81 protein-coding genes and 1 pseudogene (2 of these 82 running past the window's edge) are annotated in these 115,343 nt (G+C 43.3%); 25 read left to right on the forward strand and 57 right to left on the reverse strand.

All coding sequences use genetic code 11. From position 1 onward, the window contains the following. The 5 genes from G563_RS0121420 to G563_RS0121440 all read right to left on the reverse strand — a co-directional run. On the reverse strand, window positions 1–679 hold the 5' portion of the coding sequence (locus G563_RS0121420; protein WP_037327778.1) for a SusC/RagA family TonB-linked outer membrane protein. It extends 2,489 nt beyond the left edge of the window; 679 of the gene's 3,168 nt are visible here — the first part of the coding sequence; the start codon lies at window positions 677–679; the stop codon falls past the left edge of the window. A gap of 84 nt (window positions 680–763) precedes the next feature. Then, entirely contained in the window at window positions 764–1,366 is a 603-nt protein-coding gene (locus tag G563_RS0121425) for a peptidylprolyl isomerase (protein WP_037327781.1), read from the reverse strand. A gap of 125 nt (window positions 1,367–1,491) precedes the next feature. Further along, the gene (locus tag G563_RS0121430; protein WP_028667108.1) at window positions 1,492–3,807 is read right to left on the reverse strand and encodes an FAD-dependent oxidoreductase; all 2,316 of its coding nucleotides are present in this window, start codon (window positions 3,805–3,807) and stop codon (window positions 1,492–1,494) included. A gap of 57 nt (window positions 3,808–3,864) precedes the next feature. Next, window positions 3,865–5,874 (reverse strand): glycoside hydrolase family 2 protein, encoded by a 2,010-nt coding sequence (locus G563_RS0121435; RefSeq protein WP_037327784.1) that lies wholly within the window; start codon window positions 5,872–5,874, stop codon window positions 3,865–3,867. Window positions 5,875–6,031: 157 nt separating this feature from the next. Continuing rightward, entirely contained in the window at window positions 6,032–7,744 is a 1,713-nt protein-coding gene (locus G563_RS0121440) for a sodium:solute symporter family protein (protein ID WP_028667110.1), read from the reverse strand. 77 nt (window positions 7,745–7,821) lie between these two features. On the opposite strand from G563_RS0121440, the pseudogene G563_RS39250 reads away from it, so the two are divergent. Continuing rightward, window positions 7,822–8,185: pseudogene (locus G563_RS39250) on the forward strand (DUF6934 family protein). Window positions 8,186–8,427: 242 nt separating this feature from the next. Here G563_RS39250 and G563_RS0121455 read toward each other — a convergent pair. From G563_RS0121455 to G563_RS0121485, 7 genes are all read right to left on the reverse strand, one after another. Beyond that, window positions 8,428–10,896, reverse strand: a complete 2,469-nt coding sequence (locus tag G563_RS0121455) for a prenyltransferase/squalene oxidase repeat-containing protein (protein ID WP_374754536.1) — start codon at window positions 10,894–10,896, stop codon at window positions 8,428–8,430. Between the two features lie 74 nt (window positions 10,897–10,970). Continuing rightward, the gene (locus G563_RS0121460; protein WP_028667113.1) at window positions 10,971–12,896 is read right to left on the reverse strand and encodes an early set domain-containing protein; all 1,926 of its coding nucleotides are present in this window, start codon (window positions 12,894–12,896) and stop codon (window positions 10,971–10,973) included. Window positions 12,897–12,898: 2 nt separating this feature from the next. Next, on the reverse strand, window positions 12,899–13,873 hold the full coding sequence (locus G563_RS0121465; protein ID WP_051211121.1) for an FAD:protein FMN transferase: 975 nt from the start codon (window positions 13,871–13,873) through the stop codon (window positions 12,899–12,901). Between the two features lie 62 nt (window positions 13,874–13,935). Beyond that, window positions 13,936–15,738 carry an FAD-dependent oxidoreductase gene (locus G563_RS0121470; protein ID WP_028667115.1) on the reverse strand — a complete coding sequence of 601 codons (1,803 nt, stop codon included), beginning with the start codon at window positions 15,736–15,738 and terminating at the stop codon, window positions 13,936–13,938. Between the two features lies 1 nt (window position 15,739). Next, entirely contained in the window at window positions 15,740–16,714 is a 975-nt protein-coding gene (locus G563_RS35520; RefSeq protein WP_229598545.1) for a hypothetical protein, read from the reverse strand. A gap of 392 nt (window positions 16,715–17,106) precedes the next feature. Next, complete coding sequence (locus G563_RS0121480; protein WP_028667116.1) at window positions 17,107–18,594, reverse strand: RagB/SusD family nutrient uptake outer membrane protein; 1,488 nt, start codon at window positions 18,592–18,594, stop codon at window positions 17,107–17,109. Between the two features lie 27 nt (window positions 18,595–18,621). Then, window positions 18,622–21,639: a SusC/RagA family TonB-linked outer membrane protein gene (locus G563_RS0121485; RefSeq protein ID WP_028667117.1), complete on the reverse strand. Its 3,018-nt coding sequence runs from the start codon at window positions 21,637–21,639 to the stop codon at window positions 18,622–18,624. Between the two features lie 291 nt (window positions 21,640–21,930). Between G563_RS0121485 and G563_RS0121490 the strand changes: the two genes are divergently transcribed. The 3 genes from G563_RS0121490 to G563_RS35525 all read left to right on the forward strand — a co-directional run bounded on the left by G563_RS0121490 (window position 21,931) and on the right by G563_RS35525 (window position 24,830). Continuing rightward, window positions 21,931–23,082 (forward strand): LacI family DNA-binding transcriptional regulator, encoded by a 1,152-nt coding sequence (locus G563_RS0121490; RefSeq protein ID WP_028667118.1) that lies wholly within the window; start codon window positions 21,931–21,933, stop codon window positions 23,080–23,082. A gap of 60 nt (window positions 23,083–23,142) precedes the next feature. Next, the gene (locus G563_RS0121495) at window positions 23,143–24,393 is read left to right on the forward strand and encodes an MFS transporter (protein WP_028667119.1); all 1,251 of its coding nucleotides are present in this window, start codon (window positions 23,143–23,145) and stop codon (window positions 24,391–24,393) included. 224 nt (window positions 24,394–24,617) lie between these two features. Next, the gene (locus tag G563_RS35525; protein WP_037327787.1) at window positions 24,618–24,830 is read left to right on the forward strand and encodes a C1orf53 family protein; all 213 of its coding nucleotides are present in this window, start codon (window positions 24,618–24,620) and stop codon (window positions 24,828–24,830) included. Here G563_RS35525 and G563_RS37180 read toward each other — a convergent pair. Genes G563_RS37180 through mutS form a run of 4 tightly spaced genes read right to left on the reverse strand, consistent with a single transcriptional unit; the run spans window position 24,827 to window position 32,035 of the window. Further along, entirely contained in the window at window positions 24,827–25,450 is a 624-nt protein-coding gene (locus G563_RS37180) for a DUF3226 domain-containing protein (RefSeq protein WP_051211122.1), read from the reverse strand. The two genes, G563_RS35525 and G563_RS37180, sit on opposite strands and share 4 nt — an antisense overlap. Next, a complete protein-coding gene (locus G563_RS0121510) occupies window positions 25,450–26,373 on the reverse strand; it encodes an AAA family ATPase (RefSeq protein ID WP_028667120.1) in 924 nt (307 codons plus the stop codon). The genes G563_RS37180 and G563_RS0121510 overlap by 1 nt, the downstream gene beginning before the upstream one ends. 35 nt (window positions 26,374–26,408) lie before the next feature. Next, window positions 26,409–29,312 carry a leucine-rich repeat domain-containing protein gene (locus tag G563_RS0121515; RefSeq protein WP_084650936.1) on the reverse strand — a complete coding sequence of 968 codons (2,904 nt, stop codon included), beginning with the start codon at window positions 29,310–29,312 and terminating at the stop codon, window positions 26,409–26,411. 50 nt (window positions 29,313–29,362) lie between these two features. Beyond that, the gene (mutS, locus tag G563_RS0121520; RefSeq protein WP_028667122.1) at window positions 29,363–32,035 is read right to left on the reverse strand and encodes a DNA mismatch repair protein MutS; all 2,673 of its coding nucleotides are present in this window, start codon (window positions 32,033–32,035) and stop codon (window positions 29,363–29,365) included. 434 nt (window positions 32,036–32,469) lie between these two features. Here mutS and nirB point away from each other — a divergent pair, with 434 nt between their 5' ends. From nirB to G563_RS0121555, 6 genes are all read left to right on the forward strand, one after another. Beyond that, window positions 32,470–34,974, forward strand: coding sequence for a nitrite reductase large subunit NirB (gene nirB / locus G563_RS0121530; RefSeq protein ID WP_028667123.1), 2,505 nt, complete (start codon window positions 32,470–32,472; stop codon window positions 34,972–34,974). Between the two features lie 21 nt (window positions 34,975–34,995). Next, window positions 34,996–35,334: a nitrite reductase small subunit NirD gene (gene nirD, locus G563_RS0121535; protein ID WP_028667124.1), complete on the forward strand. Its 339-nt coding sequence runs from the start codon at window positions 34,996–34,998 to the stop codon at window positions 35,332–35,334. A 96-nt stretch (window positions 35,335–35,430) separates the two neighbouring features. Continuing rightward, window positions 35,431–36,861: an ATP-binding protein gene (locus tag G563_RS0121540; protein ID WP_028667125.1), complete on the forward strand. Its 1,431-nt coding sequence runs from the start codon at window positions 35,431–35,433 to the stop codon at window positions 36,859–36,861. A gap of 15 nt (window positions 36,862–36,876) precedes the next feature. Further along, window positions 36,877–37,530, forward strand: coding sequence for a response regulator (locus G563_RS0121545; RefSeq protein ID WP_028667126.1), 654 nt, complete (start codon window positions 36,877–36,879; stop codon window positions 37,528–37,530). A gap of 37 nt (window positions 37,531–37,567) precedes the next feature. Then, a complete protein-coding gene (locus G563_RS0121550; protein ID WP_028667127.1) occupies window positions 37,568–38,368 on the forward strand; it encodes a sulfite exporter TauE/SafE family protein in 801 nt (266 codons plus the stop codon). Between the two features lie 39 nt (window positions 38,369–38,407). Continuing rightward, window positions 38,408–38,785: a rhodanese-like domain-containing protein gene (locus G563_RS0121555; RefSeq protein WP_028667128.1), complete on the forward strand. Its 378-nt coding sequence runs from the start codon at window positions 38,408–38,410 to the stop codon at window positions 38,783–38,785. Between the two features lie 48 nt (window positions 38,786–38,833). Here the strand turns inward: G563_RS0121555 and G563_RS0121560 are convergent, their stop codons facing one another. The 3 genes from G563_RS0121560 to G563_RS0121570 form a co-directional block, all read right to left on the reverse strand. Then, complete coding sequence (locus G563_RS0121560; protein WP_028667129.1) at window positions 38,834–41,152, reverse strand: ATP-dependent helicase; 2,319 nt, start codon at window positions 41,150–41,152, stop codon at window positions 38,834–38,836. A gap of 226 nt (window positions 41,153–41,378) precedes the next feature. After that, window positions 41,379–42,632 (reverse strand): cation:proton antiporter, encoded by a 1,254-nt coding sequence (locus G563_RS0121565; protein WP_028667130.1) that lies wholly within the window; start codon window positions 42,630–42,632, stop codon window positions 41,379–41,381. 468 nt (window positions 42,633–43,100) lie between these two features. Continuing rightward, a complete protein-coding gene (locus G563_RS0121570) occupies window positions 43,101–45,755 on the reverse strand; it encodes a cation-translocating P-type ATPase (protein WP_028667131.1) in 2,655 nt (884 codons plus the stop codon). A gap of 213 nt (window positions 45,756–45,968) precedes the next feature. Between G563_RS0121570 and G563_RS0121575 the strand changes: the two genes are divergently transcribed. After that, complete coding sequence (locus tag G563_RS0121575; RefSeq protein WP_028667132.1) at window positions 45,969–48,104, forward strand: ligand-binding sensor domain-containing protein; 2,136 nt, start codon at window positions 45,969–45,971, stop codon at window positions 48,102–48,104. A gap of 201 nt (window positions 48,105–48,305) precedes the next feature. Next, a complete protein-coding gene (locus G563_RS0121580; protein ID WP_028667133.1) occupies window positions 48,306–48,653 on the forward strand; it encodes a hypothetical protein in 348 nt (115 codons plus the stop codon). A gap of 193 nt (window positions 48,654–48,846) precedes the next feature. Here the strand turns inward: G563_RS0121580 and G563_RS0121585 are convergent, their stop codons facing one another. After that, window positions 48,847–51,576, reverse strand: coding sequence for a TonB-dependent receptor domain-containing protein (locus tag G563_RS0121585; protein ID WP_229598547.1), 2,730 nt, complete (start codon window positions 51,574–51,576; stop codon window positions 48,847–48,849). A 148-nt stretch (window positions 51,577–51,724) separates the two neighbouring features. On the opposite strand from G563_RS0121585, the gene G563_RS35535 reads away from it, so the two are divergent. Further along, entirely contained in the window at window positions 51,725–52,360 is a 636-nt protein-coding gene (locus tag G563_RS35535) for a MarR family winged helix-turn-helix transcriptional regulator (RefSeq protein WP_037327790.1), read from the forward strand. A gap of 58 nt (window positions 52,361–52,418) precedes the next feature. Here the strand turns inward: G563_RS35535 and G563_RS0121595 are convergent, their stop codons facing one another. The 14 genes from G563_RS0121595 to G563_RS0121670 form a co-directional block, all read right to left on the reverse strand. Further along, window positions 52,419–52,868: a hypothetical protein gene (locus G563_RS0121595; RefSeq protein ID WP_028667135.1), complete on the reverse strand. Its 450-nt coding sequence runs from the start codon at window positions 52,866–52,868 to the stop codon at window positions 52,419–52,421. Between the two features lie 97 nt (window positions 52,869–52,965). Further along, window positions 52,966–54,357: a dicarboxylate/amino acid:cation symporter gene (locus tag G563_RS0121600; RefSeq protein WP_028667136.1), complete on the reverse strand. Its 1,392-nt coding sequence runs from the start codon at window positions 54,355–54,357 to the stop codon at window positions 52,966–52,968. Window positions 54,358–54,660: 303 nt separating this feature from the next. Beyond that, window positions 54,661–56,592 carry a 1-deoxy-D-xylulose-5-phosphate synthase gene (gene dxs / locus G563_RS0121605; protein ID WP_028667137.1) on the reverse strand — a complete coding sequence of 644 codons (1,932 nt, stop codon included), beginning with the start codon at window positions 56,590–56,592 and terminating at the stop codon, window positions 54,661–54,663. A 113-nt stretch (window positions 56,593–56,705) separates the two neighbouring features. Next, complete coding sequence (locus G563_RS0121610; protein ID WP_028667138.1) at window positions 56,706–57,623, reverse strand: rhomboid family intramembrane serine protease; 918 nt, start codon at window positions 57,621–57,623, stop codon at window positions 56,706–56,708. Window positions 57,624–57,716: 93 nt separating this feature from the next. Beyond that, window positions 57,717–58,496: a rhomboid family intramembrane serine protease gene (locus G563_RS0121615; RefSeq protein WP_028667139.1), complete on the reverse strand. Its 780-nt coding sequence runs from the start codon at window positions 58,494–58,496 to the stop codon at window positions 57,717–57,719. A gap of 43 nt (window positions 58,497–58,539) precedes the next feature. Continuing rightward, the gene (gene mutL / locus G563_RS0121620) at window positions 58,540–60,399 is read right to left on the reverse strand and encodes a DNA mismatch repair endonuclease MutL (RefSeq protein WP_028667140.1); all 1,860 of its coding nucleotides are present in this window, start codon (window positions 60,397–60,399) and stop codon (window positions 58,540–58,542) included. Window positions 60,400–60,858: 459 nt separating this feature from the next. Then, the gene (locus G563_RS39160) at window positions 60,859–61,164 is read right to left on the reverse strand and encodes a DUF6787 family protein (protein WP_028667142.1); all 306 of its coding nucleotides are present in this window, start codon (window positions 61,162–61,164) and stop codon (window positions 60,859–60,861) included. Between the two features lie 61 nt (window positions 61,165–61,225). Further along, window positions 61,226–61,954 (reverse strand): RluA family pseudouridine synthase, encoded by a 729-nt coding sequence (locus G563_RS0121635; protein ID WP_028667143.1) that lies wholly within the window; start codon window positions 61,952–61,954, stop codon window positions 61,226–61,228. 152 nt (window positions 61,955–62,106) lie between these two features. After that, window positions 62,107–62,931: a 3-methyl-2-oxobutanoate hydroxymethyltransferase gene (panB, locus tag G563_RS0121645; RefSeq protein ID WP_028667144.1), complete on the reverse strand. Its 825-nt coding sequence runs from the start codon at window positions 62,929–62,931 to the stop codon at window positions 62,107–62,109. Window positions 62,932–63,030: 99 nt separating this feature from the next. After that, a complete protein-coding gene (locus G563_RS0121650) occupies window positions 63,031–64,455 on the reverse strand; it encodes a murein hydrolase activator EnvC family protein (protein WP_084650937.1) in 1,425 nt (474 codons plus the stop codon). A gap of 38 nt (window positions 64,456–64,493) precedes the next feature. After that, window positions 64,494–65,348 (reverse strand): lipoprotein insertase outer membrane protein LolB1, encoded by an 855-nt coding sequence (gene lolB1 / locus G563_RS0121655; RefSeq protein WP_028667146.1) that lies wholly within the window; start codon window positions 65,346–65,348, stop codon window positions 64,494–64,496. Between the two features lie 128 nt (window positions 65,349–65,476). Next, window positions 65,477–67,192 (reverse strand): tetratricopeptide repeat protein, encoded by a 1,716-nt coding sequence (locus tag G563_RS0121660; RefSeq protein WP_028667147.1) that lies wholly within the window; start codon window positions 67,190–67,192, stop codon window positions 65,477–65,479. Between the two features lie 152 nt (window positions 67,193–67,344). Beyond that, the gene (locus G563_RS0121665; protein ID WP_028667148.1) at window positions 67,345–68,112 is read right to left on the reverse strand and encodes an exodeoxyribonuclease III; all 768 of its coding nucleotides are present in this window, start codon (window positions 68,110–68,112) and stop codon (window positions 67,345–67,347) included. Window positions 68,113–68,238: 126 nt separating this feature from the next. Continuing rightward, window positions 68,239–69,441 carry an MFS transporter gene (locus G563_RS0121670; protein WP_028667149.1) on the reverse strand — a complete coding sequence of 401 codons (1,203 nt, stop codon included), beginning with the start codon at window positions 69,439–69,441 and terminating at the stop codon, window positions 68,239–68,241. 83 nt (window positions 69,442–69,524) lie between these two features. Between G563_RS0121670 and G563_RS0121675 the strand changes: the two genes are divergently transcribed. Together G563_RS0121675 and G563_RS0121680 are read left to right on the forward strand one after the other, a co-directional pair. Next, the gene (locus tag G563_RS0121675; RefSeq protein ID WP_028667150.1) at window positions 69,525–69,749 is read left to right on the forward strand and encodes a DUF2905 domain-containing protein; all 225 of its coding nucleotides are present in this window, start codon (window positions 69,525–69,527) and stop codon (window positions 69,747–69,749) included. Window positions 69,750–69,803: 54 nt separating this feature from the next. Next, on the forward strand, window positions 69,804–71,921 hold the full coding sequence (locus G563_RS0121680; RefSeq protein ID WP_028667151.1) for a bi-domain-containing oxidoreductase: 2,118 nt from the start codon (window positions 69,804–69,806) through the stop codon (window positions 71,919–71,921). Between the two features lie 63 nt (window positions 71,922–71,984). Here G563_RS0121680 and G563_RS0121685 read toward each other — a convergent pair whose 3' ends face one another. Both G563_RS0121685 and G563_RS0121690 read right to left on the reverse strand, forming a co-directional pair. Next, window positions 71,985–73,172, reverse strand: a complete 1,188-nt coding sequence (locus G563_RS0121685) for a cation:proton antiporter (protein WP_028667152.1) — start codon at window positions 73,170–73,172, stop codon at window positions 71,985–71,987. Window positions 73,173–73,276: 104 nt separating this feature from the next. Beyond that, window positions 73,277–74,791: a trypsin-like peptidase domain-containing protein gene (locus G563_RS0121690; RefSeq protein WP_028667153.1), complete on the reverse strand. Its 1,515-nt coding sequence runs from the start codon at window positions 74,789–74,791 to the stop codon at window positions 73,277–73,279. A 454-nt stretch (window positions 74,792–75,245) separates the two neighbouring features. Here G563_RS0121690 and ruvX point away from each other — a divergent pair, with 454 nt between their 5' ends. The 3 genes from ruvX to G563_RS0121705 are packed head-to-tail and all read left to right on the forward strand — an operon-like array spanning window position 75,246 to window position 77,065. Further along, entirely contained in the window at window positions 75,246–75,659 is a 414-nt protein-coding gene (gene ruvX / locus G563_RS0121695) for a Holliday junction resolvase RuvX (RefSeq protein WP_028667154.1), read from the forward strand. Window positions 75,660–75,705: 46 nt separating this feature from the next. Then, on the forward strand, window positions 75,706–76,278 hold the full coding sequence (def, locus tag G563_RS0121700) for a peptide deformylase (protein ID WP_028667155.1): 573 nt from the start codon (window positions 75,706–75,708) through the stop codon (window positions 76,276–76,278). A 55-nt stretch (window positions 76,279–76,333) separates the two neighbouring features. Then, window positions 76,334–77,065: a 3'-5' exonuclease gene (locus G563_RS0121705; RefSeq protein ID WP_028667156.1), complete on the forward strand. Its 732-nt coding sequence runs from the start codon at window positions 76,334–76,336 to the stop codon at window positions 77,063–77,065. A 20-nt stretch (window positions 77,066–77,085) separates the two neighbouring features. On the opposite strand, the gene G563_RS37185 is transcribed toward G563_RS0121705, so the two are convergent. From G563_RS37185 to G563_RS0121740, 7 genes are all read right to left on the reverse strand, one after another. Further along, window positions 77,086–78,363, reverse strand: a complete 1,278-nt coding sequence (locus tag G563_RS37185; RefSeq protein WP_051211123.1) for a TlpA family protein disulfide reductase — start codon at window positions 78,361–78,363, stop codon at window positions 77,086–77,088. Between the two features lie 149 nt (window positions 78,364–78,512). Beyond that, a complete protein-coding gene (locus tag G563_RS0121715) occupies window positions 78,513–79,271 on the reverse strand; it encodes an SDR family NAD(P)-dependent oxidoreductase (RefSeq protein ID WP_028667157.1) in 759 nt (252 codons plus the stop codon). Between the two features lie 123 nt (window positions 79,272–79,394). After that, window positions 79,395–81,494 (reverse strand): alpha-glucuronidase family glycosyl hydrolase, encoded by a 2,100-nt coding sequence (locus G563_RS0121720; protein WP_028667158.1) that lies wholly within the window; start codon window positions 81,492–81,494, stop codon window positions 79,395–79,397. 67 nt (window positions 81,495–81,561) lie between these two features. Next, window positions 81,562–82,782 (reverse strand): mannonate dehydratase, encoded by a 1,221-nt coding sequence (gene uxuA / locus G563_RS0121725; RefSeq protein ID WP_028667159.1) that lies wholly within the window; start codon window positions 82,780–82,782, stop codon window positions 81,562–81,564. Window positions 82,783–83,177: 395 nt separating this feature from the next. Beyond that, entirely contained in the window at window positions 83,178–84,074 is an 897-nt protein-coding gene (locus G563_RS0121730; RefSeq protein WP_028667160.1) for a DUF6807 domain-containing protein, read from the reverse strand. Window positions 84,075–84,326: 252 nt separating this feature from the next. Continuing rightward, window positions 84,327–85,496, reverse strand: coding sequence for a Gfo/Idh/MocA family protein (locus G563_RS0121735; protein ID WP_028667161.1), 1,170 nt, complete (start codon window positions 85,494–85,496; stop codon window positions 84,327–84,329). A 53-nt stretch (window positions 85,497–85,549) separates the two neighbouring features. Further along, complete coding sequence (locus tag G563_RS0121740) at window positions 85,550–86,956, reverse strand: Gfo/Idh/MocA family protein (protein ID WP_028667162.1); 1,407 nt, start codon at window positions 86,954–86,956, stop codon at window positions 85,550–85,552. A gap of 467 nt (window positions 86,957–87,423) precedes the next feature. Between G563_RS0121740 and G563_RS0121750 the strand changes: the two genes are divergently transcribed. Then, window positions 87,424–88,464: a LacI family DNA-binding transcriptional regulator gene (locus G563_RS0121750; protein WP_229598548.1), complete on the forward strand. Its 1,041-nt coding sequence runs from the start codon at window positions 87,424–87,426 to the stop codon at window positions 88,462–88,464. A gap of 40 nt (window positions 88,465–88,504) precedes the next feature. On the opposite strand, the gene G563_RS0121755 is transcribed toward G563_RS0121750, so the two are convergent. From G563_RS0121755 to G563_RS0121770, 4 genes are all read right to left on the reverse strand, one after another. Next, on the reverse strand, window positions 88,505–88,930 hold the full coding sequence (locus tag G563_RS0121755) for a putative toxin-antitoxin system toxin component, PIN family (protein WP_028667165.1): 426 nt from the start codon (window positions 88,928–88,930) through the stop codon (window positions 88,505–88,507). Beyond that, complete coding sequence (locus G563_RS0121760; protein WP_028667166.1) at window positions 88,914–89,117, reverse strand: hypothetical protein; 204 nt, start codon at window positions 89,115–89,117, stop codon at window positions 88,914–88,916. The genes G563_RS0121755 and G563_RS0121760 overlap by 17 nt, the downstream gene beginning before the upstream one ends. Before the next feature lie 66 nt (window positions 89,118–89,183). Further along, window positions 89,184–90,974, reverse strand: coding sequence for an NFACT RNA binding domain-containing protein (locus tag G563_RS38995; RefSeq protein ID WP_028667167.1), 1,791 nt, complete (start codon window positions 90,972–90,974; stop codon window positions 89,184–89,186). A gap of 121 nt (window positions 90,975–91,095) precedes the next feature. Beyond that, a complete protein-coding gene (locus G563_RS0121770; protein WP_028667168.1) occupies window positions 91,096–91,770 on the reverse strand; it encodes a ClpP family protease in 675 nt (224 codons plus the stop codon). A gap of 122 nt (window positions 91,771–91,892) precedes the next feature. On the opposite strand from G563_RS0121770, the gene G563_RS0121775 reads away from it, so the two are divergent. From G563_RS0121775 to porV, 3 genes are all read left to right on the forward strand, one after another. Then, a complete protein-coding gene (locus G563_RS0121775) occupies window positions 91,893–92,504 on the forward strand; it encodes a hypothetical protein (RefSeq protein ID WP_028667169.1) in 612 nt (203 codons plus the stop codon). A gap of 36 nt (window positions 92,505–92,540) precedes the next feature. After that, complete coding sequence (gene porU / locus G563_RS35545; RefSeq protein ID WP_169579797.1) at window positions 92,541–95,936, forward strand: type IX secretion system sortase PorU; 3,396 nt, start codon at window positions 92,541–92,543, stop codon at window positions 95,934–95,936. A 110-nt stretch (window positions 95,937–96,046) separates the two neighbouring features. Continuing rightward, on the forward strand, window positions 96,047–97,213 hold the full coding sequence (porV, locus tag G563_RS0121785) for a type IX secretion system outer membrane channel protein PorV (RefSeq protein WP_028667170.1): 1,167 nt from the start codon (window positions 96,047–96,049) through the stop codon (window positions 97,211–97,213). 84 nt (window positions 97,214–97,297) lie between these two features. Here the strand turns inward: porV and G563_RS0121790 are convergent, their stop codons facing one another. Further along, window positions 97,298–97,819 (reverse strand): hypothetical protein, encoded by a 522-nt coding sequence (locus tag G563_RS0121790; protein ID WP_037327796.1) that lies wholly within the window; start codon window positions 97,817–97,819, stop codon window positions 97,298–97,300. Window positions 97,820–97,925: 106 nt separating this feature from the next. Here G563_RS0121790 and G563_RS0121795 point away from each other — a divergent pair, with 106 nt between their 5' ends. Then, window positions 97,926–98,957 carry a LuxE/PaaK family acyltransferase gene (locus G563_RS0121795; RefSeq protein ID WP_028667172.1) on the forward strand — a complete coding sequence of 344 codons (1,032 nt, stop codon included), beginning with the start codon at window positions 97,926–97,928 and terminating at the stop codon, window positions 98,955–98,957. 2 nt (window positions 98,958–98,959) lie between these two features. On the opposite strand, the gene G563_RS0121800 is transcribed toward G563_RS0121795, so the two are convergent. From G563_RS0121800 to G563_RS0121820, 5 genes are all read right to left on the reverse strand, one after another. After that, entirely contained in the window at window positions 98,960–100,339 is a 1,380-nt protein-coding gene (locus G563_RS0121800; RefSeq protein WP_028667173.1) for a ferredoxin-like domain-containing protein, read from the reverse strand. A gap of 58 nt (window positions 100,340–100,397) precedes the next feature. Then, window positions 100,398–101,186 carry a hypothetical protein gene (locus tag G563_RS0121805; protein ID WP_028667174.1) on the reverse strand — a complete coding sequence of 263 codons (789 nt, stop codon included), beginning with the start codon at window positions 101,184–101,186 and terminating at the stop codon, window positions 100,398–100,400. A 139-nt stretch (window positions 101,187–101,325) separates the two neighbouring features. After that, entirely contained in the window at window positions 101,326–104,874 is a 3,549-nt protein-coding gene (locus G563_RS0121810; RefSeq protein WP_028667175.1) for a nitrate reductase, read from the reverse strand. A 22-nt stretch (window positions 104,875–104,896) separates the two neighbouring features. Next, window positions 104,897–106,192, reverse strand: a complete 1,296-nt coding sequence (locus G563_RS0121815; protein ID WP_028667176.1) for an MFS transporter — start codon at window positions 106,190–106,192, stop codon at window positions 104,897–104,899. Between the two features lie 32 nt (window positions 106,193–106,224). Then, entirely contained in the window at window positions 106,225–107,760 is a 1,536-nt protein-coding gene (locus G563_RS0121820; protein ID WP_028667177.1) for an alginate export family protein, read from the reverse strand. 541 nt (window positions 107,761–108,301) lie between these two features. On the opposite strand from G563_RS0121820, the gene G563_RS0121830 reads away from it, so the two are divergent. Next, the gene (locus tag G563_RS0121830) at window positions 108,302–109,543 is read left to right on the forward strand and encodes an anthranilate phosphoribosyltransferase (protein WP_229598549.1); all 1,242 of its coding nucleotides are present in this window, start codon (window positions 108,302–108,304) and stop codon (window positions 109,541–109,543) included. Between the two features lie 49 nt (window positions 109,544–109,592). Here the strand turns inward: G563_RS0121830 and mnmA are convergent, their stop codons facing one another. From mnmA to G563_RS0121850, 4 genes are all read right to left on the reverse strand, one after another. Beyond that, window positions 109,593–110,696, reverse strand: a complete 1,104-nt coding sequence (gene mnmA, locus G563_RS0121835; RefSeq protein ID WP_028667180.1) for a tRNA 2-thiouridine(34) synthase MnmA — start codon at window positions 110,694–110,696, stop codon at window positions 109,593–109,595. A 572-nt stretch (window positions 110,697–111,268) separates the two neighbouring features. After that, a complete protein-coding gene (locus G563_RS0121840) occupies window positions 111,269–112,204 on the reverse strand; it encodes a sugar phosphate isomerase/epimerase family protein (RefSeq protein WP_028667181.1) in 936 nt (311 codons plus the stop codon). A 21-nt stretch (window positions 112,205–112,225) separates the two neighbouring features. Further along, the gene (locus G563_RS37190) at window positions 112,226–112,591 is read right to left on the reverse strand and encodes a hypothetical protein (RefSeq protein ID WP_051211125.1); all 366 of its coding nucleotides are present in this window, start codon (window positions 112,589–112,591) and stop codon (window positions 112,226–112,228) included. A 51-nt stretch (window positions 112,592–112,642) separates the two neighbouring features. Next, entirely contained in the window at window positions 112,643–114,859 is a 2,217-nt protein-coding gene (locus G563_RS0121850) for a S9 family peptidase (RefSeq protein ID WP_051211126.1), read from the reverse strand. 126 nt (window positions 114,860–114,985) lie between these two features. Here G563_RS0121850 and G563_RS0121855 point away from each other — a divergent pair, with 126 nt between their 5' ends. Next, window positions 114,986–115,343, forward strand: the 5' end (the start) of a protein-coding gene (locus G563_RS0121855; RefSeq protein WP_028667183.1) for a carbon-nitrogen hydrolase. The gene runs 512 nt beyond the window's last position; only the first 358 of its 870 coding nucleotides appear in the window; the start codon lies at window positions 114,986–114,988; the stop codon falls past the right edge of the window.

Consider the following 115,343-nt stretch of genomic DNA (forward strand, 5'->3'; position numbering starts at 1 on the left):
CAGCACCTTTCAGTACGGTCATGGTTTCGATATCGTCGGGGTTAAGGTCTCCAGCACGGTTTCCGACGTCAACGCCACCCGTTACGATGTCAGTTTCTGAATTGTTGAATGAAGAGTTTGAAATCGGCATCCCATCCACCACAAACAAAGGCTCACTAGAACTTGAAATCGAGTTGGCACCCCGAATCATGACCCGACTTGAGCCACCTACGGTGCCTGATTGTTGCGAAATCCGAACCCCCGCAATACGCCCTGCCATGGAGTTGAGTAAGTTTGGGTCACGTGCTTTGACGAGTTCCGAACCTCCAATCGTCGATACCGCATAACCAAGTTCTTTCTTTTCCCGTACGATGGCGTTGGCCGTCACTACCACTTCATTGAGGTTTACCAAATCAGCTTCAAGCTGAATGTTCAGGGTTGTCTTGTTTCCAATTTCTACTTCGGCAGTTTTGTAGCCAATAAACGAAAACACCAACGTTCCAGCTTTATCAGGTACCGTAATTTGATACGTTCCATCCACTTTGGTGGCTGTCCCTACATTGCTTCCTTTGAGCAACACATTTACCCCCGGCACGGCCTCATTTTCGGGAGAGGTAACCTTACCCGAAATCGTCCTTGATTGACCCCAGCCTAGCAAGGACATACCAAGTGCTACTAAGAAAAGTAACAGTCTTTTCATAAAAAATTTGATGTTTGTTTGTTAGTGAAAGAAAATAGTATCCTAATAATGGGGGATAAGTCGGGGTACTAGGATAAATAAAGACTATTTTACGCGCCGTGCCGATTTAATAATGACAGGCTCTTTGAGGAGTTGCATGGGGTTTGAATAGGCATTGGTGGGGCCGTCTTGGCCGGTGACTCCTTGCTGAATCTTTTTGACTACCTCCATTCCTTTGATGACTTTGCCAAAAGCAGCAAAACCTTGCCCGTCTGGATTTCGTTTTCCTCCAAAATCAAGTTCGGGCTGGGCATTGATACAAATAAAAAACTCGGAAGCTCCACTTTCTGGCTTACCTCGCGCCATCGAAATCGCGCCATCTACGTGCAAAATGCCCGTTTTGTTAGTAGTTTCTTGGGGAATTGGGGGCAGCATTTTGGTAGAATCATTTTGAAGTCCCCCTTGAATCACTTCTATTTTTACTGGGCTAGTGGCCTGATTATCCATCCTTACCACCCGATAAAACTTTGCGCCGTCGTAGCGTTTTTCATCTACATAGCGTAAAAAATTGGCCACCGTCAGAGGTGCTTTTTCAGCATATAACTCCACGATGATGTTGCCTTTTGTAGTACTAATCTTAACTTTTTGAGCAAATGAAACGAATGTAATTGCTACCAAAAAGCATACTGCGAGTAAAGTGTTTTTCATATGAAGTTTTTATAGCGGCTGAATGCTTGACCAATGTAACATTTAATTAACATTAAGTCAAGCACTTACCGCTAAAACTCCAAAAATTTAAAAATGTATTTGAAATAATGCAAATATTTTACAAACTATGCTTCATAGCACCTTACTTCAAACAAGGAGGCAGGCACATGTACCGAAGGATGAGCCAAAACAATCGTAAGGGATTGCGTCGTGATGGTATGCTCAAAAATGATAATGCGCTGACTCTGGTGATTATCCTTGATTTCGGCAATCATTTGCTGCTGGTCGTTGAGAATTTTTACGGTTTTTACGCAAAAAGGCATCTCATTTTCGGGATGTGACATGAGTACGGTTTCCATCGGATGGTCAAAGTCAGTATCAAAGTGCAAAACTATTTTTTTGATGGACTGCGGTTCTGACCATTGTAGCGTTAGTTGGGGCTGCGTATCCTCATAATCTGCCACCCAAGCGTTGGGGCGATGAGTGGGTCGCTGAAGACCATTGCGTACTTCTTGAGCACCAAATACTGCTAGTGAAGGCTCGAATTTGAGAGCTAGATTTTTACCAGCCGGACGGCGCTGCGGACACCAAAACTCAAAGGTATCAACGCCAATATCGTCGATAGGGGCTTGTTTGCCATAATTAGAAACTGCTTTGTTAACAAGATTAAAAACAGACAATAGCCCCGTAATTCGTTGGTTTGAATACTGGAGCTTTACCTTTTCATTCTTGTGTATTGTCAAAAAAGCATAGCTTGGAGTAGCACCTGTAACAAGTGCGTGTTTTGACAAATCAAAAACCAAATGGATACAATTACGCCCTTTTTGTAAGGAAATCGTTTGTATTTCAAGTACCACATCGGGCGTATGATTGTCCGTTTTACTCGATACCCGAAGTTCTATTTGTAGGTCGGTAGACTCATCGGCATAAGGATGAAAAATTACTTTAAAAGGATTTTGGAGAGCCTCCGCAGCGAGAGGAAACATTTGAGCTACCGAAAACTCCATCGGTTGCGGCTCCCCCGACGGCATCAGCTCTTCTAAAACAAGCTCACTACTTGCGCTAATCTCTGCTTTTTGAACCAAATCTTGGTCGTCTTCCAAACGCAAATTTGGAATATGCTGCCCCGTTTTGAGGAGTTCTTTTTGTAAAGCAACAATGTGCTCTTTTTCGGACAACTGCCTTGGGAGAAGCCCTTTTTCGATGCACAGCTTGGCGGCCATTCCTACGGCTTGCCCTCCGTGGGCGCTCGTGGCCATCACACGCGATGAGCCAAAAGCTACGTGGCTCGCCGAAATGATACGCCCTGCAATGAAAAGATTGTTGACATTTTTTGAATAAAAACACCGATACGGAATGCCATAAATCCCTTTGCTGTGCCATTGATTGCAGCTCGATTGCCCGATTTCTGAAAAGACACCATCAGCGGGATGCAGATCAATAGACCATCCACCAAAAGCTACATCATCATAATGCGCGCGTTGCTCTACGACATCCTGCTGAATCAACATATAATCTCCCTCAAACCGCCGACTTTCGCGCTTGCCTGGAATATGCCCCACCCATTCCAAAGTCAGGGTTTCGGCCTCGGGAAAATTTCCCGAATTTTTGATATAATTCCACACTCCATACACTACTTTCCACAATTCCCATTTAATGGCTTCTGTATCGTGAACAGTATCTAATCGCCCCCCATACTCAATCCACCAAAGCCTACAGCCAAATTCGTTGGTATTGAATGACCTAAACTTAGGCACTTTTTGGGTGACATCATGCGCAAAACTTGGAGCTACAAACTTTATGGGTTTGCCTACATCTTTGGAATAAAAATAAAGACTATGCCCCAACAACTCTCCATACTCTTTGGCAGGAGCGAATTTCTCCCCAAATTCTTCTTTCGATTCAGCGCCCATCCTAAAAGCCGCCCCTGCCAAAAAACCTACGATACCATCGCCCGAAGCATCACAAAACAAAGGTGCCACTAGTTCGTATTGGGTGGAATTTTGCGAACAAAAAGCATATACTTTTGCGATGGTATCGGCTTCAGATTTCTCCAAATCATAGACCGAGGTATTGAGCAAAAGGGTGATGTTCGGCTCACTCACCACTTTTTCTAATAAAATCGTATCAAAAATCAGCGGGTTGCTGTCGGGGTTGCGGTACATATTTTCGACCAACAATTCGTCAATCACTCCCCCTTCACGCGCCCAACGGTTGTTGTTGCCCATGTGGGAGGTGGCACCTAGCACCCACAGCCGCACTTCGCTCGAAGAGTTGCCCCCCAATACAGGACGGTCGGTAACTAATACCACTTTGATGCCTGCTCTTGCTGCCGTAATTGCTCCGCAAAGGCCCGCCAATCCGCCACCTACGACCACCAAATCAGAAGTATAAAACACATTTTTGGGGGCTCTTTTTTCTGTCACTTCTCCTTTAATCATTGTATTTTTTCAAAAAGATTCTTTCTAATCGTCCTGCTTTATGACAAGTATTTATCACTATTTCAAATCAAACTGCTGGGTCAAGACCGAAAAACCAGTGGGTTTTAGAATCTCTAACTCCGCGTTTTTTTCAAATCCCCTAACGGGTAAGTTGATTTCTACGCTTTGGCCTGGCTCTAAATCAGGAATAGCCCAAGTGTTGTCGCCGCTTTTTAGGCGATATTTCTTGATAGCATAAGCCGGAAAATCACTTCTCACTTTTACTCTTACTCTTAATTGATGAATCCCCTGAGACCCTACTTCAAACCCTACTTTCTCTAAAGTTACGGACGACATTTCGCGGCGATGTGCGCCGTAAAGTGGGCGTTTGTTGCGTTCAGGCCCTACCAATCCCCACGGACGATAGCCGTTAGGGTTGGTACCTACGTGCCGACTTTGATAATCGTTGAACGACCACCACGAAGCACCCACGATGTACGGACGTTTGCGAATCTCGGCCATGACATTTTCCAAATGACTTACTTGACCTGCTTCGCCCGTGGGCGTATCGGCGCGCAGCCCCCATTCGCTTACTAAAATAGGCTTGTCGGGATACAAAGCGTGGATATGGTCAAATGCTTTGGCATGGTTTCCGTAGGTATTGGTCGATACAAAATCACAGTATTGGGTGGCTTCGTCTTCGGGCTTGGCAGGCAGAATATTGAGACGCATCGTCGCAAATGTATACAGGCGGGTAGCATCAAGGGTACGACCATATACCATCATATCTTTGGTCCAGCGCTGTCCTGAAGGCGTTTCTGACAAATATTCGTTACCTACACTATACGCTATTACACTTGGGTGATTCCAGTCGCGCTCGACCATTTCTCTAAACTGATGCTGAAACTTAGTCCGAATGGTATCATTGTCCATTTGACGAGGCGTAAGCTGCCAATTGCCCGCTTCGGTGATGATAAGCATGCCGTAACGATCTGCTAAGTCGTAAAATGCTTCGCTAGGGGTGTAATGGGTAAGTCGATGAAATTCCATCCCCGCTTCTTTCATCAGGCGAAAATCTTTTTCAATCAACCAGTCGGGTTCCAATGACCCTAAACCGGGATAATCTACTACCCGATTTCCACCCGCTAAGCGTAATGGCTGCCCATTGAGCAGGAGTTTTGCATTCTGAACCTCCACTTTACGTATTCCAAAATTCGTCGAAAGGGTATCGCCATTGACTGTTGCTTGGAGTTTGTATAGATTAGGTTCATCCAAATTCCATAGTTTTGTTTCGGTAGATTTCAATGAAGTCTCGGCTTCTAAAATCGCCGTTTGGCCTGCCGATACAGCAGCTGTGGTGTTTTTCCAAGTCAATTTTAAAGGCTGATTTTCCCACCAAATCACCGTCGTCAATTTAGGAGACGTGGTTTGCTTGGAAGCATTACGCACGCGTGCTTTAACCTTCACGGTGGCAGTGCCTTTCGCCAAATCAGGTGTGGACTCTACTTTTATATTTTCCAGGTAAACCTCTGGCTCTACTGTCAAATACAAGGGACGAATCAGCCCACCATAATTAATCCAGCCAGGGAAGGCATCGTTGGCATTGCCATAATCTTTAGAACCTGGAATAGTTCCTGTTTGCCATGTATCATTATTGACCGATATCGCCAACACATTCTCTCCCGCTTTTAAATAATCCGTTATATCAAAATGAAACGGCGTATAGCCACCTTCGTGGGTTCCCACTTTTTGGTTGTTGAGCCATATAGAAGTTAGATAATAAGATGCATCAAAGTGTAAAATCACACGTTTACCTGATGCAACTTGCCACGGGAAAGTACGTCGATACCACACTGTGCCCGTATAAAATTGATAGCGAGGGTCCACTGAAAAACAATGCGGCACCGTGACCTTATCCCAACCACTTACATTATAATCTTCCTTAAACCATCCGCGCATTGCTCCCATTTCGCGCGTATCCATCGCAAAAGCCCATTGGCCGTGCAAAGGAATAGCGTCGGTTTGGCGGATTGAGAATTGAGCCAAAGCAGAGAAGGACAATAAAAAAAATAAACTTGTTAGCTTCATGTGTGATATGTGTTGGTTGTCAGGGCTAAAGCCCATTCATTTTCGTTCATTTGTATCCCCCCAGGCCAAAGCCGTGAAGGGCAGAGGAATACCTCCCGATTTTTCTAACCACGTCCTTTAGGTCGTGGCAGAGGCGAAGTAACCCAATATTAGGGCTTTAGCCCTGACCCGTCAGTACCTCTTCTTTACTCAACTGGATTTTTTTTGCCGCTTGCCACGGAATAATGGCTCCTAAAAGAACTACAACCGCAATTCCTGCCGTAACCCAACCGCCGGAGGTAGCAAAGGCGCTTAAGCCTAGCAGTACTATCGCTACAAACACCAATGCTCCCGCAATCACCCTCATCCCAAAGCGGTTTTGGCGTTTGATTTCGGTCGCTTCTTCTTCCGTTTCAGCGAGTTTTTCTGCCTTACGTGTCGCTTTGGAGATCAGATATGATTCGTATTCTTCGGCTACGAGCCCTTTTGAACGAGCATATAATTCGTAAGCCAAAAGCAACATCAACGGCAGGCCAATGCCCACGATAGTTTCGACGGCACGGCTTAGTTTAAAGTCTAATAGCCACGGTGACAGCACTTTAAAAAACAGATTGACCGTCAAACCAACAATCGTAATCCAGAAAGTAGTTTTGCCATTGATACGTTTTGAAAACAGCGCCCAAAGCGGCGGAGCTAATAATGGCCCCCCCGAAATAGCCGAAATACTCAGTACCACTTCCACAATTCCGCCCGCCGCAGGTACCAGCAAGGCAATCACAATCATGCCCAGCCCAAATCCCCACGACGACAGCCTTGCTACTTTAATCAGCTGTTGATCAGAGGCTTTTGGATTGATAAAACCTTTGTAAATATCATTGGTAAAAACCGCAGAGACGACGTTTAATGTGGTATTGGCACTGGCCGAAGTTGAAAAATACATTCCCGTAAGCATCAACCCGAGCAAGCCAGGGGGCAGCACGGCCTTGCAAATCAGTAAGTAGGCATTTTCGGTGTCCAATCCTTCTAAACTGGGGTTCAGTGCCCGATAAATCATGGGGGGAAGCATCCAAATCATGGGACTAACTAAATACAGCGCGGCAAAAAGAAACGCTACTTTACGGGCCGACTTGGGGCTATCGACGCTGGTGTAACGCTGCACAAATGTCCAATTACCGCCAATGTAGGCAATATGATAGAACACAAAAGCCATCACAAAACCAAAGGTGTATTCGCCGTGGAGAAGGTTGAAAAAGTCGTCGGGGACTTGTTGGGTAAAAGTGTCAAAACCACCGACTTTATTGAGCGACAAAGGGAGTAAAATAAACACTGCCGCCGTCAAAATCACAAACTGTAAAATATCGGTTACCATGACTGCCCAAAGTCCGCCGACGGCTGTGTAAGCAATCATAAATATTCCCAATACAATGGTAGATTCAACCAAAGGAAATCCCAGTGAAACACTTACCAGCTTGGCCACGGGGTACAAGACTGAGCCTTTGATAAATACCGACACCAAGGTAAAAATACCGATGTAGGTCTTCTGAACGCGTTCGCCGAGGCGTTCACGGATAAACTCTGCCGCGGTGAGGTTGCCAGTAGCCCGCCAGCGAGGAGATAAAAACAGCCCCGTGACAATAGCCCCTATGCACATCGTCCATTGAATAGTCACGGCCACCCAGCCATGTTTGTAAGCGATAGAGCCCCACGCCACAAACGTGCCCGCGGAGAAAAAGGACATGAATAGCGACAGTCCACCAATGAACCAAGGCACGGCTTCTCCCCCCGCAAAAAACGATTTGAGGTTGCGCCCCGTGCGGGCAAACAGCATCCCAATCCCCAGCACAAAGGCGGAGAAAATAAAGATGACGGCGGTATCAATCAGTGAGTTCAAGCGTCTAAAGGGAGTTAAATGTAGAAAATGGATTGGTTATTGAGTTTTGAACAATGTCTTTTACTGTAAGATAATTTATGAACGTACCTTTTTACTCCTTTCAAACCGATATTACCCACGCTATTTACCTTTTTGAAAGTATTGGGGTAAAAGGTTTTATCCAAAAGGCAATCGTATTTGAAGCCACTGAGATCGACAACTCTTACAACCTGTCTTTATGCGATATACATCCGATCTCAGGTAAAATGAACTTCTCCGTGATTTCAGCGAATGGAGATACTCAAAAAGTTTTAGCAACTATTTATCCATTTTACCGATAAACATCCTCATTGTAGAATACTTTTCTTTGGAAGTTCAGCAGTTCGGAATCGTTTGTATCGTATGGCAATCAATCACTCATTAAGTGTAATTCTAGCGCAATTCGAGGTTTGGGGCTTTTAAATGACTCATGGTTACCATTTGATCCCAATAAAAACTTTGATGCTTTTTTGATAAATAGAAAATAAAATCTGATATTCCATTTTAAATTAGTCCTTTATGAAAACAACTAAGACAGTACTCGACGAGAAAGAGTGGGAAAGAATCCATCAAGCTCTTAAAGTGGCAACGGCGCCTAAACTAGAAAAGGCGAACGAAATACTTAAAAAGATACCTCTTCCTTTAAAGAAGGAGTAAAACCCTAATCACTTCGCTACCGTCATTACGTCAAATCCAGCTCCCGCCAATTGCTTTTTGTAGGACTTACCGTTGATAGTGACTTGAAAATCAGTTGCTTGCGAACGGTTATTCAACAAAATCACAAATAGCTTATCTTTCTGCTCCGATTCTGCCAAGAGGTAATCAATGGTCGGATTGTCGATTTTAACGAGGTTTTCGTCAACGATGAGTTTGGCCTTGGTACCGTTGATAAGACCCGCTTCAAATCCATAACTTTGGTGAGGGCCTACTTTAGGCGTCACAAACCCACGAGGGAATTTCACTTGGCCATTGGAACGAACCTCTGCTTCCGACATCAGATAATCCGTAATCCAGCCAATCTGCCACCAAGCGTGGTGTGGATAAGGCCCTGCGCCACGATTCATGGCTTGCCAATAGTAGGATGCTACGCTTGTTTTAGCATCCACAAAGGCATCACGCCCCCAAACTCCTGCCCGTGCCAAGTCGGCGAAAATGGGTTCTTTCGTAAGCTGAAACATTCGTAAAAACAATCCCGCATGACTCGCCAACTGAATAGGCCCTTGGGAATTGGAAGACCCAAAAATGCCACCGTGTTCAAAACTAAGACCTGCTTGGGCAATCTCCCAATCCTCACGAGGGCTACCGTTGACGGTTTTGGGGTTACGATTTGGGATGGGGTGAGTGTATATAGAGGTTGTGTATACTTTTGCAGCAGTAATAGCCGCATTTTTGTATTTCTCTTTTTGAGTAAAATCGTACAAATCCAACAGCGCCTGAGCCGACTGCGCCGTGGCAAAATCGGGGGCATAGCGAGCATCGCCACATACCCCTAAAAAACCACCTGTTTCGACGGCGTTTTTCACAAACCAATCGGCTCCTTTCTGCGCCGCCACCAAATATTTAGAGTCTTTGAGAATCCGATACGCTACCAACAACCCATAAAAAGTAGGCCGAACATCTTTGATGTCACGGAAGATTTCTTGCTCATTTTTCCGATCGTAAGCCACGGCCCAGCTACCATCTGACTTTTGATTTTTGAGCAACCACTCAGCACCACTACTCAGCAAATTACGTAAGGAGGTATTGTTAGGTTCAAAAAGTAGAATATTTCCTAAATCCAACATCGTATAGTAAGTAACGGCGATGGGCTCGACTACCTCTCCCCACTCCTCCGTAAATCGTTTTGATTTTGCCAAATAATATTGTCCCGCTAAGGCACCTTTAAAAAAACCTTCGTCCGTAATCTGCTGTACTATCTTGAAATTCAAGGCATAAGGCAGTACCTTTTTGGTGAGTAGAGTGTCTTGGGTGGCATTGGCGAGCATCCACATCGCGCCATAATCAGAGTTTTTCATGGCATCTTTGTTTGAACCTATCACGCCACCCAAATACGACTGAGCTCCAATTTTCAAGCCCTTGTATTCTTCAATATTCCAAAGCGACGTTTTGGGGTCAGTCAAATAATGGTGCATTTTCTGGATACGGTCGGTGAGCGACTGCTTGCTTTGGCGAAGTGCAAGACTTTGTTTTAGTTGAAAAATATCATAAACCGCATGATTAATGGCCTTGAACCAATCGCCGGCTATCAAACTATAACGAAAAGAATAGCTCACGGTCTCGCCCGCTTTCAGTTCAGATTTTGGCTCACCCAATACTGGAAAATAGAGTGTAGGCGTAATTTGAGACTTACGGTTTTTGTGCGATAGCCCCACGTTCCAAGCGTGCATGGTATTTTTGTCTTTTTCCCAAGGGTCACGACAAAGGTCTGGGTCGGGCATGAGCGAAATCGTAATTCCGCTTTTGGTCGTTACCAACGGACTTAGTGTACTAGCCGAACGCTCTCGATACACAACCGGCAAAGCAGGTGCGCCATGACCATACGCATAAGCCAAGGCAAAATTGGGCTGAATGTAATTTCCCTGAAAATAACCCGGCACCGACACCCACGCCATATCGGCCTCACTCACAGGAGCAAGTGTAGGAGTAGCCAACGAAAAATAGCCAGCAGTTTTAGGGGTTAGTGTCTGTTTGACCCATATATCGGTAGGAAATTGGGGATCAAAATTCCACTCGGTGGTGATTTTTGCTACTTCATTTTCGGTTTCAAAACTGAGTTGATTGGTTTTGATTTGTTTCCCATTTTTCGCGAAAAAATGAAACGCTTTTCCTGCCGTATTTAAGGATACAGGATTGGTACTTTCGGCCCACTGTTTGGTTTGATAATGATACGCCTCTCCTGGAAATGTTTCACCAGTGATAGATTTAAAAACTGAATCGGGAGTCATTTTGGGTTTTTCAGCGCTAAAAAGTAGCGTATTCTCTCCCGAAGGAATTTTTAATGCTACCCAAGAGCTCCCTTTTTTAACGGATAATGTTTTGATTTGCCAACCCATTGCGCTGTTTTCCCAACGCATCTTCACAGCTTCATTTTCTAAAACCAGCGACTTCTGCGCCCATAATTCCCCAAAAACCATTGAGAAAATCACTGCCAGTAATGTACGTTTTGTGCTCGTCATTGTCTTATTTTTTTTCACTCAGAATTGGTTTACTACTTAACTATCACCTCTGCTTTTTGGGCAAAACCCATCGTGCCGTAGGCGACTTGCAACGAACGACAATCGGACGGGATTTGATAAGTCGCTCTAAAAACCCCCGTGTTTTCACCCGTTTCGGCTACCTCTAGTGAGGTGCTTTTTTTACCATTTATATTTAGCGTTACGGCTCCTTTTTCGGCTTTATCCCAGTCCATGTTCAGGGCGGCCTTTAGCTCAATGGTCACCGTTTGTCCCGCCTTCGTTTGCTTAATTTCTTTGCCAGAAGCATCCAAAATTCTTATTCGGTGGCTGCCCAGCGTCGAAAATGTAAGGGTCGCTTGCCAGCCACGGTTCGAAACACACCAGCCTTCGGTGGCATAGGCGTCTTTGCCAATCAAGTCTTTGGGGTCGTTGCTGGTTGGAGTAGTACTGGCGGATTTCTGGAAATCTTTATCAAGCGGTGAACCGTCGAGCGTGCCGCGTACTTTGCCCAGCATTCCGTAGCCATTGGGATGGGCCGAAGGCCAGCCCTTTTCTACTCCTTCCCAATACCCATTGATGGCCAACCGCTCGGAGCTTTTGTTGCTCAAGTGCGCTCCTACGGGATTGACTCCAAAGACAAAATCGACTTGTGCCCAACCAATGTCTCGCAAGCGGCGGTCATTCAACAGATAAGCGACGGCAAACATCGACCCGCCCAAAGCAGGAGCACCGCCCAGTTCTTTGGTTTTAGGATGCGCCCATTCAGTTTCGCTGTGGACGCGGTACTTCCAAAAATTATTGGTTTTTTGGTGCATGTGCGTAGCCCAAGCCTGCAATTTCTCTTTCGAGCCTTGTGGGGCGTGTTCGGGCGCTACCAGTAAAAAATAGGCCAAGGCTTGCGGCGTAATATGCTCGGCGTTCCGAATCCACCACATGTGGCGGGGATTGTTGAAATCCCAGTGTTGGATAATGTCTTTTGCACTTTCTTGGGCCCAGGTCAGGTACTGCTGAGGCTTGCCGTCGGGCTCGTTTTTTTCGCACAAATACATGAACAAATTACTAAAGACCGACTGACCGTAGGCGTTACCCATTTCGTTGAATTCCTGAAAACCCGCGTCCACCCATTTGTTACTGTACGTCCAGTAGCGCACTACTTTGTGGCGGTCGTACTGCGTCCATTTTTCATTGCAGACTTGTCGGTACTTGAGGTATTTTTCGCGGGGTAAATAGGGTTTCAGAAAATCATGGTAAGCGGCACAGACCACCGAGAGTTGGTCGAGCAGGTTCCAGTAATCGTACTGCATTCGACGCTGCCCTTCGTAGCCTAACGAGCCGTGGCGGTTGCCTACGGGGCCTTGATACGCCACGTGGGCATAGGCAAACTCCGCGTGCCACAAAATCAAATCTATCAAATCGGGCGTGTTTTTGTCCCCAAATTCGGTTTTCCAACGGTCGTACAGCGAGGGATTGGAGGCGTATTGGAGGCATTCAAAAATTGTTTCTAGGCCATACGCTCCCCCGTCGCGCGAAGGGCCTCCGCCATATACTTTGGGCAAATTGGCATTGATTGGGTCTTCTGAGCCACGCACGTCGATGAAGAACTCGTAGCCTAGTTTTGAGGATAGTTTTTCGATGAGGTGGTCAGCAATCCAAAAAGGAACGGAGGGGGTAAAGCCTTCTACTTCCACCCTAAATTCATCTTTCGAGACGGGGTCAAAGGAAGTAAACCACCCTTCTTGATTTATGAGTTCTCCCGTAAATTCCGCCCGATTGGTCGTGGTGTTGACAATGCTAAATTTCGCACCGTCTTTGGCTCCCAGACCTACAAAGCGTTTGGCCTCGCCGCGATTGTATCCCGCTTGGTTAACCAAAATCTGGGCAAAAAGCGGCGTTTGGCACATTACACCTAGTAAGCCGCCCACCACGTACAATAAATATAGAGTTCTCTTTTTTCTCATAATCAATTTTTTAATTCATTGCTTGCATACGTTCTCAACTTGCCTGTTTCGTCTCGGTAAATAATATACACATCAAGGTCATGATGGGTATTTAGAAAGCGTTTGGTATTTTCTAATCCCATTACAAAAAAGGCCGTATCGTAGCCATCGGCGGTCATGGCATCTTTGGCAAAAACCGTTACACTGAGTATCGCACTTTGCTCCATTTCACCCGTTTTAGGATTGATGATATGACTAAACAATTGCCCGTTAGCCTCGTACCGATTCCGATAATTACCTGCCGTAGTCATAGCGCGATTGGTGAGATTCATTTTTGTTTGCAACTGGGTCGGAGACAAAGGATTTTCGATGCCAATAACCCATGACTGCCCGTCGTTTTTTTGTCCTTTAGCAAGAATTTCACCCCCAATTTCGACCATGTAATGTTGAATGCCTTGGATTTCTAACAAGGCTCCTACTTGATCTACACTGTACCCTTGTGCAATGGAATTGAGATCCAAACGAACACCCGATTTTAGCTTTACAATTTCAACTTTATCAAATCTAATATTTTGAAAACCAACACATTGCAATAAAGAATCTTTGTTTACAAATTGCCCTTTTGGTATTTTTTTAGGCCCAAACCCATACGCTTCTACCAAAGGCATCACGGTAGGGTCAAAAGCACCTTGGGTTTGGTGAAATATTTCTTCCGATTTTTTGAGTACGGCATAAAAATGGGGTAAACGAAATCGAAAGCACATAGAACGATTAAAAGTCGAAATCTCCGAATCGGGGCGGTAGAGAGAAAGGGATTGATCAATTTCCGCCAACAATGAATCTACTTCTCGCTGAAAAGAACGTTGACGACCATCAACATACTTGATGTGGTAGGTTGTGCCCTGCGCCTGTCCTTGCAAAAGAACCATCGGCTCGTTTGCAAAGGCAGCAGCAAGGGCTACTATCCAACCACCAAGAATCAGTATCGTCGTTTTCATCAACTTTTCCTCTACTCCTTAAAAAGCAGCACTTTTATCTCAGAGTGCAACAATTCTATAACCTAAGGCTTTACAGGAGGAACTTCGTCTTTAATAATAGCCATCAATTCGGGAAGGTATTGTTGATAAACGCCGCGTGGCGTAGTATTGAATTTTTTGGTCAAGTAAGCTGCAAAGCCTACTACTTCTCCCATCATTCCGCAAGTGCGCATCACACGAGTACTTCCAAAAGCCACGTGAGTAGTACTAATATTGCGCCCTGCCATAAATAAATTGCTGATGTTTTTGGAATACAAACAGCGGTAAGGAATGGTGTAGGGGGCTACTTTGATGTGCTTCGTCCCGGCAAAAAACTCTTGTCCTTCAAAATACTTTTTATTGCGCTCATCAGGGAAATGCAAATCAATCGTCCATGTAGCCGTTACTGTCCCATCGGGGTATTGTTTGCCTTCCTGAATGTCCATTTGATTGAGAATGTGATCTCCAATCAATCGCCTCGACTCCCGTTTTCCACCAATGTAAGCTACCCAAGCCAATTCATGTTTTGCGTATTTGGCGGCTTTGTTTTTTTTCAGATAGGACCAGTTGCCATAAATCGCTCGCAGGTTATGGTCGCGGATTTGCTCGGCCTGCGTAATGGTGTTAAAATTACCAAAGCCTGTTTCCCACTGCCAATCGGCCTTGGCATCATCAATGTGGTATTCGTCCGAAAACTGAATTGCCCAAGGGGTTTCAGGAAACGACGACTCATTATCACGCGGGAGCGACGCCCAAAGATTAGAAGTCCCTAATGTAAAATCATCTGCCTTTTCGGAGGCCAATGATTCGCCCGTTTCAGCTTTGCTCTCACGCCCCATTCGGTATTCGGCTCCCGCCAAATGCCCAATGGTACCGTCGCCTGTGCAATCAGAAAAAAATGTTCCTGTAAAACGCGTTTCTTTGTTGGTCGCGATGTCGCGGCCAATCACCGCCACAATTTTATCGCCTTCTTTTTCGACTTGATATACGTGGGTATTCAAAAACAATGAAATATTACGTTCGGCTTTGACAATCGCCGTTTTGCGGGCGTCGCCGTATTCCTTAGCATCAGGATTACCATTTCCGGGGTCGCCATTGTCCATTTCTCTTACAATGCGCCCTAGTTTTGGATAATGGTTTTTGTCAACATCTCCCATTAAATGCACCCTAATTTCTGAACTATTGTTGCCACCAAGCACAGGACGATCTTGAATCAAAGCTACTTTTAGTCCCATCCGAGAAGCCGAAATGGCAGCGCACGTTCCCGCAATTCCACCTCCCACGACAACCAAATCAAATTTGCCAGCCTCCGCAGGTTTGTCGGTCAGTTTGAGCAATTTTTTGCGAAACGCATTCATGGCTTCCAAGGATTCGGGAGGTGTAAAACCCGATGCATTCGTAAACAAAATGGCATCACAACGGCCGTTAAAGCCTGTTAGGTCATGCAAAGCGACACTCACTTCTTCGTTCTGAATGTCGATTTCACCTCCCGCATACCATTTCCATACATCCGAACCGCTTTCTCCAAAAACTTGAGTTAAAGGCTTTCCATTAAGCACCACCTGAAACTTCCCAGGGCCTTTGGGGAAAGGAGCCCAATCTTTGGTGCGTACCCACACGCGGTATTTTCCTTTTTTGGGAAACTGAACCGTTGTGGAAGCATCTTTAACGGGGCGGCCCATGCCGTGCGCCATCAGATAAGAAGAGCCCAATACCACAAAAGATTGTTGGTCAATTACCCAGCCGCCTTTTTCGGTAAATGATTCTGTTTCTAAAAAAATGTGTTCTTGCGCTATCAAGTGTAGAGACAATAGCAGGAAAAAGAGGGTTTGGAGAAATGGTTTCATATTATTTTTTGGTTGGATTGTTTAGGTCGTAAAATTCGGTCATTCGTTTTTTCACTTCCTTGTTTTTAGGAGAATGTTTCACCAACAAAGGATAGATGTCGTTTGCGTAATTAGAGCTGGCTAGTTGGCCTGCCAATATACGCTGCGCTTGCTGCGACAACGTGGATTGCGTAGTGAGTATTTTTAATAAAAGCGTCGCTTGTTCTTGATTCGCATTGCTCAACTGTTGCGCTAAAAACTCCTTTGTTTCATCCGTAAGTGATGATAGACTGGTCATTTTTTTCAAAATCGCAATCTGCAAGGGATAAGAAGCCGTTTGGTAGGTTTCCCAAAGCCATCGTTGACGTGTTTTATCCACAAAAAACTGATTGTGAAGCTTTTGTAAGGCGTAACGAGCCGTAAAAATGTTTTTCCCTCGAATCACTTGCTGCATATCAGCCTCAAAACCCGTGGTCACTTTTCCTTCGTCAGTCATGATGCGTTCCATAGCCCAGTATTGATAATGATGATTGCGGTCGGTCAAAAATCGATGCAACAATTCCTCACTTTTAAAAGTCTCCGTGATTCGCTGCATCTCTGCCACCACCTTCCCGTGGGCAATATGCCAGAGCGTATAGCAAGTATAAACCGCGCCGTCGATGACCTCGTTCTTCACAGTTTTGAGCGTAGCACCTGCTTTGGCATCTACCGAATCGGCAAGATTTTCGGTGCCTTTGCCCACCAAATCCTCCATCGAAACATCTTTTAAAAGGGAGTGAGTATTTGCCAAAATAGTCTGTAATTTCTCATAATCATCCGGCTTAAAGGGCTTGTGATCCATGCGAGTCAACTCGGTTCTTGGGGGCAAATCGAAACGCGTATAGTTGCCCAGCAAATCCCAATAAAAGTTGATATAAACAGGTTTACATTCTCCCGTAAGACAAACGGGCGTAAAAATGTTGCTAAAGAAATACTGCGGTTGCCCAGCAGTATCCAAAGCTAACTTTAGGGTATATTCTGTAGAGTCATTGATTGTAAGGGTGTAAGCTTTGGTATTTAAGGGAATTTGGGAAAACGCTGAAATGGTTACTGATAAGAAAACACATAAAATACTAGTATTCCTACCAACTTTTGTGAAAAACCCAAGTGGTAAAAAATAGTATAGGATATGCTTAAATTTTGACACTATAGCTTTGAGTTTTAAAACGTTGGCAAGGTTTGGAACCTTGCCAACGTTGAGGGTCGATAACTTCGCCAACGTTATGTTTTACTTCAAATCTAGGTTACTTCCACCTTAGATTTGGCATGTATTTCCTCTGGTGGTTAACGTTGGCAAGGTTTAGAACCTTGCCAACGTTGAAGCCCTAAAACCTTGCCAACATTGTGGGTTTACTTCCAATCTGGGTTTTGCTCCAATTTAGGATTGGCATTGATCTCGTCTAGTGGAATAGGGAAATACTTGTTTTTAGCCGTTGGGGTACGCGAGGGATAGACGTTGTTGACGGCTTTAGGAATCACACTCATAAATTTGTCAGTGCGGGTTAAATCATACCAGCGATCACCTTCGGCAAAAAACTCCCACGAACGCTCCTGCAACACGGCATCGATAAATGCATCTTTGCTCAAACCTGCTTTCAAATCGGGTAAACCTGCGCGTTTACGAATGACATTCACAAATCCATACGCAGCGGCAGTTGCTCCATTCAAACGTGCCTCAGCCTCGGCAGCAATGAGGTACATATCAGGTAAACGTAGAATAGGAATATTAGGAATTTGTCCTACAATCGTGTTGGGGTCCTGGTATTTTTTAATCAAAACACCTTGGGTCGTAATGGGCGTAATACTGCGTTGAGGCACTACCGCACCGCTTCGATTGATGTAAGTAGTATCCAAAAGCTGACGACGCTTGTCGGCGGGGTCGAACGAATCAAAGAAAGATTGATACGCAAACATCGACCCAAACGATGTGCGAGCGTACTCCGCTCCCGCATTACCGGGAGGGCCACAAAGGCCCGTAAGTTGGTGGCCACGGCCAGGAGAAATGGGGGCTACTTCATACGCCCACATGTTTTCCACACGCGCTGCGTCTTCTTTCTCATTGCGATACACATCGCGCACATCGGGCATGAGCGAGTACTTGCCCGAACTGATAACTTCTTGCGCTTTCTGCAAAGCTTTTTGCCAATCTTCGTTGTACAAAGCAGCTTTAGCATAAAGTGCATTGACCACTTCCTTGGAAGGACGACCTTTTTCGACAGCTGGATACGATAACAATCCTGCGGCAAGTGCTTGATCTAAATCACTGTAAATCTGCTTATAAACGTCAGCTTTGGGGCTTTTTGGAACGGTTGCTTCTGCTTCGGAAGTACTCGGTTTTACTTTCACAGGAACATCGCCAAAGTTTTTGGTCAAGTTCCAGTGGTAAAACGCTCGCATAAAATACGCCTCGCCCACGATTTGTTTTTTGCGTGTTTCATCCATGACGGCAGCAGGTACTTTTTCGATAATCCAGTTGGCTTTTTCGATCCCGTCGTAGCACGATGCCCAAATCTGTTGCGGCGATTCGTTGGTACGGCCTGCGGTGCGCTGGGTCGTGTAGTTGGCGTCATAAGCAAAAAGCGTCAGGGTATTGCGTCCTACTACCGCCCGGGGATAACACTGGTCAGCGCTAAAGTCGGATACAATGGTCAAAGCAGGCCCCCCTCCCATATCTCCCAAGGGGTCATAGACGGCCACAAGCCCTTTTTCGGCATCCGCGGCAGTTTTATAAAAAGCCTCCGTGTAAATGGAGGAGTAAATGGTTTCGTCTAGATTACAGCCTGTATTGAGCACCAAAAGGGCAGTACATAAGCCGATGAGTCTATTATATTTTTTCATAATGAATGCTTTTTGAAAGATTGAAGCTTAAAACGTTACTTGAATACCTCCCAAGAACGAGCGCGCTTGTGGATACACGAAGTTGTCTACACCAATAACAGTATTGGAACCTGCAAATGTATTTACCTCAGGATCAAATCCGCTGTAATTGGTAATGGTAAATAGGTTGTTGGCTGAAACATACACCCGAATATTCTGGATGCCTTTGAGAGCAGGTAGGGTGTATCCCAACGTCACGTTTTTGCAACGGATATACGAACCATCTTCTACGTAGTAGTTGCTCACAGGCAAACGTCCTCCTTGGGCAGCACTCACGTACTGATTGCTAGGATTAGTAGGTGACCAGCGATTGACGACGCCTTTCAACAAATTGCGTTGTCCAAGTGGGTTTTCAAACGACAAACGGCTGAGGTTGTAAATATCATTACCTTGCGAACCCGACAAGAACGCACTGAGGTCAAAGCCTTTATAGGCCAGATTGGTAGAAAAACCAAAGATAAAATTAGGGTTAGGATTTCCCGTAATGGTTTGGTCCGCTGAGGTAATGGTGCCGTCTCCGTTTAAGTCTTTGATTTTATGTCCTCCCAAACGTCCATCGTAGCCAGGCAAAATGGTTTCTCCTGTTTGGTTGATTCCGTCAAAAATGTAAGATTTAATCAAACCCAATGGCTCGCCCACTTTCAAAATGGTGTAGCTCGTAATAAAACGTTCGGTGGTAGTTCCGCCGTCAAGGTCTAGTACTTTATTGCGATTACGCGTCAAGTTGGCTGATACATTCCACTTAATTGGCCCATCTAAGATTCGTGCATTGGCTGCAAACTCAATTCCTTTATTTTCCAAAGATGCGTAGTTGCCCGTAATGCTCGCATAACCCGACGACAAAGGTAAGGTCTTGATATACAACAAGTCTCTGGTGATTTTGTCGTACAGATCCACAATCAAGCTAAAGCGATTGTTGAGCACACTTACATCCAAGCCAATGTTGGTTTGGGTTGATTTTTCCCAACGCAAATCAGGGTTAGCAATTCCGGTTGGATTGATGCCTGTTACGTAGGCGTTGTTGAAAACATAATCACTCCCCGTAGCAGCTACCGTACTCAACGATTGGTAAGGCGAAATACCGCCCGCATTCCCCGTGATACCGTAGCTTGCCCGTAGTTTAAGGTCAGAAAGCCACGTTACGTTTTTCAAAAAAGGCTCTTCAATCAAGCGCCACGCCGCCGAAACTGCTGGAAAAAACCCATACTTGTTGTTGGCACCAAAGCGGCTCGAACCATCCACACGGGCAGTCAAGTCCAAGAAATACTTGTCTTTGTAGCCATAATTTACCCGACCCATGTACGAGTCCAAGCGCTGCTTGCTACGACTACTGTTGACAGTGCGATTGAGGGCCAACTGCAACGCTTCGTTTTGGGTAGCGTCGTTAGGGAAGCCCGAAGCACTGATAGAGTTAGCGTTGGCGAATTCAGCCTGTGAGGCAAATACGCCCGTAAATTTCAAGCTGTGATTTTCGGCAATCGTCTGCGAGTACGTCAAAATACTTTCGTGCAATAGCCCCAAAAAGTTACTATTAGCCTTCGAACCCGAACCTGAATTATCATTCAAATCACGCGCACTGATGATAGAGCGAGGTGAATAGCGGTCGGTGATATTGTTTTGTAAATCTACGTTGAAAGACGCCCGATAGGTCAAGCCTTTCAAAATCGTAGCTTCCCCATACAGATTTATCAATGTCCTTTTGAGGGCTGTTTTGTTTAGTACTGCGGCAAGTCCTAGTGGGTTGGTTACTTCGCGGTAACGTCCGTCTTCTTGCTCTCCGAAAGGAAAAATACTTCCATCAGGACGGTAAGGTTTCAAGTTTGGTGGTGCGCCGATAGCCGCACCTAAAATAGTACCCGTTACTACATCGGCATCCCCTTGACTAGTAGAACCCGTCTGCACACCTGAATTAACCGAATAACTTCCCAAGATACTTGTTCCGACTTTAACGCGATTACTGATTTTGTGGTCGAGGTTCAACCGATACGAATAGCGTTTGAAATTAGAACTAATAATAATCCCGTCTTGGTCAAAGTAGTTGGCAGAAAGTGCCACTTGGGTTTTATCATTACCCCCATTGATAGACAATTGGTGATTTTGAATGGGTGCTTCGCGGAAAATAATATTTTGCCAGTTTACGCCTTCACCCAAAGAAGCAGGGTCTTTGTAGTAACTATTTTTGAAAACTTCATTTTCTAACTGTGCAAATTCGGCCGCATTGAGCGTAGGAAGGGTTTTTGCCACTTTTTGCATTCCATAATAGCTATCAAGCGTAACGCGCGTCCCTCCACTTTTACCGCGTTTGGTGGTGATAAGTACCACACCATTGGCTGCACGTGCACCATAAATCGCTGAGGCCGAGGCATCTTTCAATACTTCCACACTCTCAATATCGTTAGGGTTGATGGTCGAAAGCGGGCTAACATCATTGATACCACCGCCGTTAGAAATCTGAATACCATCTACCACATACAGCGGCTCCGAAGTACCATTGATAGAGTTGGTACCGCGAATTCGGACGCTGACGTTTCCGCCTGGGGAGCCTGAGTTTTGATTAATCTGAATTCCTGAGACACGCGCTTGCAATCCCTGAGCTACGTTGGCGACGGGTGTCTGTACCAAGTCCGACGATTTGACAGAAGCAATCGAACCCGTAGTTTCGATTTTCCGCTGCGTACCATATCCCACGACTACCACCTCATTGAGGGCTTTTACGTCAGCTTCTAGCACCACATCTATAACACTACGATTGTTGACCTCTAGCTCTTGTTTGAGATAACCAATAAACGAAAATACCAAAGTTGCATTAGTAGGCACGCCATTGAGTTGGTACTTACCTTCTCCGTCCGACACCACTCCTTTCTGCGTACCTTTTACCGTTACATTGACCCCCGGAAGCGTTCCTCCCGAACTGTCGGTGATTTTTCCTCTAATGGTCAAGTCTTGGGCATAAGCGTTGGACAGCAGGCCACAGACTAACAACCATATTCGTAATTTTCCTAGCATAGGATTAAAGGTTTAAAAAGTAAAAAATATACAATTTTTAAAGATTAAAACAAGCACACCTATAAAGTGCTTTTGAGGTGCTTTAAACCTGATTTTGCTGGAAGTTAGAGGGCATTCTTAAATAATCAACAGAAAAAATTGAATTTTACTCACAAAAACTATCGGGAACTTTCCCGAAACTGATGTCGATAGGAGTATTTAAAAACCATTTATCACTTTGTTAGGAATATTTTGTTTTTTTACCAATTCCTTCAGGCAACCCACCAAAACTTAAAATAATACAAATTATAGATGATAAAATGTCCGAAATGTTTGCAAATTGATTTTGTGCAAAAAGCCGGGATTACGCGCGGAAAACAGCGGTATTTTTGTAAAGATTGTGACTATCATTTTACGTTACCTACTCCTTCGGCTACTACCGAAAACAAACGCCATCACCAAGTCACCATCATGGATATTGCCCATCAGCTTGGCATCTCCAAATCGACGGTGTCGAGGGCGTTGCGGGGGCATTCCGACATCCATGAAGGTACGCGCAAAATGATTTTGGATTTGGCCCAACAGTTGGAATATCAGCCCAATCCCTTAGCCAATGCGCTCCTGAAAAGTCGGACCAATATCGTAGGGATTTTAGTACCAGAGTTTCGGCATTATTTCTTTCCTACGATGATTATGGGAGCGCAAGAAGTGCTTTCAAAGGCGGGATACAACGTGATGATTTGTCAGTCGGACGAATCTTACGAAACCGAAATGGCCAACGTCAAAGCCCTTATGAGTAGCCGCGTGGATGGGCTACTGGTATCGGTTACGGCCCAAACCAACAATTTCGACCATTTCAGAGCTGTACTACGCAAAGAAGTACCTATGGTGTTTTTCAACCGCGTTTGCCCCGAATTAGAAACCCCACAGGTAATTGTGGACGATTATGAGGGTGCCTTTCAAGCAGTAGAGCATTTGATCAAACAAGGCTACCGACGTATTGCTCACTTGGCTGGGCCTAATTCTCTGTTAGTAAGCCGATTGAGATTAAATGGGTATCGAGATGCTTTGCAAAAACACGGTCTTCCTCTCGACCCCGACCTCATCATTCATTACGATTTGTCGGAAGAAAAGGCCCGCATTTATGCCAATTATCTACTTAGTTTGCCGCAGCCTCCTGATGCTATTTTTGCCATCAATGACCCCACCGCCATCGAAATCATGCTCGTTGCCAAAAGCCGAGGGGTAAAGATTCCCCAAGAATTAGGAATCGTGGGCTTTAGCAACGACCCTGTTTCGGCCATTATTGAGCCATCACTGACCACCATTGAGCAGCCCGTATGGGAGATGGGGCGGCAAGCGGCAAAGCTATTATTAGAACAAATGGAACATCCTCATAATGTGATACATACCCTTCCTACAAGGCTCATTATTCGTAATTCTTCGGTGAATTTAAGCCCCTAAAAGCAACTTTATTTGGGTGAATTAGGTTAAAAACTTTAGGTAGTAACCTTAGTTTAGAATATCTTGAAAACTTACCCCAACGACCCCTACGCCGCCCTGCGGTATCCTGAATTTGTACGGTTGATTTCGGCCAATAGCTTTATTACGGCGGCCATTATGATTCAGGAAGTAGTCATTGGCTACGAGCTATACAAAATGACGCACGACCCACTCTCGCTGGGTTTTATTGGTTTAGCCGAAGCTCTTCCTTATATTTCTATTGCCTTGTTTGGTGGACACTATGCCGACCGTAAAGACAAACGAACAATCATGCAAATCAGCCAAAGTGTGATATTGTGCTGTTCGTTGGCGTTGATATGGTTTATGCATCCGTCTCATCGTTCTCATTTTTCTACTACCCATTTACTACTGATTGTATATGCTATTTTGGCCGTAATTGGTTTTGCCAAAGGGTTTTATTCACCTGCATCCTCTTCACTCAAAGCTTTTTTGACCCCGCGTGAAGCCTACACCAACGCCGCCACCTGGAGCAGTACTTTTTGGCAAGTAGGTGCCATCGCAGGGCCAGGTATTGCAGGGTTTTTATACGCTTACATTGGACTTGTCAATACGCTGTGGGTAGTGGTGGGTCTATTTGCTTTTAGCCAAATCTTACTAGCGTTGATTTCCAAAAAACCTATCCCCGAAATCAGCGACCCTCAAACCAACGTATGGCAAAGTATCAAAGAAGGTATCAAGTTTGTGTATGACAAAAAAATTCTTTTTTATGCTACTTCACTCGATTTAGCGGCGGTATTGTTTGGGGGTGTTATTGCGATTTTGCCCGTATTTGCCGAAGATATTCTCAAAGTAGGCGCTGAAGGGCTTGGTATTATGCGCGCTGCACCTTCGGTAGGCGCGGTGATTACGGTTTTTTCAACGGCCTATTTTGCTCCTACGCGCCACGCTTGGCGCAATATGCTCATTGCGGTCGCGGGTTTTGGACTAGCTACGCTGGTATTTGCGATTTCTACTAACTTTTGGTTGTCGGTATTGATGTTATTTTTGACGGGGGCTTTTGATGCTATCAGCGTTGTCATTCGTCAAACTATCCTTCAAGTAGTCCCCCCCGACCACATGCGCGGGCGAGTCATTGCGGTCAATAGTGTCTTTATCAGTTCGTCCAACGAAATCGGTGCTTTTGAATCAGGCGTTGCGGCCAAGTTTCTTGGCACTGTTCCTTCGGTTTTGATTGGGGGTGGACTCACGATGGTGATTGTGACTTGGGTGTGGCTGCGTTCTAAAGATTTATTTGGGGTCAAACTGACCTAATTTTTTATTTTTTAAAACAATCTTCTTTCACAACACGTTTATTCCGCGTTGATGATTTCATATTTGCAAATTTTTGCCCGACTTTGAGTCTTTTAGGTTAAAATTTGCAAAGTTTTACAAAAATTCTGTGATTAAGTATTTATACAAAATTAGACTTTCCAAGTTTCAATAACCAGCAAAGCTATAAACTTGGAAAGTCTTGTTTAAAGTTTTATAAACCCGTTTTGATTAAAAATACCTTGAGCGACAAACCGGCTTCTCCTTCTGGTAAAAGTCAAACTGCTAAGCGCCACGGCTTAGCGGAGGAAGATTATTATACTGACCCCAACGGTTTTTTGGTTTTTACGGCCGCTTATCACCTCAAGCGCGGCTACTGCTGCAAAAATGGCTGCCGTCATTGTCCTTATGGATTTAAGAAAGAAGAGAAAAAACGCTAAAAAAGTGCTAAAAATAACTTTAAATCTGCCAACACAGGTGCTTCCAAATTCCATGCACCTCGGCTATAAGTGTAAGTAAAATTGACGCATTTAACTCCATTTTCACGTTCTTTTGCCTCACAAATATCCCACCGCATATAATACAGAGGCCATGCTTTTTCCCTTTCTTTTTGCTTTACATTTTCTTGTTTTTCAAGGCAAGCATAGAGGCAATTTGCCCTTGGAGACGGTTTGGCGGCAATCTGTCTTAACAACACATCAAGATTAGGGTTAATAAAATAACAGGCAATTGAGGCTTCAAGCTGCGGTATCAGCTGAAATTCATTCATGTTGTTTATTCTTATACCAAAAACCTCTTCTAATGCCGTATTTAAAAAATTGAGTTTACTTTCCAATGAAAAGTCGGCAGGGTCTAAATCGAGAAGAATTCCTATTTTTTCAATAGACTCCAAAAGGGCATCGTTTCTGACTCCGTCTAAAGCAATCCTCAAAGACTTGGAATTGTCTTTGCCAGCGCCACTTAGCTCTTTAATTTCAATCTTTCTGGTTTCTATGTCAGGCGCAAGTACTTTTATAAATTCAGCATCTTGTTTGCCTTCTACTAAAATTACTTTTCTCATTATTCACCGCGGATGGTATCGCCAGAAGCCAATTCGTATTCTAAGGTTTCTAAATCGTGCTTTACGCCGATAATTTGGCCGTTTTTAGGGCTTCTTCCTAGTTCAAAATACCCTCCCATTCCTATCAATTCCTCTTCTGAACACACTTGCTGAAACGCCTTTATCATTTCCAAACTGTGGGTAGTGGCAAACAGCTGAATATTAAAATGTTTACACAATCTCATTAACATCCTCCACACCTCAGCTTGGGCAATGTAATGAATACCATTTTCGATTTCGTCAATGAGCAAAAGTTTAAATTTTTTCCCAGATTTAGCTAAAGATAAAATATTCACTACATACCTAACTATTTTCTGTGTAGCATCGCCATAGAAATTGATAGAAACATAGTTTTCTTCTCCTTTCTTACGTAGATACAATACTCCTTGGCGGCTGCCAAAAGTCCGAATCTCTTCTAATGTATCATCAATTACAGCTAATGAATCGTGAATAATTCTACTATTTCCTGCAATCACCTCATCATCAAAAAACGCAGCGATATCTTCCATGACAGGAATTTGTGAATCTTTATCCACTATAAATGCCAATTCAAAATCCTTTGTAAAAGCAGGAGGTGAATAAGCTGCGTTAACATCTTTTATTGAGAATAAACTCCGCTCGTTATCCCAATATCCACTCAATGAAATTGGAATCGTAGTTCTTTGATTGAAATAGATACTTTTTACATTATCAGCTTCATTAGAAGACTTTCGAGCATTTTTGATAATAGCATATCTTTGACTACTTAAAAAATAGAAAATCGCCTCCAATAACGCCGTTTTGCCAGCGTTGTTTTTTCCAGTTATGAGATTGATTTGTTCAAAACCACTAATGGCCGTCTTCTCAAAACAGCGAAAATTTTCTATTTCAATACTTTGAAGCATAGTTGTGTGCTTTTTTTCAAAATTAACAAAAAACACTAATCCCACACCACACTTTGGGTCTTCATAGCGGCGGTGAGGCGATGTAAAAGCGATTTGCGCTCCGACGAAAGTGCCAAGGTGCCAAGTCCATCTTCAAACAATTGATAACTCCAGTTTTTGATTTCGACTTTTTGTGCTTTTAGTTTTTTCTCAAACTCCTCTACTTCGTCTTCTCCGGCTTGTTGTTGGGCAATTTTAGAAGCTAATATCAAATAATCTGCCACCCATTTTTCGGCGATTCTAAACTTTGAAGTATCCAACCCAAATAGATATTCGTAGGCTTTGTCGGGCTGCTCGTTCATCAAATAAACTTCTGCCGTGCTCAATTGCACCATCGGCGGTGGGTTTCTTACGTTTTCGTACATATGAATAGCCTTATCGAAAGCCGCACCGCTTTTACCTTTGGTAGAACTATACAAACGATACAACAAACCCAAACGCCCCCAAAGATGAGGCGCAAAAAGCCGGTATTCGTTGACCAGCATTTCAAAATCTTGGATTGCCCCCAACGTATCTCTGAGTTTCCATTTGGCCTGCCCCCGAAAGTCCACCATCATCGCAACAGGAAGCCCTTGCCGAACGGCAGGATTGTTTTTGGCAAAATCAAAATAGCGACCAATTACCACGTTCATGCTATCGATAGCGCGGTGGTATTGATGGGTATGAAAATAATACCTCGACCATAGTTCGGTATTCCACCGCCCCTCGGTCGAATCGGCTTGTTGCGCGCTATTCATGTACTCCACAAAGGTCCCGATGTTTCCGCGATTGAGCTGCTGAGTCGCTTGCATGATGTACGCCCGTGCCATGTCTTTGGTCTTAGGAAAGGGTTTAGGAACATCTACTCCCATTTCTTCACCTATCAACAAACGATCTTCAAAAGAAGCAAAATCACGATTGAGCGCAGCGGGAAGTTTATTATTGTGCAAATTGATGAATTTGATGCCTTTTGCTTTAAACCAACTCGTGGGCAATTTCGATATATTATTTTGTTGCAATTGTAAGTTGGGGATTTGGGTCTCTTCCCAGCCCTCCATCGGAATAGAATCCAAATCACAACCTGAGAGGTTGAGGTATCCTTCCGACATCCGAAGCTGCTGAATCACAGGCCACAACTTTGCCTCTTCCAACGATTTGTTATGGGACAAATCCAACGTACGAAGCCAGCGACAATTGACCACTGTCGCGGGTAAATACCGCAATCGACTTTGGTACGTTGGGGTATTTTCGGCTTTTCTATTTTCAAAATGCAGGGCATTGTTTATATCTAAGAGCTCAAGTCTGTGTAATTTACCTATCGATACAGGGAGCGTTTCTAACAAAGAATGACTTACCACCAACGACTGCAAACTGTCACAATCGCCGATGGTTTCGGGCAAAGAAGTAAGCGGATTGTGGGATACCTGAAGCGTCTTGAGGCGACGGAGTTGCCCTATTGAGCTAGGCAGTGACGCGATTGCATTGTAGTTGAGAAAGAGCGTATGCAAAGCGGCACAATTTCCAATATTTTTGGGTAAAGCAGCAAGCCTATTATTCATCAGATTCAACTCCCTGAGTTGAGTGAGATTTTCTAGCTGAGATGGTATCTTTTCGAGTTGGTTTTGTCTAAGTGAAATGTGTTTCAACGACCTAAGTTCAAAAAGTGCAGAAGGCAACTCCGTCAGTTGATTTTGTGACAGGTCGATTTCTTCCAGGTCTTTCAATTTCCCAATACTTTTGGGCAGTGTCGTGAGTTTATTTTCTTGAACAAAGAGTTTTTTCAATGACCTCATTTTTGCCAAATCAGGCAATGCCTCAAGTTCATTTTGGGCTAGGCTTAATTCCTGCAATGCTGATAGGTTTTCGATATATGACAAAGCACCCGAAGTCAATACTTTGTTGAGGCGTAGGGTTTGTAGTTGGGGGCAGGTTGAAAAATCAGGCAGGGAAGTCCAGCGGTGTTTGCGCACATCATCTTCATACAATTCTGTCAAATTCAACTGTTTTAAGGCAGGCAATGAAAGAGTAGCCTCAACACTTTCGGGAGCGATAGTACTGTAGTTTATCCAAAGGGTTTCGAGCTGTTGGCACCGATTGAGCTGCTTCCAAAACAAACCGACTTCACTCAAATTTGAATTGGCCAAACTCAGTTGCATAAGCGAAGAAGGCAATCCGCTAAAATAAGAACCTTTGAGATAAAAACCCCTGATTTCAAGGTATTTTAATGATGTAAACTCCGGCAAAAAATCTTGTATCTCTGATAAAGCTCTCTTGTGACTTTGCCCTTCTAGGCTATAAAGTTCCAAAATCAAGGATTCTAAAGATTTCAGTTCGGCTATCCAATCTGGGAATACCACAAGATAGGGAAGAGAAAGTGATAGAGCTTTGAGATTTTTGCAGCGACGAATAGCTTCTGGAAAGGTAGAAACCGATGACAACTTCAACTGTAAGGCCCTGAGCTTATCCATTTTGGACAACACAACTGACAAATTAGAAACATCAAAACCAGTGATGGATAGCCCCTCTAGGTCTTTTAGTTTATGTAGATTTGCAGGTAAGGGTAGCTTCCTGTTTGGGTTTTCATAATTACTCATGGTTAAATTACGCAACTTTGGCAATTGACTTAATTGTTCAAGGATTTTCGCCAATTTTACCGTATCAGTTTGTGAGTTTGATACCCAAATACTGACTGTTTCAAGATCAGTAAATGCAGCGAGTGATTCGCCCCACTCCTTCTCATAATCACTCAGCGATAGGCTTGTTACTTTCCTTCCCGCTTTTAAATCAATCTTAGCTAGTCTAAACGAAACCCCATGCGTTGAGAAGAATTTTTTCTCATAAGGCTCCATAGGCATTTGAGCTTGCAAGCTTTGGACACAAAGCACCAAGCAAACGACCATTAGGCAATTTAGATGTTTCATGGATAGTACGGATTTTAAAAAGGCTGCAACTATTGGGCTGTATGCTTTATTTATTCTACTAGTCGGCGCAATTCATTTAGTTTCAAAAGTGCTTCTATGGGTGATAGTGTATTGATATCTAGACTTTTGAGCTTGGTTTTGAGTTCTTCTATGCGCGGGTCTTGGGGTTCAAAAAGCGTCATTTGATAATTGACTTTTGGCATTTCTTTTACTGCCTTGGTCGTTTCTTGTTTTTGGTGGCTTTTTTCGAGACTGTGCAAAATGTCGTTGGCACGTAGTACAATTTCCTGAGGCATTCCGGCCATTTGGGCTACGTGGATTCCGAAGCTATGTTCACTACCTCCTTCTTTCAATTTACGTAAAAATATCACTTTATTCCCTACTTCTTTTACCGCTACATTGTAGTTTTTGACGCGCGGAAAATCTTCGGCCAGTTGGTTGAGTTCGTGATAGTGTGTTGCAAAGAGCGTTTTGGCCCGGTGCCGAGGATGATTATGCAAAAACTCCGCAATACTCCACGCAATACTCACCCCATCGTAAGTGCTTGTTCCGCGCCCGATTTCGTCCATCAATACCAAGCTTCGTTCGCTGAGGTTGTTGAGAATACTCGCCGTTTCGGTCATTTCGACCATAAAAGTACTTTCACCACGACTCAGGTTGTCGGAAGCACCCACACGGGTAAAAATCTTATCTACCAATCCCACTTCGGCTTCGGTGGCTGGCACAAAACTACCCATTTGTGCCATGAGTACAATCAGGGCTGTTTGGCGCAGCAAAGCCGATTTTCCAGCCATATTAGGGCCAGTGATGATGATGATTTGCTGCTTTTGGTCATCGAGATAGAGGTCGTTTGGCACATAGCTTTCCCCCAAAGGCAGCTGCTGCTCAATCACCGGGTGACGTCCTTCTTTGATATTCAATGATTTTTCGTCGGTAATGCGAGGCTTATAATAATTGTTTTTGCGGGCCACCCGCGCAAACGACGCCAAGGCATCCAATACCGACACCACACGGGCGTTTTGCTGCACGGCTGCTACGTAGTCGTTGGCCATCATCACCAAATCATTAAAAAGACGCTGCTCAATCACAAATATCTTTTCTTCGGCACTCAGGATTTTGTCTTCGTATTCTTTCAATTCGGGCGTGATATACCGCTCGGCATTTACGAGGGTTTGTTTCCGAATCCAGTCGGCGGGCACTCGGTTTTTATGAGAATTGTTTACTTCCAAATAGTACCCAAATACCTTGTTGTAAGCAATTTTGAGGGAAGTAATGCCCGTCCGCTCAATTTCCCGATTCTGAATCTGAATCAAATAATCTTTGCCCGAAAAAGCCAACTGATGTAATTTATCCAATTCGGCATCTATTCCTGACTTAATCATCCCCCCTTGGTTGGTCACGGTCGGTGGGTCTTCGCGTAGTTCGGCTTCTATTTTTTCTAACAAAAACTCGCAAGCGTTGAGCTGATCGGCATACTTGCGTAGGGGCGTAGGAGCCGTCACCGTTTCTCCTTCTTCTTTGGCTTTTTTCTCTTCATTCCACGCTTTTTGGAGTAGCTCTTTCACGGGTGCAATATGACTCAGTGATTTTTTGAGTTGCACCAACTCTCGCGGATTGATGCGCCTCACTGCCACTTTAGAAATAAGCCGCTCAAGGTCACCTATTTGTTTGAGGTGTTGAGTAATTTCCTCCAACAATTCGTCATGTTGTAAAAAATACTCAACCGTCTGCAAACGCTCCTCAATCGGGGCTTTGTCTTTCAAGGGCAATACCAGCCATTTGCGCAGCAAGCGCGCCCCCATAGGAGTGACGGTTTGGTCTAGAATCTGAATCAAAGGCACGCCACCTTCTTGCTGCGGATATACCAATTCAAGGTTACGAATCGTGAAGCGGTCGAGCCATACGTATTTTTCTTCGTCGAGGCGAGTCAGACGCGTAATGTGCTTTACTTCTTTGTGCTCTGTATCAGCCAAATACCTCAAAATTACCCCCGCCGACACAATCCCGTCGGTAAGTGCCTCTACACCAAAACCTTTGAGCGAAGTAGTTTGAAAATGCTTGATAAGAATCTCATACCCAAACTCATGCGTAAAAGCCCAATCTTCGAGCGAAAAAGTATGAAATTTATCGCCAAATAACTCCCCAAACTCTTGACGATGTTTTTTACAATAAAGCACCTCCGAAGGCGCAAAACTCTGTAGTAGTTTTTCGATATACTCTTTGGTGCCTTGGGTAGTCAAAAACTCTCCAGTAGAAACATCCAAAAAAGCGACACCAAAGTTATTTTGTTTGCCAAAATGCACCGCCGCTAAGTAATTGTTACGGCGCGTATCTAGCACATTATCATTAAACGAAACGCCCGGTGTCACAAGCTCAGTCACGCCACGGCGTACAATACCCTTCGCCACGGCAGGGTCTTCGAGTTGGTCACAAATCGCCACGCGCTCCCCTGCCCGTACAAGTTTGGGCAAATAAGTATCAAGCGAATGATGCGGAAAGCCCGCCAACTCCTCCTGAGCTCCCCCATTGTTGCGTTTGGTAAGCACAATCCCTAAAATCCGACTTGCTCGTATGGCATCTTCACCAAAAGTTTCGTAAAAATCCCCTACCCTAAACAGCAACATAGCGCCGGGGTACTTGGACTTGATTTGATTGTATTGACGATTGAGCGGTGTTTCTTTGGGTTTGAGGGGTTCTGTGGTAGTCTTTCCGGTACGAGCCATGCCTTATATCAAATTGAAGAATAAAGCGACAAAAATAGGTAAAAATTGACGGAAATCTCTACTCCCATGCTCGATGTCTCTGCTCAGTTTTTGGAGGAAGTACCAAAAGCCTGTAAGCTCTTAGAGCTTTCTTTTTTGCACTTTACAAATACTTTTTTGAAATATTATTTTACCAATAAGATTATTACAAAAATTTTCAATCAAAAATATCTATATTCACAAAATTAAGTAATATTTTTAGGTAAAAATTAAACACAACTTGGCATTTATCTATTTTTTAGTTTAAAAAACAAGACATATATCCAATTAAATTGCTATTATCAAGTAATTTACTTAATAATAAAACATACACATTTTTATTTTTTTGTAGTACATAAACAACAGTACCTCTTCACGGAGGAGTCTTTATTAGGGATTATAAACATACGTTTTTCATGACACAACCTCTAAAGGTAGTGGTAGTAGGCAACGGCATGGTAGGATACAAATTCTGCGAAAAGTTGCTGACAAAAGCGGGTGGCGGCTCGTTTTCTATCACGGTGATTGGCGAAGAACCTCGTCCGGCATACGACCGGGTTCATCTGTCCGCGTATTTTTCGGGTACATCAGCAGAGGAGCTTTCGATGGCTCCTGCAAGTTGGTATCTCGACAACGGCATTCGACTTCTCACGGGCGAATGCGTCACTCAAATCGACCCTCAGGCGCGCGTCGTTGTGACGCACACGGGACTGCAAATTCCCTACGACAAGTTGATACTAGCCACGGGTTCTTCGGCTTTTGTACCAGCAGTGGCAGGAGTTGAAAAAGAAGGGGTATTTGTGTATCGTACCATCGAAGACCTCGATGCAATCATCGCTTATGCTAAAAATGCCAAACGTGCTGCGGTGATTGGCGGAGGTCTGTTGGGATTAGAAGCAGCCAAAGCGGCACTTGATTTGGGCCTTGAAACCCAGGTCGTAGAGTTTGCACCTCGGCTCATGCCAAGACAACTCGACGCTGCGGGGGCTGATATGCTCAAATCCAAAATGGAGCAACTCGGCATTGGAATTCACCTCAACAAAAACACCGCTTTTTTTGATGGTGATGTGGCAGTCCGGGGGCTATCGTTTACCGACCAAAGTTATTTGGAAGCCGATATGGTCATTATTTCGGCGGGGATTCGCCCACGCGATGAGTTAGCCAAGCAGGCAGGCCTGGCAGTAGGGCCACGCGGCGGAATCATCGTAGATGACGCCCTCACTACTTCCGATGCCCATATACATGCCATTGGCGAATGTGCGCTTTATCAAAATATGATTTATGGTCTTGTTGCACCAGGCTATGAAATGGCCGACATAGTGGCGACCAATCTCGTCAGTGGTCGAATCGACAAAACGTTCAAACCTTTTGATATGTCCACCAAGCTCAAATTGATTGGCGTAGATGTGGCAAGTTTTGGCGAGCCTTTTTGTGAGCATATTCCCCATAATACCCTTGTCATAGAAGACAAGCTCAAAGGAATATACAAACGCCTGAATGTATCGAGCGACGGAAAATATCTATTAGGTGGCATACTGGTAGGAGAAGCCGACAATTATAACATGCTTCTCCAAATGACCAAAAATCAGATGATACTGCCACCTTCGCCCGAAGACCTCATCCTAGCACCCCGCAAAGGAGAAGCTACCGCAGGGGCAGGCGTATCGGCACTTCCCGAAAGTGCGAGTGTATGTTCTTGTGAAAACATTACCAAAGGCACTATCTGCGAAGCTATTGAGTCCCAAAATTTAGCCGATGTCGCGGCCATAAAAAAATGCACCAAAGCAGGTACAGGATGCGGCGGATGTGTGCCTATGCTCTCCGACTTGCTCACCGAGACCCTGAAAAAACAAGGGAAAACGATAAAGAAAGTCATCTGTGAGCATTTTGACTATTCGCGCCAAGAGCTTTATCATCTCATCAAAATGTCGGAGACGCGTACTTTTGAGGAGGTATTGACAGCTCACGGAAAAGGCTGTGGGTGTGAAGTTTGTAAACCTGCCGTAGCCTCCATGCTAGCTAGTATTTACAATGAGGTGATTGCGAAGCAAGCCGTCATTCAAGATACCAACGACCGCTACTTAGCCAATATCCAAAGAGGCGGAACCTACTCAGTAGTGCCACGCGTACCGGGCGGCGAAATCACCCCCGACCAACTTATCGCGCTGGGGGTAGTAGCTAAAAAATACGATTTGTACTGTAAAATTACCGGAGGGCAGCGAGTCGATTTGTTTGGCGCTCGCGTAGAACAATTGCCTTTGATTTGGGAAGAACTCATCGAAGTTGGCTTTGAAAGTGGACACGCTTATGGTAAAGCCCTGCGTACTGTCAAAAGCTGCGTAGGAAGTACTTGGTGTCGCTTTGGCGTACAAGATGCCGTAGGCTATGCCATTCGTATCGAAAATCGCTACAAGGGAATTAGGGCTCCCCACAAACTCAAAAGTGCGGTGTCGGGCTGTACTCGCGAATGCGCCGAAGCCCAAAGCAAAGATTTTGGTATCATCGCTACCGAAAAGGGCTGGAATCTCTACTTGTGTGGCAACGGCGGCATCAAGCCTCAGCACGCGGTGCTATTTGCCAGCGACCTCGACGACGACACTTGTATCAAATACATTGACCGATTTTTGATGTTTTATATCAAAACCGCCGAACCGCTTCAGCGAACTGCCACTTGGTTTAACAAACTCGAAGGAGGACTTGAATACCTACGCGACGTCATTATCAACGATAGCTTAGGTATCTGCGACGAACTCGAAAAAGAAATGGCCTATCTGATTGAAACTTACCATGACGAATGGCGCGTAGCCGTCGAAACCCCCGAAATCAGAAGCCGTTTTACGCACTTTGTGAATTCGGAAGAAGCCGACCCAAGCCTGCAATTTGTAGAAATGAGAACCCAAAAAAGACCGGCTGACTGGTAACCTTCCCAAACAAAAAAGACAATGACAAACAAAAATATAACTTGGTTTAAAGCCGCACCCATAACAGCTTTCCCCGAAAATGGGGGGGCTTGTGTCAAATATAATGACAAGCAAATTGCGGTTTTTCATTTCAAACAACTTGACAAATGGTATGCCACCGACAACGAATGCCCTCACAAACATCAAATGATACTGAGCCGAGGCATGATTGGTGATCAGCAAGGGCATCCCAAAGTGGCTTGTCCTTTTCACAAAAAAACATTTTCGCTCGAAACGGGGCTTAATCTTCAAGGAGAAGATTATTGCATCAATGTCTACCCCGTCAAGATTGAAGAAGGTTTTGTTTTTATTGGGGTCTAAAAACCTCGCTTTGGTCGGGGCTTTTCTCTGAAGAAGAGCTTCGACCAAGCATCCTTAATCGTATGTTTTATTTGAGATTGATTCATCATAGTTAAAATGCCCATCCGTATCCCTAAGCGGTTTACCCGATTATACATTATGGCGTTGTCGTTGGTTGCTTTCCTGACGATACTTGGGCAAATTTTGGTTCAAAACACCCTCAAGGCAGGCCTCAACGACTCCTGGCTTGTCAACTACGCAGGCCGCCAACGCTTCCAGAGTCAGTTGATTGCCAAAACGGCCTTGCTCCTCACCCAACGCCCCGATTTGGCTCATCCCGAGATTCACCTGCTTGAATTCAAAAAAGTATTGGCCGATTGGGAGCTGCATCATCATCAATTGAAAACGGGTGATTTGACCGACATCCAAGCAAAGACCCACAACGGGAGCACACTTCAAAAAATGTTTGAAGATATTGAGCCTCATTTTCAGGCCATTCGTTCAAACGCCCATTTGGTTTTAAATAGTTTAGAAAAACGTACCCCTCTCCCCAATATTGATTCCGTCCTCAAAAACATCTTTGACAATGAACTGGTTTTTTTGCGAAAAATGGACCGCATCGTATTTCAATACGACAAGGAAGCCAAAGAAAAAGTAACCAATCTGCGAAATATTGAGATGGTACTCATGGTTCTGACGCTCTTTGTTTTGTTTTTAGAAGGACTATTTATTTTTAGGCCGGCTGTTGCCAAACTTCGAGAGTCAATTTTGCAACTGATAGAAGCCCGCGAAAAAACCATCCAAACCAATAAAGAGCTCAATGAAGCTTACCAGCAGCTCCGTGTCACCCAAGCTCAGTTGTTGGAGGCTACCCAAAATCGCCACCGTCAAGAATTGAAAGAGCATAAAATACACGCAGCGGCGCTTGTACAAGGACAAGAAAACGAGCGCAAACGACTCTCGAAAGAATTGCACGATGGTGTGGGACAAATGCTTACAGGACTTAAAATGATGACTGAAAGCTTGGTGGATATCGCCGATTTGAAAGAAAACGAGCGTCAAAACATTCTTAGTCTGCGCGATTTGGTAGGGCAAACGATACAAGAAGTACGCCATATTTCCAACAATCTCATGCCGCCTGTTCTCCACGACTTCGGCATCTCCTTGGCACTCAAGCAATTGACGTACGCTTCTGCTCGCAACACCCACGCCTCTTTATCATTTTCGTCAAATGTCCAAGACCAGCGCTTTGACCCCAATGTGGAAATTGGAATCTACAGGATTGCGCAAGAAGCCCTCCACAATGCCATCAAACATGCCCACGCCAGCCAAATCACCCTTTCACTGACGCTCAAGTCTCAAAAAATCGTACTCCAAGTCAAAGACAATGGCCGAGGATTTAAAGTCAGTAAAAAGAAGAATCCCACACAGGTGCCTCAGCATGGCCTTCACAACTTACAAGAGAGAGCTCATTTACTGGACGGAACTTTAAAAATAAACTCAACTATAGGAGAAGGCACCGAGATATTGGTACAAATCCCTCAATAATCATCTAACCTAATAATGAAAAAAATCCAAGTGTTACTCGTTGATGATCATACCATTGTAAGAAATGGGCTTAGGTCAATTTTAGAAAATACGGGCGAAGTAGAGGTAATTGGCGAAGCTTCTACGGGTGAAGAAGCCCTCGAAAAAATCATGGTTTTGGCTCCGCAAATCATGCTTGTAGATATTTCGATGCCGGGTATATCGGGAATCGATTTGGTGAAAAGAGTAGTAAAACAAAGCAACCAAATCCGACCCGTGATTTTGTCGATGCACAACGACGACGCTTATATCCTGAAATCGGTAGAAGCTGGTGCCTACGGCTACCTGCTCAAAGACGCCACGCGTGAAGAAATCTTGACGGCCCTTCATACCGTCAAAAATGGCGACAAATACTTCAGTGCTTCGGTCGCAAGCATCATTGTCAATGGCTATCTTTCGCAAGTTCAGCGGGTAGAGAAGGCTTCCGAATCGCGCAAAACGCTTCTTTCTAAAAAAGAAAAGGAAGTACTTAAACTGCTCGTTGAAGGCATGAGCAGCCGCCAAATCGCCGACCAACTCAACCTCAGCGTACGTACTGTAGACAACCACCGCGCCAATATGATGCGACGCCTCCAAGTACACAATGCTGCCGAATTGGTAAAACTTGCTTTGGAAGAAAAACTCCTCTAACATTGGCAAAGTGCTAAACTTTGTCCATGTTTACGATATGGAAATAGTCGGTTTTGTAGGGGCATTGTTTATGGGCCTATCGCTAGGGCTGGTCGGTAGCGGTGGGGCTATTCTGACTGTACCTATTTTGGTGTATTTGTTTTCGATAGATACACTGCTTGCTACCACTTACTCGCTTTTTATGGTGGGTATCACTAGTTTGGTAGGTGCCACCGTACGGGCAGGGTCTGGCAATATCAATTGGCCCATGACTTTTATGTTTGGCGTACCTTCCATGATAAGTGTGTATGTATCTAGAAGTGTGCTACTTCCTCTTCTACCCGACGTTGTTTTCCACACCTCCTATTTTATTCTGCACAAGTCTCTTTTTCTCTTGCTGCTGTTTGCTATTTTGATGCTTATTGCGGCCTATTCAATGATACGCAACCACGACGAGCATAGCGAACTCAACGATAAAAATGGTCAATTCAACCCTTGGGCACTGATTTATAAAGGGCTTTTGGTAGGAATAGTTACGGGTTTTTTAGGAGCAGGCGGTGGGTTTTTGATTATTCCTGCCTTAGTCTTAATGGCGCGAACCCCTATGAAAAAAGCCGTGGGGACTTCTTTGGTCATTATTGCGGCCAATTCCTTCATGGGCTTTTGGCGCGACTATTCTCTGCATCATCTCATAGATTGGCGCTTTCTGTTACAATTTTCCACCATTGCTATCCTCGGAATTATGATAGGCAGTGCTTTATCCCACAAAATAAGCGGAGACAAACTCAAACCGATTTTTGGTTATTTTATCCTCCTTATGGGTATATATATTATTTTTAAAGAGCTATTTTTGTCTTAATCAATCACTAAAGATTCCAAAATCTTATTCTCCTTTCCTATGAAAACCTTCCTTTCTTCATTGATTATTTTTGCGTTTTTGGGAATCAATCAAAGGGTTGTTGCTCAAAACAACCTTGATTTAAAAACATTTGTGCAAAAATTAAAATCTACCCCCAATGCCCAGCTGCTAGATGTACGTACTCCCAAAGAATGGAGCGAAGGCAAAATAAACACCGCGCAGGGCATAAATGTGATGGACGATAGTTTTAAGCAGCAAGTAGAAAAACTTGACAAAGACAAGCCTGTTTTTGTGTATTGCAAAGCAGGAAGCCGAAGTGCTAAAGCCTCTAAAGTGTTGAAAGAAGCTGGTTTCAAGCATATTTATAACCTCGAAGGGGGCGGCTATGCCGATTTGGTCAAAGAAGGGTTAAAATAAAAAAAAGGGGCGTGCCCCTTTTTTTTATTATCTAATCACCTTTAGTTGTTATCTCAAAATCCGCAACTTAGCAAAACTCAACAGAAGTGTTTTTTCGCCCACGCCATCAAAATGAATCACCGCTTTGCGGTCATTGCCATTGATGTCCATTTTTTTGACGGTTCCCTTGCCAAACTTAGGATGCTCGACGCGATTGCCCTCTTCAAGGGTTGAAGTATCACTTGGCACAAAAGGCTCCGACGATGTGGTACCTGCCGACGAAGGAGTATTATCTTTTTGAGTAGCAAGGGGTTTGGCAACACCTGATACTGCCTTCGAGGGTTGGGGGCTAGAATTACCGGCGGGTTTGCGAATAAAATTCATGGCGGCAGGTTCGGCATTGTTACGATAGTCGTCAAACCCACCCGAGCGACGCCCTTTCGAAGTCGTCAAGAAACGTTGATCTACTTCGTATAAAAATCGACTTGGCTCACACATATTCAAGCGCCCCCAATTGTAGCGACTTTCGGCATATGAAAAAGTAAGTTTGTTTTCAGCGCGGGTAATTGCCACGTAAAACAAGCGCCGTTCTTCCTCCAAATCTTCCCGTTTTTCGAGCATCATCTGACTCGGAAAAAGTCCTTCTTCCAAGCCTACTACATATACATTTTTGAATTCTAGTCCCTTCGCACCGTGAATGGTCATGAGGGTTACGCGGTCGGTATCGCCGTCGTCTTCGTTTTCGTCGGCATTGGTCAAAAGCGACACCGTTTGCAGAAACGAACTCATGGTTTTATCCTCAATATCAGGATTATCCACAAACTCTTTGATGGCATTGAGCAACTCTTGCACGTTTTCATAGCGGCTCAGCCCTTCTACCGTTTTGTCTTCGTAGAGTTCTTTCAAGATGCCCGATGTTTTGGCGACGTGCGCCGCTACCGTATAAGCATCTTTACCTTCTTCAATAAGCAACTTGAAACTCTTTATCAAAAACGCAAAACCTTCAATCGGCACAGTCGCTCGTCCTGAAATATATTTTGTAATATTGGCCACTACCTCCCATACAGGCACGCGGTTTTCGGCGGCGGTCACTGCAATTTTAGCCACGGTTGTATCGCCAATCCCCCTTTTGGGCAAATTGATGATTCGTTTGAAAGCTTCTTCGTCGTTTTGATTGACGATAAAGCGCAAATACGCCAACAAATCCTTGATTTCTTTGCGTTGATAAAAAGACAATCCACCGATGATACGGTACTTGATGTTGAGTCGGCGGAGCGCTTCTTCAAACGCCCTAGATTGCGCATTGGTACGGTACAAAATCGCGAAATCGGTATTTTTGAGTCCTTTGTTTACTTTCTCTTCAAAAATCGCCGTCGCTATCAATCGCCCTTCTTCATTGTCGGAATTGGCTTTTACGACATCGATAAGTACGCCTTCGGCATTTTGCGTAAAAACACTCTTTTTCAACTGTCCTTTGTTGCGCGCAATCACCGAATTGGCGGCATTGACGATGGTTTGAGTAGAGCGGTAATTTTGTTCCAATTTCACCACTCGCACCTCTGGAAAATCTTTCTCAAAATTGAGGATATTCTGAATGTTGGCCCCGCGAAAAGCGTAGATACTCTGGGCGTCGTCGCCTACCACGGCGATGTTGCGGTGTACCGCCGCCAACTTTTTGGTAATCAAGTACTGGGCTACGTTGGTATCCTGAAACTCATCTACCAATACATACTTAAATTTATGTTGGTATTTGTTCAGGATTTCGGGAAAATCGCGAAACAAAACGTTGGTATTAAACAACAAATCATCAAAATCCATGGCATTGGCCTGAAAGCAGCGTGTGCTATAAGCCTTGTAAAGTCGTCCAATTTCGGGCAGTTTAGCCGCTTCATCATCGGCTCTAAACAGTGGATTTGCTAAGTATTCATCTGCCGAAATGAGGTTGTTTTTTGCGCCCGAAATACGATTAAAGACGACGTTGGGTTTATAAGTTTTATCGTCCAAATTCAACTCTTTTACAATACTCTTAATGAGTGATTTGGAATCGTCGGTATCATAAATAGAAAAATCAGAAGTATAGCCCAAATAGGGCGCTTCGATACGCAGCATTTTGGCAAAGACGGCGTGAAAAGTTCCCATCCAAATATTTCTTGCCTCTTGCCCTACCACTTTTTCGATACGTTCGCGCATTTCGCCCGCAGCCTTGTTGGTAAAAGTCAAGGCCAAAATCCGAAAAGGATCCACGCCGTTTTCGATAAGGTGTGCAATCCGAAAAGTCAATACACGCGTTTTGCCCGAACCTGCCCCCGCAATAATCATCAAAGGCCCTTCTCCGTGCGTAACGGCCTGGGCTTGTGGTTCGTTTAATCCGCTTAAATAACCTGTCATTAGATAAAATTTGATTTTGATAGAAAACAAAAACAAAGTTAGGGAAAAATGCCCTCGTTTGGTAGCAATATGTGGGATGAGCCACAAACATTAGCCCCTCTCACGGTGGCTTGAGTTTTTTTTAATGTAACATCCCCTAAAAACTCCCTTCAAATCACTTTTCGAATACCTAACGTAGATAAATCCCCTACGGATTTTGCAGTGTTAGAAAAACGTAATTTGTTACCTAGACTTCGGAAAGTTTAGACGTTTTTTTGGACTGTGTGAGTTTGCCCACCGTGAGCCCTTGTACCAAAATAGAAAAGATGACGATAAAGTAGGTAATCGCCAAAAACAAATCTTTGTTTAGGTCTTTTTCAATCGACAGTGCCAACGCCACCGACACTCCCCCTCGAAGACCACCCCATACCAAAATAGTAATGGTTTGACGATCAAATTTCGTTTTGAAAGGAATAAGAAGCGTAGGTATCCATATCGAGATAAATCTTGCAAACAATACTACTACAATACTAATCAAACCGATGAGCCAGTATTTGGTAATGTCGGGAATGAGCAACAATTCAAGACCAATGATTAAGAAAAGAATAGCGTTCAGGATTTCGTCAATCAGCTCCCAGAACTTGTCCAGATAATCGCGCGTGGTGACCGAAATCCGCGTTGCTTTTCCATAATTCCCAATCACCAGTCCAGCAGCTACCATAGTCAAAGGCCCCGAAATATGCATCGCCTGCGCAATCAAATAGCCCCCCATTACAATCGCCAAAGTAATCAAGGCCGATACATTGGCACTGTCGATTCGTTGCATGGCTCGTGACCCAATAAACCCGAGCAGTATCCCCATTCCAAATCCGCCTAGTACCTCTTTGGCAAGCAGCCAACTCACACTCCCAAATGACAAATCAACGTCTTCACCTTTGGCCAATTCTAGCAACACCACAAACACCACCACCGACACCCCGTCGTTGAACAATGACTCACCAGCCACCTTGGTTTCCAATGACTTGCGTACGCCCGCTTTTTTGAGAATCCCCAATACCGCAATAGGGTCGGTGGGCGAAATCAATGCCCCAAAAACCAGACATTGAATGAGGGGGACATCAAGATGAAAAAAGTGAAGAATATAATAACTCAGAAAACCCACAATGACCGTGGATATAATCACACTTACGGTCGAAAAAACAATAATAGGGGCGCGTTGCTCTTTCAAATCTTTGAGACGAATATGAATAGCCCCCGCAAAAAGCAGGAAATTGAGCATCGCGCCCATCAATATTTCAGTAAAATCAATGTTGGCAATCAGGCCCGAAAAACCCGCAAATAAATTGGGGAAGACATTGCCCGTAATGACGAGCGCAATCGACACGAGCATGGCCATCAGCATGATGCCAATCGTGGAAGGGAGCTTAAGAAAGCGCTCATTGAGATATGAAAATATGGCTGCAAGAACAATAAGTACTGAAAACGAATAGTACAACTCCATATATTACTGAGGGTTTATAATGTGTTAAAAACTAAACAAAAAAAACGCACCTTGCTTACATTTGAAGCAAGTACAAGCACCCAAAAGAAGATAACAGAAACGATTTTTTGTCGGAAGTACAACGGGTCTATTGACAAAACCCTCTCTTTTTAAAAGAGGTCATTTTCTCAAAAAGTTCATAGTTTACGCAAAAAATAGTACGTACTTTCTAGAATAACAGCTTTTTTTTTCAACAAAGTGGTAAATATTGAAAACAAAGCTTAGGTATTTTGAGCTGGAGAGACAGCGCCATTTCTACCCCTAAATGATAAGTAATTGAGCAGAATTAGTCGAGACTTTGCGGTCCGCCGCCGCGGCAAGTTTATAAATCCTCTGATTATCAAAAGTATAAGCCTGAAACCGCGCGGCGGACCGTTTGGAAAGTCTATTTTTGCATCATCACTTAAGTCGAAACCAGCAATTAGGCACTTATTTGCTTATTTTTTTAAAGAGTTTAAACACTTCGTTTAATACCAAAGGAAATAGCCCTAATCCGATGATTTCGAGCCAAGATCTAAGATGCAAAGGTTGCAATTTGAAAGCTTGTGCTAAAAAAGGAATCTCCAATAGTACGATTTGCAAAAGAAACCCAAGTACGATTGCTCCAATCAGGTATTTATTTTTGAAAATACCCACTTTAAAAATACTCTGTTGGGGGTGTCGCAGAGCCAAGGCATAAAATAATTGACACGCAATAATTGTAATAAAAGCAATCGTGCGAGCATATCCTAAGATATGGGCGGGTACATCTGCATCAAAAGGAGAATAACCATACTCGCTAAAGCCCAGCCAATACGAGATAATGGTCACTGCTCCAATCGATAACCCGCCTAAGATGACATTGGTAATGGCGCCGTGAGCAAAAAAACTTTCGTTGGCTTTGCGTGGTCGATGCTTCATCACATCCTTACTGCCAGGGTCCATTCCCAAGGCGATTGCGGGCAAAGAATCAGTCACTAGGTTAATCCATAACAACTGAGTAGCTAATAAAGGCACGGGCATTCCTGCCACAATCGCCACAAGCATCGTAATCACTTCCCCCAGATTACTAGAAAGCAAAAACACCACCGACTTTTTGATGTTGTTATAGATATTTCGTCCTTCTTCTATGGCCGAGATGATAGTAGAAAAATTGTCGTCGGCCAAAATCATATCAGAAGCATTTTTGGCAACGTCGGTTCCAGTGATCCCCATTGCCACCCCAATATCCGCCGCATTCAGAGAAGGGGCATCATTGACGCCATCGCCCGTCATTGATACGATGTTGGATTGCGCCTGAAAAGCCTTTACAATATTTACTTTATGCTCTGGCGAGACCCGCGCAAAAACTCGATAATTGCCCACCTGCTTTTCTAATTCTTCGATTGACATCTGATTGAGCTCGGTTCCCGTAATAGCTTGTTCGCTTTCTTCGGCGATTCCGAGTTCTTTGGCTATCGCCACCGCCGTGGTTTTGTGATCTCCCGTAATCATGATAGTCTTGATACCCGCTTCTTTGGCCAACTTAATTGAGTCTTTTACTTCATCTCTTGCGGGATCTATCATTCCTACCACGCCAATAAATACAAGCTCTTCTTCAAAATCATGGTGCGCCAAAGGCGAAGAAGCAGCCTTATAAGCCACGGCCAAAGTACGCAGCGCTTGTGCCGACATTTGATCAATCGCCTCCATGAGTACTACCTGATGCGTATCTATGAAAGGAATAATCTCCCCTTGCTCTATCACATATTTACATTTGAGAATGAGGTTGTCAACGGCACCTTTGGTATATACCATAAAATTGTCGTTTTCTTGATGCAAGGTAGACATCATTTTGCGGTTACTATCAAAAGCCAATTCATCAATTCGCGGTTGCGATGCGTGGATTTGATTTCTATCCATGCCTAACTCATCAGCTAGCATCAACAAGGCTATTTCGGTGGGGTCGCCGGTCGATTTTTCGTCTTCGAGGGTCGCATCCGAATTGAGCACCATCGCCTTCACCAACAAAGAAGCTTCGTCAGAAATATTTCCTTTTTTTTCGGTGTCGGCTACCCCATCCGTAAACGTAAAATAATGCGTGACCGTCATTTTGTTTTGGGTCAAGGTTCCCGTTTTATCGGAGCAGACGATGTTGACCGAGCCTAAGGTCTCCACAGCCGGCAATTTCTTTATAATGGCATTTTGTTTGGCCATTTTGGTAACTCCCAACGACAACACAATCGCCACAATCGCCGCCAAACCTTCTGGAATAGAAGCCACAGCCAACGAAACCGCCGTCAAAAACATATCGGTAAGGTCGCGGCCTTGTAGATAACCTATCCCAAACATAACGACACAAATCGCCGCTGCAATGATGCCTAGCGTTTTGCCCAATTCGTTTAGTTTTTTCTCCAAAGGAGTCACCACTTTTTCTTCTTGACTGATGATAGTGGCGATTTTACCAACTTCCGTTTGGTTGGCTACCTCCACCACCACCCCCATACCTCTACCGTAAGTCACCAAGGTAGACATATAAGCCATATTGAGACGGTCGCCTAAGGGTGCTTGCTCATCTTCAATCATAGCTTTGGCGTCTTTCTCGACGGGGACAGATTCGCCCGTCAGGGCTGCTTCATCTATTTTCAGATTAGCACTTTCTACCAATCTCAAATCTGCGGGCACATACCGACCCGCATCCAATACTACTATATCTCCTACCACAATCTCTTCCGACGATACTTCCATCTGATGCCCGTTTCTTTTTACCAAAGCTTTGGGCGAAGCAAGCTTTTTAAGCGCTTCTATGGCATTGCCTGCTTTTACTTCCTGAAATACGCCTAAGACAGCATTGATAAAAATGACTATCAAAATAATGGCTCCGTCTATGTGCTCTCCCATAAAAAAAGTGATCGCCACCGCTCCAAAAAGCACAAAAATCAAAGCATCGTTGAGTTGGTGAACAAACATCAGCCAAATCGGTTGCTTTTTGGCTGCCTGCAAAATATTGAGACCATTTTCAAGTAATCGCTGTTGGGCTACTTCATTACTTAGTCCCGCATGAATTTCGGTAGAAGTCTCAGAAGCAGTTTCGTCAATCGTTTTTAAAAACCATGGATGTGGCATGACCTAAGTAATTTTGTAAGATGTCAATATAGTCAAACAACCTTTATTTTGGTACATTTTCTAGCCTTTTTCTATTATTTAACGGTTTGGTAATGTTTCGATATTGCTCTCTCATCCGTCAGCAATTTACCTGACCTATTTATAGCCCAAATCACCCCAAAGAGCGTATTATGATTGATTCAGCTTATCAAGTGGCCTTAAAAACTCCTCCACATGTTTTCTATTAGAAGCTTTTTACTGATTTTGCTCATTTTCCCCATGTCAGCCTGTTTGGCGCAAGAGACTTATTTACAAACAGTCAAAACCGACATTATCCTCCCTGACGAAGCTGGTAAAAATGTTCTTAAACTATTCAACTCTGAAGGAAATGTGGTAGCTGTTACTTCAACAGGTGTTTTTAGGCATAGAGACGGAAAGTGGACAGGTCGGCGCCAAGGTACTGGATGGCGCACAGCCACGCTTGATTTGGACGGCAACCTATGGCTAGCCTCAGCCAAAAATATTCAATCCGAAAAAAATGTAAAAAACATTGGGTCACCTCCCTTGGCTGCCAATGATACGATTTTGTGTTTGTTTTGGGAAAACAAAAAAACATTATGGGTAGGTACTAATGAGGGATTGTGGATGTGGGAAGGCCGTTGGGATTTTTCACCATTCATAAAGTCAACACGGGTAAACGATATAGCCAAAGATGCCACCGGGAGCTTGTATATAGCTACTACGAAGGGGCTTTGGCGGAGAAAAGAAGCAAAATGGGTAAACCTCGACGAGACCTTAATGGCCATAGGCAATCAAGAGACTTACTATGCTCTTTCTCCCTACAACCAAGGCAAGGATATGATTTTTGGTAGTGTGTGGGCAGTGAGCTGTATCGCCGACAACGGCGACCACTGGGCACTACGCGGTGCAGATGGCTTGCCTTATGGCCCCGTCAGAGTAGTACGCCCAACCCACGATGGTATCTGGATGGGTACTCATAAAGGGGCTATCAAAAAAGATTCAAGTTGGCATTATTATCACGGAAAACGATGGATGCCTCATAGTCAAATAAACGATATTTTGGTAATCGACTCACTGACGGTTTGGATGGCTACGCTCGAAGGTATTTCTCAAATCAAACAACAACCGATGACTTTGGCGCAAAAAGCCGACCTCTTCGAAAAAGTCATCGCACTGCGCCACAATCGCCGTGGGCTCATCAATCGCTCCCGATTAAAAACCCCCGGAGATGTATCAAGTAGTTATTCAGACAATGAAGACAACGACGGTCTTTGGACTTCGTGTTATTTACTAGCCGAGTGTTTTCGCTATGCGGCTACGGGCGATTCGGCGGCCAAAGCCCGTGCCATTGAAACTTTTGAAGCATTGGAAAGGCTCGAAACCGTAACGGGTATATCGGGCTACCCTGCCCGCTCCTACGCCACTGCTACCGACGTAGTGACGCAGTCGCGGTCGCCACATCCTAAAAAATGGCATTCGTCCCCTGATGGCAAATGGCAATGGCTTGATGATACTAGCTCTGACGAAATCACGGGGCATTTGTTTACGCTACCGCTTTTTTATGATATGGTGGCGGATTCGGCCCAAAAAGAACGGGTTCGACGGCTGATTAGGCGCATTGTTGACCATATTGTTGACAACAATTACCACTTGATTGACTTTGATGGCAAACCTACACGCTGGGGTATATGGCATCCCGACTCGCTAAATCACTCACCCAATTGGATGTATGAAAGAGGGCTTAATTCGCTCCAAATTCTCTCTTTTTTGAAAACTGCTTATCATTTCACGGGCGATTCAAAATTTGAAAAGCATTATCAGTATCTGACCAAGCAGCATGGCTACGCCCAAAACGCGGTACAAGCCAAAGTCTTCGGGCCTTTTGAAACAAGTCATTCGGATGATATCCTCAATTTTTTCCCTTATTACAATCTGCTCCGCTATAGCCAAGGCGACCCTCATCGGGAGCTTTATCAAAAAAGCCTGCTCCGAAGTTGGCAAGCCGTCCGTAACGACCACATGCCCGTCTGGAACGTATTGAGTAGTGTGATGCTCAACAAAGACTGTGATTTACAAATAGCCCTTCAAGAAATCCAGCAGTACCCCATTGATTTGGTAAACTGGACGATGGAAAACAGTCATCGTTGGGATTTGCCCAAAGACCAACTCGTAAGTCGCTCAGGAAAGCTTCAATCTACGAAGCCCATTCCTACGCCCGAAAGCAATATTTCGCGCTGGAATACCAATCCCAAACATTTTGATGCAGGTGACGACGGAAAAACCGAAGAAAGCGGCAGTTATTTTCTGGCCGCTTATTGGATAGGTCGTTATCATGGGTTTTGGAAGTAGTAGAATGGAGACTAATCTCCTCGACTTCTTACCGTTTCAAAGATAAAAATGAATGAGCGGATACGAATAAAAAGATATTTTGGTTCCAACTTTTTTCGACAAAGCAGCGTCCTCAGAGCAGGAAATATATTGGCTGAAATCCTCTTGTATTTACTGTTTTAAAAAGTTTAAGTAGCATCTAAGAAATAACCACCAAAAACCATGTATCGCTATTTGCTCTTATTGACTTTGTTGGTTGCATCGGTAAGTTGTAAACAAGACACCCCTAATCCTGCGGTAGCGGGCTGCTATGGTAGCACCAATCTAAGTCGCGCTCAACATGTTGTCAACGCCCCTGTGACGGTCGTTACTTCTGGAGGCTTGTACAGTGGCTATATGCTTATTTCTGATACCAATGGAGTGGCATGGGGTAGTTGTGGCCTGCCTGAGGAATTCAAAAAAAACAATTTAAAAATTTACGTTACTGGCTATTTTCTTACTTCTCCTGAGCTAGATTTACAAAATATATCTCCCCTACCTTTTGAAGTTACGGCTGCTAAATCAAGATAAAATCTTGCCAACTACTTACATTTATCCGATTTATACATTTTCAACTTCCAAAGTTTCACATAAGGAAAAAAATGGCATTCATGGCACTCATTGACGATTTTAACTTTAATTAATTTTGCATCAATACTTGAATGATTACGCACAGTTAACCGTAGCAATGAGCCGCGTATAACGATTAACTATGCGTAAGCCCTTAAAATTCAATCACTAAGCCCAATGCGGGTGTAAAATTGGAGTCTTCGTTAGACAAAATGAGTGGAATTCCATTACTACCATCAAGTTTCAGCGCCTGTCCGTCGGAGGTTTTGAAGCCTGAGTTGTCGGCCAAGCGCTCAAAAGTATATTGGGGAAAAGCGGGGTTGGCGGTTAACAAAGCATTTTGGAAGTCAAAAAATAAATCAATCGAGAGTTTTTTGTAATTCCATTTTTTATCAACCCTAAAATCTACCCGACTAAAAGCCTTCAAGCGTTGGCTATTGAGGCGAGTATAATCTTCCGTACCGACGCCCGTCGTGAGATAGTTGCGCTGAGAAGCTACCAAATCAAAAGGTGTATAAGGAGAGCCACCTTGATAAAGCCATTTGAGTCCTATTTCCCACCCTTTCTTGAATTTATAGCCAAGTTGAGTTGATAGCAGATGTCGATTGTCCCAGGCAGAGGCAATGTATTTACCGTCTTTGCCCGTAAACTCTGATTTGAAATAAGTGTAACTCAGTACGCCAAAAAAGTTTTTGGTGAGCTTTTGTTGCACAAAAAACTCCACTCCTCGGCTACGTCCTTGGCCCGTACTCGTAACGGCTTCATTGCCGATAGCTCCAAAATTCCCCCCTTGATTTGCCAACGAAATACCATCACGGAGGGATACGGGGTAGTTGTCGTAAGTTTTGGAAAAGCCTTCAAGCGTAATACGTGTCGTGGGAGTCGGAATAAACTCAAGCCCCGCTACCAAATGGTCTGAACGAATGTATTTGTTGGATTTGTTTACAAAATTGCCGTCTTGACGGTAACCTAAAACGGTGTAAATAGGCGTTTTGAAATATCGTCCCACCGAAGCATTGATTCGCCATTTATCGCCGAGTTGGTAGCTTGCTGAAAGACGTGGGCTAAGGGTTTGGAGGGGATTGTTGCCTTCATCGGTAAAAGAGTTCATGTCGGTTCGTAGCCCAGCCGACAGGTTGAGCCGGTCGTTGAGCAATTTACGATTGACTTGCGCAAAAGCCCCATATTTGAAAAAATCAATGGCAGTATTGAAACTAATATTAACGGCCGGTTGGATGATTTGACCTTGTGCATCTTTGATTTCTCGACGAAACACATTGAAAAAATCATTGTTGTATTTGACATATTGCAACACTGCTCCGTAGCTATATTCCCATTTTCCCACAAACTTGTTGACATCAATACGAAGTTTGTTTTCAATTTCTTGAGATTTGCTTTTCAGTACTCGATACCTTTCGTCTCCTTGGCGATTGTCTTCAAATCTATCGAGACGATTGTCAAACATATTGCGGCTCAACGAAACATTCAAGAAACCATTTTCCAGTAATCTTTTGAGCGAAAATCCTGTGGTATAGTTCCATTGGTTGATGTTAGGATTTGAGCGTAAGATATACTCTTTTTCGGGGCTGCTTTCTTTGGGCACAGCAAACGTAAACTCATCAATAGCCCCCACTCCGATAGCGGTAAGAGTAGTCTTTTTGTTGATTTTGTGAGTAACCTTGTACTGAAAATCCCAATAATTGGGACGAATCGGTAAATCAATGGCCTTAAATAAAAACTGCAAATACGAACGTCTCACCGAAGCTAAAAAAGTGGTTTTAGGCGAAAGCGGCCCCTCAAACGTTCCCGCTACTTCGGTAGAGCTTACGCGTATATTGCCTTGAACTCGTTCAGGGTTTCCTTCGCGTTGGCGAAATTGAAGCACCGAAGACAAGGCATTGTCATAACGCGCATTGAAACTACTCGAACTCAGCGTAGCATCTTCGATAAAAGATACATTGAGAATACCCGTAGGCCCGCCCGAACTTCCTTGCGTAGCAAAGTGATTGATAACGGGAATTTCGATACCGTCAAGATAAAAGACGTTTTCGTTGGGGCCTCCTCCTCTGATGATGAGATCATTGCGAAAACCTCCCACTGAGCCAGCCGTACCCCCTACTCCTGGTAGCACTTGAATCACCCGCGAAATATCAAAGTTACCCCCAGGATTGTTTTTGATTTCTTCGGTAGTAAGTTTCTGAATGGAGTTGGGCGTTTCGACGGAAGCTACTGAGATAGAGCGATTAAATACCACTTTGGCTTCTTCCAGCTGTAGTGCTTCTTCTTCTAGTTCAAAGTTGATTTGTTGGGCGTTTCCTGAGGTAAGTACCACATTAAACTTACTATCTGCTTTATAGCCTACAAAACTAGCTTTTAGGTTGTAGCTTCCTACAGGGAGCGTAAGCTTAAATTTACCGTCTACATCGGTAGTAGTACCTAAAGTTGTATTTTCGGCTTGTACGGTTACGCCTATCAGAGCTTCTTGGGTACGTTTGTCTTTCACAATACCCAAAATAGTACCATTGTTTTGGGCCCAAGCCGTTTGAAAGAAAAATGTAAATAAAATCACTACACTACCTAATAAACTACGAGACGGAGCTAGCGCGGTTGGTGGGCTTTGATGTTCATATAAATACTGCATAACCTTTTGAATTGTGTAAAGTTGACTATGTTTGTGTGCTGGAATAGGGATAGAAAAGTGAGAGATAATACGCTGGATGAAAAGAGCTTGTCTCATTATATCAAAACCTAAGTCTCTGCCCAAATGGGCCTGAGGGTGAATCATCTCTATGGGCACGCTAAAATCGTTGACGAGTATATCAATGATTTGGGTTCGGATAGATTTCAGACGAGCTACATTATCTAATGTCAGGAAAGGATTCATGGCTGCTATAGGCTAGAGGTTTATTTTGAACATTATTCTTTTTTCTTTGTTTAGAACATAGAATACAGTACAATAACATACAATTTCAGAAATTGTTTGTACGAAAACATAATATTTTCTAAATTTTAGAATGTTTTCATCTAATTATATGAATTATGACCTTTTGCAACAATTGATAGTCCATTTGGCTGCTTATGAGGCGCAGCGCCCTCCCAACCATAGAAATGATATGGAAAGTTTTGTGGCTTTCCTAAATCAGCAGGTATTCAGTAAGTCAACGGCTGAGGCAGTGCAGTTTGAAAATGGCGAAACCGTAGAGGCTTTATTGTCTCAGTTGATCGCGTTTTTGTATCGTTATGCAAAAGGATACATAAAAAAAGCTTTGGATCAAACCAATCTGATTACGATAGATGATTTCGGCTACTTGGCGGGTATTTGGCAGCGGGGTGGCTGTACCAAAACCGAAATCATTGAAATGAATATCCATGAAAAGACCACAGGCATGGAAGTAATCAAACGCCTGTTGAATCACGAGCTCATTGAGCAAATAGATGATACTCATGACCGCCGCAGCAAGCGGTTGCTTATTACTGATAAGGGGAGAGGGGTATTGTTTGGGACTTTTGGCGAGATGCGAAAGGCGAGTTTGATTATTGCTGGCAATCTCAATGAGGTCGAGAAACTACAATTGTTGTATTTGCTTCAAAAATTACATCATTTTCACAAACCACTTTTTCTGAATGATAGAGACAAAGGGCTTGACGAATTGTTGGAAAAAGGATAAAATTTAAAAGGCTAGGACAAAATCCTAGCCTTTTAATTGCAAAACGTATATTCTTCAACTATAAATATTTTTCGCGGGTTTGAAATAAAACCCAGCCTCCAATTACAAAAGTTAAAATTAGGCTAAAAATCCCGCCAGAAAAACTACCAAAAATACTTATGACTCCATTGACGAGCGAAAGGAGAAAAATATAATAAAGATAATCCCAGCCTTTTTTTTGTCGTTTCATAAGTGGCGATATGGCCATCGCTTCCAAGGCAACCATCGCGGCCAAAAACAACATGGATATCCAGTAAATCCCCATGCCGCCGTAGGCCGCCGCGCCAATAGCGGATACGCCTATGCCTAGTCCAAAGGCTGCTAACAGGGCCAGCCCTCCAAATATTACGCCTAAAATACATAGGTAGGGGGAAATTTTGACTAGAATTTCCTTGATGTTGTCAGGGAAAGCGGGAAATTTGGCAAAAATGTCTGAGATTTCTTTTTCTAAAGGAAGGAGTTGTGCCATTGTGTTGAGAGATAAGGTTTAGTAATAAAAAAGGTCCGGTAAAACTTTACCGAACCTAAACTTTTTTTATCAAACAAAAAAGCTTTTGAACTAATTTTTAAGGAGTTACCACTTGATCAGAAGCGTGCATCTTTTCGTCGTCGAGTTCACCTTCCCACCGTCCAATCACGGCGGTGGCTAGGCAATTGCCGATTACATTTACCGAGGTACGCGCCATATCCATCAATTCGTCAATCCCCATGATAAGTAATACCGGCCATTCGGGGAGACCGAAGTTGGCCACCGCACCTAAGAGAATCACGAGCGTGGCGCGTGGAATACCCGCTACACCTTTGCTGGTGAGCATTAGCAACAAGACCATGGTGATTTGCTGGCCTATCGGAAACTCCGTACCAGACGCCTGAGCTACGAAAATCGTTGCCAAAGCCAAATAAAGCGTGGAGCCGTCGAGGTTAAAACTATATCCTGTAGGCATTACAAAGGATACAATTTGACGAGGTACGCCAAATTTCTCCATTTGTTCCATAGCTTTGGGCAATGCCGACTCCGAACTAGTTGTGGCAAATGCAATAGAAACAGGTTCGGAAATTTGTTTGGCAAATTTGAAAACGGGGATACGTGCGACAAGTGCTACTGGAGTGAGTACAAACAACAAAAATGCTAACAATGCGCAGTACAAAGTGGCTAGTAGCATCGCTAGGTTTTTGAGAACATCAATACCCATATGCCCTACCGTCTCGGCAATAGCAGCACCCACCCCGATAGGGGCAAAAAGCATCACGATTTTTGTGAATTTAAACATTACCTCGGCCAATAGTTCCACTCCATGTACCATTTTGGTCTTTTTGGCAGCTGGTAGTAATGCCAAACTTACCCCAAAGATGATACTAAACACGACAATCTGTAATACTTGACCTTCGTAGATGGATTTAGCGATGTTTTCGGGGAAAGCGTGTAAAATAATATCTTGCCAATTTTGCTGTTGTACTTTGGGTAGGTCATCATGAAAGTCTTTAGGAGGAGCGATGCCTGCTCCGGGTTGGAACCAATTGGCAAAAAATAATCCTATAAAAAGGGCAATCGTGGTAACTACCTCAAAATAAAGCAGTGACTTCCAACCCATGCGCCCCACTTGCTTCAAATCAGAGTGCCCTGCGATACCCGCTACCAATGTCGCAAAAAGTAGAGGTGCAATGATTGTTTTAATCATTTGCAGGAAAATCTTTCGCAAAAATTTAAGGTTTTGAGCTAGCTCTGGAAAATCGTAGCCAATTTCGGTACCTACTAGCATCGCTACTAAGATAGAAGTAGTGAGATTTTGCTTGATAAAAGCGTGAATGACTAATCCTGTTAATGCCAGCCAACGAAGACTAATAAGAATACTATCACTAACCTGCAGGATTTCATACTTATCAAGCACTGTAGCAAGCGCTGCCAATGTAACTAGCACCCAGTTGACAATAAAAAGACGATGTTTAAGGTTGTTCATAAAGAGTTAGTTGTGAAGAAATTAAGGTCAGGTTGAGAGAATATACTGAGTAAAGGCACTCTTCTCATCTTGTTTTTTGAATAATTTGGTATTTGAGAAGGAATGATTAAGATAAATTCGGGTTTAGAAATGGAAAAATTTGATTTTGCCACAAATTAGAAAAAAAATAAAGATAAGCGAAGAGTAACTCGAAAAAGTAGGAAGTGAAATAGCTGTTTGGCGGTTTATCCAATCAAAAAGGCTTCCCAGATGAGAAGCCTTTTTGATTGGGTAATTATAATATTTGTCTCACTAGGATTTACCTCAAATCACTACTGCAAGAGCGATCATTTCGCGAGCGGCTCTTGCAATGCCTTGGGGGTCAAAACCACATTCGCGATGAAGTTCAAGTTGTTCTCCATGCTCTACTACTCGATCAGGGATGCCTAGGCGTTTGAGTTTGGCATGATAGCCGTGGTCGGCCATAAACTCTAGTACGGCACTTCCCATACCTCCTTGCAAGCATCCGTCTTCTACGGTGATCACTTTATCAAATTTATTAAACACCTCATGTAAGAGGGCTTCGTCGAGTGGTTTGACAAATCTTAAATCATAATGAGCCGCTTGGATACCTTCTAGTTCTAGCATTTTACAGCTTTCAGTAGCGTAATTACCGATGTGCCCAATGGTTAAAATCGCAATATCTTCGCCATCTCTTACTTTGCGACCTTTTCCGATTTCTATTTTTTCGAAAGGCGTACGCCATTGTGGCATTACACCTTCTCCTCTTGGATAGCGTATCGTAAAAGCTTTTTTCTGGTTTTGTACTTCGTCAAGTTGCGCCGTATACATCAAATTGCGCAGCTCTTGCTCATTCATGGGAGAAGCTACTACCATGTTGGGTATACAGCGCATATAAGCGATGTCGTAAGCACCGTGGTGAGTAGGGCCGTCTGCACCCGCAAACCCAGCTCTATCCAAACAAAAAATTACTGGTAACTCCTGAATACAAGCATCATGAATGACTTGGTCATAAGCGCGTTGCATAAAAGTACTGTATATATTACAATACACCACTGAGCCTTGCGTAGCCATACCGGCTGAGAATGTAACTGCGTGCTGCTCGGCGATGCCCACATCAAAAGCCCGATGTGGCATAGCTTTCATCATGATATTGAGTGAAGAGCCAGAAGGCATTGCGGGGGTTACACCTACTATTTTTTGATTTTGTTCGGCAAGCTCTACCAAGGTATGCCCAAACACATCTTGGTACTTAGGTGGTTGAGGTTTATCAGGTATTTTCTTGAAAATTTCGCCCGTGATTTTATCAAACTTTCCTGGCGAATGCCATTTAGTTTGATCTTTTTCGGCAGGCGCAAACCCTTTCCCTTTTACCGTAACACAGTGGAGAAGTTTAGGGCCGGGGATATCTTTTAGGTCGTTGAGCACATGTACAAGATGATCTACGTCATGCCCATCGATTGGTCCAAAATAGCGCAGATTGAGGGATTCAAAAAGGTTGCTTTGGCGCAGTAAGGTTGCCTTGAGGCCGTCTTCTACTCTTGATACAATCTCACGGGCATTTTTGCCAAATTGGCTCATCTTACCAAGCAAGTTCCAGACTTCGTCTTTGACGCGGTTGTAGGTATGAGACGTCGTAATATCAGTAAGATATTCTTTGAGAGCCCCTACGTTGGGGTCTATACTCATGCAATTGTCATTGAGGATGATGAGCAAATTGGAGTTTTTGAGTGACCCTGCATGATTCATCGCTTCAAAAGCCATGCCGCCTGTCATGGCGCCATCTCCAATTACTGCAATAGAATGTTGATGTTTCTTCCCCTCCAATTGAGCTCCCACGGCCATCCCAAGCGCTGCCGAAATGGAAGTAGACGAATGCCCTACCCCAAAAGAATCATAGTTACTTTCTTTTCTTTTAGGAAAACCCGAAATACCACCATACAGGCGATTGGTATGAAAAACGTCTCTGCGCCCAGTAAGTATTTTATGGCCATAAGCTTGGTGTCCTACATCCCATACGAGCTGATCCTCGGGGGTATTGAAGACATAATGCAAGGCTACTGTCAGCTCGACTACGCCTAGACTTGAACCAAAATGGCCACCATAGACCGACACCAAATCAATAATATATTGGCGAAGCTCTTGAGAGACCTGTGGCAATAACACTGAATCTAACTTTCGCAGGTCTTCAGGCGTACTGATTTGCGATAGTAATTTACCGGGAGTGATGAGCATCTTTGAATGGCTTGAAACAAAACGTAGTACTATAACTAGCTTGCTAACAAAAGTGTTTGGCAAAAGTACAAAAAAAGACGCTCAGTCTACATACAATTTAAGATAGGCATAAATTACTGTTGACTGGCTTTGTATAACTTTTGTTTTTCTTCGCGCGTCAAGCTTTCATAGCCTGATTTCGAAATTTTATCTAAAATAGCGTCAATTTCATCTTGGTTAGGAATCACAATTGAGGCATTCTCGCTTGAAGTTGTGAATCGACGATTAGAAGACGTAGTCGTAGCGCGGGCACGCTGAGGGACTTGTAAGTTAGTTTTACGACTAAAAATTTTTTGAAAAAAGTCCCCAACGGCATAAATAGGAGTACCCCAATCCCAGCCATTTTTGAGCGATTTTATAAATCCGAATCCCACTAGAGCACCGGCTAAATGAGCTAAGTTCCCTCCGGCATTGGGGCCTACAAGCTGCGCCATGGAGATGATTATACACAAAGCAGCGATATATTTTAGTCTAACGGCACCGATTAAAAATACAAAAAAAGTATGATCAGGCAGAAGAGTGGCTGCTCCTACAATAATCGCAAATACGGCCCCTGATGCTCCTATAAGCGTGGCACTAGACAAAACGGGCTGAAAATAAGGGAGGGAATTGTAGAGCGCTAAAAAAAGAATACCTCCCCCAAGACCTCCCAAAATAAACATACCCACCAAGCGACGGCTACCCAGATATTCTTCAATTATTTGCCCAAACCAATACAAGGATAGCATATTGAAAAAAATATGAAAAGGTCCTTGATGGATAAAAAAGTTGGTGAATAATGTCCAAGGCCGATAAATAAAAGTCTGGAAATTGGCAGGTAGACTTAGCTGCTCCATTATCAGTCCGAAGTAGGATTGATGCTGACTAAACATAAAAACCACGTAAAGTATCATCACCACCACAAACACAAGAACGTTGAGCAATATGAGCTTAATGACCGCATTGTTGGTCTTCGAAAACTCTCCTCTTACATCGTCAAAAATGCTACCCATACCTATTTTGCCGTTAGAGATTCTTAGTCAATATTTATTCAAACAACACCTATCTTTGAACGAAAGTTAGAAAATAATCTATAAATCCACAAATCAGTACATGCGTCGGATGCCCCACATTTTCAATAAAATATAAGCAAAAATCATGCCTCCAAGGTGTGCAAAATGCGCTACTCCCGAATCTCTGATGTGTACCCCTGCATATAGCTCATATAATGCATAAACCGAAACAAAATATTTGGCTTTGATAGGAACAGGAAAAAAAAGCAACATCATTTCCATATTGGGGAAAATTAGCCCAAAAGCCGCAATAATACCAAACACTGCCCCCGAAGCTCCAAGCATTGGTACACTCAGGCGTTGGGTATACATCTGTTTTACAAAAGCCAAGCTTTCATTGATATACGCTATATTTTGAGGTTTATCTTCAAAGTCATTCAAAAAATTATAAGCATTCCTTTTAAACTCTGGTGCAAAGCGGGTTACAAAGTCCAAAAAAGCTTCGGGCGAAGGGTATTGGGTATACAGGTCTACTGCATGCTTAAGTTGAATGAGTTCATAATAGTTAATACCTGCGTACAACAAACCTGCACCAATACCTGTCACGAAATAAAAAGTTACGAATCTTTTAGAACCTAAGACATGTTGTTCGAGCAAAGGAGCAAAAAAAATCAACCCAAGCATGTTGCTAAACAAGTGTCCAAATCCCCCGTGCAAAAACATATATGTCACAAATTGGTAGGGTTGAAAATCCGGGCCTGTTACAGGATATAAAGCAAACCAATTGATTATTTGAGGGCTTAAGCTTTGCAGGATAAATATAACAACGTTCAGAATTAATAAATTTCTTACGACGGGGGTGATGTTCAACATACTAAAGTCAAGTTTGAGGTTGAGGTAGTGACTAAAACGATTACTATCCTCCTTTTATTAAATTAGATATCTTGTCTAACGCCAAAACTGTAAAAATCGGTTCGCCACTAGGGGTATTATTTGGATTGGAAGATAAAAATAATTGATTAATTAATTTTTCGAGTTCTTCTGACGAAAGCATCACCAAATATCTATGAGCAAAACGTTTAGCTAATGTTCGAGCGGTAGTTTCGGCACGGTTTAGTTGCAAATCCGAATAATTGGAGCGCAATTGTTCTGTCAAATCTTCAAAAATTTGCTGAAGATCTTCGCTAGGAAGATCCGTTGGAATACTTCTCACCACCAGTGTACCGGGTCCCAATGCGTCGAAATCGAAGCCAAGAGCGGCGATTTCGTCGCGTATTTCGAGCAAAAGCGGAATATCTGCTAAAGGTAGCTGTACCGTGGCTGGAAAAAGCAGTTGTTGTGAGACTGTATTTTGGGTAGTGAGCTGTTTGATGTACCTGTCATAGAGTACTCTTTCGTAAGCTGCGCGTTGGTCAATGACCATCATCCCCGACTTTACGGCTGATACTACATAGCGATTTTGAATTTGCACCGCTAAACGGCGATTTTTTAAAGGATCTTCATCCGCATTGACTTCATTGGCTCTGCTTCCAAGGGTAGAGGGAGATATCTCTTCTGTGGTGGTCTCTTCTAGGTCTAATTCGGGTTGAGAGGCTGTTGGAATAGGCTTCTGAAATCCCTCAAACAGTTTTTCCCAATTGGAGAGGTTATCACTTTCTCGTTTGGTGGGCGCAGAAGGTGAAGGCGAATAACTTGACGTATTTGTTTGAATAGGAGCGTTAGCGCGTGCCTGTGAAATGGGGCTCAAAAAATTGACATTGAGATCAAAATCAATCGACGGTGCAAGGTGATTGACACTTATTGCCTTTCGGATAGCGGCCATCAAAAGGGCATAGACCGAGCGCTCATCGTCAAATTTTATTTCGGTTTTGGTGGGGTGAATATTAATATCAATATGGGACGGGTCAATGTCGAGCATCAAAACATAGAAGGGATGATTGCCATCAGAAATCGTTCCTTCATAAGCCGATAGTAGGGCATGGTGAAGGTAGCTATGTTTGACAAAACGATTATTGACAAAGAAAAACTGTTCGCCGCGCGTTTTACGGGCAAAATCAGGTTTTCCGATGTATCCTTTTACGGTCACATAAGGAGTTTCTTCTTGGCAATAAACGAGTTGTTCGCGGTAGTTTTTGCCAAACATATCTACGATGCGTCGGCTCATTTTGCCCGCATACAAGTTGTACACTTCGGTTTCGTTGTGATACAAAGAAAAACTAACTTCCGAATGTGCCAATGCCACCCTTTGAAATTCGTCAAGAATGTGACGCATTTCGACCGAATTAGTTTTTAGGAAGTTTCGTCTTGCGGGGACATTAAAAAAGAGATTTTTTACCAAAATATTAGTGCCCGGCAAACACGCCACTGATTCTTGGGATTTTACTTCAGAGCCTTCAATACGGAGTAGTACGCCGATTTCGTCGTCAGGGCGGCGTGTTCGCATTTCGATTTGGGCTACGGCTGCGATAGACGCCAATGCTTCGCCACGGAAGCCCATGGTACGAATCCGAAATAAATCATCAGCGTAGCGGATTTTGGAGGTAGCATGACGTTCAAAACTCATACGAGCGTCGGTCTCAGACATGCCACAGCCGTCGTCAATGATTTGGATAAGCGTACGGCCCGCATCTTTGATAATTACTTGTATATTCTTAGCTTGAGCATCGATGGCGTTTTCCAACAGCTCCTTTACAACAGAAGCAGGGCGTTGTACTACTTCCCCAGCTGCGATTTGGTTGGCGATAGCATCAGGTAGTAGGCGTATGACGTCTTGCATATTTGGTCAGGTGGTTTGATAAGACAACAACAGAAAGGCGGTAAAACGTTTGCCAAGTATGAATTTTAAATCTTCTTTTCTGAACATATAAAAATAATTCTTAGTTATATGATTAAATAAGTAAATATTTTGACTTTATTGGGAATATTGACAAATGCTGATTATGTTTGTTAATAAAAATAATTTACCTCATAAAATACTTTGGCACATTGTTTGAGGAAGGCTATATTAAGAGTGTAAATATCTTTCTTTTAAATAGTTGTGGACATTTAATATGAATTAAGAATGAAGAAGCCTAACCTGCATCTGGCTTTTCAGTGGCTCATTTTCCTACCCATAATCTTGCCACTGTGTATTGTATTTGGAGCCCTTCAGGGGGTGGTTAATACAGTAGAGCAAATGGCCCACCAAATGTGGACCGACGTATCAACAGTTGAAAAAAATGTAGAACCGTCAGAATTATGAGTGGTTGCGAGAGAACAAGTTTATCAGGCGCCTGAACATTTTCTGCTCGAAAGCCCAAAAAAAAGCAAATTGCCCGAAGAGCCACCCGTATACCAATAAGATAACTTGGTAAAGGGGTAGTATCACAAGGATATTAAATAACCAAATTGCCCATGTGCTTTCGATACGGAGCCATTGGGAAACCCATCTCTTGGTATACATAACTGTGAAGCCTGTACAGGCAAATACCAGTAGTATTACCAGTACTTGCCATCCATTTTTGACTCCCCACCTATTTTTTAGTTTCTCTATCCAAGACATCGACTAATAATCTGGTTGTTAGACAGCTTTTGCTTATAAAATAGCTAATATGAGTTGATTTTTACTCATGCAGAAAAGCCAAATGCTCTGGGCCGATTTCTTCGGGGTCAAGCTCCAAAAACTCCTCCCAAAAAGGTTCAGGAGGCAAAGCGGCGCGGCATAAAATAGATTCTTTTTTTACAGGGTGTACAAAAAACAATCGCCTAGCGTGGAGATTGATATTGCCGTCAGAATTAGGCTTGCCAAAACCATACTTTACATCTCCTCTGATAGGACAGCCCATCTGAGAGAGTTGCACTCTGATTTGATGAGGGCGGCCAGTAAGGGGTGTCACTTCCAACAAAAAATGGCGATTGATTTCTCCCAGTACCCGATAGGTAAGTTCGGCTTTTTGGGCATTGGGAGCGGGGTAGTCATAAGCAGTCACTACATTTCGGGACTCATCTTTTACAAGCCAACTCACCAGTTTATCTTGCTTTTTGGGGGGATGTTTGCGTACTACCGCCCAGTATGTTTTCTGAACATCTCTTTTACGAAAAATCTCATTCATGCGTTCGAGGGCTTTGGAGGTACGAGCAAACACCACCAATCCGCTTACGGGACGGTCGATGCGATGAACTGTTCCTAAAAAAACCTCCCCTGGTTTTTCGTATTTTTGTTTAATATAATCTTTTACTAAGTCGAGCAGACATACATCGCCAGTGGAATCTCCTTGCACAAGAAGCCCCGGTGCTTTATTGACAATGATAAGGTGGTTGTCTTCGTAAACAACGTGAAATGGCTTGGCCATTGTTATTAAAATTTAGTTCTAATGAATAAACTTGAAAAGTTTGTAAAAGAAATCAACTTGGCTTTGATAAATGATCCTAGTTGGCAAACCTTCGCTGATATAGAATACAAAGATTCTATGTTTTTCTTCAACGGCCAAGAATTAATGATAGTTCAATAGGATTCTTTTTCGTTGGGAAAATCATTGCTTTTCACGTCTTTAACATAATTAGAGACGGCGTCGGTCATTATGGTATGCAAATCTGCATAACGCCTCAGAAAGCGCGGCTTGAACTCTTTCGTAAGTCCAAGCATGTCGTGTAAGACGAGTATTTGGCCGTCAGCATAGGGTCCTGCTCCTATCCCAATCGTAGGAATACTCACACTTGTCGAAACTTTTTGAGTAAGGTGAGAAGGGATTTTTTCTAGTACCATCCCAAAGCATCCGATTTCGTCGAGCATTTTGGCGTCTTCGAGTAGCTTGTCTGCTTCCGACGATTCTTTAGCCCTTACGGAATACGTCCCAAACTTATAAATGGATTGAGGAGTAAGCCCTAGGTGCCCCATGACGGGTACGCCTGCGCTAAGAATTCTCGTAATCGAATCTTTGATTTCTAATCCTCCCTCCAATTTGACAGCATGAGCCCCTGATTCTTTCATGATTCGGATAGCCGAATCAAGGGCTGCACGTGAGTTGCCTTGATAAGAACCAAACGGCAAATCTACCACCACAAAAGCACGTTTGACTGCTTTTACCACTGCTTGCGCATGGTATATCATTTGGTCTAAAGTGATAGGAAGGGTGGTTTCGTGGCCTGCAATAACGTTGGAAGCTGAGTCTCCTACCAAAATAATATCAATACCTGCTGCATCTACAATGCGAGCCATGGAGTAATCATAAGCAGTAAGAGCCGAAATTTTTTCGCCCCTATTTTTCATTTCCTGAATAATATGGGTCGTAACACGCTTTGCTTCAACGGAAGAGAGTTGAGTTGACATCAAATGAATCGTTAAGTGCTCGCGCACAATTAATAGATTGACTGTTAATCAGGTTGATTATCAGGTTTGTGGGGATAAATTAAAAGCCAAAATGAAATACTAGCGTGGACGAAGCCATACTTCGGGGTTGAGCTTGCTGGTATTTTTCCAAATTTGGAAATTTACTTCCGATACCCCGTCTGCGTCGGTGGCTACTACTCCGATGGTTTCACGCGCTTTCAGTTTTTGCCCCGGACGAACATTTACATTTTTTAGTTTTGCGTATACTGTGTAAAAGTCCCCGTGTTGAACAAACACCACGTTGCGCATTACCCCAAAGTTAGTTACTTCCATTACGACGCCATCATATACGGTTTTGACTGATGTATTCGCATTGGTCTGAATATCAATTCCTTGGTTTTCTTGATATACATTTTTCAAAACTTCTTTGGTTCCAAAACCGTCAGAAATAAAACCCGGTACGGGCCAAGGCAAACGGCCACGGTTGGCCGCAAATGACGAAGCCAAGGTTACTTCTTCTTCGTTCATTCCTTCTTCATTGATTTCGACTTTTTTAGGCTCAGGTTTGGGCGGTTCTACTTTGGCGACTTCTTCGGAAGCTTCGCCTTTGTTTTTAGCTTTTTCGGCTTCACGTGCACGGGCTGCGGCAGCTTCGCGTTCGGCTTTTTCGCGGGCGGCTTTTTCGCGCGCTGCGGCACGGGCTCGTTCGCGGCGTTCTTCTATTTCTTTTTGAATAATTCTGGTCAAATTATTCTCAATTTGTTTGTTGGCTTTGCGTACTTCCGCCACTTCGGCCTTAATCTCGCTTTCACGCCCACTAAGCTCTTTTACTACTTTATCTTGATCGCCACGTAGTTTTTCGAGGTTTTTGTTCTCTGCTATTTTACTTTGAAGGGCGCTTTGTTGTTCTTTCTTTTTATTGGAGATACTGGTCGTTTTGGCAATCATCATCGATTGCACTTTTTTCATTTGTTGTACTTGCTTTTTACGCTCGTCAGTATATTGTTTGAGGTATTTATATCTAATCAGGAATTGGTTAAAATTAGGGGCTGAGAAAAGAAAGCTAAGTTCGTTGAGGCTATTGTTTCGCTTCGAAGCATTATAAATCATTTTAGCGTACTCTTCGCGTAGTTTGCTTAAGTCATTGTCCAATTCTACTTTGGCTTTCTGTAATTCCTTAAGTTCCGAATCCATCAATTCTATATCGTCATTGATGAGTTCAATTTTGCGGTTTTGAGCCGAAATTTGTTGTTTGATCGCTTTGAGCTGCCCCAAAGTAGCGCGTTTTTGTTCGCTAGTTTGTTTGAGAATATTCTGTAGTTGCTGTAGTTTCTCGATGTTTTCTTTTTTTTCTTTCTCAAGCTGTTGGCGACTTTTTTGGGCAAAAACCGATATAGAAGGAATGAAAAAAAAGCATCCAATCCAAAGTGCTAACTTCCAAGTCAATTTATTATCGACACCAAATGGGCTACTTTGCTGCAAATAGGAGTCTTTTGACCGACAAAAAATCAAATGTTTACTCATAAGTAGTTTTTTCAAACTGCAAGAATACACCTTTTTGGCTATTTTTTTTGGTATTTAGAAGGAATACTAAATGGAAACGAAAGGGGCTTTTCGCTCAGTTCTACTTTTTGGTGTTTGATTCTAAATACCGTTTGGTAAAGTTGATTGTCTTTATTTGATTTATAATCCAGCTCAATCAGGCTCGTATAAGGAAAGAGATAGTTGTTGAGTTGGGTAAAATCATCGTAGTCAAGTTTTAACGAATTTTTGGTGGGCTGCTCTGTCACCAAGAGTTTTTTGAGGCGGCGATTTTGCTCTCCAATGTAATTTTCCAGTGAGATTTTTCCCTCTTCTTGGCGCAGCATAAAATAATCATTTTCTTTCTTAAACTTCTCACCGGGTTTTTTGGGAATGGGCATATTGCCGACCAAGATAGATTGGATAAGGTCAAAACTTAGTTGAAAATTAAATTTTTGACTAAGAGTCCCAAAATCGTATTGATAGTATTCTTTGTGATAGCGATCCACAAGTTGAATCGAATCGCGGGTGATAAGTCCTCTTACTACTTCAATAGGGCCCGCTACGATAGACAGCCATAAGACGCTATCTTTTCGCATACGGATATTGACATTGGCATTGTCGATATCTTGGTCTTTGCTTTTAAAAGATATTTTTGACTTGGCGGCCAAGTATTGGAAGTCGACATTTTCTACCTTGACTTTAATATCTTCTGACTCAGTTTTGGGAAGAGTAGCTATTGAGTCTACCGGAACTGCCATCACTACCGAATCTTTGGGAGCAAGCGCAAGGCTGTCTGTGCGGGTAGGAGTCTCACTTTTTTGACGTGGACGGTGACAGGCCGACAAACAACCCAATATTACGAGAGAAATATACTTTAGTTTTAAGGTAGTCATATTGTTTTTATAATGCCAACAAAGTTTTGAAACATACACAAATGACCCTAAGGAACTATTTGTTGTATAAAGGCGGCTTAACTTTTGGGCATTTTAGGGTATTGAATGAAGGCAGTGGGTACAAAGGGTTATTCTACCAACTGTCCGGTCGCTATTTTTTTGTCAATTTGTGGGGTATTTTCCCCCATACTTTTTGCTTTTTTCCACTGCTCTACTGCTTTTTCTCTCTCTCCCAATTGGTAGAGTACATCTCCGTAATGTTCTATGATAGCGCCACTTACACTTTTACCAGAAGCAATGGCTTTTTCTAAGTTGAGACGTGCATTTTTATAGTCTTTCATCACATAAAGCACCCAAGCATACGTATCAAGATAGGTGGCATTGTCGGGATGTCGGGCTACTACACTTGCGGCCATTTCTTTGGCTCTTTCAAGTTTATCTTTTCTCAATGACAGGAAATAGCTGTAGTTGTTCAGAACATGGTCGTTGTTAGGCTCTATTTTGAGGGCTGCTTCGTACGAAGCATCTGATTTTTCGTGCTCACCTATCCCGTGGTAAGCATCTCCCAATTGAGCAAAAATCGCATTTTGAAGCTCTTTGTTGTCCGAAGTTAGTTTTTGAGCTTCTTCCAAAGCATCTACGGCTTTTTGATAGTTTCGTTTGACCAAATGTGCCGAGCCATTTGAATACCAAAACAATCCTTGATTGGGGAAGTTTTCGATAGCCAAATCAGAGTGAGCCAATATGCTATCGATTTGGTTGAGTTCGCCGTCGAGCTGAAGCACCGCGCCCCAGACTTCATACATAGAGCTATTGATCCGTACGGCATTCATATAGGCATCGCGAGCTTCGGCTTTTCGGTTGGCTTTTACCAGCAAGTCGGCATAGACTACGTAGGCTCGCATGTCTTTGGGATGAGCCTTTACGATTTCTGATGCGCGCGCCAGCACTTCTTGACGAGTGGCTTCATCTTTGGCTTCGCGTAGCAAGTTGACCAATGCTTGCATTTTGGTATCGATATCAGCATTGGGGTTATTAAACATCTGCCCCATCTGCTGTTCGGCCGATTTGTTGTCACCACTTTGGCGATAAATCTCCGCTAGCATCATGCGGGCATCTGCTTGGTCAGGATTGATTGTGAGGGCTTTTTCGAGCTGTTCTTTGGCCTCTTGCGGGCGTTTGGCAATCATCAAAAGCTGCGCCAATTCTACCACATACTGGGCTTCGCTGGGTTCAGCATTGATAAGTTTTTTTGCCTCTTCGATGGCTTTGTTGGGCTTATCAAGTTTGATGTAGATGCGTTGCTTTTGATGCGTCAAGTCTTCGTCTATTCCTAGGGATTTCTCAACTTCATCGTAGGCTTTGAGTGCTTCTTCGTATTTTTCATCTAAAATATAAACCGCTGCCAGTTCTAGGCCATATTCGGCATTGTCGGAGCTTTGGCGGATGATTTCACGGTAAAGATCAGCGGCCTTTTTGTATCTGCGTTGTTGGGTATAAATTTCGGCTAGTTGTAGGCCATAAAACTTATTTTCGGGAGTAAGCTGAAAAGCCTTTTGGTTGAAAATAGCCGCTTCGTCCAACTTCTCCCTTTTGAGGAGGGTACGAGCCAGTTCATAATTAATGGCTGCCACATTAGGATTAATTTTTAAAGCCAAACGAAAGACGCTATCAGCCCTTTGGTATTCTTCCATGGCAGAATACTTCAAGCCTTCGGTCAATAAAAATTCAAGTTCAAACCGTTGGGCTTTTTGAGCTTCAGTCTCACCAATAGGCTTATTTTTTTGAGCAAAAACCAATTGACTCAAAAAAAGTATGACCCAGATATAGGGTTTGTGTTTCATCGCTTTTAAGAAAATCTCGTTGATGGGTATGATAAGTAACGAAATCAGGTTCAATCTATCATAAAAAACGAGATTATTGAAGCAAAATTGGAAGAATTTAGTGGTTTTACCAAAATTAACCCAAAGAGTGTGAGCCAGAATCGACAATTTGGTTAAATATCAAGCTTTAGCCATACGGGGCAATGGTCCGAATGAACTGCGTCGGTTAGCTGGCGACAGGCTACTAAATGCGGGCGTAGATTGTCAGTGACGGATAAGTAATCAATGCGCCACCCTTTATTGTTGGGTCGGGCATTGGCTCGGTAGCTCCACCAACTATACTCTACGAGTTCAGGGTTGAGATACCGAAAAGCGTCCGTAAAACCCCTACCAAACCACTGAGTCATCCAAGCTCGTTCTTCGGGCAAAAAACCAGTGGTGTTTTTGTTTCGAACGGGGTCATGAATGTCAATTTCTTGGTGAGCGATGTTATAATCACCCACTACTATGAGGTGTTTTTGGGTCTGTTTTAGCTGTAAAATCCATTCCTGAAAATCACCCAAAAACTGCATTTTGATTCCTTGACGCTCGTCGCCGCTTGTGCCAGAAGGAAAATAAGCGTTGACAATCGTGAGCTCGCCAATATCAGCCCTAATCACCCGCCCTTCATAATCATACTGCTCGATGCCACAGCCAATGACACAGCGGCTAGTCGGAATTTTAGAAAAAATTGCGACACCGCTGTAACCCTTTTTTTGGGCGGCATTCCAGCCGACAAGTTGATAGCCCAAAGCTTCAAATTCAAGTAGATTGACTTGGTCAGGAGTAGCTTTTACTTCTTGAAAGCAGAGTATATCAAAAGATTTGTCAGCCAACCATTCGATGAGGCCATTGCGCATTGCAGCGCGAATACCGTTGATGTTGTAGGATAAAATTTGCATAAAGGCCAGAAAAATAACGTCGGCAAGGAAATGCCCTAGCCGACGTTTAATATTTGTTAAAAATCAGTGATTAGATAAAATTTTCGGAGTTTTTGACGCTCGAAAAGTCTTACTCTTATACAAAAATCAATGACTAACCTCTACCTTGTCGGTTGACTTATCGTTGAAGAAAATCAAAAATAATACTAAAACAATGGCGGCAATACCCGCAGGTACAGTCCAGACACTCAGCCAGTTGGTAACATTGGCGGCGTCGGTATTAGCGGCTAATACTGTTCCACCAAGCCACGAACCAATCCCCATTCCAAGACCATAAGTAGCAAGCGTAATAAGCCCTTGTGCCTGCGACTTGATACGCTCTCCCGCTTTGGTGTCGGTATAAATTTGACCTGTCACAAAAAAGAAATCAAAGCAAACTCCATGCAATAAAATAGCGACGTAAAGAATCCATTCGCTCGTAGCAGCATCTCCGTAGCCAAAACACAAAAAGCGGATAATCCAAGCGATAAGCCCCACACCCAGCATCCATTTTACGCCCAATCTACTAAACGCGAAAGGAATCAAAAGCATAAAACCCACTTCCGACACTTGCCCTAGCGACATTTTGTTTTCTACAAATTCCATTCCCGATGCCCGCAACGAAGGATTGGCAAAGGCATAGTAAAACGACAAGGGGATACAAATCGCTACCGACGAAATAAAGAAAATGGCAAAAGAGCGATTTTTGAACAAACTAAAGGCATCGGCTCCGATGATTTGACCGATATTCACAGGGCCAGTAGCGCGAGGAGGGGTATTGGGCAAAGTAAACGCCAATACTCCTAACAATACCGAGGTAAAGATAGAGATTTGAAAAATCGTAACTTTATCGCCTACGTTCAAGAATCCGATAAGGTTAGTAACGGCAATCCAAGCGACAGTGCCCATGACACGAATAGTAGGAAAGTCTTTTTCGGGCGAAGCAATATGGCGCATCGAAATCGAAGTCGTAAGCGCAATGCAAGGGGCAAAACAAAGACAATAGCCTAAAATTACCCAGAAGAAAGTTCCGGCGTCGTTGATTTGAGAAATCAAAAACAATAAACCCGCTCCTACCAAGTTGAGTACGCCAAGCACTTTTTGAGCTGCAAAATAGCGGTCGGCTACCGCCCCAATAAAAGGAGAAATAATCATGGCAATCGAAAAAGCCAAGTAAGCATTCCCGATTTGGTCGCCTGTGGCGTTGAGTTGTTTACCAAGATAAACGCTCATTTGACCGTACCACGACCCCCACGTAAAAAACTGTAGGAACATCATGAGCATTAATTGTATCCGAACGGAAGACTTCATAATTGTTTTAGGGTTTATGGTTTTGAAACGGCGAAAATGAAGGTTTTTGCTCAAAAATTCAAATGCTTCGTAAATTTGGCGTCATGAATCCTTCACTTGGCAAATATCTCATGGGAATCGGCCTCCTGCTATTGATAGTGGGAGTTATGATTTACTTTTTTTCGGACAAGCTTCATTGGCTAGGGCGTCTTCCGGGCGATATACGTATTAAGCGTGATGGTTTTGGGTTTTACTTTCCAGTGGTTACTTGTATCGTGTTGAGTTTACTCCTCAATTTGATTATTTGGTTGGTAAGACGATTTTTTTAAGCTATTGTCAAAAAGGCATTTGTTAACTTTGCGGCCTTTGATGCAAAATACCCCATGAAGCAACTTATCCAAAATCTTAAAAACGGGCAAACGATACTAGAAGAAGTGCCAGCTCCCCAAGTAAAACGTGGCACCATCCTCATCAAAACCACGCGTAGCTTAGTCTCGCTTGGGACGGAGCGAATGCTCGTTGAGTTTGGAAAAGCAAATCTTTTGGAAAAAGCTCGCCAGCAGCCAGATAGGGTAAAAATGGTGCTTGATAAAATCAAATCGGATGGCCTAATCCCCACCCTCGAAGCGGTTTTTAATAAGCTAGGTCAGCCCTTACCATTGGGGTATTGTAATGTAGGGCAGGTCATCGCCATAGGGGAAGGAATCTCCGACCTCAAAGTGGGAGATAGAGTAGCCTCGAATGGTTCGCACGCCGAAGTGGTATGTGTACCGCGTAATTTAGCTGTAAAAATCCCCGATAATGTAGCCGACGAGGAAGCCGCTTTTACGGTGATAGGAGCGATTGGCCTACAAGGAGTTAGATTGCTCAATCCTACGCTGGGCGAAACGGTAGTGGTGATTGGGTTAGGATTGATTGGATTGCTTACTGCTGAGCTATTGCGCCTGAATGGTTGTAGGGTGATAGGATTTGATTTTGATGAAAACAAGCTCAACATAGCGCGTCAGAAGGGTATTATGGTTGCCAATCCTTCGGCAGGTACCGACCCCGTTAAGTGGGTACAGTCGTTGACCAAAGGTGTGGGTGCTGATGGCGTAATCATCACTGCTTCTGCCAAGAGCGATGAAATAATCTCCCAAGCCGCCCAAATGTCGCGGAAGCGTGGTAAAATTATTTTGGTAGGGGTGATAGGGCTCAATTTAAGCCGTGCCGAGTTTTACGAAAAAGAATTGTCTTTTCAGGTATCATGTTCGTATGGCCCAGGACGCTACGATGATGACTATGAGCAAAAGGGAGTAGATTATCCTTTGCCTTTTGTCAGGTGGACCGAAAACCGCAATTTTCAGACCATTTTACAGCTTATTGAAAGTGGATTGCTAGATGTCAACCCCTTAATCACAGAGATAGTTCCTCTAGAAGAGTATCAAAAAATATACGGGGATATGGGCAAAAGTGGGGCGATTGCCTCCTTGCTTTCTTATCCCAAAGAGTCGGCGCAGACGTCTACTATACGTTATCACTCTCAGTCTTTTGCAGGTAAGAAAGGAATTGTGGGGATTATTGGGGCAGGAAATTTTACCAAAATGACACTATTGCCTGCTCTCAAAAACAGTGCTTCTATCAAATTCATTGCAAGCGCCAATGGACTTTCGGGGACAGCCCTTGCCCAAAAACACGGTATCAATTTTAGTACTACAGACTACCACCAAATCTTAAAAGATGAAGAGGTGGATTTGGTAATGATTACGACGCGTCATCATCAACATGCGCGTTTAGTAATAGAATCCCTTCTAACAGGAAAACACGTTTTTGTAGAAAAACCGTTGGCTATCTTTGAAGATGAATTTGAAGAATTGATTCGGACATATGCAGAAATCTCCGCTCCTGCTCCAAGTATAACGGTCGGGTTTAATCGTCGTTTTTCGCCACATGTTCAAAAAATGAAAAGCCTGCTTGGTGAAGCCCCCATGAACGTAATCGCTACCATGAACGCCGGTTTTATTCCTCCTACTTCATGGGTACACGATAGAGCGGTAGGAGGAGGAAGGATTTTGGGGGAGGCGTGTCATTTTATTGACTTGATTACTTACCTGACAGGTAGCCGCATCACCGCCGTATGTATGAATGCCATGGGGCTACAGCCTACCGAAACTTCAGACAGCGCCAGTATTTTGTTGCGATATGAGAATGGTTCAACGGGCGTGATTAATTATTTCTCAAACGGTCATAAATCCTATTCTAAAGAAAGAGTAGAAGTATATTCTCAAGAGCGGACACTGATTCTCGATAATTTCAGGACTTTAGAAGGATATGGTTTTAAAGGATTTTCTAAACTTAAAACGACTCAGGATAAGGGACATAAAGCCCAATTTCAACAACTGCTCAGTCGGATTCAGTCAGGAGGGGAGCCACTTATTCCTTTTGATGAGATTGTGAATACAACCCACGCCACTTTTGCTGCCCTTAGGAGTTTAAAAGAAGGAGCTTGGGTAGCTGTATAAAAAAATTTGTGCCGCGTTTTTGAAGATTAATCGTAGCGTTTATTCTTGAATAACGATAGATACTTATTCTGTTTTTTCGATCAAACTAATTTCTTTTTTATCCAACATCAGACCGACCATCATTACCAAAGCTGACAGGATAACTACCTGTATGATAAGAGATTTGTTGACGAGAGGAATGATTTGAGGAGTGGGAATACTCAAAAAAAGTAAGATAGTAATAAGACCGCGAGGAGCAATAAACACAAGTGGTGAAAGTTCGGTTTTGTAAAATTTCAGTATCAACAACCTAATCAGATAGATACCTGCCACAATCCCAACTGCCCACACAAAAGTCTGGGGATTGAGGATTTCGGAAGTTTCCATCAAGTAGCCAAAGAGAAGAAAAAAAAGCACTCTTATAATAAACGTAGCTTCAATTGTTATTTCTTTAAACTTCTTTACTTCCCGATTGAGCAATTCAGGTTTTAGCCATTCGATGACGGGCAGTTGCTTCATTTCGTCTAGATTCCCTAAAAACAACCCAAAAATAAGAATGAAAATAAGAGCAGGGAGATGGTATATTTTGGAAATATTATAAATCAAAATCACCAATACGATGATTGGAGCAAACTTGATGTGCGTATTGATTTTGTTGAGCAAATAAGAAAGCCCGCCTGTGGCAATAAAAGAGATAATAATAATACCCAGTAGTTCTCCCAAAAAATCCCAAATAGTTTTGATGCCAAAGGTGTTGTTGAGGGCAACAAAATTAAAAAAAACTACCCCAATGATATCCGACAAACTACTTTCGTAAATGATAAATTCTTTTTGAGAGCCTGATAAATTTTTGACGCTTGGAATGGCAATAGCACTACTTATGACACAGAGCGGAATGATATTGGTAAGGCCTGTTTTGAAATCAATGCCATATCCAAAGTAAAATATAGCCGCAATGATGATGGCCAACAAAACGATTGGAAGCAGAGCCACCATGAAAGATTTTTTCACCAACGAAAACTTCGAAGGATTTAACTCAAGTTCAAGAGAGCCTTCTAATACGATAAGAATCAATCCAATTGTTCCTAAAATAGGTAAGATAGGATTGAGGTTAGGTATTCTGATACCGACCGTAGTCGAAATTTGTTTGACTAGCCACCCAAGCAATAGCAATAAAATCACTGAAGGAACTTTGGTTTTTGAAGAAGTAATATCAAAAACGTAAGCGATAAGAATCAATATACAAATCGTGATGATGATAGCTGTTGTCATTCACTAGGGGGTTGAATATTTATACAATAGTACTAAAGCATTTTGTAAAACAAAAGGGTGAGTCTTGAGGACCCACCCTTTTGTAAAAGATAAAAACTTAAGTTTTAAAGATTAAATCCAAACGAATACACATCTTCTGGATAATCTAGGTACAAGCCTTCCATTTGGACGCGTGTGCCTTTTTTAGAAGAAAGTGCTTCTTTAATCTCTTTTACAGAGCGCACCGCTTTACTATTTACTTTCGTAATCACGAAGCCTTCTTCTACCCCTACCCGCGCTAATTTTCCAGCTTGCATGGCAGTTACTTTCACTCCTCCTTCAATATTGGCACGTTGGAGGCGTTGAAGTTCGCGCTGATTAAGGTCGCTAAACTGTGCACCTAGAGAGTTGAGGGCCACATCTGCCTCATCTGTTTTGATGATTTCGCGGCCACCTTCACGATTGCGAAGGGTGACAGTATAATCTTTTATAGAACCAGAACGGTTTACGGTCAATACTACACTTTCGCCAGGGCGTTTGCGAGCTACTAACTCACGGAATTTAGGGTCAGAGTCAACCTCAATACCGTCTACTTTTGTAATCACATCTCCTACTTTAAGGCCAGCGTCTTTGGCGGCGCTATTGCCTTCGCCAAATCCTTGAACATAAATACCGGTTGATACTTTTACGTCGTATTGGTCTGCTTTTTTGCTATCCAATTCTTCTGGAATAATACCAATGTAGCCCCGTTGTACGCCACCAAATTTGATGATATCAGTCGAAACTTTTTTGACTAAGCTAGAAGGTACTGCAAAAGCATATCCAGCATAGCTACCTGTGGGACTTGCGATAGCGGTATTGATACCTACAAGTTCTCCTTTTAGATTGACCAAGGCACCACCAGAGTTACCAGGGTTTACGACAGCGTCGGTTTGAATAAAAGACTCCAAAGGAGTATCACCTTTGAGTTGATTGCCATTGCTGCGGAATTTTTCGGCTAAGATACCAATACCACGGCCTTTGGCACTTACAATACCCGCCGTAACAGTCGATTCAAGGTTGAAGGGGTTTCCTACCGCTACTACCCACTCACCTACTTTGATTGCGTCAGAGTTTCCGAATGCCAAAGCAGGAAGGTCTTTGGCTGGAATCTGAATAACCGCAATATCAGTAGAAGGGTCTGTACCAATTACTTTGGCTTTGTAAGTACGTTTGTTCGACATTACTACTTCAAGTTCTTCGGCACCTTCTACCACGTGATTGTTGGTGACAATGTATCCGTCAGGACTTACGATTACGCCTGAGCCTGAAGATTCTTGTTTTTGAGGGCCACCACGACGCATTCCAAACTCTTCTCCGAAGAAGTCAAAAATATCCATGCCTCTTTGTTGGGCTTGGCGCATTGCAGAGGCTTTGATGTGTACTACCGCAGGCGTAGAAACTTCGGCAGCATAAGTAAAGTCAGCAGCGGCGCCGCTTGGAGCGCTGCCATTTGTAAAGCGGGTAAGAGAAGGCGTGCTAGCCTCTGTGAAGATGACATCTTTGGTGTCGTTAAGACCGCCAAGTAACTTAACGCTTCCGACGGTTACTGCGCTCGAAATGAGTCCAACCAATGCCAACGATTTCCAATTTTGGTTCATGACTTTATATGATTTGGTTTTGGTTTTTAAAACAAAGATTTGTGAAAGGGTTTTCTAACAAACCATTGGCCGAAAGGCATCGACATAACGCCATTCACTAAAAAAAGAGTGCCCAAATTTCTTATTTTTAACAATATTTAACAAGCAAATGTTTGGGCAATTTTTAGGCGTCTATTCTACCCGTAAAATAATAATGCTAAGCGACGTAAACTGTCAAAATGTCATAGAATAAAGGATTTTTTGTAAGTATCTTCTCCTGAATCCTGCCGATTTTTCTGCTATATTTGCAGCAAAGTTGGTTTTCTCTCTGAAATCAAAGTCTAAGATACTAGCAAGGGTGTATCTCTGTTTTAGAATATCAAAATCTTTTTCTAAATCAAAAGAAACGCTTGAATACCAGTTTGTTGACTTTTTTCTACATAATGAGGAAATGTTTTTTAAAAAAAAGTAGCAAGTGGGTAGAATTTTGGCCATAGATTACGGATCTAAGCGAACTGGATTGGCGGTTACGGATCCCTTACAGATTATCGCAACGGCGCTAGATACAGTGCGCTCGCATGACTTAATGGAGTTTTTGAAGCGTTATGCTATTCAAGAATCTTTGGAGGCGTTTGTGATAGGAATGCCCCGAAATCTTGATAGCACCGATACCAACAATACTCCGCTCGTCAAAGGTTTTATCAAACAACTTAAGAGGGTATTTCCGGATACTCCTATCTATGAGCATGATGAGCGTTTTACGAGCCGAATGGCATTGGATACTATGATTGCGGCGGGTTCCAAAAAAAGTGACCGACGTGATAAGTCAAATATTGACAAAATAAGTGCAACGATTATACTACAGTCTTTTTTAGAAAGTCGTCGTTGAGAAAAACCCAGAAATATTTTATCAGATTAATATTGCATAGACAACAATGATTTTTCCTATAGTAGCATATGGGGACCCCGTGTTGAGAAAAGTGGCACGCCCTATTGAGAAAGATGAATTCAATTTGCCCGAATTGGTCGAAAATATGTACCAAACCATGTATGATTCATCGGGTATCGGGCTAGCAGCCCCCCAAATCGGACAGAGTATTCGATTGTTTATTGTGGATGGTACCCCTCTCAACGAAGATGAAGAAGAGGAAGACAAAGACCCTAGCTTGGACGGATTTAAAAAGGTATTTATCAATCCTCAAATCTTACAAGAAGAGGGTGAAGAGTGGGCGTTTGAAGAGGGGTGTTTGAGTATTCCGGGTATCAGAGCGGATGTGTATCGTCCCGAAAAAGTAAAGATTAAGTACCGCGATTTGGATTGGAATGAACACATTGAAGAATACGATAATATGGCGGCGCGGATTATTCAGCACGAATATGACCATTTAGAAGGCAAACTTTTTACAGATTACTTGCCCATGTTGAAGCGTCAGATGCTTAAAAAACGCTTGGCCGATATTTCCAAAGGCAATGTAAAAGTGGATTATAAAATGAGGTTTCCCAAATAATTTTCACAATAGAGACGGAGCTTACGAGGCTTCGTCTTTTTAATAGCTTATCGCCATGCAAGACCTTCGCCAAAAAGCTAAAAATATTTTGTTTATCGATATCGAAACCGTATCGGGTAAAGCCTCGTTGGATTTGTTTGATGAACGAATGCAAGAGCAATGGGAACGCAAAGCCATCAATATTCGCAACGATGACCACGTGTCGGCTTTCGATTTGTTTTATCGTAGAGCGGCTATTTATTCCGAGTTCGGCAAAATCATTTGCATTGGCGTGGGGGCCTTATACTGGACTAGTAGTGACGACAATCCTCGATTTAAAGTAAAGACTATCGCAGGAGATGACGAAAGAACTATCCTACTGGAATTCAAAGAGTTACTGGAAAAATACCCACAAAATCAACTAGCCCTTTGTGCACACAATGGCAAAGAATTTGATTTTCCATATTTGTGTCGTCGGATGCTCATCAATAAAATCAAACTACCTGAATCATTGCAGATTTCGGGCAAAAAACCTTGGGAAATTCTCCACCAAGATACGCTAGATATGTGGCGTTTTGGGGATTATAAGAGTTTTGCTCAGTTGGATTTGTTGGCGGCGTTATTTGGTATTCCAAGCAGTAAGTCAGACATCAGTGGAGAAGACGTAACAAGAGTTTACTATGCCGAAAAAGACCTCGCTCGCATTCGTCGATATTGCAAAGAAGACGTGGTCGTCTTAGCGCAGCTTTGGCTTTGTCTCAACCAATATGAAACCATCAAACCAGAGCTAATCGTGCGAGCTGAATAGGGCACAATTGTGATTGAATTTTAGTCAATCAATTTCAAGATTTCGCTAAGTGTATCAGGAAAACTTGGGCGGGGTGCATCGGGTAAGACTACATTGCCTTTTTTGTCGATAATCATGTATCTTGGTATACTGTCGATGGCATATTTGCGAAGGAGCTGGGTATTGAGATTGACGCTCACATGTCCATGCTCACCAGGCAGTTGAAGCGTCTGAAGAGCCTGCTTCCAAGCTGCTGGACTTTGGTCGATTGAAATGTACAGAAAGACTACCTTTTTTTGTTGTTTTTCGGTGAGCTTTTCGTGCAGGGCTTTTGAGTACGGAAACTCTTTACGGCAAGGCCCACACCAACTTGCCCAAAAATCTACATATACCACTTTTCCTTTAAAATCTGATAAGTAAAAAGGTTTTCCGTCGATGGTTTGGAATACAATATCTTCACCTTTTTTGGGCGCAAGAGTGCTTTCTTTGGTAGGGGTGGTGGGGGTAGCTGCTATCTCTTCTTTTCGATTGAGGGTCTCCTGACATTTTTCGGTAGCAAGCTGTAGGTAGCGTTCAGTTTGAGGAATACGCTTTAATTCATCAAGCGTATTGATAACCGCATCTTTTGGAGTGTTGGTACAATTTTCTCTCAACAATCGACAGAGATAATAAGGCAATAGCGGGCCTGATAAGTACTTTTTTGCAAATGCCGCTTTGTCATTCATTGCTGCTCCTAGGTTGGTATATTTCTCAAAACCGCGTTGCCGAGAATTGAAATAAGTGACAAAAACCATTAGAAAATCACGGTAAGAAGTACTTAAAAAAGCTTCCTCATTGGCTATTTTCTTGGGGTCGAGAGCTTCTACCATCACATTGGGAAGAGAGGCCATCTTCAAATTTTTGGGATCAGCATTGCTTCGAGATACCGCATAGTTGAGAAGTTGGTACCAATATTGCCACCGAATGGTATTTTCGACGTAATGCTTAAAGGCATCCGAAAATTTTGAAAAGTTGGAATGGCTTTTCAAAAATGCCATTTGTTGATTACGCACTTTGAATAATTCTATTTCGCGGGTATCGATGTTTTGGCTAAAAGTTAGTTGGTATTGTTTTTGTGGATCAAAATCTGACGCAAACTTTTGTTGAAACTCCTGCCAAAATTCTTGGTGTGACGAGCTTTGCCACAGATCTTGGTATTGTTGAACCAAACTACTAGGGGCACCTTCTTTGAATATATCAATGCTATCTTTGGGTAAATTTTGGGCAAAAAGTCCTCCTATCAATAAAAAATACCACGAAAACGACCACAAAAGTTTCATTTTGAAAAATGCGTTTTGAAGATTTAAAATCACCAATCCATTTGTAGTACATTAATCATACCATAAGTTTCTGCAAGATTTTTTGCAAAAAAAAGCCTTTCTAAGTTTTGAAAACTTAGAAAGGCTTAAAGTGGATGTGGAAAGGTTTATTAAAAACCAATCGAATTACCGCCATCTACAGGCAGCGAAACGCCCGTCACGTACTTAGCCGCATCCGACGACAAGTACACCGCTGCCCAACCAATATCTTCGGGCTTACCAAAATAGCCCATTGGGGTACGGTCGAGTGCCTTGTTCATCCGGTCGGGGTCGCTGCTCATGGCCGTTTTCATCATGGCCGTTTCGATAAAGCCAGGGGCAATGGCATTGACGCGAACGTTGAACTTCGAAAATTCAGAGGTAAGTACCTGTACCATCCCTTCTACGCCCGACTTAGAAGCTCCATAGGCCACGACACGGTCGATACCGTAATAGGCCGCCATCGACGAAATCATTAATATAGAGCCACTTTGGCGCGCTACCATGCGTTTGGCACAAGCCCGTGTCAGCGAAAATACGGCACTTAGATTGGTGTGAATGATTCGGTGAAAGTCTTCATCAGACACCTCTAAAGCAGGTTTTTTCATGTTGATACCTGCGTTGTTCACCAAAATATCAATCGGCCCTATGTTTGACTCTATCTGCTCTACTAGTGCTTCCAATTGTGACAAATCAGTGACGTCATTTACCACGTAATGCGCTTTTTCGCCCAATTCTGCCACGGCTTCTTGAAGAGGAGCTTCGCGGCGGCCCGTAATCACGACCGTTCCGCCCGCCGCAATCATACATTTTGCAATGGCATTACCAATACCACTACCACCACCAGTAATCAGGGCGATTTTGCCCTCTAACGAAAAAATTGGGTTCATTTATTTTTTTAATTTTAGAATGCTTTTTTTAGAAAACTCGCCCCGACATCTTGTCGAGGGCAGCGTTGTTGAACTCTCGTCTCGAAATCCAGTCGAGACGGGCATGGTTTAAAGTCTTTGACTTTATCTTAAATGATAAATCTCTGTTAGTTTCTTCACCTCATCTAGGGTACGGGTTGGGGGCACGAGCGGCTTAGGAATCGGGAGTTTGCTAAACTCACCAAAATACAGCACACACGCATCTCGCCACCACAACGCTTCTTTTTCTTGGATTTTCAGGCGGCCTTTCACGTTTTCAAACGTCTCGGTATCAATATCTGACTTTACGCTTTCCCAAGCTGTTTGCAATTTGCCTACTTGCCCTACTCCGTCGTAATAACGGTGACAAAGCTCGTCCCAAAGGCTGCGGCCCGTGCTTAATTTCTGAGTCCAAGGTACGTGATGAAACCACAGTAAATAATCCAACGGACACTTGTCAGGACTCCCCCAAAGTTGTTGTACTTCAGGACTATACAATTGAAGCGCATTACTCACTTTCCCCGTACGGTCAAAGCCCAAACCAATTGAATCGGCACGATGATAATAAATCGAAGTCCAGTCAGGACGAGCGGCTTTGGTAAGCCACGGTTCAGGCCCGTAGTGGTGCCCTTCCCCCATCATGTGCGACGTCCCCAAAGGATAAGTATAGCTCACATAGATAGGATGCGACTTCAGCATCATGTCCGTAATTTTTTGTATTGACTGTGGTTTTCGAGTCAGCGTCATTCGAGTCCATTCCTCCGCGATTTGTTTCGACGAAAGCGTGTAGTCCCACGCCAAACGGCCAAACGCGTACCAATTGCTTTGGTTGAAGGGGTGTCCACACCAATTGGCGTCCGAACCTGTATTGGCCACCCCCGCCATGAGCGAAAGGCTATGGTTTTCGGCACTACCATCCACAATTTTAGCCACGGTCGTTCCTTTCCCTTTGGCGTAGGTGTCGGAATCGAGGCATTCTTTGAACATCGGAGCGAGGTAGGTCAAGTGCGTTGATTGCCCCAAATACTCTTGCGTAATCTGAAATTCCATGCCCAAGGTCGTCTTGGGAAATGCCCCAAACATCGGGTGAAATGGCTCACGCGGCATAAAATCAATCGGGCCATTTTTAACCTGTACAATTACTTTTGGGTCAAACGTGCCATCCAACGGCTTAAATTGGGCATAACCTTCTTTGAAACGGTCACCTTTGGGGTCTGCATTGTAGACAAAAGCCCGCCAAATGACGATACCACTGTAAGGTCGCATGGCTTCGGCCAACATATTAGCTCCATCGGCATGGGTGCGCCCATAATCTTGGGGACCTGGTTCTCCTTCGGAGTTAGCTTTGACCAAATAGCCGCCAAAATCGGGGATGTAGCGGTGAATCTCTTTGGTTTTTTCATTCCACCACTTGCGCACTTCGGGGTCGAGAGGGTCGGACGTTTTCAACCCTCCTAAAGTACGCGGCGAACGGAAATTGACCGAAATAAATACCTTGATTCCGTAAGGACGAAGGACATCGGCAACGGCTTTGATTTTGTCAAGGTACTCATCCGTCAAAAAGCGAGAACTGGCATTGACGTTATTAATCGACGTAGCATTGATACCCAGCGAGGCATTGGCACGGGCATAGGTAATGTAACGAGGGTCAATCCGAAAAGGAAGCTCATTCCATTTCCACATCGACGACCCTGCGTACCCACGCTCAACGGTTCCGTTGGCATTGTCCCAGTGATTTAGCATCCGCAGTTTGATTTTGGGGCTGCTTTTTACCGAAATATTTACTAACGATTTCCCCGTTTGAAGATAGCGAAGTAACTCAAATACGCCGTACAAAACACCTACTTCCGACTTAGAATAAATAACGATGTTGCCTTTTTCTGTGAATAAATCAAAACCATCGGAGGCTGTGGTCGACGTAGCATTAGGAGCTACATTGAGGAGAATCCCGCCTGTTTTGGTTGCTGTTTTAACTATCAATGGTACTTTTCCCAATAATCCTTTCAGCCCCATTTCCAACTCTTGTAGAGCCACTTTCAGCGTCGGATGCGATGAATTGACCGCTACAAATTGCGTCATTTTTGTATAAGCTTCGCGCTGCTGTCCGTCAGGTAGCAAGTCGTACTTGAGCCAAAGCCGCGAACCATCGTCGGCGAAGACTGCCGTTGAAACTAATAGCAGAAATAAGAACAAATATTTTATCATTGATTTTATTTGGTTATCTCCAGCTAAAGCAAGAGTCTATTCATAAAGCAAGAGTCTATTCATAAAGCTAGAGGCTTCTCTCAATTGCCATTTCTAAGCCCCTTAATTCCGCCAATCCTCTCAAACGTCCAATTGCCGAGTAGCCTGGGTATGATTTATCTTTTCCTGTTTTTGGCAAATCATCCAGCATTTGATGCCCATGGTCGGGGCGCATCGGAATATCTACATCAGGTCGTCCCAATTGATGGCGTTTTTTGCTTTCCATCACAAATGCCTTCACCACAGCATACATATCAACATCACCCGTGAGGTGGTCGGCTTCGTGAAATATCAACTGATTATCTTCGGAGACTTCGCGTTTGGTTGCTCTCAAATGGATAAAATGGATTCGGTGACCAAATCGCTCCACTATTCCAGCAAGGTCGTTGTCGGCACGAACGCCCAAAGAGCCCGTACAAAACGTAATCCCATTGGCTTGAACATCGCACGCATTCATGAGTTGCGCCAAGTCACTTTCGGTGCTTACGACACGCGGCAGCCCTAACAATGGCATCGGAGGGTCGTCGGGGTGAATGCAGAGATTGACACCCACTTCTTGAGCAACGGGCGCTACTTGTTGGATAAAATAGTACAAATTAGTCCGTAATTCGGCATCGCCAATTTGTTTATAATTGTCCAACAGCCCCTGAAAAGTAGCCAATTCAAACGCTTCATTGGAGCCTGGCAAGCCCAAAAGTACCGTATTTTGGAGCGTCGCTATTTCTTCTGGAGTCATTTGAGCAAACTTAGCACGGGCTTTTTCCTGGATTGCTTCCGAATAGTCTGCCTCCGCATTGGGACGTTTTAAAATGCACAAATCAAAAGCCGCAAAGTCTTCCCACACAAAACGCAATGCCAACGAGCCGTCAGGCATTTGATAATTCAGATTCGTACGCGACCAATCAAGCACGGGCATGAAGTTGTAACAGACTGTTTTGATACCACACGCGGCTAGGTTACGCAGCGATGTCTTATAATTTTCGATGTATTTTTCTCGACTGGGAAGTCCTTTTTTGATGTCTTCATGGACGGGCAAACTCTCTACCACCTTCCACGTCAGCGGAGTATAAAGGTGGTTTTCTGCCTCAATGAGCTGAATACGGTGCCGAATTTCCTCTACGCTCCACACTTCTCCCACGGGAATTTGGTGCAGCGCCGATACGACACCCGTACAACCCGCCTGCCGAATATCCATTAACGAAACAGGATCGTTGGGGCCAAACCAACGCATAGTTTGAACAAATGCCATTTTTTACTTTATTAAATTCTTAAAAAGTTAAAGACTTCCATCACCGTCCCAATTTGAAATTGGGGCGAGCGCAAATTGGGATGCTCGTCTCGACATCTTGTCGTGACGGGTATGGCACAAAGTCTCCGACTTTGGATGACACATTAATCAATTTTATTAAGCTTTAAAAAGGCGGAGACTTTAGACTATCACCGCCCCAATTTGAAATTGGGGCGAGCGCAAATTGGGGTGCTCGTCTTGACATTTTGTCGTGACGGGTATGGCACAAAGTCTCCGACTTTGGATGACACATTAATTAATTTTATTAAGTCCTAAAAAGTCGGAGACTTTAAACCCTAACCGCCCCAATTTGAAATTGGGGCGAGCGTTATCAGGCATGAACTTGGAAAGTCTACTTATTCACTTTTATATTTTTCAAAAAGGTTAGCCACGTTAGCCGTTTGGTGATTACCAGAATGAACCAATACACGGTAGCGCAACGACAACTTTTCACCTTTTTTCAATACCGTAGCTTTGTCATCTTGAGGCCAATACATGGGTGTTGGTGAAAAAAATCCGTAATCTCTTGTAAACCAAGGAGAAGGATACCAAGGATTAGAAGGATGCTGCATAATGGTAAGGCCTTCTATTTTATCCCCTCTTTTTCCTGAGCAATCAATCCACGGTGATTTCACGCCAAACGTCCCCTTTTCTCCCGTATTCCCTTCGGCGTTAATCATCGTTCCACCGTTGATTACTGCCAAATCTGGGTCCATTCGCCCGCTAAAAAGCGAGTGATTGGTTTTCAAAATCGTGACGTCCATGAGCATTTCCATGGTTACGTCAAAATCAATTTGGTACAAATCTTTGGATGGTGCGGTAATGGTTATCGTACGAAAATCTTTAATAGGGGCATTGGCATTAGGACGCCGCCAAATACATTCGTTTTCTATCACGACTTTTTCTCCACCCGACTGCACAATGTCAGTACGGAGGGCAATAATTTGTCCTTTCTCTAACCCTTCCTGCCAATAATTACCATCATTGACTCGGTCACACCCAAAAAAAAGCGAACTGTGGTGGGGATAATTTCCATTTCGCATCGACGTCACGCTGGCATTTGAAGGGCCATTGACAGGGAAGAAAAAAGGGTATTTTTCATCCTGCGAAAAGATATAACTCGTGAAAAAGTTATTATTGATGGTAATGTCAATTTTAGAATTAAGCTTTTGGGCTGTAATTTTTGTTTGAGACCAACCTTTCACAGACGAAAATACGGCTGCTACCAAGAGAATACGTTTTAAGTAATACATGTATTAGTGAAAATAAATGGCGTAAATATTTTTTTTGGGGGGGATGTAGGGGCAGGCCTTGCGTCTGCCCTTGCTTGCATTTGCGTCTGCCCTTGCTCGCGTCTGCCCTTGCTTGCATTTGCGTCTATCCTTGCATCTACCTTTGCTCGCATTTGCGTCTGTCCTGACGTCTGCCCTTGCTCGCATTTGCATCTACTCTTGCGTCTGCATCGACCTTATAGTGGGCAGACGCAAGGCCTGCCCCTACGAGTTTTATGATTTATTTAATGTGATTTTTTGCGCTTGTTTTTGGGCTTTGATAGCCAATTCGGTAGCCAACAAGCAATGCGCTTGGGGCATGGCAGTCTCCGTACGATTAAGAATATCATCCACAAGTTGGCGGCCATAAGGCAATTCTTGCTGTGAGCAGTCGATATAACGTGTCTCTTTATGGTCGGTCAGGAAAAGGTGATTTCCGCCAGGGCGGCCGCCGATGTCGATGTTTTTTCGAATCTCAATGAAACCATCCGTACCTAAAATCGTCAAGCGACCATCTCCCCATGTTTTGAGGCCGTCGGGCGTGAACCAATCGACTCTGATATAACCCATGCCGCCGTTGCCACGAAGCATCACATCTCCAAAATCTTCAAATTGTGGATATTGTGGATAATGCGTATTGCCCACTTGAGATGCCACAATATTGGCCTGTGTGGAGTTGGTAAAAAAGAGGTATTGGTCAAACTGGTGAGAACCAATGTCACAAATAATACCTCCAAATTGTTCTTTATTAAAAAACCACTCAGGACGCGTTTTAGGATTCATGCGGTGGGGTCCCAAACCAATCGTCTGAATCACTTTTCCGATAGCTCCTTCTTTTACGAGTTCTCCTGCTTTGACGGTAGCGCGGTTTTCGAAGCGTTCGCTATACATAATGGAATAAATACGACCCGTTTGTTTCTGAACGCGGCGTACCTCGGCAAGTTGCTCTAGGGTAGTAATGCCGGGCTTATCGGCCATGAAATCCTTCCCGCTTTTCATTACTCTAATGCCTAAAGGGGCGCGTTCGTTGGCAATGGCTGAACTCAAAACCAACTGAATAGATTTGTCGTCTAAAATCTCTTTTTCACCTGATGCAAGTTTAGCTTGAGGATAACGTTTGGCGAAGGCAGCCACCAAATCAGGTTCTTTGGCATAATATGACACCAACTGCCCGCCGCCACGAACCACGGCTTCTACTTGCCCATAGATATGTCCGTGGTTCATGCCAATCACTGCAAACTTGATACGGGGCGAATCGTATTGAATAGAAGGTGACGCGGCTACCTTTTCGGTTTTGATATGTCCAAGGGCGTCTGACGAAAACATAGGCAAAGTCATTATTCCTGCTGCCGATGCCATTGACTCCTTCAAAAATGTACGACGTTGGTTATGAGATTTTTTCATTTGGGTGATTTATTAAACCCTGATAAAGTTTTAAGCCTCATCAGGGTTTGGGATTACATTTTAATATTGGTGGTTCCGTAAGGTTTACGTTGGGGACGGCTCAACATGGCGTTGGCTTCTTTGTCATTCACAAAACGCTCTGCTTTAGGATCCCATTGAAGTTTGCGAGGGAGTTTCATGGCGATATGGCTCACCAAACATACGCTACAAGCACGGTGACCAATTTCTACGGGCGAAATCGGCGCTTTGCGCGATTTGATGCATTCTAGCCAGTTGCCATGTTGTTCGTCGCTTTTGTATAAATGAATTTCGTTTTCTCCAATTACGGATGTCAAAATTTTGGGGTCGCTCGCATCAAGCGCTTTACTACTTTTGGCTTTAGAGACAGGGTCGCTTGCCGAAGCCACATAATCCCCACGTGATACAAAAATCCATCCTTCAGTACCTTCATATCGGATACCATTAGGAAAGCCGCCACTAGTGTACATCGTAATGCCGTTGGCGTATTCGGCTTTGACCATGAAATCGCCATGCACATTCCAAAGGCCTGATTTCGGAAACTCCGCTACGGCTTGTACATAAATAGGGCCGGTGTATTCGGTATCCATCCCCCACGCTGCCGAATCAAAATGGTGCTGTCCCCATCCCGTAATCATCCCAGCGCCGTATTGCTCTAAGCGCAACCATCCCGGACGACCATAGCCCTGCTGAGGATGAACGCCGATTTCGGTATAAGGCACTTCGGGTGTAGAGCCTAGCCACATATCATAATTGAAACCTGCTGGCACGGGCATTGGGGCCGCAGCAGGGCCAGAAGGGTCTCCGGGCAAACCCACCTTCACGGTATGAAGTTTACCGATTCGGCCATTGCGTACAAGTTCGGCCGCAATCCTAAATTGAGGCGAAGAGCGTTGCTGAGTTCCTACTTGAAGAATGGTACCTTTTTTCTGAATAATGTCGCTCAACATCCGCCCTTCGGCAATGGTGAGTGAAGTGGGTTTTTGTAAGTAAACATCTTTTCCCGCCAATGCCGCTTCAATCGCAGGTTGTGAATGCCAGTGGTCAGGTGTACTGATGACTACGGCATCAATGTCTTTGTTGAGCAACATCTCGCGATAATCGTCGTACATTTTGGCATCTACGTAATTGGCATTACCTGTTTTCTTGGTATAATAGCTTTCTACGAGTTTTTTGCCGTCTTGGAGGCGGTTTTTATCAAGGTCACAAACCGCAATCATGCGAGCCGCTTCATGCTGCATGGTGCCAGGCATATCGTGGTCGCGAGCAATACGCCCACAGCCAATTTGTCCAATATTGATTTTATTGCTAGGGGCGTTTTTGCCGAATACCGATGAGGGTACAATCGTAGGAACCCCAATCACCGTAGAAGCTGCGGCTCCTTTGGCGGTAAGCTCCAGGAATTTTCTGCGGGAAACGGAAAGTTGTGATGCTTTTGACATAGAAATGTTTAGGATTTCTTTATGGTGAATTTTGAGGAAATTGGTTCGGTTTAAGACATTAGAATTGTACAATTTTATTTTTTATCTAGGTAGGCTCTATGAAAACAGAAGTGAAAGCCCCAAAATCAAATTGTAGTTAATGTTAGGGGAAGATGGCTAAGATTCAAAAATATCTCGAAATTATTTTACTGAAAAAATATTTTTATCTATCGAAAACGTTTTCGAAAACGCAACCGATAGTTATTTTAGACTCAGATATTTTATATAAATTTGTGAAATTGTATAAAAGTCCTTTCCCTTTTTTGGGAGTAAGTAGGCAACAACGAATGGGCTAAACTAGGAAAAATATAATTTTAATGGTATCTTGTAAAAAATGTAAAACAGCTGATAATGTAATTAAAGCTGGGTTTGTAAGGGGCAGACAGCGGTTGTTTTGTAAAACCTGTGAGATACATTTCACAGTATCTTTGCCGCCACACGAAGAACCAAAGTCGGTTCGTCAAACTACTATTGTAGATGTGGCTAAGGCATTGGGGGTGGCACCTTCTACGGTATCGCGGGCATTGAATGGCAGTACAGACATCAACTCTTTTACACGTCAAGAAATATTAAGAGTGGCTACGGAGATGGATTATCGCCCCAATTTATTGGCGCAGAGCCTTCACCGTGGCGAAACGCACACCCTTGGCGTGGTGATTCCCGATATCGAACGTCCTTTTTTTGCGGGTGTATTGGCCGGAATTCAGAAAGTGGCTACTGAGGCGGGCTATCGGGTAATGATCTGCCAATCCAACGAATCACATTCTACCGAAACCCTCAATGTACAAGCTTTGGTGGCGAGCCGCGTGGACGGGCTCCTTATTAGTCATTCTAAAGAAACTACCTCTTTTGAACACATCAAACTCCAACTGAAAAAGGGATTGCCGATTGTGCATTTTGATAGGGTGTGTGATGAAGTTGACACTGCCAAGGTGGTTCAAGAGGATTTTGAAGGAAGCTTTGCGCTAGCTGAGCATCTGATTGGTCAAGGCTGTCGTCGGATTGCGGTATTTGCGGGTCCGCGTGAGCTACTCATTAGTAGTGCTCGACTTCAGGGTTATAAAGCGGCTTTAGAAAAGCACAGTATTGAGCTAGACGAATCGTTGATTTATCATAGTCACTTCAAGAAAGGGGAGCCTTTACTAGCTTTAGAAAAATGGCTTGCACTTGAGAGCCGACCTGACGGAATTTTTGCGGTACATTATGCCAATGCCATCGAAATAATGGTAGAATTGAAAAAAAGAAAGGTTCAAATTCCTCAGGAAGTAGCAATAGTGGGTTTTGGTGATGAGTTGATTGCGGAGTTGATTGAACCTTCGTTGACGGTTTTTCATCTTTTTCCCTTTGCAATGGGCGAAGCCGCAGCCTCACTGCTCATCGACAACATCATTCATCGTGATACATTTATTGCTTCCACTCAAAAAATGCGAGGTGAATTACGAATCCGTCAATCATCATTGCGGCTATAAACCGCGTGGTTGAACCATTACGAATTAAAAATCTAAGAATTTACAGTATAGTAAGCAGTTTTATAAATTGACTCATACTTACGATTGTGGTATTTTTATAGATTTCAAGGCTTAATAAATCATCATCGCCTGTCACCAAAAAATGAGCATCGCAAGCTTCGCATATCGCTAACAAATAATCATCATTCCTGTCTCTGGCAACTGTAGGTATTTCTGAAATCGTTATTTCTTTTAGAAAAAGTGTTGCAAATGAAATAAATCGAACAATCTGATTTGATGAAATGATTTTTACAAATTTCTTTCGCGTAATAACTTCTTCAAATTCCTGAAGTAGCTCTTTGGAGTAATAGACTTGAAGGTGATTATTTCTAAAAATATTATAGTATAACGTTTTACGAGAATTTCTACTAATACATGCAGAAATGTACCAGTTTGCATCAATTACTACTCTAATCTTTTTCCGCATTACGAAAAGCTTTTATCTCTTTTTGAATTTCAGCAGTTGAGAATTCAATATCAGGCAATGCTGCATCTAATTCTTCAAAAAGTTCATCAGCCATTTGTAACTGAATTTTTTTTGCAATAGCCAGCCTTTCTTTGGGGGAAAAAGTATTAAAGGCTTTTATAAACTCCATTTGTGTCATAGCTTTCATTCCTCTTAATGTTTTGAATCTCAAACAAAAATATCGTTTTCTAGCTCAATTATCAAAGAATAAAAGTCATAAACCGCGTGGTTGAACCATTACGACCTCTTCTTTGTCCAGAATCACCTCTCCTTCGGGCAAGCCTTTGGGTTTTCTGACAAATTTTTTCGGGGTTACAATCACGGGACAAAGCGTTTCATTGCGGCGTTTGGAGTACCAAGCGGCGATTTGAGCAGCGCGCTCAACGACACTATTGGGGATTTTTTTGCCTGCTTTGTATTTTACTACTACATGCGAGCCAGCTACATCGCGAGCATGAAGCCATAAGTCTTCTTTATAGGCGTATTTTTTGGTTAGGAGGTCGTTGTTTTTGGCATTTTTTCCAATCAAAATCACATATCCTTCAAACTCGGTGTGTTTGAAAAGTTGGGTGGGAGATACAATAGGTGCGTCGCTGAGAAGATTATTATTTTTGAGGTATTTGCGCAATAGTTTGAGTGATTCAAATGCTTCAATGGTACTGAGGTGGTTTTTGAGTTCTTGCAGTTCGTCTTCCCTTAAAGCGATATTCTCTTGCAATTTTTCAATTTCGATGCGCTCATTTTTTGATTTTCGGTAATAGCTTTCGGCGTTGCGTTGTGGGGTTAAGTCTGACTTTAGTTTAATATCAATGTCTTGATTTCGATAAAAATCAAACAAAGTAACTCGTTCGGCACGCTCTGGAATTTGGTGAAGATTGGCCATTAAAATATGCCCAATTTCCTCATTTTTGATATTGCTATCGATGTCTAATAATTTCTGAAAAGCTTCTTCCAAATAATGCTCCGTTCGTTGAATACGTTTCTGAATCACTTTGAGGGCTTCGCTTTTTTCTTTTGCAATGACTCCTATGCGATTGTAAGTAGTGTAGAAGTCATTGAGAGCGATAATGGGGTCGGTATGTTCCCGAACGACCTCCCCCAGCGGTACAAGCGAAAGTGTAGGTTGATGATTCCAAAGAGTAATACGAAAAGTAGTATCTGAAAGGAGAGCCAATGTATGTTGGATGATCTGCCAACGCTGTTTCGTTTCTGTTGTAGGGGCAGGCCTTGCGTCTGCCCCTATTTCTTTTACGTCTGCATCTATGTCCTTTGCGTCTGCTCTTATGTCCTTTGCCTCTGCCCCTATTTCTCTTGAGTTTACCTCTCTGTCTTGCGAGTATACCTCTGCAATATTGCCTATGGAGTCAAATGTGGGCTTTATACCAATGTCAATTTGGGTTTGGGCAGACTCAAGGGCAGACGCAAGGCCTGCCCCTACAAGGGTGAATTGCTTTTCCAGATAGGCATTTACTTCCTTTCCAAATGTGGGGAATATTTTGCGATGGTCGTAATTGGCTGCTTGATAGGCTTTCCAAGATTGGTCGAGAGAGCGGTCAAGTTGCGAGAGTTTTAGCGTATTGTCAGAGGCAAGTTTATTATGAAAAAGATCAATGACTTGGTCATTTTCAAACAAGACAGCATTTGAGCGATTGCCAAATAATTTGAAAACGAGCGTAAAATTCTTTTCGAGTACAATCCCCAACGCTCGTTCATTATGAAATTGTCGTATCTCCATTACCTCCAAATCATAAAGATTTTCAAATAAATCTACGCTGTTTTGGCGAGCGCGATTGAATTCGTCGGGGAAGTTAAAGCAAGCAAAATCAGGACGCAACATCGCCCGAATAAAAAACGGACGATAGTAATTGTTTTTGCCGCGAGCTTGAGCCAATACAATGACCAACTCATCTTTTTCTTGACTAAAACATTCCATAAACTTCAATCCCTTGGTCAAAGGGCGGAGTGCTTCGGTCAAATGTTTTAAAAAATGATAGTTCTGATGCATACCGCAAAGGTACTAAGCAAGGGGCAGTAAGTAGTATTTTTGGAATAAAAACGCAAAAAGGCAACGTGAAAGAAATTCACGCCGCCTTTTATAAAGAAAATAAAACAATACAGAAATAGACTTATTTCTCTCTTACCAATACCTCGTCGATTAAGCCGTACTCTTTGGCTTCTTCGGCGCGCATCCATTTGTCACGGTCAGAGTCTTTTTCGATAATTTCTACTGATTTGCCAGTATGACTTGCCAAAATATCGTACAATTCTCCGCGAAGTTTTACGATTTCGCGAGCAGTGATTTCGATATCAACTGACTGCCCTTGGGCACCGCCTGAAGGTTGGTGAATCATAATACGAGCATGGGGAAGAGCGGCACGTTTACCAGCGGCACCACCAGCCAATAAAACAGCCCCCATAGAAGCTGCCAAACTTGTACATACTGTGGCTACATCAGGACGAACATATTGCATGGTATCGTATATACCCAACCCTGCATACACTGAACCACCCGGGCTATTGATATACATCAAAATATCTTTTTTGGGGTCGGCAGACTCCAAAAACAACAACTGAGCTACGACGATGTTGGCGATTTGGTCATCTACGGGCATTCCAAAGAAGATGATACGGTCGGCCATAAGGCGCGAAAATACATCTACTTCGCGGAAGTTCATTGGGCGCTCTTCGATGATAGCGCGAGTCATGTTTTCTACGGTATGGTTTACATAGCCATCAACGGTCAGGCCGTTCATGCCTAAGTGTTTTACTGCGTACTTTCTAAATTCTTGTCCGTAATTCATTGTGTTTTACTTTAATAGTTAATCTTTGTATTTTCAGAACATAAATCTTATTCTCTTGGTTCGGTGGACAAAAATGCAGAATTTAGCGTTTGATTGTTGTCTGTTTTACCAACAAAATATCGGTGGAAGCGAGATTTGTCATGCGGAGCATTTTAGAAGGGCATATTCCGGCGGCTGCCGTGGAGTATTGTTATGGATTGTGGGAACGCTATCAATTTGATTTTGTGGCTTCTAGGCCGCGTCGAACTCGTCTTGGCGATTTTACGGCTCAGTTGGGGCAGCGCGAACGTATCACGGTCAATGTCAATCTAAATCCCTACAATTTTTTGATTACGTATCTTCATGAAGTAGCTCATTTGGAGGTATATCGAGGATACAAACGCCGCCAACCTCCGCATGGAAAAGCATGGAAAAATCATTTTAGCCTCTTGCTCCAGCCTGTTTTAAATGAGCACAATTTTCCTTTGTCAGTTTTGGCTCCGCTACTACATTATGCCCAAAACCCTACGGCTTCTACCGGCACCCACCTGCCTCTCATGCAAGCGCTCAAAAATATTGATGCGCCCAAAACCCACCTCATAATGGTAAGTCAGTTGGAGGAAGGACAGACTTTCTTGTTGAATCAAAAAATGTTTGTCAGAGGTACGCTAAGACGCACGCGGGTCGTTTGTATAGAAAAAGCCTCCCAAAAAAAATATTTGGTGGCGGCCCATGCTTGGGTTGAGAAAGTATAAATAAAGAATAAGGTGCAATTTGGGCAACAACTACGGGTGAAAAACAAATTTGTTTTATACGAAAAACTTTTTCAGGTTATTTGGGGACTTTGTGGAACACACACCCCAAGGTACCTAGTTTTATTTTGGGTTTTAGGAAATCAAAGTTTTGCCCAAAACTCAGTATTATCTTCCGGGCGATGGTTTAAGATAGGAGTAACTCAGACAGGTGTATATAAAATTGACGCTGCTTATCTGAAACAAATGGGTGTTGACCCTTCCCAAATCAATCCTAAACATTTACGCCTTTTTGGAAATGGAGGAGCAATGCTTCCGCAGTCAAATCAAGCCCCCCGTGCTACTGACCTTATCGAAAATGCAGTCTATGTAAAAGGCGAAGCCGATAGCCGTTTTGATGAAACAGACGCTCTTTGGTTTTTTGGGCAAAGCCCGCATGAGATTAAATACAATGCCGTCGAAAACCGCCTTGAACATAGGCTCAATCTCTACAGTGATACTACTTTTTATTTTCTTCAGATAGGAAATGAAGCGGGAAAGCGGATTGTGTCGCAATCTGCCGGAAAAAGTGGCGCTTTGATTACGGCCTTTGATGATTATATCTTCAAAGAGAGTGAGTTATATAATCGTACTCAATCGGGGAGAGAATGGTGGGGCGAGTATTTTGGCAGCCAAACTCGTCAAGAATTTAAGGCAGATTTGCCAGGGGTGCTCCCTGACAGTCCTTTTAAATTTACGGCTGCTACTGTAGCCGCCGCCCAAGTAGTTACAAAGTTTGGATTTGCAATCAACGGTCAGGCGATTGGTGAACAAACCATGGGCACCGTGACCACGTACCGTTATGATGCTAAAGGGCAGCGTACGCATCGTACTTATGAAGGCAAACTATCAGGGGCTTCTAATACCGTAAGCATGGTGTTGACTTTTGATAAAGCCGGACAAGCTAGTGCTGAAGGTTATTTAGATTGTTTGGGGATTCAGCTACAGCGGAGTTTAAGATTATATAGCCAACCTACGGTTTTTCAAAGTCTTGCTTCTTTGGCACAAGATTCGGTCAGGTATGTAATAAGCCAAGCTACGGCTCAAATGCAACTTTGGGATATCACGGTACCGCAGCGGCCACTCCAACAAACCTATCAGCTCAATGGCACCGAGGCTACCTTTGGAAAAGAAGGAAAAAGTCTAAAACGTTTTGTAGTATTTACTGAAGAACAACTACAAAAACCTCTTTCTTTTAAAGCCATTGCAAATCAGAATATACGGGCGATGAAGGCTCCTAATATGCTGATAGTAACGCCGGTGGCTTGGCAAAAACAAGCTCAAAAATTGGCAGATTTTCGAAGCCTAAACGATGGTTTAGAGGTAGCAGTAGTGCCTATTTCTCAGGTATATAATGAATTTGCCTCTGGGCAAGCGGATCCTACGGCTATTCGGGATTTGGTGAGATATATGTACCAGAAAGACGCTCAAAAATTGAAGTATTTATTGCTCTTTGGGGACGCAAGCTATGATTATAAAAACAATATGAAGGCACTATCTCCTCAAGAAATGAGCCGGTTTGTTCCCACCTACGAGAGTCGCGAGTCGTCACAGCCAGTATTGAGTTTTGGGTCAGATGATTACTATGGTTTTTTGGAAGATAATGAAGGCGAATGGACAGAAGACTATAGCGGAAATCATACCCTAGATGTTGGCGTGGGCAGGCTGCCTATCAAGTCAGTAGAAGAAGCCGAAGCGGTTATCAATAAATTGATGAGATACAACACTAAGCGCTCTCGGGGAAATTGGCGTCAAAAAATCGTGTTTGTAGCTGATGATGGAGATAGTAATCTTCATCAACAAGATGCTGATAATTTGTCTAAAGTAATAGCAAAACTTTCTCCTACCTATGATTTACGGAAATTGTATGTAGATGCTTATCCACAAATAGGCACTACAAGCCAACATGCCCCTGAAGTGGGAAAGGCTATTGACAACTACATAAAGGAAGGTGCTTTTATCGTAAACTATACCGGCCACGGCGGCACTTCAATATGGGCCGATGAGCAAATTGTAACCCTTCAAAACTTGCTCAGTTGGCGCAATCTCGATAATATGCCTTTGATTATTACGGCTACTTGTGAGTTTGGGCGTTTTGACAATCCCGCCGAAGTATCTGGAGCCGAAATAGCCGTACTGAGTCACACAGGAGGAGCTATCGCAATGCTTACTACTGCCCGACCCGTATATGCAAGTACCAATTATTTGCTAAACAATGCTTTCTACGAAGCGGCTTTTCAAAAATCAAGCGGCGAAGTCTTGCGCCTTGGTGATTTGATGAAACAGACCAAAAACAACAGCTTTAGTGGCGTATTTAATCGGAATTTTACGCTGCTGGGAGACCCTTCTCTCAGACTCAATTATCCCGACTATTCGATTGAAGTAACTGCAAAGGATACACTCAGAGCAGGTGGAAAAGGCCAGATTTTGGGAGAGATTAAAAATGGGAATACTCTCATTTCCGACTTTAATGGACTTGCACGCATAACGGTATTTGGCCCCGAAAACAAAATCGAAACCCTTGGAAACGAAGGCAGCAAGATGACGTATGGCGAATATAATACGCGTCTTTTTGAGGGGCTGGTCAGTGTCAAAGCCGGGAAGTTTACCGCGGATTTTATTGTACCAAAAAATGTGGAGGAAAAACTAGCCAAAGGCCGAGTACAAGTATATGCCATAAGGGAAGATAGCCTAGCCGACGCAAGTGGTGGGAGCAATCAGATTTGGGTCGGCGGAAAATCCACTTTCAATGTAGATAATACCCCTCCAGCTCTGTCTATGTATATGAATGATGGCACATTTATTGATGGAAATGAAGTAGAAGATAGCCCTATATTGATTGCTGAAATCGCGGATGAAAATGGTATAAATCTTTCAAAAAACATGGTGTTGACCTTAAACGATACCCTTTCGATGGTAGTAAATCAGTACTTTGTGTCCAACAAAGACGACTATCGCAAAGGCACTGTTAGGTACCCATTTTATAAACTTTCAGCTGGAGAGTATGTACTCACTTTAAAAATAGAAGATACATACAATAATTCAAGTACTGAGGCGTTGAGGTTTAGAGTAGGAAGCCAGATACGATTAATCAAAAACCTCATTGCTTATCCGAATCCATTTGTCGAGCAAACTAAATTACAAATTGAGCTAGTAGATGAAGGAGATGACGTCGACATCAAAACTCAAATATTCGACTTGAATGGTCAGCTAATTCGGACTTCAAATCAAACTATCTATCACTCTGATAAAATCATAGAAGCATTTAATTGGGATGGAACTAACAACGCCGGACAAGCAATACCCAAAGGGATATATGTGTACAAGGTTAGTATCTATTCGCTTACAAGACAATATACGCAAAATCTAGGAGGGAAGTTGGTACTTCTAAAATAGATTTTGAAAATACAAATTAATATCTTTGCAGTTTATAAAACAGAAATGCTATTTTTGACTCGCCCATGTCTCCAAGTTTCAATGGGTAATGTTGGCAAACCAATTTCCTTATGATAAGAAAAATTTCTCCCGTCGCTACGTTGGTGGGTTTTTGTTCTTCTTTCGTTGTTTCGGCTCAAATCACTTCTGCTGGACAAGATAGTACGCTACGTGCTGTGATACCTTCAGTACCTTTTGCTGCTTTTACACCAGATGCACGAAGTGCTGCTATGGGTGATGCAGGTGTAGCACTTAGTCCCGATGCCAACTCTGTATATTGGGGATCAGCCAAATTGGCTCAATCTACCAAGGATTATGGTGTAGCTGTATCGTATACCCCTTGGTTAAGAAACATAACCGACGATATGTATTTTGCAAACGTATCGGGGTTCAAAAAAATCGGCAAAGATCAAGCGATTGGAATAAGCTTAATGTATTTTGACCACGGTAAGTTTGAAGCGAGAAACAACTTCGGGACCTCCCTAGGAGACTATTATTCCAATGAGTTTTATGGTACCTTAGCCTATTCTCGTAAACTATCGGATAAGTTTTCGATGGGGATTAATTTAAAGTACTTAAACTCAAACCTCGCTGGAAACATTGCAGTGGGAGGCGTTTCGCTCAAACCCGGCCAAACCGTAGCGGGTGATATTAGTGCATTTTATCAAACTGAAGAAATCGACGAAGGAACCGGCAAAGGTTGGAATTACTCGTTTGGGTTGATGCTTCAAAATATTGGTGGGAAAATCAATTATGGTGGAACCGAAAGCGGTTTTATTCCTACTACTTTCAAATTGGGTGGAGCTGCAACGCGCTTTATTGATACCCACAATAAACTCACTTTTGCTTTAGATCTCAACAAACTGATGATTCCTACTCCTGGTGGAACCAAAGGTAACAATCAAGGCACTATCGCAGCTATGTTTAGTTCTTTTGGGGATGCTCCTGGCGGGTTTTCGGAAGAGTTGCGTGAGTTTATGATTTCGGCAGGAGTTGAGTATTGGTACAATGAAGTATTTGCAGTACGCTTAGGATACTTCAACGAAGCTCGTAGCAAAGGCGATCGTAAATATTTTACAGTGGGTTTTGGTGCCCGTGTTCAGAATCGTTACGGAATAGACTTTGCTTATTTGATGCCTCAAAAACAAGGAAGCCCTTTGGCCAATACATTCCGTATTTCTTTGGTAATAGATATGTTTAAAAAAGCGGCCGATTTGGCAATCGACTCTGAAGAGTAAGCGATTACTAATTATAAAACAAAAAGCAAGCGCGTCGAATTTTGATAATTCGACGCGCTTGCTTTTTGTTAATACTCTGATTCTTTATTGAAGTAGATGCACCGAAATCGTATCGCTTTCTATGACATTGCTGACATTGAGTGCACGATCACGTACTCTAATTTGAAACTTTACGGTAGTAAGACGGGAATTATTAGAATGAGGGAAATAATGTGAGTAATCTAAGCGACCTTCGATAGGCCCTTTCTTACCGTCAGGTTTTAAGATTGGGAAAAACAGCTTGTTGTTGCCCGGAAGTGGAAACTCTACATATTGGTTTCCCGTTGTTCTTCTTAGCGTTTTTAATTCATAATTTCCCCATTCCCCATAGCGTGGGTCGTCGCGATTAGACGGACTTTCGCCTAAATCGCCGTCGCCATCTTTAAATTCAATAGTAATAATGACCGAATCCTGTTTTGCTTTTGAAAAAGGTTCAACAACTTCAAATTTGTCCATGCTATTGAATGCGATTTCAGGGACGGGACTGTAATCTGGTGGGGTAAAACATCCGGTGGTAGCCGATGCCAACAAAGTTATGGTTAGTAAAAAACGAACGAAGCCCTTCATGTTTATTTTTAATTTTGTTCTAAAGTACAAAAAGTGATTATAGTTTAAACTTGTATGCGGTGGATTTTTTCAACGCTTAACAACAACTCCATAAAGTTTGTTTTATATGTTTACTCGTCAGGATTTGCAAGATGCCATTCTACACATTACACCCCCTACTTTTGAAGAGGTGGCATTGAAGGTTTTTAGGTGGCAAGCTATACAAAATCCACTTTACAGCCAATATTTGAGCTATTTGGGAGTTTCCACTACTCAAGTGACAACTTTGTCAGATATTCCCTTTTTACCCATTAGCTTTTTTAAGAATCACACTGTGTTGAGTGCTGCGCCAAAAATACAAACTACTTTTGAGAGTAGCGGTACTACTGGAAGTCAGACGAGCCGTCATCATGTGAGTGACTTGGAGTGGTATGACAAAATCAGTACCCGTATTTTTGAAGCTACTTATGGGGAGTTGACAAACTACCATTTGTTAGCGTTGTTACCTTCTTACCTTGAACGAAATAATTCGTCTTTGGTGTATATGGTTCAACAATTTATTACACAAACTCGCTCGCCATTTTCAGGTTTTTTTTTACATAATACAGATGAGCTATTAAAAGTACTTCAACAAATAGTACGACAGGCTGATGACCGAAAAATAATACTGTGGGGCGTCACGTTTGCTTTGTTGGATTTGGCCGAATCGGGGAGCTACAAGGCATCAAAAGACTTGTGGGATTTTTCTGGGCTACTCATCATGGAAACAGGCGGCATGAAAGGACGCCGCCGCGAAATGCTCCGCGAAGAAGTGCATCAGCTACTGACGGAAGCTTTTAATGTGAAAGTAATTCACTCTGAATACGGCATGACAGAGCTATTGTCGCAATCCTATTCAGAAGGGGAAGGGATATTTGAAATGTCGGCTACGATGCGGATTCTCTTGAGAGACATCAACGACCCTCGCACTGTATATGCTCACCCTGACCCAAAACTCCGCTATGGTGGCATCAATGTGATAGACCTGGCCAATATTGATTCTTGTGCCTTTATCGAAACTCAAGATTTAGGGCGTTTTGTGGGTGAAAAAGGGACGCAGTTTGAGGTCATCGGACGTTTTGACAATTCCGACATAAGAGGTTGTAATCTATTGATTTAACTTTAAGAAATAGCTTCTAACATTACTTCTATAAAATCTCCAGCGGGAGCGTTACAAGTCGGGCATACATAAGAGGCAGGTAAAGGGGCTGGCATATCAGCTATGGTAAGACAATGTTTGCACTGCATCACTTTTTCCATAATAATAGGCTGCAAACCAGGGGTTTTACGGGCAAGGGTGGTTTTTTTGTCGGTCGAAAGTTGCTCATAATACTTTTGAGTAAGACGTCTTAAAACCTCCGGGAGATTTTTGCGAGCCACATCACCAGCAAAAGTTTCCCATTCGCTATTGCCGATATAAAAATCAGGCGAATGAATCACTCTAAAACGCTCATAATCGTCGGAGAGAGGTTCTATAACAATAGTGGAAGTGGTATCGGGGCTTCGCTCGCCTATGCTAAAACTCAGACTAGAGGTACGTATTCGAGTACGCTCAAAAGCATCTACAAGTTCGGTTTTGAGGCGCAAAGCTGCGGCGTCAGCATCGGGTAGCTGCCAATTGAGCTCAAGAAAAGAGTAATGAGTATGCACGCCCCAAAGCCCCAAGAGTTTTTCCCATTGATAAATAGTCTCTTTTGGAATATCTCTAATAACAAAAGTTTTGAAGGGAGTGGTATAAATGCGTCCAATTTTGGTGTCTTTGCAAAGTTGAGCCAATGCCTCTATAAAGGGAGCTTCAAATTCATTGGTGCGCTGATAAAGCCCAATCCAATAATGTCCATCATAGCGATAAATACCTTCGTGGCGGGGATAAGGCTTTGGTGTAAGTCTTACTTCTTGCTCAATGCGACGAGTACGGCCCGAAAATTTGGAACAAACTTGTTGGAAAAACTCCTCAAAATTTATGGGAAGAGTAGAAGCATAGAGCACAGACTCGATGGTCTTAACCCATTGGGCGATTTGTTCGCCATCAAGCAACTCAGGCCATACGCGCATTTTTCCTAACGAAGGGATTTTTATCACCAAATACCAAAACGAAGGAGTGGCAGAGGCAATAAAATTGAGCTCACCCGTAAGGGGCCGAATCAACTCTTGAGTGGGATCAATAAGATTGATTTTGAGGCGAGGTTCAAAATCGAAAGAATCAATAATATCTAAATAATCTCCCGAGCGTAGCCATGATAATTTAGGGAAAATATTCTGGGCTACCACCGACGATACGATGTTGGGATGTGCTGAGTTAGCTTCTTCCACCTTAAACCCATGTTCGGCGAGTTGTTGACGTAAAATAGGCAGCTGCCCATCCGAAGAAGGTATCAATAAATCTTGCCGAAAACCTACTTCTATTTTACCTAGTGCATATTGTCTCGTCAAAGAGGCTAACCTTTGAAGTTCGTCGGGGGTAATTACCCCGCCTGGGGTCAGGATGCGAAGAAAAGTCATGTTATTTTTAAAAGGAAGTGTTGGGTGGGGTTTGGACAACTTCGATTACTAAATTTACTTACATTTTTTCTATTTCTGCTAAGAATTCTTTCACAGATTTTTCAGCATCTGATTTTAGGCCAATGTTAGATTCAAATAATACCAAACGAAGCTCTTCATATATAGCAATAGTCTGCCAAAGAGCTTCGGTTAGTTCTTTGTGAGTCATACCACCTACGGTTTTTCTCAGTTGAGTCAAGTCTTCTATCGATAGTTTGGTTTCTACTTTTCGTACTCCGCGTGGTTGGTTGCCATTTTTGATATGAAGCAGAGGTCCAAGGACTACCATTCGTAGAAAACCTAAAAAATCGAATGCTTCAAACAACTCTCCTCGCCCTATTTTTAGGGAAGCATAATGTATCCACACCCAAAATCTATCCTCAATCCATTGATAGTCAGGGTATGGCCAAGTGGATTGGGTTGTTTGAACAATCTGACTGAGGATATAATCGCGCTCCCAGACGATAAGGGGATTTTCGATGCGTTGATGAAATTCGTTGGGCGTTAAAAATTTGATATCCACATGCAAGAGAGGATTGGCATAGAGACAAATGAGGAGCCGAGGTTCGCCTACGTGTTCGCCAGTGAAAGCTGACAATACTGTACCAAGTTGATGAGCGATGTTTTTCATTTGATTGACATCGCTTGCGTAGGGATATTGGGATACCAATACCAAATCTAAATCTGAAAAAGCGTCGGTTTCTTTGGTGATGTGAGAACCGGCTATTGCGAGGCCAACCATATCCGGAAGGGGGCTTAAAACCTCGATAGCATGTGCAATAAAATCATCGAAAATAGAGTGTTGCATAGCTTGTTCGTTTTGGGCAATTATCTCAAAACTTTTTTGCAGATTTGAAAGTTCGGACAAGACGCACTTTATTTTCAGATATTATGAACTCCTGAGCTACTCACCACTTGACAAGTAGTACGTTGGGGCGTTTGTAAACTTAACGAATAAGCTGGTTTTCAACGGGCCAAGTTTTAGCATTTTCTAATATCGTTTTGAGTTCAGGTTTACAACTACCACAACCCGTACCTGCCCCCGTTTGTTGGCATAGCGAGGGCAAATCGCCACAACCAGCTCTGATAGCATCTTGTACATTTCCCTCTCCGACGTTGTTGCAGGAGCATATTACTTTTCCTTTGATTGGTGGCGTGCTTTGGCCGCTTCGAAGTAGTTTGAGGCGTTTTTCAGATAATTCGGTTTTTTGTTGAATCAAAGATTTGAATTCCATAAACTCAGACTTATCTCCTACCAAGATAGCACCTACTAGGCGGTCGTTATGAATGATACACTTTTTATAATACCTTTTTGTTCTATCCATAAAAATCACCTCGTCATAGCTGCCCCCTACTCCATTGGCTGGAATCTCGGTGATACCTAAAGAACATAAATCTAACCCGTCTATTTTCAAAATGTTCATAGAAATAGTAGGTCGGTAGTAGCTTTGGATATCGCCACTGAGATAGGCACAGAGCGCTTCGGCTTGTTGCTCAGCAGCGGCAGTGATGCCAAATTGCTGTCCTTCAAATTCGGTTACTTCACCCACCGCAAAAATAGAAGGGTCAGAAGTTTGGAGATAGGCATTGACGACGATACCGCGTTGAACTTCCAAACCTGCTTCACGAGCTATTTCGAGGTTTGGAGTCGTGCCCATGGTAAATATTACGGCGTCGCAGGTTAGAACTTGACCCGAAGTAAGGCGAAGTCCAGTTGCTTTTTTTTGGGTTTCGATGATATACTTTACTTCGTCATTATAATAAATATCAATACCACGGTCTCGAAGTTCCTCGTGCAAAAGAGTACTTGCCGTGGAATCTAATTGACGATTCATAAGGCGAGAAGCGCGATGAATCACCGTGACACGTTGAGAGCGTTGCCGTAAAGAAGCTGCTAGCTCTAATCCTAACAATCCTCCTCCTACAATCACCACGTTTTTTGCAGAGGGCTTGCTATACTTTTCTTCAATGGCTAAGTATTGCATGAGTCTATCAGCGTCGTGCCGAGTTCGCACCGTAAACACACCTTGTAATTTTATATCTAAATCACGTGGAGTAGACGCGCGGCTTCCTGTAGCAATGATGAGGCGATCGTAATGATGCATGTGGCCTCTTGCATCATAAACTACCTTATGAGCTCGGTCAATCTTCTCAATGCTTACGCCTTCATGCAAATGAATCAAGGCACGTTCGTCGTCTTGCATTTTGAGTAGCTTTTCCCATTTCATAGCACCACTGACATAATCGGGCAGCATCACGCGGTTGTAGAAGGCAAAGGTTTCTTTGCTAAACACGTGGATTTCGTCGGTAAGATTCCCTTGTCGATGAGTGGTGACAAACTTATAGGCGGCTGCGCCTGCCCCTATCACAATGATACGTTCTTTGGGCTTTCTAAATTTTTTTACTTCAACGGCAGCATATTTAAAGTCTGGTTCTTTGGAAAAAGGGTCTAGCAAATCGCTAGTGAGGTTGTTGGCACGGGCAGCACTTTGACCCAGAATCTTGCCCCAGTGCATGGGCAGGAAAACTACGCCCGGCCGAATATCGTCCGTGATTTTGGCCGGAACTTGCACTTTACCCCGCCTATTTTCAATGATTACTATTTGGCCTTCTTTGATACCTCTTTCTGCCGCATCTTGAGGGTTTATTTCGAGCACAGCTTTGGGTATGTGTTGGGTTAGTTTGTTGACTTTACCCGTTTTGGTCATGGTGTGCCATTGATCGCGGAGACGTCCGGTAGTGAGAATCAAAGGGAAATCGTCACTCAACGCTTCCGATTGATTTTCGTCAGGTACGGCTTTGATTTGGGCTTTTCGAGAAGGCGTAAAAAACTGATGGTCCGAAAAAAGCCGAGGAGTTCCACTAGAATCACGACTAGGAACCGGCCATTGAAGAGTTCCTTGGGTACGCAAGCGCTCATGCGACACCCCGCTGATGTCGATGTGAGTGCCTTGGGTAAGGCGTACGTGCTCGTCGTAGATTTGTGCTACATTTTGGTAGTTAAAAGCGCGGCCAAATCCCATTTTATGCGCAAACCTCACAATGATTTCACTGTCGGGCAGTGCTTCTCCTACGGGTTCAACAAACTGGGTCAAATAAGAAATGCGGCGTTCGGAATTGGTCATAGTGCCGTTTTTTTCGCCCCATGCGGCGGCGGGGAGGACCAAGTCGGCATAGGCTACGGTATCCGAACGATTAGAAATATCTTGAACAATGACAAACTTGGCCGCTTTCAAAGCTTCTTCTACCAAATGTACATTAGGCAAACTTACGAGTGGATTGGTGCACATAATCCAGATGGCTTTCATTCGCCCGTCTTTGAGGGCTTCAAACATCTCGGTAGCGGTAAAACCTGGTTTGGGATTGAGGGACGAAACACCCCAAAAATCAGCCACTTCTTGGCGGTGGGTAGGGTCGGCCAAATTGCGATGTGCTGGCAGAAGATTGGATAGCCCACCTACTTCTCTTCCACCCATTGCGTTGGGTTGACCTGTCAAGGAGAATGGCCCCGACCCTGCCTTACCGATATGCCCCGTAATCAAATGGAGATTGAGCAAAGCCAGATTTTTGTTGACCCCAACCACACTCTGATTGAACCCCATCGCCCACATAGAAATAAATCCTTTGGATTTGCCAATGTATTCTACGGCTTGGTGAATATCATGCAGGCTAATGCCGCAGATTTTGGCCGCCTCTCGCATGTCACGTTGGGCTACTTGAACACGATAAGAATCAAAACCTTCGGTGTGATTTTTGATGAACTTTTCATCAATGTATCCCCTCGAAATCAGCCCTTTGGCAATGGCGTTGAGCAATACCACATCCGTACCTGGTTTGATTTGAAGGTGAAGGTCGGCCATGCGAGCAGTATCAGTACGGCGGGGGTCTATCACCACAAATTTGACGCGCGGATTGGCCGCTTTGTGGGCTTCCATCCGACGAAATACAATGGGATGATTCCAAGCAGGATTGGAGCCAGCAATCAAAAAACAGTCGGCAAGCTCGATATCTTCATAACTACACGGAACAGAGTCTTCGCCCAGCGCCATTTTGTATCCTACCACCGCCGACGACATACAAAGGCGAGAGTTGGTATCAATGTTGTTGGAGCCTATAAACCCTTTGATAAGTTTATTGACCACATAGTATTCTTCGGTGAGGCATTGGCCTGAGGCATAAAATCCTACGGAGTCTGGGCCATACTTCTCAATAAATGTCTTAAATACGGCTGCTGCTCGTTCGAGTGCTGTATCCCAGCTGACGCGTTGGAGCGGTGCTTGTCGATTGCGGCGCATTTGGGGATACAGCAGTCGATCAGAAGTATCCATCACAGTATAATGCAAATTCCTTCCTTTTGAACAAAGCATTCCTTGGCTTGAGGGGTGGCTAGGGTCGCCTTCTACAGAAATACTACCGCTGCGACTTTTCTTAATCACCACCCCACAGCCTACGCCACAGTAGCAACAAGTAGTTTTGTAAGAGCTTGTTTCGTTCATAATTCGCCGTTTGAAAAAATACTTAGGCTGCCTGCAATTCTGTTTCGGTTTGTTTGAGGGTAACGGTTTTACCAAAATTTACCAAGAATAGTAGTAACCCCGTGATAGCTACGATACCTCCGATATACATGAAGGCTTGCCCGTAAGAGATAGATTGAGATTTAAACAAAAAGCCCATGAGCATCCCACCTACATTTCCGCCAGCTCCCACTACGCCCGAAATCACCCCTACGGCTTTGGGATTAATGAAAGGTACAATGGCGTAAGTACCACCGTTGGCCATTTTCAGAAACATCGCAAACGTAAGCATTGATAAAATAGCAAGAGTCAGATTGCCTGCTTGGGCAAACAATAAGATGCCTATTCCTTCCAACAAAAGCATAGAAGCAAGCAAAATCCCTTTACCCCTCATTCCAAATCGTTGTCCTACTTTGTCGGCAACAATGCCACCTACCGCACGGGCAAAAATATTCATAAACCCAAACAGCATTGCCCAAAAACCAGCTTCGGTTTCTTCCATGTGGAAGTTGTCAAAAAAATAAAGCGCTGCTACGCCATCGAAGGTAATTTCCATTCCAAAGCAACAAGCATACGCAATAGCCAAAGCCCACACCCGGATGTCAGAGCAAGCTTTCCAAAAAGAAACGGTTGATTTAGAAGTGCTTGTGTGTTTGATTTCGTCGTAGTTTCCAGCGGGAGTATCTTTGGTATATTTCCAATAAACCCACGCCATAATAAGCATCATAAGACCCGGTACAATCATCGCCAATCGCCAAGCGTCTGCTTTTACAAAACCAAATCCCATAATGGTAGCCATGATGAGGGGCATCGCAAGCTGCGTAATACCGCCACCTAGATTTCCCCAACCACCCGCAACGGCATTTGCAGTGCCTTTGATATTGGGCGCAAACATCATAGAAGTGTGAAACTGCGTAATCACAAACGAAGCTCCAATCACCCCAATCGCCAAACGAAACAATAAAAATGAAGTATAATCTTTGGCCAAGCCAACGAGCATGACGGGCAATGCGCCTACTATCAAAAGAGCAGTGTAGGTTTTGCGGGGGCCCCAAGTATCACACAACTTGCCGATAATGAGTCGCGCAAAAATCGTAGCTGATACCGCCGCAATGATAGTATTGCCAACTTGAGGTTTGGTAAGTCCTAAATCGGCTCGAATGGCAGGCATTAAGGGCGCTATTCCAAACCAGCCAAAAAAACACACAAAGAAAGTGAGCCACGTGATGTGGAAAGTGCGCATCTGAATGCCATTAAAACTAAAGATATTGAGCTGAGAAAGAGGTTTATTGGAAGTCATGGAATTTCAGTAGTTTAAAGACTTGGAGAAGATTACTTTGTAACTTTGGTTGTAAGAAAATCGGGGCGTATGTTGAGCATTATGTAAGCCCAATGAGCGCGGCGTTTGGTTTGGCCGATAGTGCCTAATTTGGCGTATTCGAGGCTATCTGAGCCTTTCAGGAAAGAATACCCTACTTCAAGGTTCGTAAATTTGTTGAGGTTATAATTCATGATACAGTCCACTTCATTGCCTAGCTGACGGTTTAGTTTTCCTGCCGAAGCATCTAGTCCATTTTTCATATCATTGGCTAGAGCAAAGTGGTGAAAGTCCAATGTGAAATATAGATTCGGATTGACTGTATATTTGGTTTTGAAGAAAGCATTGGCCAATCCACCTGCTGCCGAGCCTGTACCTACATAAAAATAATCCATGTATCCCCAATGCTTGTGCGGAGTACCATAGAGGGGGTCGAAGCGGTGGTCTTTGCCGTCGGGAGTGAGGGTATTGTTACCAGAAAGCAATTCATAGCCTGGTCCTATAGAAAGGCGTCCTTGTTGAATTGACACGTTGGCCCCATAATGAAAAGTACTCAACGCCTGACCGTCGCGGTTTTTACCTTGTTGTAAATAACCAAAGGCTTGCCAAGTAATTTTACCTAGTTTTTTGGCTAGCGGATTGAGTAGCCCAGTGAGCATAGCACCGTAAGTAAAGCGGCTATGGGCACCATTTACGTCGTATCTGCGGCCATAGACTATGCCGTTGGAGGCATTGCCGATGCTATCTAGTCTATATTTTTGAAAATCATCTTTGAAAAAAAGTCCCGCAAATTTTGTATTCCCGAATTTTCGACTCAAATACACCATCTGCATTGATTTAAACATTTGATTTTGCCCATTGGTGCTGAGAGGGGAAGCTAAGAGAGGAGCACCTCCTTTGGAAGTAGTAGGAACAAAATCGCTAGGGAGACTGACATAGTCACCTTTAGAATTAGCGATGGTACTAGGAACATTGGCGGCTACATAAAAAGTCCCCGTACGTCCAAAAGCATCACTACTCTGATTGAAAGCGGCTCCAACATCTATCTGCCAGCCTCTCTTTCGGGCTTTGAGCAAAGCCATATCAAAACGACGACCTTGCTGGAGCCAATCCAAATTTCCTAGCAATCGTACATCATCGTAGAGCAATTCTTGCCGTCCTATTTTGAGTGATAAGTGCTCAAAAGCCTTGTTTTTGAAGGAGGTATCGCTTGCGTTGGCCAGTATGATTTCGCCCCAAGCCTCGTGTAAAAACAACTTTGAGCCATCGGCGTTGTTGATTGAAGAGGCATCTTGCCCCCATACCCTTACATCCCGGATATTGACCCCAAAAGTAAGCCTATCCCACCGATACCCAAAGTTCAAACTCGTTCTTTGGGAGGTAAATGCCGCCGCTTTAGTACCCAACTTGGCTAAGTTTCCGAGGCCGTCTCTTACCTCTGTGCGGGTTCTCACTTGCCCTTGTAGGCTCATTTGAGCCTGGGTAGATTTGACCAGCGAGAATGTGAAAAGAAGTATCGTATACGATTGTACGTATAACAATTTTTTCATAAGTTTGTACGGTTTTAAGTTAATCCCTAATTTAAGACTTCACAATACCCCGCCAGAACCGCCATTCTGCGGGGTTTTCTTTTTCCTTCCTAATAGGCGTCCGCCAACGCTATTGGAAGTTTACGTAAGAGCTACCAGCGTATATAAGGTGGGTGATTTTGTTTCTTTAAAAAATACTATTTATATAGAGTTTTATTGATTTTAAATAGATTTTTCAAAATGAGTCAATCAAAAAATATAGTTTTTCAAAACAAGGTTATAGAAAAAGTTTATATATTTACTATTGCTCTTATCAAAATAAAATTCTTATCTGAGGGTTGCTTAAAAATTTTACTTAAAAGTATGCCAGAAATGTATATTTGCAAAATTTTAGTTGATATATTTACGTGTAAAATCAAATATTCTTTATTTTTTATAAATCTTTCTTTGAAATATCGCTGTTTTGAGTGTAGAAAGTGCGTAAATGACTAATTTTAGTTTTTGTAAACTAAGTAATTTTTAAGTAATTGTGACTACTATCGATTTCGCTATAAAATACAATTTGGACTCCCCCCTAGCTAGAGGAATCAAGCAAGTGGGCATAGGAAAGCATGGAAGCAAACCCCTCGCACCAGAGCTTGTGGAAGAATGTTTGCAAGAGCTAAAGCAAGGGCATTGTCATCCTTTACAAAAAGGGGCCTTCTTTGGAGCGTTGATGATGAAAGGTCCTACCGATGCAGAGCTGAAACTAGAAACCTACATAGGAAGACATGCCTTTTCCAATCCGGTGTTTTTTTTAAATAAGCTTTGCCCTGATTTGCCCCAAAATATGTTTCCGATTGGCGTGAAACTACTAAGTGGAAAATCACTACAAGTATCTGAAGCGCATCAACTAGGCGATTTTTTATTGTCTGATGAGCCTTGCGAAACTTTTAAAGGAATGGCGGTGAGTATTCTTCGAGTACGCTATGAAACCAACGACGAATACGAAGGACTGCATGAGGCAGTCATGAGTACTTATACGCCCGGTTTTCAGCGCCGTGTCAAAACAAAGTTTCCGATTATTCAATTGGCCGAGCCCTTCGACGGTGTGGAGCATTCTTACATGATTACGCCGTTGTTGGCTTATTTTTTTCAGGAACGCAACTACAATGCAGTGACGGCGCTAGGGCGTTCTTCTGGCCCTAAATATAAATTTAACTCCCACGATTTGTATCTTTATTTAGGAAGTTGGCTTCTGGCCGACAACCACGAATTATTGGAGATGAATCCTACGTTTGGGTGGGTTTTGGACCAAAAATCGCTTTCGCCTGCCCTTGATCAATGGGTAGAGCGCCGCCGAACTACCTTGAAAAGACCGTTTTTGGCTACGCTCGAAAAAGTACTTAATCCCTGTGGCGCTCGTATTTTGGTTACTTCAGTATTTCATATCACTTATCAGATGAAAATGGCTGAGCTTGCACTTATGGCAGGTTTTGACGGCGTAATGGTGCTTAAACGAGGCTTAGAAGGGAGCTTGGCTCCTTCTACCTCCAAAGCAAGTGGGCTACTGTGTGCGGTACGTAATGCCAACAATCATTTGTTTTTTACGCGATTGGAGCATGATTTTCCCGCTTTTGCGGCTTATCGTACGGAGACTGATGACGAAATCGAAAATCCTACCGCCGAAATCAATGCGACTTTGATTAGAAAATACCTTCATAATGGGCGTACCAACTATCATGATTTTGATAATAGAGTAGGATATGCTAGAGCCTTGTATATGAGAGGGTTGGACTGGATTGAAAGTCAGATAGGCTACTGAAATAAGACGCTGTCGGCGCTTAGAGCGCCAACAGCCTCAGAAATACTATTTATTGACGAAAGCTTTTGCTAATCCATCCGCCACCTACTACATCATCGCCTTCATAAAAGACCGCAGCTTGTCCTGGCGCAATCGCACTTACGGGTTCTTGAAAGAGAACCTTGATACGGTCGTCGGCTTCTTGGACAATAGTGGCAGGGGCACCTTCGTGTTTGTATCGTACTTTGGTGATGGTATCCAAAGAGTCATCAATACGAGCGTATTTTTGAAGATTGAGCTTTGAGACGTACATACCCTCTCGTTCGAGGTCTTTGTCGCGCCCAAGTACTACTTCGTTGGTATCTTTGCGGATTTCGGTCACAAACACTGGATATCCCAATGCGATGCCAAGTCCTTTGCGTTGACCGATTGTATAAAAAGGATAGCCTTCATGTTTTCCTACGACGGTTCCGTCTTGCAACACATAGTTGCCCCCCGCTACTTGACTTTCAAGATCGGGCAAGCGGCGTTTGAGAAAGCCCCGGTAGTCGTTGTCAGGAACAAAACAAATCTCATAGCTCTCCGATTTGTTGACCAAATCCATAAAGCCCCGTTCTTTGGCCATTTCACGAATTTCGGTTTTTCTTAAATGCCCTAGGGGTAGTTTGGTGCGAGCCAAGCTTTCTTGAGATACTCCCCACAGTACGTAGCTTTGGTCTTTCCAAGTATCAATTCCTTTGGATACCACATAGCGATTATTTTCTTGCCGTACGTGGGCGTAATGGCCGGTGGCAATATATTCACAATCTAGGCGGTCGGCGCGGCGCAGCAGGGCGTCCCATTTGATGTGAGTATTGCAAAGCACGCAAGGATTAGGGGTGCGACCTTCGAGGTATTCGCCCGTAAAATGATCAATGACATAGTCACCAAATTCGTTACGAATATCCAAAATGTAATGAGGAAAGCCCAACTCGACGGCCACCGTACGGGCATCGTTGATAGAGTCGAGAGAGCAGCAACCTGTTTCTTTTTTGGAGCCGCCGCTACTAGCATAGTCCCAAGTTTTCATGGTCATGCCGATAACTTCGTAGCCTTGTTCGTGGAGGAGGACAGAAGCGAGAGAGCTGTCGATGCCGCCACTCATGGCGACCAAAATGCGTCCGTGTTTGCTCATAATTGTATCTGACCGAGGTTCAAAGCCTCGCGATGTTTGGTTTGATATGTATTGATTTGTATTTATATTTGCTGATTATCAGCACTTTGTGTTTTCAATAAAATCAGGATAAAACAAGAGTTGTTGTACCTATGTTGTACCAATTTTTTTTATATTTGTAATAGATTACAGTTGAGTGTTAGTATGGGCTAACAATTTTTCTTTAAAATCAATTCACTCTATCCTGATAATTTTATGGCGTCCTCTTTGAAAGCTGTCTTGCGAAAAAAAGCCAATCAGGATTGATACTGTCACAAATAACTGCTGAATTTGTGACAAAAACAGGGACATTTTTTTATACAAAACCGTGAAAAACAAAGCAATATATCGACAAAGTTAAGACCAAAAGGCAAATTTGTATTTTCTGATGATTTTGCAAACTATGACTCCACTTAAACTATATGCTAACCTTCAAGAAAAATCCAAATAAAGCAGGCATTCTCAATCGTGATTAGAGACTTTGAGAAAGGATTCTATTTATATGTAAAAGGGAGGCCGAGAAGCCTCCCTTTGTGTATACGATAAAAATTAGTTTACACCATAGCCCCTACTCGCTCCAAAAGCTTTTTGGTAGCCTTGATACCGTCATATTCTGAAGTTACATTTCCTTCATACTCAATCCCAATAATACCTTTGAAACCAGCCTCTTTCACAATTTTGAGCAAACGAGCATAATCCATTTTAGCTTCGTTGCCTTTTTCATCAAAATCGTTGGTTTTGGCGCTTACTCCTTTGGCAAAAGGCATGAGTTCTTTCACGCCTTTATAGCGGTCATACTCTTCTACGCATTTGCCACCCCATTCGCTGTTATCGCTACGTTTTACACAAAAGTTACCAAAATCGGGTAGCGTCCCTACATTTGGCATGTTGATTTGCTTCATCACTGCCGAGAGCCATTGTCCATCAGAAGAATATCCTCCATGATTTTCGACAATCACATTGATACCGACAGGTTTGGCAAATTCCCCCAATTTCCCTAATCCGTCCACGGCAGCTTTGGCCACTTCTTCGGCAGAGCCTTTCCCAAACGAATTGACCCGAATGGTTTTACACCCTAAATATTTGGCACATTCCACCCATTTTTTATGATTCTCGACTGCTTTGTTACGCACGGTGGCATCAGTTTCGGCAAGACCGCCTTCTCCGTCAATCATAATGAGGTGATTCTTCACATTGTTGTCTTTACAACGCATCAGCAACTCATTAAGATAAGCCGTATCCTTGGCCTTATCTTTAAACATTTGATTGACGTATTCGACAATTCCGATGCCAAATTCTTTGCGAGCCACCACGGGAAAATCTAAATTGGTCAGTTTTTTTTCGTTGAAAATAGTCTTGTGTAAAGACCACTCTGCCAATGAAATTTCAAACCAAAGTTTTTGGGGCTCGGCGGCAAAAATTTCGGGAGAAAGGGCAGCCATGCCAGCCAATGCTCCTAAGTCTTTGATGAAAGTGCGGCGATTACTCATGTGTTAAGGTTATGTTTTAATTTATGATTGTTGACCCCGAATAAGTTGAAGTAGCAAATTCATTCCTTTTTGTAACTCTGCTTGCCCAGCCGTGACATCATGTCTAAACTCAGCAAACATGAGCCCTTGGCCATCTACCTTAGTTTCTAGTCTATCTACTTTAGTTTCTAGTCTATCTACCTTAGTTTCTAACTTATCCACTTTGATTTCCAGCCTATCTACTTTGGTTTCTAAAGAGGCTACTGCTACTTTCAAACTCGCAATGTCAATTGAATTTGAAGCTACTTTAAGACTCAGATGGGCTACTTCTTCCGCGATTCTGTCTTGTTTTTTTAATATCTCAGACACGATTTCTTCTAGCTGAGATAAACGTTCTTTCTCGGTCATATAGTATTACTTTTTAATGCAATTAACAAAAGAAATCTCTCAACCCAAAATCTATTTTTTGCCTACATACCGCTCAAAAAACTCATAAATACGGAGCATTCTATCAATCCGTTGACGAGGATTTCCGCTACGGCTGAGTTCGTGTGTGCCACCGGGCATTCTTACATATTCTACTTCGCGACCTAGTATTTTTAGGGATTTATACATCATTTCGCTCTGAATCACCCCCGTACGAAGGTCGTTTTCGCCATGTTTGATAAGCAATGGTGTTTTTATTTTGTCCACAAACGTATAAGGCGAATTGGCATCCATAGAGGTTTTTGCTTCTTTTTCCCAAGGATACCCTCCAAAGTACCCCGGTACCAAACGCCACGCGTTGCCCTCTCCCATGAAGGTGGTCAAATCGTACACTCCACGCTGCGCAAAAGCAGCCTTAAAACGGCTATCGTGCGCTACAATCCACGCCGTAAGATAACCTGCATAGGAGCCTCCCGTAATCACCTGTCGCGACGTATCGGCCCAAGCCTCTTTGGCAGCTTCAGTACAAGCCCGGAGCACGTCGTCGGCAGGGCCAGTCCCCCAATCTCGATAGTTGGCTCTCATAAACTCTACCCCGTAGCCTCCTGAGCCCCGAGGATTGGCATAGACAACCCCATACCCTTGCGCACAAAAAAACTGAAACTCATGCCACATAGAAGCTTCTCCAGGCCCCCACATTGCAGTAGGTCCACCGTGCATATTGAGTAACAAAGGGTATTTTTTTCCCGCTTCCGCAAACGTTGGTTTCATAATCCAATACTCAATCGTCTGCCCTTTGTCATTTTTAAAAGTATGTTTTTCGGGCATACTTAAAGCTTTTTTTGCTACCCAATCGTTGTGAGAAGATAGCTTGGTCGCATTTTTAATCAATATATCTGATACATACAGCTCTGAAGGGTTCAACACTTCTGTTTTGGCAAATACAACTTTATTGGCTACCAAATCAAAGTCTGTAATACCACTTTCAAAATCTGAGAGTTGTTCTACTTTATCAAGTGTAGGCACTGCTCTAAAAACAGGGACACCGCCATTGGAAGAAGCCGTAAAGTAAACATACGCTACTTTTCCTACCTCTTTTTTGCTTTTAGGAAAAGTTAAGGTCACCCATTTGAGATTTCCCGCCGAACGGTCAAATGAATTGATAGTATATTTTGAATTCGAGGTTTTAAGATTCAAAAATCCCAAATGACCTTGGTCGAGGGTGGCTGGTTTGACAGGAGCTTGTGAAGTAATAAACGCCAACCACTGTCCATCGGGTGAAGGCGTAGGTTGTCCAAAGTTTCTACCTTTTTCTGCCAAAACTGTACGAACATTGCTACCGTCAGCATTCATGATACAAATACGGCTTTCAAGGTCTCTATCGGGATGCACCAAGCTATCGGCGCGAGTTGAAAACCAAATAGATTTGCCATCGCCAGACCACGTAGCTCCTCCATAAGAATAAAAACCCTTGGTGAGCGCCGTTGGCTTAGCGCCTTCTTTGACTTCTACTACCATCAAATGCGAAAAACTCAGGTCTTGGCCCGCAGCGGCTTCGCCCTGAAAATTGAGGCGATTGATTACTTTTGCTTTTTTATCTTCTACGTCTTTGTCGAGATAAGCCCTGATTTCTTCTATACTTCCGTCAGGATTGGGCTTGGCGGTATTTTTCTTTAAAAATTCATTTTTGCCAAAACCCGCTTTTTCCAAACTCCAAACAGGAGCGCTTTGAGATGGATTAAGAGTAGAATCACCCATCAAAGCTGCAAAATTGAGACTTGTAGAAAATAAAATTTTACTACCATCGGGCGAAAATTGAGGTGCTGAGGCACCGTGTTTATAATCCGTGAGCTGCCATGCTTCTCCCCCATCGAGAGGCATTACAAAAACTTGAGATTTACCTTTGACAGCCCGCACAAAAGCGATGCTTTTTCCGTCTGGACTCCATACGGCCTGGCTAGCGCTTTCGGTGCCACGCGTAATAGCGCGCGGCGGAGTTTTGGTCTCTAAATCTACCAACCAAAGATGTGTACGATATTCGTATTCAAACGGCTCAGTAGCCGATTCGGTAGTAGTGACAGTATAAACGGCACGCTTTCCATCGGGTGATAGCACCACCCCTCCTACTTGTTTGATTTTGGTCAAATCTGAGGCAACTATTTTCTCTTTGTTTTGGGCAACACTTCCTAAAGTGAGCGAAATAAGGACGATAAAGGAGTAAATGGTTTTTAGGTAGCTTTTAAAAATCATTGTCTTTAGGGGTTTGTTGATTTATCCCCTAAAGTAAGCACTTTTCTAGTTTTGACAATAATCAACCGTTTTCGCGTTACCTTTGTAATCACATACGTACATAGTTCACCCAGAAAATCAATTGATATGCGAAACGTAAAAGTTGGTTTAGTGCAGATGAGTTGCACGGCCGATGTTGACCATAATTTAGCAAAAGCCATTGCCAAAACCCGCGAAGCTGCCGCCCAAGGCGCCCAAATTGTGTGTTTGCAAGAGCTGTTTAAGTCCCTTTATTTTTGTGATGTCGAAGACCACGCCAACTTCAGTTTGGGTGAATCTATCCCCGGCCCTACTACTGATACGCTTAGTGACTTGGCAAAGGAATTGGGGATTGTCATCATTGCATCATTATTTGAAAAACGTGCACCCGGATTATACCACAATACCACCGCAGTATTAGATGCCGACGGCACGTACCTTGGCAAGTACCGCAAAATGCACATCC

Source organism: Runella zeae DSM 19591 (genome assembly GCF_000423565.1).
GTDB classification, from domain to species: Bacteria; Bacteroidota; Bacteroidia; order Cytophagales; family Spirosomataceae; genus Runella; species Runella zeae.

Bases quoted from the DNA above. Each gene is read 5' to 3' on its own strand.
- G563_RS0121425 (WP_037327781.1), bottom strand. From the start codon at position 1,366: ATGAAAAACACTTTACTCGCAGTATGCTTTTTGGTAGCAATTACATTC.
- G563_RS0121430 (WP_028667108.1), bottom strand. From the start codon at position 3,807: ATGATTAAAGGAGAAGTGACAGAAAAAAGAGCCCCCAAAAATGTGTTT.
- G563_RS0121435 (WP_037327784.1), bottom strand. From the start codon at position 5,874: ATGAAGCTAACAAGTTTATTTTTTTTATTGTCCTTCTCTGCTTTGGCT.
- G563_RS0121455 (WP_374754536.1), bottom strand. From the start codon at position 10,896: ATGGTTTTTGGGGAATTATGGGCGCAGAAGTCGCTGGTTTTAGAAAAT.
- G563_RS0121460 (WP_028667113.1), bottom strand. From the start codon at position 12,896: ATGAGAAAAAAGAGAACTCTATATTTATTGTACGTGGTGGGCGGCTTA.
- G563_RS0121465 (WP_051211121.1), bottom strand. From the start codon at position 13,873: ATGAAAACGACGATACTGATTCTTGGTGGTTGGATAGTAGCCCTTGCT.
- G563_RS0121470 (WP_028667115.1), bottom strand. From the start codon at position 15,738: ATGAAACCATTTCTCCAAACCCTCTTTTTCCTGCTATTGTCTCTACAC.
- G563_RS0121480 (WP_028667116.1), bottom strand. From the start codon at position 18,594: ATGAAAAAATATAATAGACTCATCGGCTTATGTACTGCCCTTTTGGTG.
- G563_RS0121485 (WP_028667117.1), bottom strand. From the start codon at position 21,639: ATGCTAGGAAAATTACGAATATGGTTGTTAGTCTGTGGCCTGCTGTCC.
- G563_RS0121490 (WP_028667118.1), top strand. From the start codon at position 21,931: ATGATAAAATGTCCGAAATGTTTGCAAATTGATTTTGTGCAAAAAGCC.
- G563_RS37180 (WP_051211122.1), bottom strand. From the start codon at position 25,450: ATGAGAAAAGTAATTTTAGTAGAAGGCAAACAAGATGCTGAATTTATA.
- G563_RS0121510 (WP_028667120.1), bottom strand. From the start codon at position 26,373: ATGCTTCAAAGTATTGAAATAGAAAATTTTCGCTGTTTTGAGAAGACG.
- G563_RS0121515 (WP_084650936.1), bottom strand. From the start codon at position 29,312: ATGAAACATCTAAATTGCCTAATGGTCGTTTGCTTGGTGCTTTGTGTC.
- mutS (WP_028667122.1), bottom strand. From the start codon at position 32,035: ATGGCTCGTACCGGAAAGACTACCACAGAACCCCTCAAACCCAAAGAA.
- nirB (WP_028667123.1), top strand. From the start codon at position 32,470: ATGACACAACCTCTAAAGGTAGTGGTAGTAGGCAACGGCATGGTAGGA.
- nirD (WP_028667124.1), top strand. From the start codon at position 34,996: ATGACAAACAAAAATATAACTTGGTTTAAAGCCGCACCCATAACAGCT.
- G563_RS0121540 (WP_028667125.1), top strand. From the start codon at position 35,431: ATGCCCATCCGTATCCCTAAGCGGTTTACCCGATTATACATTATGGCG.
- G563_RS0121545 (WP_028667126.1), top strand. From the start codon at position 36,877: ATGAAAAAAATCCAAGTGTTACTCGTTGATGATCATACCATTGTAAGA.
- G563_RS0121550 (WP_028667127.1), top strand. From the start codon at position 37,568: ATGGAAATAGTCGGTTTTGTAGGGGCATTGTTTATGGGCCTATCGCTA.
- G563_RS0121555 (WP_028667128.1), top strand. From the start codon at position 38,408: ATGAAAACCTTCCTTTCTTCATTGATTATTTTTGCGTTTTTGGGAATC.
- G563_RS0121560 (WP_028667129.1), bottom strand. From the start codon at position 41,152: ATGACAGGTTATTTAAGCGGATTAAACGAACCACAAGCCCAGGCCGTT.
- G563_RS0121565 (WP_028667130.1), bottom strand. From the start codon at position 42,632: ATGGAGTTGTACTATTCGTTTTCAGTACTTATTGTTCTTGCAGCCATA.
- G563_RS0121570 (WP_028667131.1), bottom strand. From the start codon at position 45,755: ATGCCACATCCATGGTTTTTAAAAACGATTGACGAAACTGCTTCTGAG.
- G563_RS0121575 (WP_028667132.1), top strand. From the start codon at position 45,969: ATGTTTTCTATTAGAAGCTTTTTACTGATTTTGCTCATTTTCCCCATG.
- G563_RS0121580 (WP_028667133.1), top strand. From the start codon at position 48,306: ATGTATCGCTATTTGCTCTTATTGACTTTGTTGGTTGCATCGGTAAGT.
- G563_RS0121585 (WP_229598547.1), bottom strand. From the start codon at position 51,576: ATGAATCCTTTCCTGACATTAGATAATGTAGCTCGTCTGAAATCTATC.
- G563_RS35535 (WP_037327790.1), top strand. From the start codon at position 51,725: ATGAATTATGACCTTTTGCAACAATTGATAGTCCATTTGGCTGCTTAT.
- G563_RS0121595 (WP_028667135.1), bottom strand. From the start codon at position 52,868: ATGGCACAACTCCTTCCTTTAGAAAAAGAAATCTCAGACATTTTTGCC.
- G563_RS0121600 (WP_028667136.1), bottom strand. From the start codon at position 54,357: ATGAACAACCTTAAACATCGTCTTTTTATTGTCAACTGGGTGCTAGTT.
- dxs (WP_028667137.1), bottom strand. From the start codon at position 56,592: ATGCTCATCACTCCCGGTAAATTACTATCGCAAATCAGTACGCCTGAA.
- G563_RS0121610 (WP_028667138.1), bottom strand. From the start codon at position 57,623: ATGGGTAGCATTTTTGACGATGTAAGAGGAGAGTTTTCGAAGACCAAC.
- G563_RS0121615 (WP_028667139.1), bottom strand. From the start codon at position 58,496: ATGTTGAACATCACCCCCGTCGTAAGAAATTTATTAATTCTGAACGTT.
- mutL (WP_028667140.1), bottom strand. From the start codon at position 60,399: ATGCAAGACGTCATACGCCTACTACCTGATGCTATCGCCAACCAAATC.
- G563_RS39160 (WP_028667142.1), bottom strand. From the start codon at position 61,164: ATGTCTTGGATAGAGAAACTAAAAAATAGGTGGGGAGTCAAAAATGGA.
- G563_RS0121635 (WP_028667143.1), bottom strand. From the start codon at position 61,954: ATGGCCAAGCCATTTCACGTTGTTTACGAAGACAACCACCTTATCATT.
- panB (WP_028667144.1), bottom strand. From the start codon at position 62,931: ATGTCAACTCAACTCTCTTCCGTTGAAGCAAAGCGTGTTACGACCCAT.
- G563_RS0121650 (WP_084650937.1), bottom strand. From the start codon at position 64,455: ATGAGTAAACATTTGATTTTTTGTCGGTCAAAAGACTCCTATTTGCAG.
- lolB1 (WP_028667146.1), bottom strand. From the start codon at position 65,348: ATGACTACCTTAAAACTAAAGTATATTTCTCTCGTAATATTGGGTTGT.
- G563_RS0121660 (WP_028667147.1), bottom strand. From the start codon at position 67,192: ATGAAACACAAACCCTATATCTGGGTCATACTTTTTTTGAGTCAATTG.
- G563_RS0121665 (WP_028667148.1), bottom strand. From the start codon at position 68,112: ATGCAAATTTTATCCTACAACATCAACGGTATTCGCGCTGCAATGCGC.
- G563_RS0121670 (WP_028667149.1), bottom strand. From the start codon at position 69,441: ATGAAGTCTTCCGTTCGGATACAATTAATGCTCATGATGTTCCTACAG.
- G563_RS0121675 (WP_028667150.1), top strand. From the start codon at position 69,525: ATGAATCCTTCACTTGGCAAATATCTCATGGGAATCGGCCTCCTGCTA.
- G563_RS0121680 (WP_028667151.1), top strand. From the start codon at position 69,804: ATGAAGCAACTTATCCAAAATCTTAAAAACGGGCAAACGATACTAGAA.
- G563_RS0121685 (WP_028667152.1), bottom strand. From the start codon at position 73,172: ATGACAACAGCTATCATCATCACGATTTGTATATTGATTCTTATCGCT.
- G563_RS0121690 (WP_028667153.1), bottom strand. From the start codon at position 74,791: ATGAACCAAAATTGGAAATCGTTGGCATTGGTTGGACTCATTTCGAGC.
- def (WP_028667155.1), top strand. From the start codon at position 75,706: ATGATTTTTCCTATAGTAGCATATGGGGACCCCGTGTTGAGAAAAGTG.
- G563_RS0121705 (WP_028667156.1), top strand. From the start codon at position 76,334: ATGCAAGACCTTCGCCAAAAAGCTAAAAATATTTTGTTTATCGATATC.
- G563_RS37185 (WP_051211123.1), bottom strand. From the start codon at position 78,363: ATGAAACTTTTGTGGTCGTTTTCGTGGTATTTTTTATTGATAGGAGGA.
- G563_RS0121715 (WP_028667157.1), bottom strand. From the start codon at position 79,271: ATGAACCCAATTTTTTCGTTAGAGGGCAAAATCGCCCTGATTACTGGT.
- G563_RS0121720 (WP_028667158.1), bottom strand. From the start codon at position 81,494: ATGATAAAATATTTGTTCTTATTTCTGCTATTAGTTTCAACGGCAGTC.
- uxuA (WP_028667159.1), bottom strand. From the start codon at position 82,782: ATGGCATTTGTTCAAACTATGCGTTGGTTTGGCCCCAACGATCCTGTT.
- G563_RS0121730 (WP_028667160.1), bottom strand. From the start codon at position 84,074: ATGTATTACTTAAAACGTATTCTCTTGGTAGCAGCCGTATTTTCGTCT.
- G563_RS0121735 (WP_028667161.1), bottom strand. From the start codon at position 85,496: ATGAAAAAATCTCATAACCAACGTCGTACATTTTTGAAGGAGTCAATG.
- G563_RS0121740 (WP_028667162.1), bottom strand. From the start codon at position 86,956: ATGTCAAAAGCATCACAACTTTCCGTTTCCCGCAGAAAATTCCTGGAG.
- G563_RS0121755 (WP_028667165.1), bottom strand. From the start codon at position 88,930: ATGCGGAAAAAGATTAGAGTAGTAATTGATGCAAACTGGTACATTTCT.
- G563_RS0121760 (WP_028667166.1), bottom strand. From the start codon at position 89,117: ATGAAAGCTATGACACAAATGGAGTTTATAAAAGCCTTTAATACTTTT.
- G563_RS38995 (WP_028667167.1), bottom strand. From the start codon at position 90,974: ATGCATCAGAACTATCATTTTTTAAAACATTTGACCGAAGCACTCCGC.
- G563_RS0121770 (WP_028667168.1), bottom strand. From the start codon at position 91,770: ATGAATTACGGACAAGAATTTAGAAAGTACGCAGTAAAACACTTAGGC.
- porV (WP_028667170.1), top strand. From the start codon at position 96,047: ATGATAAGAAAAATTTCTCCCGTCGCTACGTTGGTGGGTTTTTGTTCT.
- G563_RS0121790 (WP_037327796.1), bottom strand. From the start codon at position 97,819: ATGAAGGGCTTCGTTCGTTTTTTACTAACCATAACTTTGTTGGCATCG.
- G563_RS0121795 (WP_028667172.1), top strand. From the start codon at position 97,926: ATGTTTACTCGTCAGGATTTGCAAGATGCCATTCTACACATTACACCC.
- G563_RS0121800 (WP_028667173.1), bottom strand. From the start codon at position 100,339: ATGACTTTTCTTCGCATCCTGACCCCAGGCGGGGTAATTACCCCCGAC.
- G563_RS0121805 (WP_028667174.1), bottom strand. From the start codon at position 101,186: ATGCAACACTCTATTTTCGATGATTTTATTGCACATGCTATCGAGGTT.
- G563_RS0121810 (WP_028667175.1), bottom strand. From the start codon at position 104,874: ATGAACGAAACAAGCTCTTACAAAACTACTTGTTGCTACTGTGGCGTA.
- G563_RS0121815 (WP_028667176.1), bottom strand. From the start codon at position 106,192: ATGACTTCCAATAAACCTCTTTCTCAGCTCAATATCTTTAGTTTTAAT.
- G563_RS0121820 (WP_028667177.1), bottom strand. From the start codon at position 107,760: ATGAAAAAATTGTTATACGTACAATCGTATACGATACTTCTTTTCACA.
- mnmA (WP_028667180.1), bottom strand. From the start codon at position 110,696: ATGAGCAAACACGGACGCATTTTGGTCGCCATGAGTGGCGGCATCGAC.
- G563_RS0121840 (WP_028667181.1), bottom strand. From the start codon at position 112,204: ATGAGTAATCGCCGCACTTTCATCAAAGACTTAGGAGCATTGGCTGGC.
- G563_RS37190 (WP_051211125.1), bottom strand. From the start codon at position 112,591: ATGACCGAGAAAGAACGTTTATCTCAGCTAGAAGAAATCGTGTCTGAG.
- G563_RS0121850 (WP_051211126.1), bottom strand. From the start codon at position 114,859: ATGATTTTTAAAAGCTACCTAAAAACCATTTACTCCTTTATCGTCCTT.